The organism is Citrobacter sp. W9 (assembly GCF_026719375.1).
In the GTDB taxonomy this organism is placed as follows: Bacteria; Pseudomonadota; Gammaproteobacteria; order Enterobacterales; family Enterobacteriaceae; genus Citrobacter; species Citrobacter werkmanii.
Genome location: NZ_JAPPTE010000009.1, coordinates 57,672 through 171,616 on the forward strand (window position 1 = coordinate 57,672; position 113,945 = coordinate 171,616).

The 113,945-nt window shown below is 51.2% G+C and carries 115 protein-coding genes and 2 pseudogenes (2 of these 117 cut by a window edge); 45 read left to right on the forward strand and 72 right to left on the reverse strand.

Annotation, left to right across the window (positions count from 1 at the left end):
• From OOJ59_RS14430 to OOJ59_RS14460, 7 genes are all read right to left on the reverse strand, one after another.
• Positions 1 to 833: the 5' end (the start) of a putative bifunctional diguanylate cyclase/phosphodiesterase gene (locus OOJ59_RS14430; protein WP_160955975.1), read on the reverse strand. 1,096 nt of this gene lie to the left of the window's left edge; the window shows 833 of its 1,929 coding nt (coding positions 1-833); it begins with the start codon at positions 831 to 833; the stop codon falls past the left edge of the window.
• A gap of 17 nt (positions 834 to 850) precedes the next feature.
• Positions 851 to 1,345, reverse strand: coding sequence for a molybdopterin-dependent oxidoreductase (locus OOJ59_RS14435; protein ID WP_038640347.1), 495 nt, complete (start codon positions 1,343 to 1,345; stop codon positions 851 to 853).
• A gap of 399 nt (positions 1,346 to 1,744) precedes the next feature.
• Positions 1,745 to 2,386, reverse strand: coding sequence for a helix-turn-helix transcriptional regulator (locus OOJ59_RS14440; protein ID WP_069324208.1), 642 nt, complete (start codon positions 2,384 to 2,386; stop codon positions 1,745 to 1,747).
• A gap of 124 nt (positions 2,387 to 2,510) precedes the next feature.
• On the reverse strand, positions 2,511 to 3,479 hold the full coding sequence (locus OOJ59_RS14445) for a threo-3-hydroxy-L-aspartate ammonia-lyase (RefSeq protein WP_159121239.1): 969 nt from the start codon (positions 3,477 to 3,479) through the stop codon (positions 2,511 to 2,513).
• Positions 3,480 to 3,506: 27 nt separating this feature from the next.
• On the reverse strand, positions 3,507 to 3,902 hold the full coding sequence (locus tag OOJ59_RS14450; RefSeq protein WP_085049410.1) for a RidA family protein: 396 nt from the start codon (positions 3,900 to 3,902) through the stop codon (positions 3,507 to 3,509).
• Between the two features lie 225 nt (positions 3,903 to 4,127).
• Positions 4,128 to 4,436 (reverse strand): monooxygenase, encoded by a 309-nt coding sequence (locus tag OOJ59_RS14455; protein WP_160956449.1) that lies wholly within the window; start codon positions 4,434 to 4,436, stop codon positions 4,128 to 4,130.
• Between the two features lie 39 nt (positions 4,437 to 4,475).
• Entirely contained in the window at positions 4,476 to 5,267 is a 792-nt protein-coding gene (locus OOJ59_RS14460; protein ID WP_087856342.1) for a PhzF family phenazine biosynthesis protein, read from the reverse strand.
• Positions 5,268 to 5,401: 134 nt separating this feature from the next.
• On the opposite strand from OOJ59_RS14460, the gene OOJ59_RS14465 reads away from it, so the two are divergent.
• Entirely contained in the window at positions 5,402 to 6,100 is a 699-nt protein-coding gene (locus OOJ59_RS14465) for an RluA family pseudouridine synthase (RefSeq protein WP_160956448.1), read from the forward strand.
• A gap of 770 nt (positions 6,101 to 6,870) precedes the next feature.
• On the opposite strand, the gene mdtK is transcribed toward OOJ59_RS14465, so the two are convergent.
• Positions 6,871 to 8,244 carry a multidrug efflux MATE transporter MdtK gene (gene mdtK / locus OOJ59_RS14470; RefSeq protein ID WP_038640359.1) on the reverse strand — a complete coding sequence of 458 codons (1,374 nt, stop codon included), beginning with the start codon at positions 8,242 to 8,244 and terminating at the stop codon, positions 6,871 to 6,873.
• Between the two features lie 217 nt (positions 8,245 to 8,461).
• Here mdtK and OOJ59_RS14475 point away from each other — a divergent pair, with 217 nt between their 5' ends.
• Positions 8,462 to 9,103, forward strand: coding sequence for a riboflavin synthase (locus OOJ59_RS14475; protein ID WP_038640361.1), 642 nt, complete (start codon positions 8,462 to 8,464; stop codon positions 9,101 to 9,103).
• A gap of 47 nt (positions 9,104 to 9,150) precedes the next feature.
• Here OOJ59_RS14475 and cfa read toward each other — a convergent pair whose 3' ends face one another.
• Both cfa and punC read right to left on the reverse strand, forming a co-directional pair.
• Complete coding sequence (gene cfa, locus OOJ59_RS14480) at positions 9,151 to 10,299, reverse strand: cyclopropane fatty acyl phospholipid synthase (RefSeq protein WP_085049407.1); 1,149 nt, start codon at positions 10,297 to 10,299, stop codon at positions 9,151 to 9,153.
• Positions 10,300 to 10,589: 290 nt separating this feature from the next.
• Positions 10,590 to 11,795 carry a purine nucleoside transporter PunC gene (gene punC / locus OOJ59_RS14485; protein ID WP_085049406.1) on the reverse strand — a complete coding sequence of 402 codons (1,206 nt, stop codon included), beginning with the start codon at positions 11,793 to 11,795 and terminating at the stop codon, positions 10,590 to 10,592.
• Positions 11,796 to 11,908: 113 nt separating this feature from the next.
• Between punC and punR the strand changes: the two genes are divergently transcribed.
• Complete coding sequence (gene punR / locus OOJ59_RS14490) at positions 11,909 to 12,841, forward strand: DNA-binding transcriptional activator PunR (protein ID WP_038640367.1); 933 nt, start codon at positions 11,909 to 11,911, stop codon at positions 12,839 to 12,841.
• On the opposite strand, the gene purR is transcribed toward punR, so the two are convergent.
• Entirely contained in the window at positions 12,838 to 13,863 is a 1,026-nt protein-coding gene (gene purR, locus OOJ59_RS14495; RefSeq protein WP_038640368.1) for an HTH-type transcriptional repressor PurR, read from the reverse strand. The genes punR and purR overlap by 4 nt on opposite strands.
• Positions 13,864 to 14,160: 297 nt before the next feature.
• Here purR and cydH point away from each other — a divergent pair, with 297 nt between their 5' ends.
• Together cydH and OOJ59_RS14505 are read left to right on the forward strand one after the other, a co-directional pair.
• Positions 14,161 to 14,250, forward strand: a complete 90-nt coding sequence (cydH, locus tag OOJ59_RS14500; RefSeq protein WP_003029209.1) for a cytochrome bd-I accessory subunit CydH — start codon at positions 14,161 to 14,163, stop codon at positions 14,248 to 14,250.
• A gap of 175 nt (positions 14,251 to 14,425) precedes the next feature.
• Positions 14,426 to 15,595: an MFS transporter gene (locus OOJ59_RS14505; protein WP_137351553.1), complete on the forward strand. Its 1,170-nt coding sequence runs from the start codon at positions 14,426 to 14,428 to the stop codon at positions 15,593 to 15,595.
• A 39-nt stretch (positions 15,596 to 15,634) separates the two neighbouring features.
• On the opposite strand, the gene sodB is transcribed toward OOJ59_RS14505, so the two are convergent.
• Both sodB and OOJ59_RS14515 read right to left on the reverse strand, forming a co-directional pair.
• Positions 15,635 to 16,216, reverse strand: a complete 582-nt coding sequence (sodB, locus tag OOJ59_RS14510) for a superoxide dismutase [Fe] (RefSeq protein WP_137351554.1) — start codon at positions 16,214 to 16,216, stop codon at positions 15,635 to 15,637.
• A gap of 127 nt (positions 16,217 to 16,343) precedes the next feature.
• Positions 16,344 to 17,174, reverse strand: coding sequence for a C40 family peptidase (locus OOJ59_RS14515; RefSeq protein ID WP_038640372.1), 831 nt, complete (start codon positions 17,172 to 17,174; stop codon positions 16,344 to 16,346).
• 334 nt (positions 17,175 to 17,508) lie between these two features.
• Here OOJ59_RS14515 and grxD point away from each other — a divergent pair, with 334 nt between their 5' ends.
• On the forward strand, positions 17,509 to 17,856 hold the full coding sequence (gene grxD, locus OOJ59_RS14520) for a monothiol glutaredoxin 4 (protein ID WP_003832760.1): 348 nt from the start codon (positions 17,509 to 17,511) through the stop codon (positions 17,854 to 17,856).
• Between the two features lie 53 nt (positions 17,857 to 17,909).
• On the opposite strand, the gene rnt is transcribed toward grxD, so the two are convergent.
• From rnt to OOJ59_RS14540, 4 genes are all read right to left on the reverse strand, one after another.
• Positions 17,910 to 18,557 (reverse strand): ribonuclease T, encoded by a 648-nt coding sequence (gene rnt, locus OOJ59_RS14525; RefSeq protein WP_038640374.1) that lies wholly within the window; start codon positions 18,555 to 18,557, stop codon positions 17,910 to 17,912.
• 95 nt (positions 18,558 to 18,652) lie between these two features.
• Positions 18,653 to 19,060 (reverse strand): lactoylglutathione lyase, encoded by a 408-nt coding sequence (gene gloA / locus OOJ59_RS14530; RefSeq protein WP_038640376.1) that lies wholly within the window; start codon positions 19,058 to 19,060, stop codon positions 18,653 to 18,655.
• A gap of 97 nt (positions 19,061 to 19,157) precedes the next feature.
• Positions 19,158 to 20,255, reverse strand: coding sequence for an alkene reductase (locus OOJ59_RS14535; RefSeq protein ID WP_038640378.1), 1,098 nt, complete (start codon positions 20,253 to 20,255; stop codon positions 19,158 to 19,160).
• A gap of 54 nt (positions 20,256 to 20,309) precedes the next feature.
• Positions 20,310 to 20,909, reverse strand: coding sequence for a TetR/AcrR family transcriptional regulator (locus OOJ59_RS14540; RefSeq protein WP_038640379.1), 600 nt, complete (start codon positions 20,907 to 20,909; stop codon positions 20,310 to 20,312).
• Positions 20,910 to 21,009: 100 nt separating this feature from the next.
• On the opposite strand from OOJ59_RS14540, the gene OOJ59_RS14545 reads away from it, so the two are divergent.
• The 3 genes from OOJ59_RS14545 (at position 21,010) to sodC (ending at position 22,801) form a co-directional block, all read left to right on the forward strand.
• Positions 21,010 to 21,249, forward strand: coding sequence for a DUF1289 domain-containing protein (locus OOJ59_RS14545; RefSeq protein WP_038640381.1), 240 nt, complete (start codon positions 21,010 to 21,012; stop codon positions 21,247 to 21,249).
• Positions 21,250 to 21,298: 49 nt separating this feature from the next.
• Positions 21,299 to 22,195 carry an aldo/keto reductase gene (locus OOJ59_RS14550; RefSeq protein ID WP_038640383.1) on the forward strand — a complete coding sequence of 299 codons (897 nt, stop codon included), beginning with the start codon at positions 21,299 to 21,301 and terminating at the stop codon, positions 22,193 to 22,195.
• Positions 22,196 to 22,276: 81 nt separating this feature from the next.
• Positions 22,277 to 22,801, forward strand: coding sequence for a superoxide dismutase [Cu-Zn] SodC (gene sodC / locus OOJ59_RS14555; RefSeq protein ID WP_160955822.1), 525 nt, complete (start codon positions 22,277 to 22,279; stop codon positions 22,799 to 22,801).
• Here the strand turns inward: sodC and OOJ59_RS14560 are convergent.
• The 3 genes and pseudogenes from OOJ59_RS14560 to OOJ59_RS14570 all read right to left on the reverse strand — a co-directional run bounded on the left by OOJ59_RS14560 (position 22,777) and on the right by OOJ59_RS14570 (position 25,916).
• Positions 22,777 to 24,817: pseudogene (locus OOJ59_RS14560) on the reverse strand (FUSC family protein). The gene sodC and the pseudogene OOJ59_RS14560 sit on opposite strands and share 25 nt — an antisense overlap.
• The gene (locus OOJ59_RS14565; protein WP_038640386.1) at positions 24,814 to 25,677 is read right to left on the reverse strand and encodes an efflux RND transporter periplasmic adaptor subunit; all 864 of its coding nucleotides are present in this window, start codon (positions 25,675 to 25,677) and stop codon (positions 24,814 to 24,816) included. Before OOJ59_RS14565 ends, OOJ59_RS14560 begins: the two are co-directional and overlap by 4 nt.
• Before the next feature lie 2 nt (positions 25,678 to 25,679).
• Positions 25,680 to 25,916, reverse strand: a complete 237-nt coding sequence (locus OOJ59_RS14570; protein ID WP_038640388.1) for a DUF1656 domain-containing protein — start codon at positions 25,914 to 25,916, stop codon at positions 25,680 to 25,682.
• A 192-nt stretch (positions 25,917 to 26,108) separates the two neighbouring features.
• Here OOJ59_RS14570 and slyA point away from each other — a divergent pair, with 192 nt between their 5' ends.
• Entirely contained in the window at positions 26,109 to 26,549 is a 441-nt protein-coding gene (gene slyA / locus OOJ59_RS14575; protein ID WP_019076732.1) for a transcriptional regulator SlyA, read from the forward strand.
• Positions 26,550 to 26,595: 46 nt separating this feature from the next.
• Here slyA and slyB read toward each other — a convergent pair whose 3' ends face one another.
• Positions 26,596 to 27,063 carry an outer membrane lipoprotein SlyB gene (gene slyB, locus OOJ59_RS14580; RefSeq protein ID WP_003029175.1) on the reverse strand — a complete coding sequence of 156 codons (468 nt, stop codon included), beginning with the start codon at positions 27,061 to 27,063 and terminating at the stop codon, positions 26,596 to 26,598.
• Between the two features lie 273 nt (positions 27,064 to 27,336).
• On the opposite strand from slyB, the gene anmK reads away from it, so the two are divergent.
• The 5 genes from anmK (at position 27,337) to pdxY (ending at position 31,917) form a co-directional block, all read left to right on the forward strand.
• Positions 27,337 to 28,458 (forward strand): anhydro-N-acetylmuramic acid kinase, encoded by a 1,122-nt coding sequence (gene anmK, locus OOJ59_RS14585; protein WP_038640391.1) that lies wholly within the window; start codon positions 27,337 to 27,339, stop codon positions 28,456 to 28,458.
• Between the two features lie 93 nt (positions 28,459 to 28,551).
• Positions 28,552 to 28,875 (forward strand): C-type lysozyme inhibitor, encoded by a 324-nt coding sequence (mliC, locus tag OOJ59_RS14590; RefSeq protein ID WP_038640393.1) that lies wholly within the window; start codon positions 28,552 to 28,554, stop codon positions 28,873 to 28,875.
• Positions 28,876 to 28,934: 59 nt separating this feature from the next.
• Complete coding sequence (pdxH, locus tag OOJ59_RS14595; protein WP_268063420.1) at positions 28,935 to 29,591, forward strand: pyridoxamine 5'-phosphate oxidase; 657 nt, start codon at positions 28,935 to 28,937, stop codon at positions 29,589 to 29,591.
• 126 nt (positions 29,592 to 29,717) lie between these two features.
• Positions 29,718 to 30,992, forward strand: a complete 1,275-nt coding sequence (tyrS, locus tag OOJ59_RS14600; RefSeq protein ID WP_038640399.1) for a tyrosine--tRNA ligase — start codon at positions 29,718 to 29,720, stop codon at positions 30,990 to 30,992.
• A 64-nt stretch (positions 30,993 to 31,056) separates the two neighbouring features.
• Complete coding sequence (pdxY, locus tag OOJ59_RS14605) at positions 31,057 to 31,917, forward strand: pyridoxal kinase PdxY (protein ID WP_038640402.1); 861 nt, start codon at positions 31,057 to 31,059, stop codon at positions 31,915 to 31,917.
• Positions 31,918 to 32,024: 107 nt separating this feature from the next.
• Here the strand turns inward: pdxY and gstA are convergent, their stop codons facing one another.
• From gstA to blr, 12 genes are all read right to left on the reverse strand, one after another.
• Positions 32,025 to 32,630: a glutathione transferase GstA gene (gstA, locus tag OOJ59_RS14610; protein WP_150344993.1), complete on the reverse strand. Its 606-nt coding sequence runs from the start codon at positions 32,628 to 32,630 to the stop codon at positions 32,025 to 32,027.
• A gap of 104 nt (positions 32,631 to 32,734) precedes the next feature.
• Entirely contained in the window at positions 32,735 to 34,240 is a 1,506-nt protein-coding gene (gene dtpA / locus OOJ59_RS14615; protein ID WP_038640405.1) for a dipeptide/tripeptide permease DtpA, read from the reverse strand.
• Between the two features lie 613 nt (positions 34,241 to 34,853).
• On the reverse strand, positions 34,854 to 35,489 hold the full coding sequence (nth, locus tag OOJ59_RS14620) for an endonuclease III (protein ID WP_137347238.1): 636 nt from the start codon (positions 35,487 to 35,489) through the stop codon (positions 34,854 to 34,856).
• Complete coding sequence (locus tag OOJ59_RS14625) at positions 35,489 to 36,181, reverse strand: electron transport complex subunit E (RefSeq protein ID WP_038640410.1); 693 nt, start codon at positions 36,179 to 36,181, stop codon at positions 35,489 to 35,491. The genes nth and OOJ59_RS14625 overlap by 1 nt, the downstream gene beginning before the upstream one ends.
• Positions 36,182 to 36,184: 3 nt before the next feature.
• The gene (gene rsxG, locus OOJ59_RS14630) at positions 36,185 to 36,805 is read right to left on the reverse strand and encodes an electron transport complex subunit RsxG (RefSeq protein ID WP_085049399.1); all 621 of its coding nucleotides are present in this window, start codon (positions 36,803 to 36,805) and stop codon (positions 36,185 to 36,187) included.
• A 9-nt stretch (positions 36,806 to 36,814) separates the two neighbouring features.
• Positions 36,815 to 37,867, reverse strand: coding sequence for an electron transport complex subunit RsxD (gene rsxD, locus OOJ59_RS14635; RefSeq protein ID WP_085049398.1), 1,053 nt, complete (start codon positions 37,865 to 37,867; stop codon positions 36,815 to 36,817).
• The gene (gene rsxC, locus OOJ59_RS14640) at positions 37,868 to 39,985 is read right to left on the reverse strand and encodes an electron transport complex subunit RsxC (RefSeq protein ID WP_268063421.1); all 2,118 of its coding nucleotides are present in this window, start codon (positions 39,983 to 39,985) and stop codon (positions 37,868 to 37,870) included. It lies immediately after the preceding gene.
• Positions 39,978 to 40,556: an electron transport complex subunit RsxB gene (gene rsxB, locus OOJ59_RS14645; RefSeq protein ID WP_032943340.1), complete on the reverse strand. Its 579-nt coding sequence runs from the start codon at positions 40,554 to 40,556 to the stop codon at positions 39,978 to 39,980. The genes rsxC and rsxB overlap by 8 nt, the downstream gene beginning before the upstream one ends.
• Positions 40,556 to 41,137 (reverse strand): electron transport complex subunit RsxA, encoded by a 582-nt coding sequence (gene rsxA / locus OOJ59_RS14650; protein WP_160955824.1) that lies wholly within the window; start codon positions 41,135 to 41,137, stop codon positions 40,556 to 40,558. Before rsxA ends, rsxB begins: the two co-directional genes overlap by 1 nt.
• A 76-nt stretch (positions 41,138 to 41,213) precedes the next feature.
• Complete coding sequence (locus OOJ59_RS14655; protein WP_038640418.1) at positions 41,214 to 41,654, reverse strand: DUF2569 domain-containing protein; 441 nt, start codon at positions 41,652 to 41,654, stop codon at positions 41,214 to 41,216.
• Between the two features lie 91 nt (positions 41,655 to 41,745).
• Positions 41,746 to 41,961, reverse strand: a complete 216-nt coding sequence (ydgT, locus tag OOJ59_RS14660; protein WP_008784684.1) for a transcription modulator YdgT — start codon at positions 41,959 to 41,961, stop codon at positions 41,746 to 41,748.
• Between the two features lie 290 nt (positions 41,962 to 42,251).
• Positions 42,252 to 42,377 (reverse strand): division septum protein Blr, encoded by a 126-nt coding sequence (blr, locus tag OOJ59_RS14665; protein ID WP_038643149.1) that lies wholly within the window; start codon positions 42,375 to 42,377, stop codon positions 42,252 to 42,254.
• A 240-nt stretch (positions 42,378 to 42,617) separates the two neighbouring features.
• Here blr and OOJ59_RS14670 point away from each other — a divergent pair, with 240 nt between their 5' ends.
• The gene (locus OOJ59_RS14670) at positions 42,618 to 43,658 is read left to right on the forward strand and encodes an oxidoreductase (protein ID WP_038640423.1); all 1,041 of its coding nucleotides are present in this window, start codon (positions 42,618 to 42,620) and stop codon (positions 43,656 to 43,658) included.
• A gap of 77 nt (positions 43,659 to 43,735) precedes the next feature.
• Here OOJ59_RS14670 and add read toward each other — a convergent pair whose 3' ends face one another.
• From add to OOJ59_RS14700, 6 genes are all read right to left on the reverse strand, one after another.
• Positions 43,736 to 44,737: an adenosine deaminase gene (gene add, locus OOJ59_RS14675; RefSeq protein WP_160955825.1), complete on the reverse strand. Its 1,002-nt coding sequence runs from the start codon at positions 44,735 to 44,737 to the stop codon at positions 43,736 to 43,738.
• A 161-nt stretch (positions 44,738 to 44,898) separates the two neighbouring features.
• Positions 44,899 to 45,909, reverse strand: coding sequence for a cytochrome d ubiquinol oxidase subunit II (gene cydB, locus OOJ59_RS14680; RefSeq protein WP_159121233.1), 1,011 nt, complete (start codon positions 45,907 to 45,909; stop codon positions 44,899 to 44,901).
• Positions 45,909 to 47,315 (reverse strand): cytochrome ubiquinol oxidase subunit I, encoded by a 1,407-nt coding sequence (locus tag OOJ59_RS14685; RefSeq protein WP_199963895.1) that lies wholly within the window; start codon positions 47,313 to 47,315, stop codon positions 45,909 to 45,911. The genes cydB and OOJ59_RS14685 overlap by 1 nt, the downstream gene beginning before the upstream one ends.
• A gap of 50 nt (positions 47,316 to 47,365) precedes the next feature.
• A complete protein-coding gene (locus OOJ59_RS14690; protein WP_038640433.1) occupies positions 47,366 to 47,872 on the reverse strand; it encodes a ferritin-like domain-containing protein in 507 nt (168 codons plus the stop codon).
• Positions 47,873 to 47,896: 24 nt separating this feature from the next.
• Positions 47,897 to 48,394 (reverse strand): YciE/YciF ferroxidase family protein, encoded by a 498-nt coding sequence (locus tag OOJ59_RS14695; RefSeq protein WP_268063422.1) that lies wholly within the window; start codon positions 48,392 to 48,394, stop codon positions 47,897 to 47,899.
• A 92-nt stretch (positions 48,395 to 48,486) separates the two neighbouring features.
• Positions 48,487 to 48,672 (reverse strand): general stress protein, encoded by a 186-nt coding sequence (locus OOJ59_RS14700; RefSeq protein ID WP_006684659.1) that lies wholly within the window; start codon positions 48,670 to 48,672, stop codon positions 48,487 to 48,489.
• Positions 48,673 to 49,156: 484 nt separating this feature from the next.
• Here OOJ59_RS14700 and OOJ59_RS14705 point away from each other — a divergent pair, with 484 nt between their 5' ends.
• A complete protein-coding gene (locus OOJ59_RS14705; protein ID WP_150345574.1) occupies positions 49,157 to 50,356 on the forward strand; it encodes a zinc-dependent alcohol dehydrogenase in 1,200 nt (399 codons plus the stop codon).
• A 68-nt stretch (positions 50,357 to 50,424) separates the two neighbouring features.
• Here OOJ59_RS14705 and OOJ59_RS14710 read toward each other — a convergent pair whose 3' ends face one another.
• Entirely contained in the window at positions 50,425 to 51,597 is a 1,173-nt protein-coding gene (locus OOJ59_RS14710) for a MalY/PatB family protein (RefSeq protein WP_160956463.1), read from the reverse strand.
• A gap of 10 nt (positions 51,598 to 51,607) precedes the next feature.
• On the reverse strand, positions 51,608 to 53,200 hold the full coding sequence (malX, locus tag OOJ59_RS14715; protein WP_160956464.1) for a maltose/glucose-specific PTS transporter subunit IIBC: 1,593 nt from the start codon (positions 53,198 to 53,200) through the stop codon (positions 51,608 to 51,610).
• Between the two features lie 169 nt (positions 53,201 to 53,369).
• Between malX and OOJ59_RS14720 the strand changes: the two genes are divergently transcribed.
• Positions 53,370 to 54,398, forward strand: coding sequence for a Mal regulon transcriptional regulator MalI (locus OOJ59_RS14720; protein WP_121529020.1), 1,029 nt, complete (start codon positions 53,370 to 53,372; stop codon positions 54,396 to 54,398).
• Between the two features lie 45 nt (positions 54,399 to 54,443).
• Here OOJ59_RS14720 and OOJ59_RS14725 read toward each other — a convergent pair whose 3' ends face one another.
• Together OOJ59_RS14725 and manA are read right to left on the reverse strand one after the other, a co-directional pair.
• Positions 54,444 to 55,952 (reverse strand): YdgA family protein, encoded by a 1,509-nt coding sequence (locus tag OOJ59_RS14725; protein WP_193157042.1) that lies wholly within the window; start codon positions 55,950 to 55,952, stop codon positions 54,444 to 54,446.
• Positions 55,953 to 56,058: 106 nt separating this feature from the next.
• On the reverse strand, positions 56,059 to 57,234 hold the full coding sequence (gene manA / locus OOJ59_RS14730; RefSeq protein WP_087856361.1) for a mannose-6-phosphate isomerase: 1,176 nt from the start codon (positions 57,232 to 57,234) through the stop codon (positions 56,059 to 56,061).
• Between the two features lie 262 nt (positions 57,235 to 57,496).
• On the opposite strand from manA, the gene fumB reads away from it, so the two are divergent.
• Positions 57,497 to 59,143 carry a class I fumarate hydratase gene (fumB, locus tag OOJ59_RS14735; RefSeq protein WP_061381392.1) on the forward strand — a complete coding sequence of 549 codons (1,647 nt, stop codon included), beginning with the start codon at positions 57,497 to 57,499 and terminating at the stop codon, positions 59,141 to 59,143.
• 140 nt (positions 59,144 to 59,283) lie between these two features.
• Positions 59,284 to 60,687 (forward strand): class II fumarate hydratase, encoded by a 1,404-nt coding sequence (gene fumC / locus OOJ59_RS14740; protein ID WP_038640450.1) that lies wholly within the window; start codon positions 59,284 to 59,286, stop codon positions 60,685 to 60,687.
• Here fumC and tus read toward each other — a convergent pair.
• Positions 60,684 to 61,613, reverse strand: a complete 930-nt coding sequence (tus, locus tag OOJ59_RS14745; RefSeq protein WP_159121228.1) for a DNA replication terminus site-binding protein — start codon at positions 61,611 to 61,613, stop codon at positions 60,684 to 60,686. The genes fumC and tus overlap by 4 nt on opposite strands.
• Positions 61,614 to 61,687: 74 nt before the next feature.
• Positions 61,688 to 62,989, reverse strand: coding sequence for a two-component system sensor histidine kinase RstB (rstB, locus tag OOJ59_RS14750; protein ID WP_137347245.1), 1,302 nt, complete (start codon positions 62,987 to 62,989; stop codon positions 61,688 to 61,690).
• A gap of 65 nt (positions 62,990 to 63,054) precedes the next feature.
• Between rstB and OOJ59_RS14755 the strand changes: the two genes are divergently transcribed.
• On the forward strand, positions 63,055 to 63,399 hold the full coding sequence (locus tag OOJ59_RS14755; RefSeq protein WP_160956386.1) for a DUF1294 domain-containing protein: 345 nt from the start codon (positions 63,055 to 63,057) through the stop codon (positions 63,397 to 63,399).
• A 25-nt stretch (positions 63,400 to 63,424) separates the two neighbouring features.
• Here OOJ59_RS14755 and OOJ59_RS14760 read toward each other — a convergent pair whose 3' ends face one another.
• The gene (locus OOJ59_RS14760) at positions 63,425 to 64,216 is read right to left on the reverse strand and encodes an MBL fold metallo-hydrolase (protein ID WP_121529024.1); all 792 of its coding nucleotides are present in this window, start codon (positions 64,214 to 64,216) and stop codon (positions 63,425 to 63,427) included.
• A 343-nt stretch (positions 64,217 to 64,559) separates the two neighbouring features.
• On the opposite strand from OOJ59_RS14760, the gene OOJ59_RS14765 reads away from it, so the two are divergent.
• Complete coding sequence (locus tag OOJ59_RS14765; RefSeq protein ID WP_137351567.1) at positions 64,560 to 65,588, forward strand: HoxN/HupN/NixA family nickel/cobalt transporter; 1,029 nt, start codon at positions 64,560 to 64,562, stop codon at positions 65,586 to 65,588.
• 54 nt (positions 65,589 to 65,642) lie between these two features.
• Here the strand turns inward: OOJ59_RS14765 and OOJ59_RS14770 are convergent, their stop codons facing one another.
• Positions 65,643 to 66,983, reverse strand: coding sequence for an L-cystine transporter (locus OOJ59_RS14770; RefSeq protein ID WP_160956385.1), 1,341 nt, complete (start codon positions 66,981 to 66,983; stop codon positions 65,643 to 65,645).
• Between the two features lie 243 nt (positions 66,984 to 67,226).
• Positions 67,227 to 67,961, reverse strand: coding sequence for a two-component system response regulator RstA (rstA, locus tag OOJ59_RS14775; RefSeq protein ID WP_193157044.1), 735 nt, complete (start codon positions 67,959 to 67,961; stop codon positions 67,227 to 67,229).
• A 126-nt stretch (positions 67,962 to 68,087) separates the two neighbouring features.
• Between rstA and OOJ59_RS14780 the strand changes: the two genes are divergently transcribed.
• Positions 68,088 to 68,423: a GlpM family protein gene (locus OOJ59_RS14780; RefSeq protein WP_032939759.1), complete on the forward strand. Its 336-nt coding sequence runs from the start codon at positions 68,088 to 68,090 to the stop codon at positions 68,421 to 68,423.
• Here OOJ59_RS14780 and folM read toward each other — a convergent pair.
• The 3 genes from folM to ydgH form a co-directional block, all read right to left on the reverse strand.
• A complete protein-coding gene (gene folM, locus OOJ59_RS14785) occupies positions 68,420 to 69,142 on the reverse strand; it encodes a dihydromonapterin reductase (RefSeq protein ID WP_069324181.1) in 723 nt (240 codons plus the stop codon). The genes OOJ59_RS14780 and folM overlap by 4 nt on opposite strands.
• A 36-nt stretch (positions 69,143 to 69,178) precedes the next feature.
• Positions 69,179 to 70,561: an amino acid permease gene (locus OOJ59_RS14790; RefSeq protein WP_038640468.1), complete on the reverse strand. Its 1,383-nt coding sequence runs from the start codon at positions 70,559 to 70,561 to the stop codon at positions 69,179 to 69,181.
• Between the two features lie 246 nt (positions 70,562 to 70,807).
• Complete coding sequence (ydgH, locus tag OOJ59_RS14795; protein WP_069324179.1) at positions 70,808 to 71,752, reverse strand: DUF1471 family protein YdgH; 945 nt, start codon at positions 71,750 to 71,752, stop codon at positions 70,808 to 70,810.
• Between the two features lie 525 nt (positions 71,753 to 72,277).
• Between ydgH and pntA the strand changes: the two genes are divergently transcribed.
• Together pntA and pntB are read left to right on the forward strand one after the other, a co-directional pair.
• On the forward strand, positions 72,278 to 73,807 hold the full coding sequence (pntA, locus tag OOJ59_RS14800; protein ID WP_085049552.1) for a Re/Si-specific NAD(P)(+) transhydrogenase subunit alpha: 1,530 nt from the start codon (positions 72,278 to 72,280) through the stop codon (positions 73,805 to 73,807).
• Positions 73,808 to 73,817: 10 nt separating this feature from the next.
• A complete protein-coding gene (gene pntB, locus OOJ59_RS14805) occupies positions 73,818 to 75,206 on the forward strand; it encodes a Re/Si-specific NAD(P)(+) transhydrogenase subunit beta (protein WP_038640472.1) in 1,389 nt (462 codons plus the stop codon).
• 42 nt (positions 75,207 to 75,248) lie between these two features.
• Here pntB and OOJ59_RS14810 read toward each other — a convergent pair whose 3' ends face one another.
• Positions 75,249 to 76,100 carry an aldo/keto reductase gene (locus tag OOJ59_RS14810; RefSeq protein ID WP_160956384.1) on the reverse strand — a complete coding sequence of 284 codons (852 nt, stop codon included), beginning with the start codon at positions 76,098 to 76,100 and terminating at the stop codon, positions 75,249 to 75,251.
• Between the two features lie 261 nt (positions 76,101 to 76,361).
• Between OOJ59_RS14810 and OOJ59_RS14815 the strand changes: the two genes are divergently transcribed.
• Positions 76,362 to 77,558 carry a multidrug effflux MFS transporter gene (locus tag OOJ59_RS14815; RefSeq protein ID WP_160956383.1) on the forward strand — a complete coding sequence of 399 codons (1,197 nt, stop codon included), beginning with the start codon at positions 76,362 to 76,364 and terminating at the stop codon, positions 77,556 to 77,558.
• A gap of 30 nt (positions 77,559 to 77,588) precedes the next feature.
• Here OOJ59_RS14815 and OOJ59_RS14820 read toward each other — a convergent pair whose 3' ends face one another.
• Positions 77,589 to 78,623: an AI-2E family transporter gene (locus tag OOJ59_RS14820; protein ID WP_085049342.1), complete on the reverse strand. Its 1,035-nt coding sequence runs from the start codon at positions 78,621 to 78,623 to the stop codon at positions 77,589 to 77,591.
• Positions 78,624 to 78,761: 138 nt separating this feature from the next.
• Between OOJ59_RS14820 and OOJ59_RS28240 the strand changes: the two genes are divergently transcribed.
• The 3 genes from OOJ59_RS28240 (at position 78,762) to mdtI (ending at position 79,721) form a co-directional block, all read left to right on the forward strand.
• Entirely contained in the window at positions 78,762 to 78,932 is a 171-nt protein-coding gene (locus OOJ59_RS28240; RefSeq protein WP_006684635.1) for a protein YdgV, read from the forward strand.
• A gap of 107 nt (positions 78,933 to 79,039) precedes the next feature.
• Positions 79,040 to 79,405: a multidrug/spermidine efflux SMR transporter subunit MdtJ gene (mdtJ, locus tag OOJ59_RS14825; protein ID WP_160956389.1), complete on the forward strand. Its 366-nt coding sequence runs from the start codon at positions 79,040 to 79,042 to the stop codon at positions 79,403 to 79,405.
• Complete coding sequence (mdtI, locus tag OOJ59_RS14830; RefSeq protein ID WP_160956382.1) at positions 79,392 to 79,721, forward strand: multidrug/spermidine efflux SMR transporter subunit MdtI; 330 nt, start codon at positions 79,392 to 79,394, stop codon at positions 79,719 to 79,721. The genes mdtJ and mdtI overlap by 14 nt, the downstream gene beginning before the upstream one ends.
• Positions 79,722 to 79,755: 34 nt before the next feature.
• Here mdtI and OOJ59_RS14835 read toward each other — a convergent pair whose 3' ends face one another.
• From OOJ59_RS14835 to msrP, 5 genes are all read right to left on the reverse strand, one after another.
• On the reverse strand, positions 79,756 to 80,577 hold the full coding sequence (locus tag OOJ59_RS14835; RefSeq protein WP_038640479.1) for a trypsin-like serine peptidase: 822 nt from the start codon (positions 80,575 to 80,577) through the stop codon (positions 79,756 to 79,758).
• A gap of 270 nt (positions 80,578 to 80,847) precedes the next feature.
• A complete protein-coding gene (gene asr, locus OOJ59_RS14840) occupies positions 80,848 to 81,240 on the reverse strand; it encodes an acid resistance repetitive basic protein Asr (protein ID WP_193157045.1) in 393 nt (130 codons plus the stop codon).
• 137 nt (positions 81,241 to 81,377) lie between these two features.
• Complete coding sequence (locus tag OOJ59_RS14845) at positions 81,378 to 82,865, reverse strand: carboxypeptidase M32 (protein ID WP_160956380.1); 1,488 nt, start codon at positions 82,863 to 82,865, stop codon at positions 81,378 to 81,380.
• A gap of 47 nt (positions 82,866 to 82,912) precedes the next feature.
• On the reverse strand, positions 82,913 to 83,539 hold the full coding sequence (gene msrQ, locus OOJ59_RS14850) for a protein-methionine-sulfoxide reductase heme-binding subunit MsrQ (RefSeq protein WP_137351570.1): 627 nt from the start codon (positions 83,537 to 83,539) through the stop codon (positions 82,913 to 82,915).
• Positions 83,540 to 84,544: a protein-methionine-sulfoxide reductase catalytic subunit MsrP gene (gene msrP, locus OOJ59_RS14855; protein WP_137351571.1), complete on the reverse strand. Its 1,005-nt coding sequence runs from the start codon at positions 84,542 to 84,544 to the stop codon at positions 83,540 to 83,542.
• A gap of 187 nt (positions 84,545 to 84,731) precedes the next feature.
• On the opposite strand from msrP, the gene OOJ59_RS14860 reads away from it, so the two are divergent.
• The 3 genes from OOJ59_RS14860 (at position 84,732) to OOJ59_RS14870 (ending at position 87,694) form a co-directional block, all read left to right on the forward strand.
• Entirely contained in the window at positions 84,732 to 85,454 is a 723-nt protein-coding gene (locus OOJ59_RS14860) for a response regulator transcription factor (RefSeq protein WP_160956388.1), read from the forward strand.
• Positions 85,451 to 86,932, forward strand: coding sequence for a sensor histidine kinase (locus OOJ59_RS14865; RefSeq protein WP_160956379.1), 1,482 nt, complete (start codon positions 85,451 to 85,453; stop codon positions 86,930 to 86,932). The genes OOJ59_RS14860 and OOJ59_RS14865 overlap by 4 nt, the downstream gene beginning before the upstream one ends.
• An 87-nt stretch (positions 86,933 to 87,019) precedes the next feature.
• Complete coding sequence (locus tag OOJ59_RS14870; RefSeq protein ID WP_042308544.1) at positions 87,020 to 87,694, forward strand: CPBP family intramembrane glutamic endopeptidase; 675 nt, start codon at positions 87,020 to 87,022, stop codon at positions 87,692 to 87,694.
• 30 nt (positions 87,695 to 87,724) lie between these two features.
• On the opposite strand, the gene OOJ59_RS14875 is transcribed toward OOJ59_RS14870, so the two are convergent.
• Positions 87,725 to 88,975, reverse strand: a complete 1,251-nt coding sequence (locus OOJ59_RS14875; protein ID WP_038640493.1) for an MFS transporter — start codon at positions 88,973 to 88,975, stop codon at positions 87,725 to 87,727.
• A 107-nt stretch (positions 88,976 to 89,082) separates the two neighbouring features.
• On the opposite strand from OOJ59_RS14875, the gene OOJ59_RS14880 reads away from it, so the two are divergent.
• The 3 genes from OOJ59_RS14880 to bioD all read left to right on the forward strand — a co-directional run bounded on the left by OOJ59_RS14880 (position 89,083) and on the right by bioD (position 92,151).
• Entirely contained in the window at positions 89,083 to 89,991 is a 909-nt protein-coding gene (locus tag OOJ59_RS14880; RefSeq protein WP_038640495.1) for a LysR family transcriptional regulator, read from the forward strand.
• A gap of 118 nt (positions 89,992 to 90,109) precedes the next feature.
• Positions 90,110 to 91,330 carry a sugar metabolism global transcriptional regulator Mlc gene (gene mlc, locus OOJ59_RS14885; RefSeq protein WP_085049336.1) on the forward strand — a complete coding sequence of 407 codons (1,221 nt, stop codon included), beginning with the start codon at positions 90,110 to 90,112 and terminating at the stop codon, positions 91,328 to 91,330.
• A gap of 125 nt (positions 91,331 to 91,455) precedes the next feature.
• On the forward strand, positions 91,456 to 92,151 hold the full coding sequence (gene bioD, locus OOJ59_RS14890) for a dethiobiotin synthase (RefSeq protein WP_121529033.1): 696 nt from the start codon (positions 91,456 to 91,458) through the stop codon (positions 92,149 to 92,151).
• Here bioD and clcB read toward each other — a convergent pair.
• The 6 genes and pseudogenes from clcB to OOJ59_RS14920 form a co-directional block, all read right to left on the reverse strand.
• Entirely contained in the window at positions 92,107 to 93,396 is a 1,290-nt protein-coding gene (gene clcB, locus OOJ59_RS14895) for a voltage-gated ClC-type chloride channel ClcB (protein WP_160956299.1), read from the reverse strand. The genes bioD and clcB overlap by 45 nt on opposite strands.
• 117 nt (positions 93,397 to 93,513) lie before the next feature.
• Positions 93,514 to 94,128, reverse strand: a complete 615-nt coding sequence (dmsD, locus tag OOJ59_RS14900) for a Tat proofreading chaperone DmsD (RefSeq protein WP_085049335.1) — start codon at positions 94,126 to 94,128, stop codon at positions 93,514 to 93,516.
• 42 nt (positions 94,129 to 94,170) lie between these two features.
• Positions 94,171 to 95,025 (reverse strand): dimethyl sulfoxide reductase anchor subunit family protein, encoded by an 855-nt coding sequence (locus tag OOJ59_RS14905; RefSeq protein WP_137347254.1) that lies wholly within the window; start codon positions 95,023 to 95,025, stop codon positions 94,171 to 94,173.
• Position 95,026: 1 nt separating this feature from the next.
• A complete protein-coding gene (locus OOJ59_RS14910) occupies positions 95,027 to 95,644 on the reverse strand; it encodes a DMSO/selenate family reductase complex B subunit (RefSeq protein WP_038640507.1) in 618 nt (205 codons plus the stop codon).
• A gap of 10 nt (positions 95,645 to 95,654) precedes the next feature.
• Positions 95,655 to 98,092, reverse strand: a pseudogene (gene ynfE / locus OOJ59_RS14915) (selenate/tellurate reductase subunit YnfE).
• A 153-nt stretch (positions 98,093 to 98,245) separates the two neighbouring features.
• Positions 98,246 to 98,554: a DUF1161 domain-containing protein gene (locus OOJ59_RS14920; protein ID WP_087856380.1), complete on the reverse strand. Its 309-nt coding sequence runs from the start codon at positions 98,552 to 98,554 to the stop codon at positions 98,246 to 98,248.
• A gap of 103 nt (positions 98,555 to 98,657) precedes the next feature.
• On the opposite strand from OOJ59_RS14920, the gene OOJ59_RS14925 reads away from it, so the two are divergent.
• On the forward strand, positions 98,658 to 99,368 hold the full coding sequence (locus tag OOJ59_RS14925; RefSeq protein ID WP_160956298.1) for a YnfC family lipoprotein: 711 nt from the start codon (positions 98,658 to 98,660) through the stop codon (positions 99,366 to 99,368).
• 6 nt (positions 99,369 to 99,374) lie between these two features.
• On the opposite strand, the gene speG is transcribed toward OOJ59_RS14925, so the two are convergent.
• Together speG and OOJ59_RS14935 are read right to left on the reverse strand one after the other, a co-directional pair.
• The gene (speG, locus tag OOJ59_RS14930) at positions 99,375 to 99,935 is read right to left on the reverse strand and encodes a spermidine N1-acetyltransferase (RefSeq protein ID WP_038640513.1); all 561 of its coding nucleotides are present in this window, start codon (positions 99,933 to 99,935) and stop codon (positions 99,375 to 99,377) included.
• Positions 99,936 to 99,972: 37 nt separating this feature from the next.
• Positions 99,973 to 100,314, reverse strand: coding sequence for a DUF1283 family protein (locus OOJ59_RS14935; RefSeq protein WP_038640515.1), 342 nt, complete (start codon positions 100,312 to 100,314; stop codon positions 99,973 to 99,975).
• A gap of 152 nt (positions 100,315 to 100,466) precedes the next feature.
• On the opposite strand from OOJ59_RS14935, the gene OOJ59_RS14940 reads away from it, so the two are divergent.
• The 5 genes from OOJ59_RS14940 to OOJ59_RS14960 all read left to right on the forward strand — a co-directional run bounded on the left by OOJ59_RS14940 (position 100,467) and on the right by OOJ59_RS14960 (position 106,212).
• The gene (locus OOJ59_RS14940) at positions 100,467 to 100,793 is read left to right on the forward strand and encodes a YnfA family protein (protein ID WP_038640517.1); all 327 of its coding nucleotides are present in this window, start codon (positions 100,467 to 100,469) and stop codon (positions 100,791 to 100,793) included.
• A gap of 107 nt (positions 100,794 to 100,900) precedes the next feature.
• On the forward strand, positions 100,901 to 102,115 hold the full coding sequence (gene rspA / locus OOJ59_RS14945) for a starvation-sensing protein RspA (protein WP_003832907.1): 1,215 nt from the start codon (positions 100,901 to 100,903) through the stop codon (positions 102,113 to 102,115).
• A 13-nt stretch (positions 102,116 to 102,128) separates the two neighbouring features.
• Positions 102,129 to 103,148, forward strand: a complete 1,020-nt coding sequence (locus OOJ59_RS14950) for a Zn-dependent oxidoreductase (protein ID WP_137347258.1) — start codon at positions 102,129 to 102,131, stop codon at positions 103,146 to 103,148.
• Positions 103,149 to 103,201: 53 nt separating this feature from the next.
• A complete protein-coding gene (locus tag OOJ59_RS14955; RefSeq protein ID WP_137347259.1) occupies positions 103,202 to 104,581 on the forward strand; it encodes an MFS transporter in 1,380 nt (459 codons plus the stop codon).
• Between the two features lie 164 nt (positions 104,582 to 104,745).
• On the forward strand, positions 104,746 to 106,212 hold the full coding sequence (locus OOJ59_RS14960) for a mannitol dehydrogenase family protein (RefSeq protein ID WP_150345013.1): 1,467 nt from the start codon (positions 104,746 to 104,748) through the stop codon (positions 106,210 to 106,212).
• Between the two features lie 75 nt (positions 106,213 to 106,287).
• Here OOJ59_RS14960 and ydfZ read toward each other — a convergent pair whose 3' ends face one another.
• From ydfZ to ydfG, 3 genes are all read right to left on the reverse strand, one after another.
• Complete coding sequence (gene ydfZ, locus OOJ59_RS14965) at positions 106,288 to 106,491, reverse strand: putative selenium delivery protein YdfZ (RefSeq protein ID WP_038640526.1); 204 nt, start codon at positions 106,489 to 106,491, stop codon at positions 106,288 to 106,290.
• 190 nt (positions 106,492 to 106,681) lie between these two features.
• On the reverse strand, positions 106,682 to 107,368 hold the full coding sequence (locus OOJ59_RS14970) for a GntR family transcriptional regulator (RefSeq protein WP_085048244.1): 687 nt from the start codon (positions 107,366 to 107,368) through the stop codon (positions 106,682 to 106,684).
• 86 nt (positions 107,369 to 107,454) lie between these two features.
• On the reverse strand, positions 107,455 to 108,201 hold the full coding sequence (gene ydfG / locus OOJ59_RS14975; protein ID WP_038640530.1) for a bifunctional NADP-dependent 3-hydroxy acid dehydrogenase/3-hydroxypropionate dehydrogenase YdfG: 747 nt from the start codon (positions 108,199 to 108,201) through the stop codon (positions 107,455 to 107,457).
• Positions 108,202 to 108,338: 137 nt separating this feature from the next.
• Between ydfG and dcp the strand changes: the two genes are divergently transcribed.
• Together dcp and OOJ59_RS14985 are read left to right on the forward strand one after the other, a co-directional pair.
• Positions 108,339 to 110,384 (forward strand): peptidyl-dipeptidase Dcp, encoded by a 2,046-nt coding sequence (gene dcp / locus OOJ59_RS14980; RefSeq protein WP_160956297.1) that lies wholly within the window; start codon positions 108,339 to 108,341, stop codon positions 110,382 to 110,384.
• A 167-nt stretch (positions 110,385 to 110,551) separates the two neighbouring features.
• Positions 110,552 to 111,478, forward strand: coding sequence for a diguanylate cyclase (locus tag OOJ59_RS14985; RefSeq protein ID WP_137351580.1), 927 nt, complete (start codon positions 110,552 to 110,554; stop codon positions 111,476 to 111,478).
• Positions 111,479 to 111,624: 146 nt separating this feature from the next.
• On the opposite strand, the gene OOJ59_RS28245 is transcribed toward OOJ59_RS14985, so the two are convergent.
• Complete coding sequence (locus tag OOJ59_RS28245) at positions 111,625 to 111,762, reverse strand: hypothetical protein (RefSeq protein ID WP_419866971.1); 138 nt, start codon at positions 111,760 to 111,762, stop codon at positions 111,625 to 111,627.
• On the reverse strand, positions 111,762 to 111,857 hold the full coding sequence (mgtS, locus tag OOJ59_RS14995; protein ID WP_003032406.1) for a protein MgtS: 96 nt from the start codon (positions 111,855 to 111,857) through the stop codon (positions 111,762 to 111,764). Before mgtS ends, OOJ59_RS28245 begins: the two co-directional genes overlap by 1 nt.
• Positions 111,858 to 112,343: 486 nt before the next feature.
• Between mgtS and urtA the strand changes: the two genes are divergently transcribed.
• Complete coding sequence (urtA, locus tag OOJ59_RS15000; protein ID WP_038640537.1) at positions 112,344 to 113,615, forward strand: urea ABC transporter substrate-binding protein; 1,272 nt, start codon at positions 112,344 to 112,346, stop codon at positions 113,613 to 113,615.
• A 43-nt stretch (positions 113,616 to 113,658) separates the two neighbouring features.
• Positions 113,659 to 113,945, forward strand: partial view of an urea ABC transporter permease subunit UrtB gene (gene urtB, locus OOJ59_RS15005; RefSeq protein WP_160956296.1) — the beginning only. It continues 1,288 nt past the right edge of the window; the window shows 287 of its 1,575 coding nt (coding positions 1-287); its start codon is at positions 113,659 to 113,661; its stop codon lies beyond the right edge, outside the window.

Genomic DNA, 113,945 nt, shown 5'->3' on the forward strand with positions numbered 1-113,945 from the left:
GCATCATGACCATAGGTATCATTTACCTCTTTGAATCGGTCTAAATCAAACAGCATCACAGTCACGGAATCGTTGTTTTTTTCTGCCATCTCGATTGTTTGATTTAAATTCCCCCAGAAGAATTGGCGGTTATTCATATCAGTAAGCGAGTCATGGTAGACGTCATATTCCAGTTTTGCATTCTGGATTTGCAACTTTTCTTTAGAATTCTGAAGTTCTTCAGCGAGACTCTTTACCTGAAGATGCGCTCGCAGAATATTTCTGTTCTGAAAGAATATCAGTACACCCAGTATCGCACTCAGTATGATCAGCAGAACAGAGGTTGCCGAGTAAATATAGTACAGCGTTTGAATTTTAAGGTTGGCGTTATTGATCGAGTTAACATCCTTATTTAACGCGCCGGATGAAAGGCGGCCAAGTTGCGAATCCAGCGTATGCATTTTTTTCACGTATGCCTGGAGTTCTGAACGGTTCATTTTCTCGAGGTTAACGTCCAGATAGTTAAGCGTATTTTCAAGTTTTAACGCCAGTTCACTGTGCGCCTGATTGCTCGCTATATAGTGCCCTAAATCACCTTCTTTTATCAAATCACTCTGGCTAAGCATAATGTCGAGGCGCAGGCGTACCTCATCGAGGCCCATCGTTTCATCGATAGTGTAAAGACCAAGCAATGATTCGAATCGGTAATATTGCGATACCATTTGCGCAGCGGACCATGAATCGGTGTAATGCGTTAATTTCTGTAACTCTTGCTGCCTTTCATGCACCAGGAAGGAAATATACCCAGTAGATATAAAAAGAAAAAATATGATGCCAGCCAGTATTCTGTTCATGATGTTCCTCTGAACGCTTACTCAATATCCATTCTACTGACCTGCCATGCTGACCTTGAGTAATAAATCTGATTATTCAGTTCAGATATGCTGTCATAGGGATACACAATGAATAACGGCCCTTTATCACGGATTTGCATATATTTTCCGTTGATTTTTAAAGCAAGAATGACATTGTACTTCTTGAAATCATTGAGAGGGATAACGGTGGTGTAGTCATTGAGCGCAGTAACTTTTACAACCGTACCTTTCGCCCCAACAAAATCCATGAGCTTTTGTAGTGGAATACCCGTAAAAGTCGTGCGTCCATTATACCAGGGAGAAGTGGTCTGAAAACTTACCATGCCCAGTTTCTCGAGGCTGGCGGTATCAAAAGTGGCTTTCCCGTCTTCATTTGTATTTTCTATATTACCGGACACGGTTAAAAGGACTTTGCCCGTAGGTTTGGAAAGTTCACCCGCCCAGAGCTGTGTGGAGACGACCAAGCTTAACAACATGACAAATAACCGCATTCTGACCTCACCTGACTTCCGGATGTAAAAAGATTATAATTTAGATATTATGCTATTTATATATACTGTATGGACATTATTTTACAGTACGCCTTTTTGTTTTTTAACTTAATGAAATCAGTGGGTTAGTGTGGGGCCATTTTATGCATTGATTAAGTAAGGCCGATGCTGTCATTTAAAGTACCGCTAAAATTTACCTCGTCTGTATAAAAATAAGCTATCAATTCAGTCAGCGCAAATAAATACCTACGAATGCCAAGGTTTATTTTTTGCAGTCATAAGGTGACGTTTTTCGTTGGATGATAATTTCTGGCTGTAAAGCAGCCCCGTAAGTGGGCTTGCTGCGTGCCAGCAATGATTGACAGGCAAGTTGAGGCAGTTATGCCTGTCTGAATCAGCTTAATCGCGCATGTGTGCCGACTGGCGCGCATACAGGTAAGCGGTGGCTCGCGACACGCCTAAATGCTGCGCGACGGTATCCATTGATTTTCGTACGTTCAGCAAACCTTCTTTACGGAGTTGTTGAATCAATAACTTACGGTCTTCAGGTTTGAGCGCGCGCGCCGTGGTCGCGCGTTTAGCGGCAAAGTCATCAATACGCTGGCGAATAACTTCATTACTACCGGGATCGATATGTTCTTTTATGGGGGAGTCTTCGGTTTCAGTAAATTGTGCAAGCGCACTCTGTATACCCCGAAACAACGTCATATCAACATTAAGGCACAGCGCCGCGACGTATTTACCGTCCTCATCCTTGATACCAATGGAAGTGCTTTTTACCGGACGACCATCAGCAAACTGATTGCTGTAGTTGGCTATGATGCTGGGAAAGTCTGGTGATGCTATGCGCGCCAGACCCAATTCTGTTGCTGGTTGGCCTGGTTTACGTCCGGAAAGATTATTATGGATGGACAAAATGGCATGTTCAGGTTTTTTGAGGTCGTGAACAACCACTTCACAAAAGGGAGAAAAGGTCTCGCTTAACCCTCTGGCGATAGTATCAAGTTGGCTGAGAAGCGAGTTATTGTCGGTTTTTGGCATGCCAGTCTCCTGCAGTGGTGCCTTTTGCCACGATGACGAGCAGTTTACAGTGAGCAGGGCTCGCTTTTCCAGACGGGAATGTACAGACAGGAATAAGGTATCTGCATGGCAGATACCTTGCTTATCATCCAGCCAGCAATTCACCATAGCGGCTGATGTCCACGTTTCCACCGCTGATAATAATGCCGATTTTCTTACCCTGAAGTTCAGATTTCCGTGCTCTGGCGGCGGCAAACCCCAGACAGCCAGTTGGCTCTACGACGACTTTCATTCGTTCTGCGATAAATTTCATCGCGGTGACTAATTCAGTATCTGAGACAGTCAGAATATCGTTCACGTTTTGCTGAATAATCGCAAACGTATATTGCCCAAGGTGTTGAGTCTGAGCGCCATCGGCTATGGTTTTCGGTGTATCAATATGAACAATGTTGCCGCTGCGAAACGACTGCTGACCGTCATTGCCTGCCTCAGGTTCTACGCCATAGACCACACAGTCAGGGGAAAGATGCCTCGCTGCCAGTGCGGAACCGGATAGCAGGCCGCCGCCACCCAGACATACGAAAAGGACGTCTAACGGTCCCACTTCCTCAATCAACTCTTTCGTTGCGGTGCCCTGGCCCGCAATAACGTGCGGATGATCGTAAGGAGGGATCAGCGTCAGCCCTTGTTTCTCAGCCAGGTCCTGACCAATTTTTTCTCTGTCTTCAGTATAGCGATCGTAAATCACTACATTTCCGCCATACCCTTTGGTCGCGGCAACTTTGGCAGCCGGGGCATCATGCGGCATGATAATTGTCGCCGGAATCCCCAATAATTTTGCCGACAAGGCTATGGCTTGCGCATGATTCCCCGAAGAAAAGGTCACGACGCCCGCAGCCCGTTGTTGTGGCGTGAACTGGCGTAGCGCATTCATAGCGCCGCGAAATTTGAACGCGCCCATTCTCTGGAAGTTTTCGCATTTAAAGAAGACTTCAGCGCCAAATTCTTCATTAACCGTGCGGGACGTCATTACCGGCGTTTTGTTGGCATAATTTGCGATGCGCTCTGCCGCAGCGACAATATCGTTATAATCAGGCAGTGTCATATCAGTCATTTTTATTCACCTGTATGCAGTTAAAAATCAGGCTTGCGCGGCCAAAGCCATCGCTTCGATTTCTACGGCAAAACCGTAATGAAGTTCGGCAACGCCAGCGACAGCACGGGCAGGGCGAAAATCACCGATCCATTCACCATAGATCCTGTTAAATGTCGGCCACTGGTTGATATCCGTCACATAGACACGCACTGAAACCAGATGTTGCCGCGAGACTCCAGCACCAGCCAGACAGGCATCGACATTTTGTAAGGCCAGTCTGGTTTGTTCTTCAAAAGACGCATCGGCTTTTTTTTCGCCATCCAGGGTGACTGGCAGTTGCCCGGAAATGAACACAAAACCACCTGCCGTTGTACTGTGCGAGTAATGACCCGCCGGGGGGAAACTTCCTGGTGAAGCATTGAGCGTAATGTCTGGGGACATAAGCGATCTCCTGTGTTTTTGGTGATTCATTTTGTATAAAATAATACTGTTTGTATCATTTATACGCCTTCATGCTCCGGTCGGCTAGTGATAGTTTTCATGGGCGCTGATTTTGTGAACTAAAACAAACGTGACACACGCTATATAGCGGATGTTGGGATATGAGTGAGGGGAAAACTGGGGGGGGAGGTATCGCCCCACAACGGGGCGTTTAAGCCAATAACGTTAGCCAATATGACCGTGGTTAATCTTACTCAATGGCTCATTGATATCGACGATTTTGAAAAACACTTCTTCCACACCCAGATGTTTCAGGCGGGCAGTATGTTTTTTGATATAAGCCTGTGCGGAGTCTTGATCCTGAAACAGATAGATGCCACCAGCTTCATGATTGGCTTCGTTCTCGGTCCAGATTTTCCAGATAAAGCCCGGCTCCTGATTGATGGATTCGGCCAGTTCGACAAGTTGTTGCGACATCTCGGCGCCAAACGGACCATGAAAATTAAAGTGAATCTGCACCAGTTTGTTCGACATATATCCTCCCTGGATTGGGTTGTGTAACGGATAAGAGGGTTAGCGTAGCAGCACTTTACCCGTCAGGTAAGTTGTTGCCTGCCCGCCAATATAAACGCGAGAGTCCGCCAATTGACAGCGTAAATCTCCCCCGCGTTCAGATACCTGACGCGCCAACATTTCTGTTTTATTCAGTTTTGCGGCCCAGTAAGGAATGAGCATGCTATGCGCCGAACCCGTGACGGGATCTTCTGCGACGGCCTCGCCCGGGCAGAAGAAACGGCTGACAAAATCATATTCCCCGTCGCCAGGCGCGGTAATACAAACCATTTTGCCTAGTGGAACCATGGCGTGGATATTCGGACGTACAGCCTCGACCTGGTGCTGATCCTCCAACACCACCATGTAATCGCGCCCCACGCGAACTTCTTTATATTCTGCGATGCCTAACGCTTCCAGCAGTAAGGCGGGCGGTACGACAGGCTCGCTTTGCCAGGCAGGAAAATCAAGCGTCAGCCATTCACCGCTGCGTGTGACCATCAGCGGACCTACAAATCGGGTGGCAAAATGGATCGTCGTGTCCGGGTAATCCAGATGTTCGAAAATCACATGCGCCGCGGCAAGCGTGGCATGCCCACAGAGATTAATTTCTCCCTGCGTGGTAAACCAACGTAGCTCAAAGCCATTATCATTGGCGACAAAGAAAGCGGTTTCCGACTGGTTATGCTGCTGCGCCATTTTTAATAATGTTTCATCGGGCAGCCAGTCCGTGAGGGGACATACAGCGGCGGCATTACCTGCAAACGTCGTGGTGCTAAAGGCGTCTACCATATAAAAATCGATTTGTTGCACTGTGTAACCCTCTCTTTGCACTCGGGATAACCTCCACTCTACCATGTAATGATTGCCATTAGTTACGCGGGTCGATTCGCCAGTGCAGTGAAAATTCGTTATCATCCGTGCCCACATTCCATCCTGGCTGTCTGATGTCTACAATCCTTGATACCTTTATTGTCCCGCCTTGTCATGACGAGATAGAGATTCTCTATCAGGACGAGCATCTGGTGCTTATCAATAAACCCACAGGGCTGCTTAGCTTGTCGGGGAAAAATCCGCAGAATCTCGATTCGGTACATCACCGGCTGGTACAGATTTATCCCGGTTGCACGTTGGTCCATCGGCTTGATTTCGGCACCTCCGGGCTGATGGTGGTGGCACGTAACAAGGGTATTAACGCCGCGCTGTGCCAGCAGTTTAGTCAGCGCATGGTGACGAAGGTATACAGCGCGCTGTTATGCGGGCATTTGGAAAACAATGCAGGGGTTATCGACGCAGCGATTAGCAAAGATCCGGCGCGGTTTCCGCTGATGACGATTTGCGCCGTTAACGGCAAGCCCGCGCGTTCGCGTTATCAGGTTGTTGAGCGTTTTCTCCATCGCCAGAAGGACGGGGGATTACTCCCCTTAACGCGGGTACAACTGACGCCTGAAACCGGGCGTACCCATCAACTCCGGATCCACTGTCAGCAGTTGGGACATCCTATTTTGGGGTGCGATTTGTATGGTGGGCGTTTGCTGCCAGGTACAGAACTCACCCCGCGACTGATGCTGCATGCCAGCGCATTGCGTTTCAGGCATCCTGTCAGCGAACAGTGGGTGAATGCCGAAAACGCCAGTCCCTTTTGAAGGCGTAAAAAAGCCGCCTGACGGCGCAATACCGTTCAATTAAGTATGTATGGTGAACATGTGATTCGTGATCAGGATTCCGTTCACCTCAGCCGTATCACTTCTCTAAAGCACAGATACCCGTGAACGTGCAAGGGAGGCTCACTGCCGCCTCCCTTGCATCCCAGGCTCCCGGCGGGAAAATCGTCGCTGCGCGAGTTATTCGTCTTATGCCGTCTGCCTGTCGGGTCGGGGCCGAGCCTGCGTCCATGCAGGCCGTCCCCTCTGTCCGCATCCCTGCGGACAGCCCCGGTCAGCCGTCAACGACTCATCGATTTTCAGCCGGACATGGGTCATCGCTTCAACGCTCTGACTTCCAGTTAAATCTGTTTTGCTGTTTAAACAAAAAACGCAAATGGTCAGGTGTGGGCTGGTCCGGCTGAAAATTGCCGACGTGTTTCCGTAAGGCCGGGAGAGCCAGCATGGATGCTGGCTCAGGGCGCGCTTTGCAGGGACGCTACCTCGCGCCCGGCCCGGTAGCCTGGAGGAATGAGCGGAGGGGACCGCGGAGCGGCAATTTTCCCGCCGGGAGCCGGGATTGTAAAGGGCGTGGCGAAGAACGCCCTTTACTCGTTCACGGGTATCGATGCTTCAGAGAAACGATGAACATGAGGTGAACGGAATCCTTTCTCTGGGATGGCATATTCATTACTTCTGCCAACACAGGTTGATACTTCCTGAAACTTAAGCGTTAACTGAACGGCATTGGCCTGACGGCGGCTATTGTGAGCTTATCGTGCAGCGCGTTGCAAAATGACGGCAGACGGCTGGCGTTGCAGATAACGCATCCGCAGCATCATTAATACGGCCGCAGAGGTCAGACCGATAATAAAGCCCATCCAAAAACCTGCAGGTCCCATCCTGTCGACCACCAGATCGGTAAGCGCCAGAATATAGCCGCTTGGCAGACCCAGCACCCAGTAGGCTGTAAAGGTGATAAAGAAGATAGAGCGCGTGTCTTTATAACCGCGCAGGACACCGCTGCCAATAACCTGGATAGAGTCCGATATTTGATACACTGCGGCCAGCAACATGAGTTGCGCCGCCAGAGCGACAACTTCCGGATTATCGTTGTAGAGCAGGGCAATGTGCTCACGGAAGGTCACGGTGAAAATCGCCGTTATTACCGCCATGCAGACACCAACGCCCAAACCCGTTCTGGCCGCCGTTTGCGCCTCAAGCGTGGAACCTTGACCCAAACGATAACCGACACGAATAGTGACGGCGGCAGCCAGCGACATCGGCAAAACGAACATTAACGAACTAAAGTTCAGCGCGATTTGGTGCCCGGCCACATCGACGATCCCCAGCGGGGAAACCAGTAGCGCAACCACAGCAAACAACGTCACTTCAAAAAATAACGCCAGCGCGATGGGTAAACCCAGTTGTACCAGACGCTTCATCACTGCAGTGTCTGGCTTCTGGAATCCTCGCTCATTACGGATGTCACGCATTGAACGCGCGTGTTTGACGTAAGACAGCATGGCGGCAAACATCACCCAGTAAACCGCCGCCGTGGCCACGCCACAGCCTACGCCGCCAAGTTCCGGCATACCTAAATGACCATAGATGAAAACATAGTTAACCGGGATGTTCACCAGCAGGCCGATAAACCCCATCACCATCGCCGGTTTAGTCTTGGCCAGGCCTTCGCATTGGTTACGGGCTACCTGGAAAAACAAATATCCCGGCGCGCCCCACAGCAATGCGCGCAGATAACCGACGGCTTTATCGGCCAGCGCCGGGTCGATGTTATGCATGGAGCGGATGATATAACCCGCATTCCACAGCACGACCATAATCAAAACGGAGACGCTACCAGCCAGCCAGAATCCCTGGCGTATCTGATGGGCGATACGATCGCGGCGGCCGGAGCCATTGAGTTGGGCGATTACCGGCGTCAACGCCAGCAGGAGTCCGTGGCCAAACAGAATAGCCGGCAGCCAGATCGACGTACCAATGGCGACGGCCGCCATATCCGTCGCGCTGTATCCGCCCGCCATGACGGTATCGACGAACCCCATTGCGGTTTGAGCGATTTGCGCAAGAATCACCGGTATTGCCAGAGCTAATAACTGACGCGCTTCACTTACATACTTTTGCACGTGTACACCACTATATTGTTGTTATTTGAGAGACTAAAAAAGCCGCCTTATATGGCAGCAAGGAGAAAAAGCTGGGGAAATTTCAGTCTATTGTAGCGAGGAATACGTAATTCTCCAGTGAAAAAACAGGCAGCGGTGGCGCACTGCTGGCAACCTGAATTTCCACCTGCTATTGTGCTGGGCAGAGATGTCTTAATTGAGTTCAGGAGTGAGAAGTATGTTTACGGGTATTGTGCAGGGCACCGCAAAATTGGTGTCCATTGATGAAAAACCAAATTTTCGTACGCATGTCGTGGAGTTGCCTGAATATATGCTTGATGCGCTGGAGACCGGCGCATCGGTTGCCCACAATGGCTGTTGTCTGACGGTAACCGAAATCAACGGTAATCACATAAGCTTCGATCTGATGAAAGAGACGCTGCGTATCACCAACCTGGGCGACCTTAAGGTCGGGGATATGGTTAACGTTGAGCGTGCGGCAAAATTCAGCGATGAGATTGGCGGGCATTTAATGTCAGGCCATATTATGACCACCGCCGAGGTGTCGAAAATTCTGACTTCGGAAAATAACCGGCAGGTATGGTTTAAAGTTCAGGACCCATCGCTGATGAAATATATCCTGTATAAGGGGTTTATCGGCATTGACGGCATCAGCCTGACGGTCGGCGAAGTCACGCCAACGCGCTTTTGCGTGCATTTGATCCCGGAAACGCTGGAGCGTACGACGCTGGGTAAGAAAAAGCTGGGCGCGCGGGTTAATATCGAAATCGATCCGCAAACGCAAGCGGTTGTTGATACCGTTGAACGTGTGCTGGCTGCGCGTGAAAGCGCCATCAGTAACATAGCGGGCGAGGCCTGAGTCCGGCCTGAAACAAAATGCCCCCGTGAGTACGGGGGCGGCAGCCATTAGCGGGGGACGCGCAGACCGTGTTCGACACCGCGGGAGAAAACCACCTGCCAAAGCTGGATATCGCGAGCACGAAACGCACCGGCGCAGGCGTTCAGGTAATAGCTGAACATCCGTTTAAAACGCTCGGTATAGTTATCGGCGATTTCAGGCCAGGAACGCATGAAGCGTTCGTGCCATGCCATCAGCGTGGTATCGTAATCCGCGCCAAAATTATGCCAGTCTTCCATCACAAAATGCGGCTCGCTGGCGTTGGCAATCTGGCGAACTGACGGTAAACAGCCGTTCGGGAAGATGTATTTATTGATCCACGGATCAACATTATTGTCGGTTTTATTCGAACCGATGCTGTGCAGTAAAAACAGACCGTCCGGCTTTAAATTGCGATCGACAACGTCGAAATAGGTGTTGTAATTTTTCGGGCCGACATGCTCAAACATGCCGACGGAGACAATGCGATCAAATTTGTCGTTCAGGTCGCGGTAATCCTGCAGCAAAATGGTGACGTCCAGTCCCGCGCAACGCGCTTGCGCCATTTTCTGCTGCTCTGCTGAGATGGTCACACCTACCACGCTCACACCGTATTGCGATGCCATAAAATGGGACAAGCCACCCCAGCCGCAACCAATATCGAGCACCCGCATTCCCGGCTTTAACTGCAATTTTTCGGCAATCATTTTTAACTTCGCCTGTTGGGCAGATTCCAGGGTATCAGCATCTTTCCAGTAGGCGCAGGAATACTGCATGTAAGGATCAAGCATGCGGCTAAAGAGGTCGTTGCCCAGATCGTAATGTTCTTTGCCGACAACCCAGGCGCGCTTTTTGGTCTGTAAATTAAACAGTCGTGCCGTGGCGATACGTAAGGTATCTTTGAAGTGGCGGGGGAGTTGATTTTCAAGCCCGGCGCGCAATACCTTGGTGAAAAATATGTCCAGCCGATCGCACTCCCACCAGCCATCCATATAGCTCTCACCCAAACCTAACGATCCTTCCTGCAGTACGCGTTTGAAAAAATCGGGGTTCTTGACACGAATATCCGCCGCAGCCGAACCATTAATGGTAATGCCTGCACGGCTCAATAATTCATTGGTGATGCGGTACCAGTCATCATCCGGTACGCTGACGTCTTCTATACACGATGAACTCATAGCTTCTCCATCACTGGTCGGTGATCAGAACCTTAAAACAGCGTAGACGCTTTTTTGGGCTTTGTGAGAAATCTCACGGAATTAATCCGCGAATCTTTAATCCGACGTAGAACAGAGGAAGGGAGGAACCCTTACCGAAAAGGCCATCCGTGGAAAAACGGGAACGTTCTTGTCCCCGTTAATACCTAAAAATTATCGTTTTTGTAACAACTGGAAATCAGTATAAGCCTGATTTTTTGACGATTCAATAGAAAATTGTTAGCGGGCTAACTATGTGCCCGCGACAATTATTAGTGAGACTCACCGTGGGCAATTTGCGCCCGGTCATCTGTTTGACGGGTGTTATCGGTCTGCGATTGCATTTTGTAACCGAAGGCTGCCAGCAGCACTGTTGTCAGCATCACGCTGGTGGTGGTGAGCAGCGGGGTGGCGATCAGCCACGACACCACAAGACTTGCCAGGAAGCATAAACCCAGTTGCAGCGTATTTTGCAATGCGGCTGCGCGTCCTGTGGCCTGTGGGAAAGGACGTAACGCCTGAGCGACAACGATAGGATAGATTGCGCCGTTGGCAATCGCCATTACGCAGAATGGGATTAGAATTTCAGCCAGCGCAACATGATGAATAAAGCCTGTAGCCCAGGTGGCAACAACGCTGATGGCATAAAGAATCAGTAACCATGGCAGCATCTGACGACCTTGCCATTTTTGCAGAGCCGCACGGCAACCGTAACCACCAATTAAGAAGGCGATAGTTTGCGGAACATAGCTCAGGCCAATCACTGCCGGGCTGTAGCCCATTTCGCTAAGGATAAACGGTGAACCCGTCAGCCATGCGAAAAAGCTTGCGGAGCAGGCGGCATAAATTAGTACGTTTCCACGATAAGCTTTCGAGCGCAACAGTGTGGCGAAAGTCAGTTTATCCTGGCTGTCGTCGCGTGCTTTAACCGTCGGTTTTAAACGCAGGGCCGGAAGCATCAGAATCAGGGTAATAGCAAACAGGGTGGCGAAAATGGTCTGCCAGGAGAAATGGACCAGAATCCAGCTGCCCAATAACGGCGCGAGAGCCGGTGATAACCCGACCAGCGGCATAATGGTGGCAAAGATGCGGTTTACTTTTTGTGAAGGGTAATAGTCTGTAACCAGCGCCTGCCAGATAACCGACGCGGCACAGACGCCAACGGCCTGAATAAAGCGTAGCGCCAGCAAACCAGTGGCGTTTTCAACCCACAGCATACCCAGACTACCCAGCGCAAAAATAGATAAACCCAACAGTAAAATCGGTTTACGGCCATAGCGGTCCGAGAGCGGTCCCCACAGTAGTTGTGCGACGGCGAAACCCGCTAAAAATAAACTTAGGCTGGCGCTGACGGCAGATGCAGGTGTTTGCAGATCGGACTGAATCGCGGCAAAGGCGGGCAGGTACATATCCGTCGCCAGAAAGCCGAGCACGCTAAGGCCCGCCAACCAGACTAAAAAACCTTTCCCAGGTTGCATCATCATTTCTCTTTTTTTAGCAATAGAACAATGCCGCTGAGTGTAGTGAGTGTAATTCACGCTGTGAAACGCTAATATTTGCTTACTGATTTCAAATTTTTTGTAGGCAGAATATGTGGTCGGAATATTCACTTGAAGTGGTTGATGCGGTTGCACGCAACGGCAGTTTCAGTTCAGCCGCGCAGGAGTTACACCGCGTACCTTCGGCGGTAAGCTACACCGTGCGCCAACTGGAGGAGTGGCTGGCTGTACCGCTTTTTGAGCGACGCCATCGCGATGTGGAATTAACGCCTGCCGGCGCGTGGTTTTTAAAAGAAGGGCGCTCTGTTATCAAAAAAATGCAGATCACTCGTCAGCAATGTCAACAAATCGCCAACGGCTGGCGAGGACAACTGGCAATCGCGGTAGATAACATTGTCCGTCCCGAACGTACCCGACAGATGATTGTGGATTTCTATCGCCACTTTGATGATGTGGAACTGCTGGTTTTTCAGGAAGTCTTTAATGGTGTCTGGGATGCGCTTTCCGATGGGCGTGTGGAGCTGGCTATTGGCGCCACACAGGCCATTCCGGTAGGGGGGCGCTATACCTTCCGCGACATGGGCATGCTGAGCTGGAGCTGCGTGGTGGCCAGCCATCATCCGCTGGCGTCAATGTCGGGGCCGCTAAGCGATGATACGTTGCGCAACTGGCCGTCACTGGTGCGCGAAGATACCTCGCGTACATTGCCGAAGCGTATAACCTGGTTACTGGACAACCAAAAGCGCGTTGTGGTGCCTGACTGGGAATCTTCCGCAACCTGTTTATCTGCGGGATTGTGTGTAGGCATGGTACCAACACATTTTGCCAAGCCGTGGATTGATAGCGGTAAATGGGTGTCGCTGCAGTTGGAGAATCCCTTTCCTGATGCCGCGTGTTGTCTGACATGGCAACAGAACGATACCTCGCCAGCACTGAGCTGGTTGCTGGACTATTTAGGCGATAGCGAAACGCTGAATAAAGAATGGTTGCGGGAGCCGGATGAGGCCCCCGCACAACAGGCTTAACGACGATAATCGCGGAATGGACCGTCAGCAACGGAGCGGCGCTCTACCAGACGCGGATGAACCTCGATAGACTGCGACTCTTCGCGTTTATTCACGATGCGGTCTAACAGCATATTAAAGGCCGTTTCACCCAGTGAATCCTTAGGCTGGTGAATGGTGGTCAGCGCTGGCGTGAAGAAGCGGGCGTTGCGCACGTTATCATAACCGATGAGCGAGACATCCTGCGGTACGCGCAGTCCCATCTCATCAGCGGCGCACAGCGCGCCCATCGCCATGATATCGCCACCGCAGAAGACGGCGGTCGGACGATGCGACTGTGAAAGAATTTGCTGCATGGCGCGATAACCGGATTCAGGTTCAAAATCGCCCTGTACAATCCAGTTTTCGGGAACCTTAATCAGCGCTTCTTCCATCGCTTTCATAAAGCCAGCCAGACGACCGGCCCCGGTATTCCGCTCCATAGGGCCCGGGATCGCGCCAATCTCGCGATGGCCGCGTTCTATCAGATACCGACCCGCCATGTAACCGCCCTCGAAAGCGTTATCAATGACCGTATCGGTAAAATCAGCTTTAGCTTCGCCCCAGTCCATGACAACCATCGGAATATGGCGATACTCTTCGAGCATCGAAAGCAGCGATTCCGGATACTCAGAACACATCACTAACAGACCATCAACGCGCTTTTGCGCCATCATCGACAGATAGGCCTGCTGCTTTTCAAGACTGTTCCATGCGTTGCCCAGAATCAGGGTATAGCCTTTCTGGAAACAGTTTTTCTCAACGGCTTCGATAATTTCGGCGAAATAGGCCGCTTCGCTGCTGGTCGCCAGCAAGCCGATAGACTTGGTGTGATTCACCTTCAGGCTGCGCGCAACTGCGCTTGGAGAATAGTGCAGCTCTTTGATCGCAGCCCAAACCGCATTACGCGTTTCTTCCGCGACAAAGCGCGTCTTGTTAATTACGTGTGATACGGTTGTAGTGGAAACGTTTGCTCGCTTCGCTACATCTTTAATTGTTGCCATTACATCTCACTCCAGACCATATCCTAAGCTCCTGAGAATACTCCAGGTAAACGTTTGCCTTCACACACCCTTAACGCAACGTAGGGGTTGCGGCACGCCGGGAAAACGACACGGAACGTCAGGAAGGGGTCAATGGCCGGTACGCTAATCAAGTAAGCGTGGAATTTTGTCTGATCTTAACGAAAAGGGGAAGAGTTAAAAGCAGTTATCAATATAAATCGTGAGAGATTTTTGCTTTCAAGTGTGTAAAAATGCGCAATATCACTTTTTGTGTGGGAATAAAAAGGAGAAAACTTGATGAGCACCGATCTGAAATTTTCGTTAGTGACTACCATTATTGTTCTGGGTTTGATCGTCGCGGGTGGCCTGACCGCAGCACTGCATTGATTTCCCCGAGGGAGTTAGCTCTCCCTCATCCTTTCCGCATCTATTCCCCCTCTATTGTTTGCGAATAAGCAAAAGTCTTTTGCAATTTTGTTAACTTTATTAATTTTGCGATCAATGTCATGCTTTTGACTCTTATTTTATGTCGCGCCACGGCTCGACGTTACGGAGTCGATATATGAAAATCAATTATCCCTTACTGGCGCTGGCGATTGGCGCGTTTGGCATTGGCACCACCGAATTTTCGCCAATGGGATTATTGCCCGTGATAGCCAAAGGGGTGGATGTCTCGATTCCCGCGGCCGGGATGCTGATTAGCGCGTATGCGGTTGGCGTGATGGTGGGGGCTCCGCTGATGACACTGCTGCTGTCCCATCGCGCGCGACGTAATGCGCTGATATTCCTGATGGCTATTTTCACGCTGGGCAACGTGCTTTCCGCTATCTCGCCGGATTACACCACGCTGATGCTGTCACGTATTTTGACCAGTCTTAATCACGGAGCCTTTTTTGGTCTCGGCTCTGTGGTCGCCGCAAGCGTGGTACCTAAACATAAGCAAGCCAGTGCCGTAGCAACCATGTTTATGGGGTTAACGATTGCCAATATTGGCGGTGTTCCCGCGGCGACGTGGCTTGGTGAGACAATCGGCTGGCGGATGTCGTTTATGGCGACGGCGGGTCTGGGCGTCATCGCTATGGTCAGCCTGTTCTTCTCATTACCGAAAGGTGGGGCAGGAGCGCGCCCTGATGTCCGCAGCGAACTGGCGGTACTTATGCGCCCACAGGTGCTGTCGGCTCTGCTGACCACTGTGCTGGGCGCAGGCGCGATGTTCACGCTTTATACTTACATCTCGCCGGTGCTGCACAGCATTACCCATGCCACACCGGCGTTTGTGACCGGAATGCTGGTATTAATTGGCGTCGGATTCTCGATCGGAAACTATCTTGGCGGCAAACTGGCGGATCGTTCTGTCAACGGTACGCTTAAAGGCTTTTTGCTGTTGTTGATGGTTATTATGCTGGCCATTCCCTTCCTCGCGCGTAATGAGCTGGGGGCGGCGGTCAGTATGGTCGTCTGGGGCGCGGCGACGTTTGCGGTGGTTCCGCCGTTGCAGATGCGGGTGATGCGCGTTGCCAGCGAAGCGCCAGGGTTATCATCGTCAGTCAACATTGGCGCGTTTAACCTGGGAAATGCGTTAGGTGCGGCAGCCGGTGGGGCGGTGATTTCCGGTGGTCTGGGCTACAGTTTTGTACCCGTGATGGGAGCGATTGTGGCGGGGCTTGCGTTACTGCTGGTCTTTATCTCGGCAAGAAGGCAATCTGAAGAAGTCTGCACTGCCTCCAGCTAAGGCTAAAACGCAGAAGGGGGTCCCTTCTGCGTTATCATTTTATGCTGCGAAGTTCTTCGCAACAAATTCCCAGTTCACCAGCGCCCAGAAGTGCTCCAGGTAGCCAGGACGGGCATTGCGATAATCGATGTAGTAGGCGTGTTCCCATACGTCAACGGTCATCAGCGGCGTCGCGTCGGTCGTCAGCGGAGTACCTGCGTTGGAAGTAGAAACGATAGCCAGTTTGCCATCCTTTCCTTTAACCAGCCAGGTCCAGCCAGAACCGAAGTTTTTGATAGCGGCATCGGTGAATTGCGCTTTGAAATCCGCAAAGCTGCCAAAGGAGGCGGCAATTGCATCGGCCAGTTTACCGGTCGGCTCGCCACCTGCGTTCGGCGCCAGGCAGTTCCAGTAGAACGTGTGGTTCCATACCTGTGCAGCATTATTGAATACACCGCCTTCAGAGCTACGAACGATCTCTTCCAGTGATTTACCTTCAAACGCCGTGCCTTTGATCAGGTTGTTCAGGTTGGTCACGTAGGTTTGATGGTGTTTGCCATAGTGGTATTCCAGCGTTTCGGCAGAAATGTGCGGTGCCAGAGCATCTTTGGCATACGGTAATGCAGGTAATTCAAACGACATTGCTTCTCTCCTTATTATTTATATTGAGTACACACAATAGCCTCATTGTGAGTAAGGATAGGGTAGCAAATTGAAAGGTTATGCAAAAGAAGAACTTACCCTACAGCATGTTCTGTAGGGTAAGTTTTTAGCGAATTGTTTTTGGTGTCATTACCCGACGCGCGCCGACATAGTGGCGCTGCCAGTAATCTTCGCTCAGAGAAGTGATTTGAATTTCCTGACCGCTGCGCGGTGACTGAATAAATTTACCGTTACCCACGTAAACACCGACGTGATCGGCTGTACCGCGACCTTGGGTACGGAAAAAGACCAGGTCACCGTTTTTCAGCTCGCCACGTTCAATCGGTGCGGCGTCACGCAGGTGGTACATTTCATTCGCCGTACGCGGAATGCGGAATTTAACCAGATCTTTATAGGCGTAATAGACCAGACCGCTGCAATCAAAGCCGGTTCTTGGCGAAGAGCCGCCCCAACGGTAAGGTTTGCCGATTTGGTTCATCAGGGTGGACATAGCGGTTTTCGTCGCTTTCTGCACTTTAACTTTATGCGCCTCAGCAAGCGTTGTCGGTGCGGCGGTTTTCACTTTCACACAGCGCGGTTTATGACCTTTGCGCGGCGTACATTTTTCAGTCCAGGTAACGGCAGCGGTTTGTGCTGCGGCATTTTTGCTGCGACGGTTTACCGTTTTAGTCGATTTTGCCGGAGTGGCTGTGCGTTTTTTAGAAGAGGAGGCTGTTTTGCTACTGGTTTTGCTGGTGGTTTTTGTCGCCGATTTCTTGTTGGTCCTGGCTGTTTTTTGGCTGGTTGTTGCGCTTTTCTTTTTATCTACCGTTTTGACGGTGTGGGAACTGGTAGGTGTCGTCCTGGCCTGCTTGGAAGCATGCGCCATAGGCGTAAAAGGCAGTGTAGTAAAAAGTAAAGCACAGAGCGTGATCGAGATTCGGTTTATCCGCGCCACTGAGCAGTCCTCTGTTAAGGCAGGTCTATCATACCTGCGTGTGATTTTCAAAACTTGATGATTCTAATCTATCGAAACGGGGAAAGTTAATAGCTTTTTTTGTTTAACGCGGCGTTTCGTTACCGACCGCAAAAAAAAACAGCAAATCAAAGTGTAGCCGGTGAATAAATAATCAAAACCATACACTTCGAGCGGGTAAGTAAGATTAAGAATGCAACTTTTAACGGCAGGCGATAAAATAATAACGCGTAATGAAAATGTTATTTTCCGTTGCCTGCCTGACCCGCTACAATGTCAGACTACTGCCGTAAAAGAAGTTTAAGGAAGCAAGATAATGAGCACCACTATCGAAAAAATCCAGCGCCAGATCGCTGAAAACCCAATTCTCCTGTACATGAAGGGTTCCCCTAAACTGCCAAGCTGCGGTTTCTCCGCTCAGGCCGTACAGGCGCTGTCCGCCTGTGGTGAACGCTTTGCTTATGTTGATATTCTGCAGAACCCGGATATTCGCGCCGAGCTGCCGAAATACGCAAACTGGCCGACCTTCCCACAGCTGTGGGTTGATGGCGAGCTGGTTGGCGGGTGTGACATTCTCATTGAAATGTACCAGCGCGGTGAGTTGCAGCAGCTGATTAAAGAAACAGCGGCGAAATACAAAACCGAAGAGCCGGACGCTGAGTAATATCAGCTGAAATAAAAAAGCGACCTGTGAGGGTCGCTTTTTTTATCGGTCCGTTATGCGTCTTCCGGCACGGGGAGAGGCCAGCCGCCGAGGCGTTTCCAGCGGTTAACGATTTCACAAAACAGCACGGCCGTACGTTCGGTGTCATACAGCGCCGAGTGCGCCTGAGTGCCATCAAATTCCATTCCTGCCGCCAGGCATGCTTTTGATAACACAGTTTGCCCCAGCGACAGACCGCTTAATGCCGCAGTATCAAAGGTAACGAACGGGTGAAACGGGTTACGTTTCAGTGAGGCGCGTTCTGCAGCGGCCATCATAAAACTGTGGTCGAATGTGGCGTTATGCGCCACCATGATTGCCCGATTGCAGCCGCTGTCTTTAATGCCTTTACGTACCATTTTAAAGATGGCATGCAGAGCGTCGTATTCGCTGACCGCGCCACGTAAAGGATTGTTAGGGTCAATACCGTTAAAGGCGAGCGCTTCAGGCTGCAAATTTGCCCCTTCAAACGGCTCTACGTGGAAATGTAACGTCGTGTCCGGCATCAGCCAGCCTTGTTCATCCATTTTCAATGTGATGGCTGCGATCTCAAGCAGCGCATCGGTTTTGGCATTAAACCCTGCGGTTTCGACATCAATGACGACAGGGTAAAAACCACGAAAACGGTCACACAGACCGGAAAGTTGAGCGTTATCGGACATCTGGGTCTCTTAATACGGGAAAATTGCAGCGCGTATTATGGCAAAATGATGATGATAAAACTACGGGCACAGACGATCTGCGCCCGAGGGGGAGGTTAGTCGCCCAGGCCGCGCCCGGCGTCTTTCTCTTCAATTAATTCAATTTTGTAGCCGTCCGGATCTTCAACAAACGCGATCACGGTTGTGCCGCCTTTTACCGGGCCAGCTTCACGCGTCACGTTACCACCGTTCTGACGAATACGTTCGCAGGCTTCAGCCGCGTTGTCTACGCTCAGGGCGATATGACCGTAGGCTGTGCCCAGCTCATAGTTGTCAACGCCCCAGTTATAGGTCAGTTCGATCACGGCTTCACTGGTTTCAGGACCGTAGCCAACAAAGGCCAGAGAGTACTTGTATTCAGGGTTTTCGCTGGTACGCAGCAGCTTCATGCCCAGCACGTTGGTATAAAACTCGATGGAACGCTGCAGGTCACCCACGCGCAGCATGGTATGAAGTAAACGCATCTTTTTCCCCTTCGAAAATGGCTAATACATTCAAAATGTTGTTTTAGTATAGCGGCGTTGTTACGCCGCTATCAATGGCAGAACGGAGATTGTGACGTTAGAGGGTCGGGTAATCGGTGTAACCTTCCGCGCCGCCGCCGTAGAAGCTTTCGGCACGCTGTGGGTTCAGTTCCGCTTTATGTTGCAGACGCGCCACCAGATCCGGGTTAGCGATATAAGCGCGACCAAAAGCAACGGCGTCGATCAGACCTTTCTCGATCAGCGTTTCGGCTTTTTCAGGCGTGTAAGCGCCCGCGCCAATGATCGGACCGTGGAAACGGGCACGCACTTTCTCGCGGAACGCGTCGGAATACGGCTCACCACCAGCCCAGTCCGGTTCAGACATATGCAGATAAGCGATACCGCGCTTGCCCAGTTGTTCAATCAGATACAGCGCGTCGGCTTCTTCATTCGGACCGTTGTCGACGTTCTGGAAAGAGCCAATCGGAGAGACGCGAATGCCAATGCGATCGGCACCCCATTCTTTAATACCGGCATCGACAACTTCCAGCACCAGACGCGCACGATTCTCGACGCTACCGCCGTATTGATCGGTACGCTGGTTAGAGGTTGGCGACAGGAACTGGTGCAGCAGGTAGCCGTGGGCGGAGTGCAGTTCTACCATGTCGAAACCCGCTTCACGCGCGTTAGCAATTGCCTGACGGAAATCATTAACGATACCCGGAATTTCTTCCGTTTCGAGTGCGCGCGGCATAGTCGTATCGGCACGCGTCGCCAGACCGTTTTCATCGCGCAGTGAGGTGCGGGTACCGGCGCTAATCGCGGAAGGTGCTACCGGTGGCTGGCCGTTTGGCTGCAGACTGGCGTGGGAGATGCGCCCGGTGTGCCACAACTGGACAGCAATATGACCTTGCTCAGCATGTACGGCTGCAGTGATTTTCTTCCATGCGGCAATCTGCGCTTCGCTGTGTAGTCCCGGCGCACCGGCATAGCCTTTCGCCTGGGCGGAAATCTGCGTCGCTTCACTGATGATGAGTCCCGCGCTGGCGCGTTGACGGTAATACTCGGCCATCAGCGGAGTAGGGATGTCGCCAGGCTCGATGCTGCGCAGACGCGTCAATGGCGCCATAAAAACGCGGTTTGCTGCCGTAATGGCACCCACTTTCAGTGGGGAAAACAATTTTTCAGATGACATGTGGTACTCCTGAATAGACCGGTCGTCTAGTAATAAAAGAAATAAAAACGCCTGTTAAACGGCAGGCGTTGTAATGATGGTTTTAACGTGCGCCAGCGCATTTTCCAGCGGCGTGGCGCTACGAGAAATCTTGGCCTGAAGATTGGCGCCCAACCACAGCGCATACAAAACCTGCGCCTGCTGTAATGGCTCACCAACAAAAGACAGACAATGATTGGCCTGACCTTTCTCCAGCGCCTGCGCCAGCAACGCAATAATGTGTCGCGCGCCTTTATCCATCGCGGTACGCATATCTTCTGACAGATCGCACACTTCGGCAGACAGTTTAACGGTTAAACAACCGCTAATAATGCCGTGCTGGCTAAACTGATTCAGGGTTTCCTGATAGTAAGCCAGAATCCTGTCGCGGTAATTTCCCGCCCCCGTATCAAAATGCGTAGCCAATCGCTGATGATAAGCCGCATAGTGGCGTTCCAGCATCGCGACGCCGAACGCTTCTTTTGAGCGAAAATAGTGATAAAACGAACCCTTAGGCACTTCAGCGGTTTTCAGTAGCTCACTCAGACCCATGCCGGTGAAGCCACGCTGCATGCACAGCAGCTCGCCAGTCGCCAGAAGATGTTCGCGTGTATCGTGTTCAGTGACTTTGTTCATGAAAGAAGCATAATAGACCAGTCGGTCTAATGCAATGGCGCTTGCGAGAAATTCAGTTAACGTCTTCAATAGATATATCAATCTTACTACAGGAGGGGATGTGGCCGAACAGCTGGAATTTTTCCCCGTCCAGAGCCCATGCCGTGGTATATGTCAGTCTGACGAGCGCGGCTTTTGCCGTGGCTGTTTTCGTAGCCGGGATGAGCGTTTTAACTGGCAAAAAATGAGCGATGCCGAAAAGCAGGACGTGCTGCGTCTTTGTCGTCAGCGCCTGATGCGTAAATTACGTGCAAACAAACCTAACCCGCCGGAAGAACCGCAACAACCTTCACTCTTTTAAAAGCGTAATTGCGTATACTCGATGCACATTCATTTATAAGGAAGCTGCTATGGTTCAGCGTATTACTATTGCGCCGCAAGGCCCGGAATTTTCTCGCTTTGTGATGGGTTACTGGCGCCTGATGGACTGGAATATGTCCACGCGTCAGTTAGTCAGCTTTATTGAAGAGCATCTTGACCTGGGCGTTACCACCGTCGATCACGCCGATATCTACGGCGGATACCAGTGTGAAGCAGCGTTTGGCGAGGCGATGAAGCTGGCTCCGCATTTACGTGAGAAAATGCAGATTGTCACCAAATGCGGGATCGCCACGACGGCGCGCACGGAAAATGCGCTCGGGCACTACATTACCGACAGCGCCCATATTATTGCCAGCGCGGAACAATCGTTAAAGCTGTTGGCGACCGATCATATTGATTTGCTGCTGATCCATCGTCCCGATCCACTGATGGATGCAGACGATGTGGCCGACGCATTTAAAAAATTGCACCATAGCGGCAAAGTGCGTCACTTTGGCGTCTCTAATTTCACCCCTGCGCAGTTCTCGCTGCTGCAATCGCGTCTGCCGTTTACTCTGGCGACCAACCAGGTTGAAATTTCACCGGTGCATCAGCCACTCCTGCTGGATGGCACATTAGATCAATTGCAACAGCTGCGTATCCGCCCGATGGCCTGGTCCTGCCTCGGAGGCGGTCGTCTGTTTAATGACGATGCCTTCCAGCCGCTGCGCAATGAACTGGCCGCGATCGCAGAAGAGTTGAACGCACAGTCTATTGAGCAGGTGGTGTACGCCTGGATCTTACGTCTGCCTTCGCAACCGCTGCCGATTATTGGTTCGGGTAAAATCGAGCGTGTTCGTGCCGCCATTGAGTCCGAAGCGCTGAACATGTCTCGCCAACAATGGTTCCGTATCCGTAAAGCCGCGCTCGGTTATGACGTGCCTTAATCGCGTTTTTGGCGCTTCACCGTTCAAATTTGTGTCACTGGTTTACACTTATCAATCAGACACCTTTTAGACGGAGGTCTTATGAAGCGTTTGAGTTTAGCCATTATTACCTTACTGGCCTGTGCAGGTGCGCAGGCTGCCAGTGAAGAAAAAGTGACGATGAATCTGGTGATGTCGCAAGGCGTCGGCCAGGCGATTGGTACTGTCTCAATTACTGAAACCGGAAAGGGGCTGGAATTTACCCCCGATTTGAAAGCGTTGCCGCCGGGTGAACATGGTTTCCATGTGCATGCCAACGGCAGCTGCCAACCGGCGATTAAAGACGGGAAGGCGTCAGCGGCGGAATCAGCGGGAGGGCATTACGACCCTCACCAAACGGGTAAACACGAAGGCCCGGAAGGTGCAGGCCACATGGGTGACCTGCCGCTGCTGGTGGTGAATAACGATGGTAACGCTACAACACCGGTCGTTGCGCCCCGGCTTAAATCCCTGGATGAGGTAAAAGGTAAGGCGCTGATGATTCATGTGGGCGGCGATAATATGTCCGATCAACCGAAACCGCTTGGCGGTGGCGGAGCGCGCTACGCCTGTGGCGTTATCAAATAATCAGCTGCTTAGCGTACCCGGTGGTGGTGCCTGTTCAAGCTGTGACAGCGAGCAATGCAGCCGCCAGACGAGGGCCGACAACTCCTGCGCAGCAGGTTGGTGATGGTGGGCGAGCGTATCGCAGATACGCTGTAGCTCGTTTAGCGTGGCATTCAACGGTCGTTGTTGGACGCCGCGCTCACTCATCACGTCGCGAAGCAACGCGATACACACGTCCCTGACGCGAGCCAGCGGATCTGAGCGCGCCTCCCAGGTACGTAGTTGCCACACCACATGCGAGCAGTTCAGCAAGACAACCCCCCAACGTAATAACCAACGCCTCGCCAGCGCATCCTGACTGTTACTCAGCTGGCTGACGTGATGATAGGTCAACGACTCAAATTCATTCTCACTGAGTGCAGGATGTCGGCTGAGCTGATCGACAAAATCCCGACGCAGGGCGCGAATATGACGGCGGCTTTTCCGCGCATCCGATCCGGGGCGTAGAATGGCGAATGCCAGCCATGACAGCGCCACGCCGGTGATTTTCGCCAAATTGTCATTCAGAAAATCAGCAAAATCGTATACCGGGGGATTCGTTACCGCGATGAACGATCCCATAAACACGATAAGCTGCCCCCAAAGCCCCGCCAGCGCAGGCATTTGTAGCTTTAACAACTGCATGGTGGCGAGGAGCGGGAAGAGAAACAGGATGAACTGCCAGAGGTCGGTAATTTGTACCATCAAACCAAACTTGACCACAAAGCTAAACAGCGACAACAGAACCAACGTGCGCATTAACAAGGAAAGTGATTTGAAGGGCGTGGCAACGGCGGAATACAACACGCTGCTGATGGCCGCGAGCGTGAGTGCGCCAGATCCTGATTCCCATTGTGCGCCAATGCTCCATGCGCCGATAAGCATCAAAGTGCAGAACGTGCGCAACCCGCTCCAGATAGCTTCCGCATTATCGGTATGGCGGGCAAGCCCTGGCGTACGAGCAACATTGATACGTTCGGCGGTAACGCCATTTTCCAGCAAATGCAGGTAATGGCTGCTACGTAAGTAGAGGCGGCAAAAATAGCGCAGCCGTTGCCAGAAGGCGACGTGTCGATAATCGCGGGCATCGACGGGCCGCAGTGGGGCGATGATACGCGCGACGGTATAGCTGTCGGTATTGGATTTGACCAGCGCGCCAAGTAATTGCTCAATGATATCGCGGGTATTAGCGGGAGGATTAGGCCAGTTCAGCAGCATTCTGCGCAGGCTGGAAATCACGCTGGTCATACGTAGTTGCTGATGCAACAGCGAATTGAGTAAGGCATTTTGGCGGCGAAAGCGGTAGTGACTCCAGAACGCCTGTATACGCAACAGGTTCATGGTCAGAATCTGGCCGATAACACCTTCATGTGCCGTGCGGATGGCATCCGTTGTCTCCGGTTGCCAGAGCAAACTGGCATGTTCCAGCAAACGCGTATGCATGTTTTTCAGTGCTGTAAGCAACGTGGTGCCATCGGAGGTGCTGGGTAGGATCATCATCATCATACCCCCGCACAAGATACCGACAATGACCTCGCATACGCGGGCCTGCGCGATATCCCATAACTGCGTGATCTCGACGGTATTGACCATGGGAAACGCGATGATCGCCGCCGTGTAACCCGCCAGTTGAAAGGCGTAGGCGACGTTATTAGTAAAATGCGCGCAGGCCCAGGTACAAAAGCCGATCCAGACTGACATGCTCAGCAGAAAAAGCCACGGTTCATTAAGGGTATGGCCGGCAATAATCAGTGCGGCTGTCGCGCCAAGTAAACTACCGGCTACACGGCCCAGGCTTTTGCTGATCACCCCGCCGACGGTAGGGAAACTCACCACCGCCGCCGAAGTCATCGCCCAATAGGGCTCGTCCAGATTGAGATAATAGGCGAAGGTTAACGCCAGACACATTGCAATGGTGTTACGCAGCGCATAACGCCACTGTGCCGGCGTGGCTTTAAACCATGGCCAATTGCCTGGCGTCAGGGGGGGCATTTTCATTTACGCTGGCCGATGGAGACGCTACAGGTGGTACCAGAAACCAGTGTGACATCCTGCGGTAAAGCGTCAAATTCAATGCGTACAGGGACACGCTGCGCCAGACGTACCCACGGCACGTTAGGTTTGATGTCGGGAATCAGACCGGAATCGCTTTCAACACTTTGGTCATAAATTGCGCGACCGATACTGGAAACGTGACCCTGTAACTTAACGTTGCCGCTGTAGAGCGTAATTAACGCCGGCGCACCTTCGCGTATGTGACGCAACTTCGTTTCTTCAAAATACCCCATTACATAAAAAGAGTGGCTGTCGACAAGAGCAAACAGCGGCTTACCGGTTGAGGCGTAGTCGCCGGTGCGGGTTGAAAGGTTGGTGACCCAGCCCGCTACGGGCGCTTTGACGACCGTTTGCGACAGTTGCCATTGCGCCTGGCGTAAACTGGCCTCGGCTGCTTCAACGCTTGCCTGCATCGCTTTTACGTTGAGGTTGGCGGTATCCAGATCTTCGGCTGAGATATAATTTTGCGATAAGTGACGACGGCGATTGGCTTCGTTATTCGCTTTTGCCAGATCGGATTGAGCTTTCGCCAGCTGTGCTTGCGCATTCAGTTCAGCAATGTGAAACGGCGTCTTGTCGATAGTAAACAGGACATCACCTTTATTCACGAACTGGTTATCTTTTATATTGAGTTCATTAATGCTGCCCGAAACCTGCGGTGTGATGCTGACCTGTTCTGCGCGCACTTTGCCATCACGTGTCCAGGGCGATTGCATATAGTAATTCCACATCCACCATCCGGCAAAAACTGCGATTGCAGCGACTATAATGGTTGAGAAGTATTTAATGGTTTTGAGCGACATAATCACCACACAATCAGCATAACAAAGGCCAGACCTACGCTAAGCGTAAAGAGAGACAGATCCATCAACAGGGGATGCCAGATCTCACCGGAATAAATCCAGTCGCGCAGCAGGCGATGAACAACCAACCAGAGAATAAACCCTGCGACAAACGCCTTGAAAATGGGAGGGAAGTAGACAGATGCACCGATCATTAAATCTTGTAGGGGCAATCCTGTTGCATTAAACATAAACTTCACGGGCAAAATCCTTGACGGAAGAGAGCATTGCTATAGGTTTAGCAAAAAAGAGACGATGAGTCTCTGTAACACATAATGTCTGAAAAAATGTCAACCGGTAAGCAAATTTGGCAATACATTTGTTTTGAGAATACAAATGCTGCACACTATTCTAAAATCAGTACAATAACTTAGCAAGCTAATTATAAGGAGATGAAATTGGAATCGCCATTAGGTTCTGATCTGGCACGGTTGGTGCGCATTTGGCGTGCTCTGATTGACCATCGCCTGAAACCTCTGGAGTTGACGCAGACGCATTGGGTTACGCTGCACAACATTCATCAGTTGCCGCCGGATCAATCGCAGATCCAGTTGGCTAAAGCGATTGGCATCGAACAGCCTTCGCTGGTACGTACGCTTGACCAGTTGGAAGAAAAGGGACTCATTTCACGACAGACTTGCGCCAGCGATCGTCGGGCAAAGAGAATTAAACTGACTGAGAAAGCCGAACCACTGATCGCAGATATGGAAGCGGTTATCAACAAGACACGTGGAGAGATTCTGGAAGGGATTTCAGCTGAGGAAATTGATCTGCTGATAAAACTGGTCGCCAGACTGGAACACAATATTATTGAACTGCAGTCTCAGGGCTGAGACGAGAGATGACGTGTGGCCAGAGCCTGACCACACGTAAATTCGATTAACGTGGAGACACGGTAACCTGGCTGCCGTTGTTCGCCATAACAACACGCTGACCCGCAGAGAATTTGGTCGCGCCCTGTTTCTGAACCACCATGATGGTATTACCATCATCCTTACGGATTTCCAGTTCGACACCCTGAGTTTTATTCATCGCGCCTTGCACGCCCTGGCCCGCAACGCCACCGGCAACTGCGCCTGCAGCCGTCGCTAATGAACGACCCGTACCGCCGCCGACGGTGTTACCCAGGAACCCGCCGAGCACCGCACCACCGATAGCGCCAATTACGTTTGCGTCATCGCCACCCTGGATTTGCACCGGACGAACATGAACAATCGTACCGTAGGTAACGTTCTGAACTTGTTTCGCTTCGGATGCGGTATATACGTCGCCTGAAAGGCTATCATTGTTCACGCAGCCCGCTAAAGATACGCCCATTAATGAAACAATCAGCACACGTTTAATCATTTACAAATCTCCTTTGTCACCACGAAACGCTAATAAAGCCCCATCATGGTTAAATTATATGGCATTTGTGAGCCTGAGGTCACATGTTCCACTGGCACAATATGAAAATCTTAACCGAAATCGGATCAACCGAGTATAAACGAATCATTCATATAATTGATGTAATTAAGCGACCGTTGGCATGATTTCCTCTCAAAAATCATTCAGGAAGCATGGCATTAGTCTGCACTTTATGGTTGAGTGTCAAGGCTAATTTGCTTAAAAGGATGACGTATGAAATCGGGCCGTTTTATCGGTGTTATGTCTGGAACCAGCCTTGATGGCGTCGATGTTGTGCTGGCGACAATAGATGAAACGATGGTTGCACAGCAGGCGAGTCTGACCTGGCCTATCCCTGGTCATGTAAAACAGGCGATTCTGGATATCTGCCAGGGGCAGCAGCTTACGCTTTCTCAGTTTGGTCAACTGGATGCGCAACTGGGTTATCTTTTTGCTGAGGCGGTAAATGCGCTACTGGCGAAGGAAAAATTGAAACCGCAGGATATCGTGGCGATTGGTTGCCACGGACAAACCGTGTGGCATGAACCGAACGGCGCCGCGCCGCACACGCTGCAAATTGGTGATAACAACCAGATTGTCGCGCGTACCGGGATAACCGTCGTCGGCGATTTTCGTCGGCGTGACATCGCGCTCGGTGGGCAGGGCGCGCCACTTGTTCCTGCGTTTCATCAGGCACTGTTGGCTCATCCTACGGAACGGCGGATGGTGCTGAACATCGGCGGAATTGCCAATTTGTCTCTGCTTATTCCGCAACAACCCGTTCGTGGATACGACACCGGGCCGGGCAATATGCTGATGGATGCCTGGATCTGGCGGCAATGCGGTCAACCTTACGACAAAGATGCGCAGTGGGCCATTTCAGGAACGGTAGTCCTGCCGTTGCTGCAAAATATGCTTAACGACCCTTATTTTTCCACGCCTGCGCCCAAAAGCACTGGTCGTGAGTATTTCAATTACGGCTGGATAGAGCGTCATCTGGCGCAGTTCCCGGGAATCAGCCCACGCGATGTACAGGCGACGCTTGCCGAACTGACGGCCGTCACCATTTCAGAGCAGGTCTTGTTAAGCGGCGGTTGCGATCGCCTCATGGTATGTGGCGGTGGAAGCCGTAATCCGCTGCTGATGATGCGTCTGGCGGCATTATTGTCAGGTACCGAAGTCACCTCTACCGATGAAGCCGGGATCAGCGGCGACGATATGGAAGCGTTAGCCTTTGCCTGGCTGGCGTGGCGAACGCTGGCTGGATTACCGGGAAATTTACCTTCTGTGACCGGGGCGTCAGAGCCGAGCGTGTTAGGGGCGATTTATCCTGCCAATCCGCGAACTCAGAGTTAACTGAAATTATTCAGCGCAGCATACCGGTAAACTAGGGATATTAGGGAGGGTGCCATTACCCTCCGGGACCAGGAAAGTCTTCAGGATAGGGCTATGAAAAAACTGTTGTTAGTATGTCTGCCGGTACTGCTTAGCGGGTGCAGCGTGTACAACCAATTTGTTGAGCGTATGCAAACCGACACGCTTGAATACCGCTGTGATGAAAAACCGCTTACCGTGAAGCTGAACAATACGCGCCAGGAAGTGAACTTTGTTTATGATAATCAGCTATTGAACCTCAAACAGGGCATGTCGGCATCGGGGGCGCGCTATACGGATGGTATCTACGTCTTCTGGTCTAAAGGCGACGAGGCAACGGTCTATAAACGAGACAGAATTGTGCTAAATAACTGTCAGTTACAGAACCCGAAGCGTTGAGATTTTCACCTGGGCGGCGCACAATAGCGTCACCCACTGACAATCCGTAGCCCAACATCATGTCTGATAACGACGAATTGCAGCAAATCGCGCATCTGCGCCGTGAATACACGAAAGGCGGTCTGCGCCGCCACGATCTTCCCGCCGAGCCCCTTGCGCTGTTTGAGCGTTGGCTGGGGCAAGCCTGCGATGCCAAACTGGCAGACCCTACTGCTATGGTTGTTGCGACCGTTGATGAAAACGGTCAGCCGTATCAGCGCATCGTGTTGCTCAAACATTATGATGACAAAGGGCTGGTTTTCTATACCAACCTCGGTAGCCGCAAGGCGCATCAAATCGAGAAGAACCCCCGTATCAGTCTGTTGTTCCCATGGCATACCCTGGAACGACAGGTGATGGTGATTGGCAAGGCTGAGCGCCTTTCCACGCTTGAGGTGGTGAAGTATTTCCACAGTCGCCCACGCGACAGCCAGATTGGCGCCTGGGTATCTAAACAGTCCAGTCGAATCTCCGCTCGCGGCATTCTTGAAAGCAAATTCCTTGAGCTGAAGCAGAAGTTTCAGCAAGGGGAAGTTCCGTTGCCCAGTTTCTGGGGCGGCTTTCGCGTAAGTATTGAACAAATGGAGTTTTGGCTGGGCGGCGAAAATCGTCTGCACGATCGTTTTTTATACCAACGTGAAGATAACGCGTGGAAAATTGATCGTCTGGCCCCCTAAAGATGCAAAATTCTTGTTTTAAGCGCTGGTGCTGATCAATCCGGCGCTTTATTCTATGTTTCTTTCGCATCAGGCGAAAAGTCGTGTACCGGCAAAGGTGCAGTCGTTTTATACATGGAGATTTTGATGGCAAGCAGTAACTTGATTAAACAATTGCAAGAGCGGGGGCTGGTGGCCCAGGTGACGGACGAGGAAGCGTTAGCAGAGCGACTGGCGCAAGGCCCGATCGCGCTCTATTGCGGCTTCGATCCTACCGCTGACAGCTTGCATTTGGGGCATCTGGTTCCATTGTTATGCCTGAAACGCTTCCAGCAGGCAGGCCATAAGCCTGTTGCACTGGTAGGTGGCGCGACCGGTCTGATTGGTGACCCGAGCTTTAAAGCCGCCGAGCGTAAACTGAATACCGAAGACACCGTGCAGGAGTGGGTGGATAAAATCCGTAAGCAGGTTGCACCGTTCCTCGATTTCGACTGTGGCGACAACTCGGCGATTGCTGCGAACAACTACGACTGGTTTGGCGGTATGAATGTACTGACTTTCCTGCGAGATATCGGCAAACACTTCTCTGTTAACCAGATGATCAACAAAGAAGCGGTTAAGCAACGTCTGAACCGTGACGATCAGGGGATCTCCTTTACCGAGTTTTCTTACAATCTGCTGCAGGGCTATGATTTTGCCTGCCTGAATAAACTGCACGGCGTGACGCTGCAGATTGGTGGTTCTGACCAGTGGGGTAACATTACCTCAGGTATCGACCTGACCCGCCGTCTGCACCAGAATCAGGTATTTGGTTTGACCGTTCCGCTGATCACCAAAGCGGACGGCACCAAATTCGGTAAGACCGAAGGCGGCGCAGTGTGGCTGGATCCGAAGAAAACCAGTCCGTACAAATTCTACCAGTTCTGGATCAACACCGCTGATGCGGACGTTTATCGCTTCCTGAAATTCTTCACGTTCATGGACATTGAAGAGATCAATGCGCTGGAAGAAGAAGATAAGAACAGTGGTAAAGCACCGCGTGCCCAGTATGTTCTGGCTGAGCAGGTCACACGTCTGGTTCACGGTGAAGAAGGTCTGGTTGCGGCAAAACGCATTACCGAAAGCTTGTTCAACGGCAACCTGAGCGATTTGAGCGAAGCGGATTTCGAACAGCTGGCGCAGGATGGCGTGCCGATGATTGAGATGGAGAAAGGTGCGGATCTGATGCAGGCGCTGGTCGATTCCGAACTGCAACCGTCTCGCGGCCAGGCGCGTAAGACCATTGCGTCTAACGCGGTGACCATCAACGGTGAGAAGCAATCCGATCCGGAATATTTCTTCCAGGAGAGTGATATCCTCTTCGGGCGCTACACCTTATTACGCCGTGGCAAGAAGAACTATTGTCTGATTTGCTGGAAGTAAGATTTAGTTAGCAGGGGCGTGGGAAACTACGCCCCTTTATTTTTTCAGGGTTGTGATAAGTAAAATGAAAAATATCCTCGCCATCCAGTCCCACGTTGTTTTTGGTCATGCGGGCAACAGCGCGGCTGAATTTCCGATGCGTCGTCTTGGCGCAAATGTCTGGCCGCTAAATACCGTGCAGTTCTCTAACCACACGCAGTACGGCAAATGGACCGGTTGCGTTATGCCGCCGACTCATCTGACTGAAATCGTGCAGGGTATTGCCGATATCGATAAACTCCAGACCTGTGACGCAGTACTAAGCGGCTATCTTGGCTCGGCAGAGCAGGGTGAGCATATTCTGGGTATTGTGCGCCAGGTTAAAGCGGCCAATCCGCGGGCAAAATACTTTTGTGACCCCGTGATGGGGCATCCGGAGAAAGGGTGTATCGTCGCGCCGGGCGTGGCGGAATTTCATGTGCGTCATGCGCTTCCCGCCAGCGACATTATTGCCCCGAACCTGGTTGAACTTGAAATTCTGTGCGAACATGCGGTTCACAATGTGACTGAAGCGGTGATGGCTGCCCGTGAACTGATCGCCCAGGGGCCAGAAATTGTGCTGGTGAAGCATCTGGCCCGCGCAGGTATTAGCACCGATCGTTTCGAGATGCTGCTGGTCACTGCGCAACAGGCGTGGCATATCAGCCGCCCATTAGTCGATTTTGGCGCGCGTCAGCCGGTTGGCGTGGGTGACGTTACCAGCGGCTTGCTGCTGGTGAAACTGCTCCAGGGCGCGTCTTTACAGCAGGCGCTTGAGCATGTGACGGCGGCAGTGTACGAAGTGATGATCGCCACCAAAGAAATGCATGAGTATGAACTGCAGGTGGTAGCCGCTCAGGATCGTATCGCGATGCCTGAACACTACTTTAGCGCGACGCAGTTGTAATCAATGCCCGATGGCGCTCACGCTTATCGGGCGTACGTTTGGCCGTCAGCCAGCCAAGTAAGTAGGCCGGATAAAGCGCCTGGCGCCGCCATCCGGCACATTAGTGATTAGCTCAACCCTTCTGCTTTAAGCGCTGCGGCAACCGCCGGGCGTTCAGTCATACGCGCCATATACGCCTCGATATGGCTTAATCCTGCCATATTCAGCTTAACCGCATAAGCCCAACGCAGCACGGTGAACAGATAAGCGTCTGCAATGCTGAAGCGCGGGCCGCAGATCCATTGCTCATCTTTCAGCGATTCATTCACGTACTGCATTTTTTTCTCCAGCTGCGCGCGAACAGTTGGCTTGAAGTCTTCCGGCGTATCGGGACGGAACAGCGGGGTAAAACCTTTATGCAGTTCTGTCGCAATGTAATTAAGCCATTCGATGGTTTTGTAACGGGAGAGGCTGCTGGTAGGGGCGAGGAGGTGGCGGTCTGGCACTGTGTCCGCCAGGTACTGCATGATGGCGACGCCTTCGGTTAGTAATGTACCGTCGTCCAGCAGCAGCGCGGGAACTTGTCCTTTGGGGTTTACCGCGAAAAAATCATCGCCGTTTTCCAGACGTTTCTTCATCAAATCGACACCATCCAGCGTGAAATCTTTACCGCTCTCACGCAGCGTGATGTGGGAAGCGAGAGAACAAGCGCCCGGTTTGTAGAATAGTTTCATCGGTAACTCCTTTTGGCTGAGGTTTATCGTATGGTAGTGCTACCTCAGGTAAAAAAAAAGCCGCTAACAACAGTTAGCGGCCTGAAAATGAGTTTCCCTGAGAATTACGCTGTCGCGGCCTTAGAGGCTTTCTCATTAACGTCATCGTCCTGAGTCATACGATTCAGTTTCGGCGCCGTCAGCAGCATCAGAACAGCGATAACCGCCGTTGCAACACCAATTTGCAGGAACACACGACCGTAGACTTCCAGAGACATCAGCGGGTCAGTCACGTTTTCTGGAACTGCCATCATGTTGGCGACGTAACCGCCGATGATGTTTGCACCGGCAGTGGTCAGGAACCAGCTCCCCATGATGAAGCCCATCAGACGCTGCGGAACCAGCTGCGCCACCATGGCCAGACCCAGACCGGAAATCATCAGCTCACCGATGCTTTGCAGGCCATAGCAGATGATCAGCCAGTTAACAGAAACGATGCCCGCATCGGTGGCGAACTTCGCACCCAGCGGCAGGATCAGGAACGCACCGGAGCACAGCACCATACCAATCGCGAACTTGGTCGGCATCGGCAGCGTATCACCCATCTTGTTATAGATAGCGGCGAGGATTGGGCTACCAATGATGATCCAGAACGGGTTCAGCGCCTGGTACTGCTCAGGTTCAAAAGCAATACCCAGAATAGAGTGTTCAACGTTACGAATCGCGAAGAAGTTCAGTGAAGTCGGCATCTGGCTGTACAGCACGAAGAAGATAATCGCTTCCAGCATCAGAATGAAGGCGACGATCATTTTACGACGCGCAGCACCGTGCATGGTGAAGGCTTCTTTACCGAAGATAAATACGATACCAATGGCAATCACACCCAGAACCATACGGGCGATTTCCTGGTTGTGCAGCAGCCAGGTCGCAATCGCAATCAGAACCACAACGCCAGCGATGGTCAGCAGCAGGTTACGGAAGTTGATCGGCTCAAAGTCAGGTTTAGAACCGTACTGTTTAACCCAGCGCTGACAGAATGCGAAGTTAACCACGGTGATCAGCATACCTACGACGCTCAGCGCGAACGCGGTGCTCCAGCCGTAACGCGCAGCTAACCATGGCGTTGCCAGCATAGAGAAGAATGAACCGATGTTGACGGACATGTAGTACATGGTAAATGCACCATCAAGACGCGGGTCATCTTTTGCATAGCAGGTAGAGAGCAGGGAGGATGGGTTGGCTTTAAACAGGCCGTTACCGACCGCGATGGCCGCCATGCCCATATAAACAATACCGGCATCGTGACCGGACCATGCAACCAGCGCATAACCGATGGCCAGAACAATGGCGCCCAGCATAATGACACGTTTTGTTCCCAGAACTTTATCACCTAACCAGCCGCCGATGGCAACCAGACCATACACCAGGGCGCTAAAGGACGAGAAAAGGGTGATGGAATCCGCTTCTGACATACCCAGTTGCTTAACCAGGTAGACGGCCATAATCCCTTGCAGGCCGTAATAACCAAAACGTTCCCACAGCTCTATCGAGAAAATGAGATAGAACGCTTTCGGTTGTTTGAAGGCGTTTAAACTAACGCTTTCTGTTGGTTTATTGTTTGCAGTAGACACTTTTACCTCTTTTTTTACATCCCATATCAACGGGGGTGTTCAGGTACGTGATGAATCAAGTTCATCCGTCCGATTGTTATAGTGGGAGGGGAAACGGCAAGTAATGTTCACTATCTTGACCATTCAGACAAGTGGTTTGTAATAATCTGTTACATATATCCTGGGTGGTGAAATCATCGGTACAGAGAAATGTTATCTAGCGTTAAATTTTTTCATTTGAAAAATCGCAGATTTTTACACTGTTTAAGTCACCCAAAAACCGCAATGCGGCGATATGTTCTGCTATTTGCGGTTGAATCCAGTGATATAGGCCATTATCTGAAAAATAGCCAGTGTAATGTTTTGTTTAGAAACTGTTCAGTAAGGTCATCTGATTGTCACTTTAACTAAAAAATAAAAATTATTTAACATTGTGTTGTCTGAGTGATCTGCATCACGTATAGATAGAAATTTCTATTACTAAAAAAACGATTAACCTGCTCAGGTGTTTATACACAAGAATAATGCGTTAGATATGCGCAGTTGAATGGCATCATCGACGGGAAAAGATTGTTTAGGGAGTGCATAACTAATCGTTATGTGTCAAAGGGGCAAAGGGAACGCCCCATCAGTATCAGATATCAACTTTCTCTTTGAATTCGCAGAGATCTTCGATGATGCAAGAACCGCAGCGCGGTTTTCTGGCAATACAGGTGTAGCGGCCATGAAGGATTAACCAGTGATGGCAATCGACTTTAAATTCACTCGGTACGACTTTCAGTAATTTTTCCTCTACCTGCTCGACGTTTTTGCCTGGCGCAAATTGCGTGCGATTACAGACGCGAAAAATATGGGTATCTACCGCAATGGTAGGCCAACCGAAGGCGGTATTTAACACCACGTTGGCTGTTTTTCGCCCAACCCCGGGCAGGGCCTCTAATGCGGCCCGGTCTTCTGGCACTTCGCCATTATGTTTGTCCAGCAGAATGCGGCAGGTCTTAATCACGTTCTCCGCTTTGCTGTTGAACAACCCGATTGTCTTGATGTAGGACTTAACCCCGTCTACGCCGAGCTCCAGCATAGCGGCAGGGGTATTGGCGACAGGGTACAGCTTAGCCGTGGCTTTATTGACGCTGACATCGGTGGCCTGCGCGGAGAGCAAGACCGAAATCAGCAGTTCGAACGGCGATGTAAAATTCAGCTCAGTGGTTGGATGCGGATTGTTATCACGCAGGCGTGTCAGTATTTCCAGCCGTTTTGCTTTGTTCATTACACATTCCCTGTTTCACCAACCGGACTGTCTGCAACAGCCGCTTCGGCACGACGTTTCTTCATTTTCTCATCGATCAGATATTTCACCGCCAGCATCAGGCCCAGACCAATGAAAGCGCCCGGTGGCAGCATGGCCAGCAGAAACGGCGTATCGGTATGGAAGATCTCTACGCGTAGTACTTTAGCCCAACTGCCTAACAGACCGTCTGCGCCATCAAATAGCGTGCCGTTACCAATTATTTCACGCAGCGAGCCCAGAACAAACATGGCCCCAGTTGCGCCCATACCGATGGAGAACCCATCAAGGGCGGATAATGCCGGGCCTTTTTTAGCCGCGAAGGCTTCAGCACGACCAACAACAATACAGTTGGTCACAATCAGCGGAATAAAGATCCCCAGAGACTGATACAGGCCAAAAGCGTAAGCATTAATCAGCATCTGTACCGCACTCACGACGGAAGCGATGATCATGACATAAATCGGAATACGAATTTCAGACGGTGTCCAGCGACGCAGGGCTGAAATGGTCAGGTTCGTCAGCGTCAGGACGAGCGTAGTCGCCAGTCCCAGACCTAACGCATTGGTGGCGGTAGACGTTACCGCCAACAGCGGGCACATACCAAGTAACTGCACAAGCGCGGAGTTATTTTTCCATAACCCCTGGACAATGACATCTTTAATTTCGCTCATGGTTTATTCTCCACAGGCGCTAAGTTGAGGGAGTTGCGCTGGCAACGTCTGCGCATACAAACCGGCGCGTTTCACCGCATTAACTACCGCACGCGGCGTAATGGTTGCGCCAGTAAACTGGTCGAAGTCGCCGCCATCTTTCTTCACCGCCCAATGGGCATCGTTACCCGCGCCGATCGTTTTGCCGCTAAAGTGGGTGATCCAGTCGGACAGACGCAGCTCAATTTTATCGCCCAGCCCCGGCGTTTCATGGTGTTCAGTTACGCGTGTGCCCAATACGGTACCTGTGAAATCCACACCAACCAACAGTTGAATAGCGCCGGAATAACCATCTGGGGCAGTGGCTTCGAGAATTGCCGCAACAGGTCGATCGTCCTGGCGCGCGATATACACACGGTGAGTCCCTTTACCTAACGCTTGCGCATTCACCAGATAGCAACTCTCAGACAACGCGTTATTGTAGCGATTGCCAGGCAGAACCTGATCAAACAATACTTTTTGCTGCAACGCCGCTTGTTCATCGATAGTGGATTTGGTTAATTGATTGATTGCCGCGGTTAACCCCGTAGATCCGGCGGCAAACAGCGCCAGAGTAATACCGTGTTTACGAATCGTTTTCAGCATATGTTGTCCTTAGCGATGTCCGTACACGCGAGGGCGGGTGTAATAATCAATCAGGGGAACCGTAATATTTGCCAGCAACACGGCAAAGGCCACGCCATCAGGATAGCCACCAAAACTGCGGATTAACCACACTAACAAACCCGCAAGCGCGCCAAAAATCAGGCGACCACGGTTGGTGGTCGATGCCGTAACGGGATCGGTAAGAATAAAGAAAGCGCCGAGCATCGTCGCGCCAGAAAGTAGATGTAACTGAGGCGATGCCAGCGACTCTGGCGAGAAAATCCAGCCTAAAGTAGCGCAAACAGCGAGCGACAGCAGGAAACTAACCGGGATATGCCAGCGAATCGCTTTTTGCCATAACAGCACAATGCCGCCAACCAACCAGGCAAGGTTAACCCACTGCCATCCGGCACCCGCGAGCATGCCGCTGTAAATCGGGTACTGCATTACCTGTTCAACCGTTCGTCCCGCATGCAGAGAAGTCTTGAAGGTATCAAGGGGCGTAGCCTGGCTGATGCCGTCGATTCCCATACGGAGCGCGTTCATATCGCTGCCGCCCGTGGTATGTCCGGTAAAGATTACGTTCAGAGCGTCAAAGAATCCGGGTACCGTGGCTGCAATTTCCTGCGGCGGCAGCCAGCTTGTCATCTGCACCGGGAATGAGATAAGCAGTACGACGTAGCCAATCATGGCGGGATTGAACGGGTTTTGTCCGAGGCCGCCATACAGCTGTTTTGCAATGATAACGGCAAATACTGTGCCTAATACCACCATCCACCAGGGGGCCAGCGGAGGAATACTCACGGCCAGCAGCAACCCCGTAAGGAGCGCGGAGTTATCTTTTAAAATCGGCGCAATGGGTTGTTTCCGCAGTTTAAGTACAGCCGCTTCGGCGCCGATGGCGCTAATGGCGGCCAGAACGATCTGCAACAACGTCCCCCAGCCAAAGAACCACAGCTGCGCGACGATCCCCGGCAATGCAGCAAGTAACACCAACATCATGATGCGTGATGTCTGACGCTGGTTATGGGTATAGGGGGAGCTTGCTATTCTGAATACCATTTATTCCTCGTTTACAACCTGCTGCTGTGCGGCTTTTTTAGCCTGGGCGCGTGCGATAGCGGCCGCGACGGCGGCTTTACGCGGATCCACCGGTTCAGCGGTTTCAGTCACCGACTGCTGCTCAAGCTTACGGGCTTTGGCGCGGGCGATTGCCGCTTCGACGGCGGCTTTACGCGGATCCACCGGTTCTGCTGTTTCCGTTACCGTCTGCTGCTCAAGCTTACGGGCTTTGGCGCGGGCGATTGCCGCTTCGACGGCGGCTTTACGCGGATCCACCGGTTCAGCGGTTTCAGTCACCGACTGCTGCTCAAGCTTACGGGCTTTGGCGCGGGCGATTGCCGCTTCAACTGCCGCTTTACGTGGGTCAACCGGTTCAGCGATTTCAGTCACCGGCTGCTGCTCAAGTTTACGGGCCTTGGCGCGGGCGATAGCCGCTTCGACTGCCGCTTTACGCGGGTCGGTACCCGCGCTGCTGTCTTCGGTTTTGTGTGAATTTTCCGTCCGGGCCGCACGAGCCTGTGCTTTACGCGCCTCGCGAGCGGCAATCACTGCGCTATTGTCAGGTTTTTCGCCAGCCTGAATAACAACCGGTTGCATTGCCTGAGCCTGTTTCTCTTTTACGCGAGCCAGCGCGGCGGCGATGGCATCATGATCTTTAGCCGCAGGTTGTACGGCAGCACTTTTGTGGCGTTCAAGACGTGCGGCTTTTTCACGCTCAAGTCGCGCCTGCCGGGCTTCAAAACGTGCTTTGGCTTCCGCGGCGCGTTTTTCTTCCTGGCTAATAGCATAAATCTCGGCCTTTTCCTGGCGGAAATACTGCACCAGCGGAATATTGCTTGGGCATACCCATGCGCAAGCGCCGCATTCGATGCAGTCTGCAATATTGTGAGTTGTGGCTTTATCGTGCTGCTGCCCTTTACTGAACCAGTAGAGTTGCTGCGGCAGAAGATCGGCCGGGCAGGCATCGGCGCAGGCGCTACAGCGAATGCAGCCTTTCTCCTCCGGTGTTTCACCCATTTCACTGGCAGAGGGGGCCAAAAGGCAGTTGGTGATCTTCACCACCGGTACATCCAGCCATGGCAGCGTAAACCCCATCAGCGGCCCGCCCATAATCACCATCTGGTCGGCGGAAGGGCAGAAACCCGCGTCGCTGAGTAGATGACGAACCGGCGTACCTAAACGCGCCCAGACGTTGCCCGGACGGCTGACGGCTTCGCCTGTAAGCGTCACAACACGCTCGGTAATAGGTTCTCCGTCAATGACCGCACGTTTAATCGCGTAGGCGGTCCCGACGTTTTGCATCAGCACGCCAATATCTGAGGAGCGTCCGCCATGAGGTACCTGCTTACCGGTCAGAATTTGCGTTAACTGCTTGGCGCCGCCGGACGGGTACTTGGTTGGGATCACGCGTAAGCTGATATCGTGCGAATTGGCCAGCACCGCACGCAGCATGGAAATTGCCTGCGGTTTGTTATCTTCTATTCCCAGCAGGATCTCACGCGGCTGAAGAATGTGCGCGAGGATGCGGATACCCTCGACGACCTGAGCCGCGCAGTCCTGCATCAGACGGTCATCCGCCGTAATGTACGGCTCGCATTCTGCGGCGTTGATGATCAGCGTTTCAATTTTATCGCCGCCGCCCTGTAGCTTAACCCCGGTTGGGAAACCTGCGCCGCCCAGACCGGCGACGCCGTACTGATGAATACGTGCAATAAGCTCTTCCCGACTACGGGAACGGTAATCGGCCCAGCCATCACGCTCAATCCAGCGGTCTTCGCCATCGGCATCAATGATGACGCTTAGCTCGGCTAATGCCGAAGGGTGTGCGGTGGAGTGCGGCGCAATAGCAACAATAGTGCCTGACGTTGGCGCATGTACCGGCAGCATTTTGCCACGCCCGATGGTTAACGCCTGGCCACGCAGGACGGTGTCGCCCACGTTGACACACAGTTCACCTTCCGCGCCAATATGTTGTTTCAGGGGAATAACGAAGCGCGGCGCCAGCGGAACCTGCCGCAGCGGCGTACCGTTTGACTGGGTCTTCATTTCTGGTGGATGAATGCCGCCATCAAAATCCCAGATTTTGTTTTTTCTGAATGCAGAGAATAACTTAAACATGTTGTTCCACAGGAATGATGCGCACAGGGATAGTGTTTAAATCCCATTTCCAGCTATCGGGCGTCTCAGCCACCGGGCGTAATTCGATACATTGCGTTGGACATGGGTCAACGCACAGGTTGCAGCCGGTGCAGAGATCGCTCATCACTGTGTGCATGGCGCGGGTCGCACCCACAATGGCATCGACCGGACAGGCCTGAATGCACTTTGTGCAACCAATACAATTATTTTCATCAATGACCGCCAGCATTCGCACGGGCGTAACATCTTGTTCATCACCATCAATCGGCTGCGGGTCGACGTTCAGCAGGGCAGCGATTTTTAACATCACCGCTTCACCACCGGGCGCGCAACGATTGATTTTTTCACCCTGCGAGCCGATCGCTTCAGCATAGGGATGACAGCCTGGATAACCGCACTGTCCACACTGGCTTTGCGGGAGAATTTCATCAATTTTCTCCACGACCGGGTCATCCTCAACGGCAAAGCGTCGCGAGGCGTAACCCAAAATAGCGCCGAACGCCAGACCCAGCAGACTCACTGCGGCAACGGCAATCCAGATAGCATTCATTACAACTTCACCAAACCACTAAAGCCCATAAAGGCCAATGACATTAAACCGGCGGTAATCAGCGCAATCGCATTACCGCGAAACGGAGCAGGGACGTCTGCCACAGCGAGGCGTTCGCGAATGGCGGCAAACAGTACCATTACCAGTGAGAAGCCGACGGCGGCAGAAAAACCGTATAGCGCCGACTGTAAGAAGTTATGGCCGAGGTTAATATTCAGCAACGCCACCCCCAACACCGCACAGTTTGTGGTGATCAGCGGTAAGAAGATCCCCAGCAGGCGGTAAAGCGCAGGGCTGATTTTACGGACCACCATCTCGGTAAATTGCACGACGACGGCGATGACCAGAATAAAAGCCAGCGTGCGCAGATAGATGAGATTGAGCGGAATGAGGATCCAGGTATCAATCAACCATGCGCAAATAGAGGCCAGCGTCATGACAAACGTCGTGGCCAGGCCCATACCCATTGCGGTTTCCAGTTTTTTGGAAACGCCCATAAACGGACAGAGGCCCAGAAACTTAACCAGTACAAAGTTGTTGACCAGCACAGTTCCGACAAACAGCAGCAGGTAATCAGTCATTTTTCGGCCTGAAATAAAAAAGCCGCCTATTATCTGACAATCTACAACAGGCGACAACAGGTTAACTGTAGGGTTATTACGGGTTCACAAACGTCGACTTAACGCGCTGTGAGCGCTTGAAGTAGGGCACCAGCAGTGCTGCTGCTAACAAAGGGAACAGCAGTTGGCGCACGGCAAAGGCGTCCGGGACGGGTGAAAACGCAAACGCTTTAATCGCCAGTAACACGGAGATCAACAGCCATAAAATATAGTGCTTCGGCACGCAGGTTCTGCGTTTGAAAAACGCAATCGTCAGCCATAACGTGTAATACCACATGGCGATAGCCGTAATAAAAGAGACGCCCCATAACAACAAATTGGTCGTACTTTGCTCACCAAGCGTTTGGAAGGTTTGCGGTGTGGCCAGCGCAGTGACGTAAAGTAACAACGCCAGCGAAGCACTCAACAACGCAACTAACAGCCAGGCCAATGGCCCAAGTAGCCAGCCTCCGATACGTTGTGCCGGTGTGGTAGTCATCTCTTCTCCAGGTTTACGCGCGCGATCAAACATGCCATTCATTTTGGGGCAATTATTATAAAGCTTTTAACGTTGAGCGCTACTTTCTTCTTTATTGCACGTAATGCCAGACTGATTTAGGCACCTGACCGACGTCAAACAGACGACCTCCGGAGATAAGCTCCGCACGACGGTGGTCTGCTGCACGGTACATATTGATAATGTCGTTATCGTCGGTGAGCGTGTAGTTAAGATGATCGAACAGTTTTTCCAGACTTTCGAGTGAACTAATTTTACGGAATTTTAATAAGTAATCCTGAACAGTCATAAAGAGCAATCCATATATAAAATAATACCAACGGAGTAGAAAATATTAAGAAATAAACAACGTGCACAGGTAAAAGCGGATTTGCGCGCAAATGTAAGAAGAGTATGCATACCTGTAAAAAGCAGGCGCTATGTACGCCTGCGGCAAGGTTAGCGCGCTTCGCGATCCCAGGCAATACGCGCGGGAGCGGGATGCGGCATAATTCGCTTTTTTTGACAGAATTGGATCTTTTACAGCCGGACCCAGCAATGCGTAAAGGTGAATTGCGGGTCGAAAAAAGCTGATGACGCTTATTTTTTCTGCACTGCTGCAATTGGCTCCGGTGGCTGGTAATTGTCAATATGATTGGCAATACCCAGCAGGATCACGGAGACCGCAAGAACAATCCAACCTGCTAACTCAATAAGACGATTCATTACTGATGACATTTGCTTTGATTTATCCATAAACACAGGCTGCAAATGTTACTAATCTCTCCATAATACAGCAAGAAGATTGGGAACGATTTCAGCCACTTTTTCGCGGCAAATTCAGCTTAAGAAGCATATGTTTGACTTAAGTTAATAAACAACCTTTGTAGCGCAAAGGTTATTAAACTATTGAGACGTTGCAATGTATGGTGTGAAATAGGTCAGTCTGAATTGAGAGGCAATAACATGAGTGACAACATCCGCGTTGGGCTAATCGGCTATGGTTACGCCAGTAAAACCTTCCATGCCCCCCTGATTGTGGGCACACCAGGCCTGGAACTGGCCGCGGTGTCCAGTAGCGATGAAGCAAAAGTGAAGGCCGACTGGCCTACAGTGACGGTTGTTGCTGAGCCTAAGCACCTTTTTAACGATCCTAATATTGACCTGATTGTGATCCCTACGCCAAATGACACGCACTTCCCGTTAGCGAAGGCCGCACTGGAAGCGGGTAAACATGTGGTTGTTGATAAACCGTTTACCGTGACACTGTCACAAGCTCGTGAGCTGGATGCTCTCGCGCGTAGTCTGGGGCGCGTACTATCCGTTTTCCATAACCGGCGCTGGGACAGTGATTTTCTGACGTTGAAAGCGCTATTGGCGGATGGCGTTTTGGGCGAAGTTGCCTATTTTGAGTCCCACTTCGATCGTTTCCGCCCGCAGGTTCGGGACCGTTGGCGTGAACAGGGCGGTCCGGGCAGCGGTATTTGGTATGATTTAGCGCCACATCTTTTGGATCAAGCGATTAATCTGTTTGGTTTGCCGGTCAGTATGACGGTGGATCTGGCGCAACTGCGTCCGGGCGCACAATCGACAGATTACTTCCATGCCATTCTGACGTATCCACAGCGTCGTGTGATTCTGCATGGAACCATGCTGGCTGCCGCAGAATCGGCCCGCTATATCGTGCACGGCTCACGCGGGAGCTACGTCAAGTATGGTCTTGACCCACAGGAAGAACGTCTGAAAAATGGCGAGCGCCTGCCTCAGGAAGACTGGGGTTACGACATGCGCGATGGCGTATTGACGCGAGTTGAAGGCGATGAGCGGGTTGAAGAGACCTGGCTGACCGTGCCAGGTAATTACCCGGCGTACTATGCAGGCATCCGTGATGCGCTGAACGGTAATGGTGAAAACCCGGTCCCGGCGAGACAAGCTATCCAGATTATGGAGCTGATTGAGCTTGGCCTTGAGTCCGCAAAACACCGCTCCACGCTTTGCCTTGCCTGATAAGGCACATGCCGGATGGCGGATGCCCCGGCATGTGCTCCGGCCTACAATGCAACGCCACGTAGGCCGGACAAGCGTCACGCTGCCGCGACTTTCTCGCGCAGCGTACGTTTCTCTTCGTTACTCAGGAATGCCATTTCCAGACCATTGATTTGCGCCTGGCGGATCTGTTCGCGAGTTAAACCTGCGGCAGGTGCGGCAATGGTGTACTCGTGAATAATATCGACACCCTGAACCGCCGGATCGTCCGTATTCAGACTGGCCACAACGCCATGTTCAAGAAATATTTTCAGCGGATGGGTCGCCAGCGTAGCGACGGTGCTGGTCTGGATGTTCGATGTCAGGCAGGATTCAATGCCGATACGGTGTTCGGCGAGATAATCCATCAATGCGCGATCTTCGACCGCTTTAACACCATGACCAATGCGTTCAGCGCCTAATTCTTTAATGGCCTGCCAGATACTTTCTGGTCCCGCGGCTTCGCCGGCATGGACCGTAATATGCCAGCCTGCATCGCGTGCCTGGTTGAAATGTGACAGGAACAAACTACCCGGGAAGCCCAGTTCGTCACCGGCCAGATCCAGCGCAGTAATATGGTCACGGTGTGCTAACAGCGCATCAAGTTCCTGCAGGCAGGCGGCTTCGCCGAAGGTACGACTCATAATGCCAATTAAACGCGCTTCAACGCCAAAGGCCTTGCAGCCTTCGCGCACGCCTGCAATAACGGCTTCAACCACGCCTGCTACAGGGAGTTGATGGGTCATTGCCATGTAGCCAGGGGAAAAACGTAGTTCAACATAGTGCAGGCCGTTACGTGCGGCATCCTCAATATTTTCAAACGCGACGCGGCGGCAGGCGTCCAGCGAGGCCAGAACCTTTACGCCCCAGTCCAGTTTGGATAAAAAACTGACCAAATCAGGCTCGGTTGACGTCACTTGCACATGAGGGATCAACGTTTCCAGCGTCTGTGCCGGGAGGGTTAAATTGAACTGGCGACCCAGATCGAGGATCGTTTGGGCACGGATGTTACCATCAAGGTGGCGATGGACGTCGGTTAAGGGGAGAGAAGTATCAATCATGGTCGCACTCGTATTTTTAGGTAAAGTGCACGGCATTATACAACAGAATCATAATTCTCTAATAACTTTGAATAAAGCGCGCCAACACTTTGCAAAAGGGTCACATTGTGGACATTTATTTCAGATTTTCAATGAGTCAGGCGATCGGCGTGCTATCCTGGTCAATGGTAGCCTTCTCCGTCAGATACTTTGCCGCGAAAGACATAGTAGCTCCATGCCGTATACATCAGAATGACCGGAATAATAATAAGCGTGCCAACCAGCATAAACATCTGGCTTGCAGGGGGAGCCGCTGCATCCCATAAGGTAACATGCGGCGGAATAATATAGGGCCACAGGCTGATACCTAAGCCGCTAAAACCCAGAAAGATTAATCCCAGCGTCAGGATAAAAGGTCGTGCATGGCTGGTGTTGTCGCTGCTCAGACGCCAAATCCACAGGCTGAGTATCGTCACCAGAATGGGGACCGGCACAAACCAGTAGAAATTAGGTAGCGTGAACCAGCGTTCTGCAATGTATTGCCAGCTAAGGGGGGTCCAGATGCTGACCACGGCAATAACCGCCAGCAGAGCGAGCAGAACATAGCGCGTTAATTTACGCATCCGTTCCTGAAGCGCGCCATCGCTTTTCATTATCAGCCAGGTGGTGCCGAGTAACAGATAGGCGGCAACCAGTCCGAGTCCGCAAAACACATTAAATGGGGTCAACCAATCCAAGGCCGACCCGGCAAAGCGTCGTTCTGCTATATCGAAGCCGTTAATCACGGCGCCAACAACGATCCCCTGACTCACGGTCGCCAGCAACGAGCCGCCGGCAAAAGCGTAGTCCCAAAATAGCCGATGCGAAGGCGTGGCTTTAAAGCGAAACTCAAATGCCACGCCGCGAAAAATCAACCCAATTAGCATCATCGTGAGTGGAATTGCCAGTGCGTCAGCAATCACAGCATAAGCCAGAGGGAATGCGCCAAAGAGACCGGCTCCACCGAGCACCAGCCAGGTTTCGTTCCCGTCCCAGACGGGGGCCACGCTGTTCACCATCACATCTCGCTCGCTGGGGGCATGTACAATGCTAAACAACATACCAATGCCCAAATCGAAACCGTCCATTACGATGTACATCAGCGTGGCAAAGACAATGATAATAAACCAGATTACGGTGATATCGATGTCCATCAGATTTTCTCCTCTTCATCCGTTACCGGTTCTGCGGCGGAAAGCGGACGCGCAGGGGTGCCATCGGTTTGTGAGGTCAGTTCACTGACCGGCTGAGGTCCTTTTTTAATCAGCCTGAATATGTAGTGATAACCCACGCCAAAGACGGTGCTATAAACGACGATAAATAACAGCAAACTGATGACCATTTGCGTTGTGCTGTGCAATGAAACGGCATCTCTCGTGCGCAAAAAGCCGTATACGACCCAGGGCTGGCGGCCAACTTCCGTGGTCACCCAGCCGGCCAGTAAGGCCAATAGTCCGGCAGGCCCCATCAAAAGCGCAAACCACTGGAATGGGCGGGAATGGTACAGGCGTTTGCGCCAACGTAACCAGACACTGCAGATACCCAGGGCGATCATCAACACGCCCATGCCAACCATGATGCGAAACGACCAAAATACAATTGCGGAGTTGGGGCGATCTTCCTTGGGAAAATCCTTCAGCGCTGGAACCTGCTTGTCCAGGCTATGGGTCAGAATCAGACTGCCCAGCGCAGGGATCGCCAGAGCGTATTTGGTGCGCTCTTCCTCCATGTCAGGCATGCCAAACAGCGTCAACGGCGTCGCCTCTCCGGGGGGATTCTCCCAATGTCCCTCAATGGCCGCTATTTTCGCAGGCTGATGCTCAAGGGTATTGAGGCCATGCATATCTCCAACAACCGCCTGAATAGGGGCGACAATCAGAGCCATCCACAACGCCATCGAAAACATTTTACGAATGGCAGGGGTATCGTTACCCCGGAGTAAATGCCAGGCGGCAGATGCGCCAACGAACATCGCGCTACTCAGAAAAGCAGCAATCGACATATGCAATAAGCGATACGGAAATGAAGGGTTAAATATGATAGCCAGCCAATCCTGGGGAATGACATGCCCATTTTCGAGGCTAAAACCTTGAGGTGTTTGCATCCAACTGTTGGAAGCCAGGATCCAGAAGGTAGAGAGTAACGTGCCCAGCGCCACCATACAGGTGGTGAAGAAATGCAGCGCTGGAGATACTTTGTTCCAGCCGAATAGCATTACGCCAAGGAAGCCCGCTTCGAGGAAAAAGGCGGTCAGGACTTCATAAAGCAACAGTGGTCCGGTAATACTGCCGGCAAATTGCGAAAAACCGCTCCAGTTGGTACCGAACTGATAAGCCATCACCAGGCCGGATACGACGCCCATCCCAAAATTGACGGCGAAGATTTGCAGCCAGAAATTATAGAGCGAGCGCCAGAGATTGTTTCGCGTGCGCAGCCACATCCCCTCCAGCACCACCAGATAGCTGGCCATTCCAATCGTAATCGCGGGAAAAAGAATATGGAAAGAGACAGTGAAGGCGAACTGAAAACGGGCTAAATAAAAAGCGTCAAGTTCAGGCACGGTACAGACCCCATCCGAGGAAGCTCTGCCTGAAGCAGAGCGTAATGAGATTATTTTTTGGCTACAACGCCGTCAGCGTCAGACCGTAAGAGAAATTGTTCTGTCGTTTGCGGAATATGTTTAATCAGCCAGTCGGCCATCTCACGTTCCTCTGCCAGAATCGTTTCAATAGCGGGGATAGAGGCGGTATCACCGACCTTTTTTGCGGCGGCCAAAAGCGATGTGTAGCAGGCTATTTCAAATTGCTCGAATACATAGCCGCTAATTGCGCCTTTTACAATTTCGTCAGAAGGAAACATGCCGCCAATCGACTGGCCAAAAGCCGCCATTTTACTCATTGAGTCTTTTAATACAGAGCGCGAGATATCGTTTCGATCGAGGATCTCTTCCAGCAGAGTAATTTGCCGTTTTGTTTCATTAATATGTTGCTCAATTCTGGCACGCAAATCAGGATAATTATCGATACGACTCGCCATCGATTCCAGCATTGACTCCGCTTGCTTTTCCATCGCGTGCGCATCGCGTAGCCAGTCATGGTAATGTTCTAAGTGATTCATCGTAATTTCCTCGTGTCAGTATGGTTATCGTTTTTCAGCGTCTTTATTAATGTTACCAACCGCAAGATCGGTTAATTTCAGATCGGTTTGTTTTTCTTCTTCAAGCGTTTCTGTGAGGAGTTTTACGGCTTTTTTATATCCAAGTTGTTCTGCTAGGGTTGCCAGTGTGCCGTAGCTGGCAATTTCATAATGTTCCACTTTCTGTGCGGCTGCGATTAATGCCGCATCGCGTACTTCATTTTTCTCGGTGCTTTCAATAACCTCATTAGCCTCTTCAATTAAGCCTTCCATCGCCACACATTTCATGCGTTTAATCTTAATTCCCGGCTCTTGCTCAACGATTTGGTCAATACGTTCAATTTGCCCCTGAGTTTCTTCCAGGTGGGCATTAAAGGCTTTGCTGAGCTTTTCACTTGATGCGGCTCTGGCGAGTTTAGCCAGTCCGCGCGTTAATTGTTTTTCGGCGCTATAGGTATCTGAAAGTAGGTGAATAAATACGTCTTCAATGCTTTTCATATGCATATTAATATCCTGTAGAGGTTAAAAATAACTGCGAGCCTCATACAGACCCGCAGGACACTCTTTTCATTAAAAGATGAAAATAACGCTAACTATCAGGAGTTGTCAGACTTACGGCCACCACCGTGGCTGCTTTGTCCACCTTTTTTGCCTGCTTCAGATGCGCGTTGCGGATCGTTTTTGAAGTTACCACCGCTATGTTGACCGCCTTTACGGCCCGCTTCTGATGCTTTTTCTCGGTCTTCTGCGAAGTTACCGGAACCACCACGATGCTCTGCCATATATCACCTCATATATCGGTTATGTCAGTCAGATACAAAAAATAATTTCGTATCAGTCGTTGTTCAAGGCTTAAAGTTAGCGGCTATTTGTATTAAGTCAAATTTAATGTTGATATGCGGATTAGTCCGTATTGATAATTTTCAATGGATTGCGGGAAATACCGCTTCGCTTATTATGGCTGACGTTTAATTAATAAGTCGCTGTAACCGCCTGAGATTTAGAAGGAATAAAGGCATGATTGCCTGATCAGGATTACCCTTGTAAATTTTCTTAAATTATAAATAGATCGCAATAAAATCGAAGCGTTCCGTTCATGCTTAAAATGACATTATTAAATGTCATGGTATTCATTTTGTTCTACGCTTACTACTCTTTTGGGCAAAAACAATACGGAGCGAAAACATGGTTAACTTAAATAATGAAGGAACCAGCCAAATACGATAATTTTTTACTTTTAAGATGATGACTTAAAGGAGAAAAATGATGAAAGCACTGACTTATCATGGCCCTCATCATGTTAGCGTTGATAATATGCCAGATCCCGGCATAGAAGAGCCGGATGATATCATTCTGCGTGTTACTGCGACTGCTATATGCGGTTCGGACCTGCATCTTTATCGCGGTAAGATCCCTGGAATTCATCATGGCGATATATTTGGTCATGAGTTTATGGGCGAAGTGGTTGAAACGGGATCGCAAGTGACGGCTGTAAGTAAAGGTGATCGCGTGGTGGTACCCTTTGTCATTGCCTGTGGCGAATGTTTTTTCTGTCAACTTCATCAGTATGCCGCGTGTGAAAGCACTAACAGTGGCAACGGCGCAGCGCTGAACCGCAAGAATATCACGCCACCGGCGGCACTGTTTGGCTACAGCGATCTGTACGGCGGTATTCCTGGCGGTCAGGCCGAATATGTTCGGGTGCCAAAAGCGAACACAGGTCCATTCAAAGTGCCGGATACGTTGGCAGATGAAAAGGTTCTTTTTCTGTCTGATATTTTACCGACGGCATGGCAGGCAGTGAAGAATGCCGACATTAAGCCAGGCTCCAGCGTTGCTATCTTTGGCGCTGGACCGGTAGGGTTATTAACTGCGGCTTGTGCTCGTCTCAACGGTGCCGAACAGATATTTATCATTGATCATAACGATTACCGCCTTGAATTTGCACGACAACGTTATGGTGCGATTCCCATTAACTTTGATAAAAACGACGATCCTGCAAAATGGATTATTGATAACACGGCAGGTCATCGTGGCGTGGATGCGGTGATTGATGCTGTCGGTTTTGAGGCAAAAGGGAGCCTCACTGAAACTGTACTCAGCACATTAAAAATTGAAGGCAGTAGCGGAAAAGCGCTCAGGCAATGCATTGCGGCAGTGCGCCGGGGAGGAATTGTCAGCGTCCCTGGCGTTTACGCCGGTTTTATCCACGGATTCATGTTTGGTGATGCTTTTGATAAGGGACTGACGTTCAAAATGGGGCAGACACATGTGCATGCTTACTTACCTGATCTGCTTAATTTGATCGAGAAGGGATTGCTTACCCCGGAAGAGATTGTGACGCACCATATGCCGCTGGAAGATGCCGCAAGAGGATATGAAATTTTTGAGAAACGGGAAGATGGGTGTCGAAAAGTTATTCTGGTACCGGGAATGAAAGCGGGATTATCCACGGTGAATGATTGACGCTGGCTTAATGGAGGAGGCGTCAGGCTGATAAGGCGCGCAATGAGGTTTTCATTGCGCAAACCTGCTTAACGAATTGTACGGATGGCGTTAATCAATCCCTGAACGCCTTTTTCAAGTTTTGAGCGCGGACATCCGGCATTCAGGCGCACAAAACCGCGTCCTTCTTCGCCGTAGGTGTATCCTGGCATGATGGCAACTTTCTGCTGGTGGATAAGCGCTTCCTGCAATTCGCGATCATCAATGTTGAGCGGACGCAGGTCAATCCACGCCAGATAGGTAGACTGTGGAACCTGCCAGCTCAGTTCGGGGAATGCGGCATTAAGCTCGCGGGCGACGTAATGCAGATTGCTGGCAAGATAATCCCGCAGCGCATCAAGCCAGCTTGCGCCCTGTTGATAGGCGGCAATATGAGCGGTCAGCGCCAGTACCGCCGGCGAGGAAAGACCATCGCGACCTTTTAATGCGCTGAGATAATCGTTACGACTTTGAGCGTCTTCAATCATCCCGTAAGCCCCGGTCAGTGCCGGAATATTAAAACTTTTTGAACCGGAAGTGAGCAGCGCCCAGCTGTCACGTGCGACGTTACTCCAGGGAATATGTGGGTGATCTCCCCATACCATATCCATATGGATCTCATCGGAAATAACTTTTACACCATGGCGCTGGCACAGTTCCGCCATGGTTTCCAGCTCATCACGCGTCCACACTTTACCCGTCGGATTTTGTGGGCTACAGAGCAGAAGAATTTTGCTCTCTGAACGAGACAGGGCACTCTCCAGCGCGGCCATGTCGCAGTACCAACCATCAGTGCGTTTTTCCAGTTCGACAGCGCGTACCACGCGCTGATTACCCTCGATAGCTTTGTAAAACGCGTCGTAAGCCGGAGTGTGGATAACCACCGCATCACCCGCGGAAGACCACTGGCGAATCAGCTCTGACACCATATAGATGACCGAGGGACCATATACCAGCGACTGAGGATCGATTTTTGTATTGTGACGCGTAAGAAACCAGTGCTGAATGGCCGCCAAAAATTCATCATTTTTCCAACGGCTATAACCCAATACGCCATGGGACAGGCGCTGGGTAAGCGCCTCAAGAATGCAGGGGGCAGTGGCAAAATCCATGTCAGAGATGGTGAACGGTAGCAGATCGGCTGAGCCAAAACGGTCGGCGACGTAATCCCATTGGGTACACCAGGTGCCGTGTCTGTCCACAACCTTTGAAAAATCAAACATAGTGTTGTCCTTAAGCCTGTACGGTATTCATCAGAACCGCGATTTCGTCTTTCACTGACTGGACCTGCGGACCAATAACAACCTGGAGGTTATGCTGATTGAGCTGTACTACGCCAATGGCACGATTGTCCTTCAGAGCTTGTACGTTAACAAGCGACATATCTTTCACTGACAAGCGCAGACGAGTAATGCAGTTATCCAGGCTAACAATGTTTTCCGCGCCGCCCAACGCCGCCAGAATAGCTGGCACGTTGTATCCCGATTTACCTGGCGCTGCAGCCATCACTTTTTCGATAGTGCTGGCCATTTCGACTTCGCGACCCGGTGTCTTCAGATTGAAGCGCGTGATGGCGAAGCGGAAGATAACGTAATACACCGCGAACCAGATAGCCGCGACGACAGGGACCAGATACCACTTGGTAGACAATCCATGCAGGATGCCGAACACCACGAAGTCGATCAGGTTACCGTCAGTGTTACCGATGGTAACGCCAAGCACCGCCATCACGGTGAAGCCGAGGCCGGTAAGCAAAGCGTGGATCACATACAGAACCGGGGCCACGAACAGGAACAAGAACTCAAGAGGTTCGGTCGTACCACCAATTACACAGGCAATCAGACCGGAAATTAATAACCCTTTAATTTTATGACGATTCTCTGGACGTGCGCAGTGATACATCGCTAACGCTGCACCCGGTAACCCGCCGAGGAACGCTGGCATTTTACCCTGGGACAGGAAGCGAGTTGCGCTTTCAGAGAAGCCTTGGGTTGTCGGGCAGCTCAATTGAGCCTGAAAAATAGTCAGTGCGCCGCTCACGCTATGACCACAGACTTCCTGCGTGCCGCCGGCTTCGGTAAAGCGAATCAATGCCACCAGAATATGATGCAGGCCAAAAGGCAGCAACAGACGTTCGCCGGTGCCAAACAGCATAGGACCAAATTCACCTGCACTGTTGATGATGTGACCGAGTCCGGTAATGCCCATGGCGAAAACCGGCCAAATCAGGGGAATGACCAGACCGACCAGGCCCATCACTACCGAGGAGATGATGGGAACGAAGCGAGTGCCGCCGAAGAAGGCGAGAGCATCCGGCAGACGAATGTTATGGAAGCGTTCATGCAGCATCCAGACGATGATCCCGGCGATGACGGCGCCGAGGATCCCGGTGTCGATCGACTGGATCCCCAGAATATTTTGCACGTTGTTGGCTTTCAGGATCGCCGCATCAGTGGTGGGTAAGATACCTTTTGCGGTTAACCAGAAGTTGACGGCAAGGTTCATTACCGCGTAACCGACAAAACCAGCAAACGCCGCCACACCTTTGTTCTCGCGCGCCAGGCCAAGAGGAATGGCAATACAGAACATCACCGGTAGGAAGCTAAACGCAAATGAGCCAACCTTGCTCATCCAGGTAAAGATGGCCTGTAGCACCGGATTTCCTAACGCCGGGATTAACGTTAAGACATCGTGGCTGCTTAACGAACTGCCGATCCCTAACATGATCCCGCAAAATGAGAGCAGAGCCACGGGCAACATAAAAGTTTTGCCCAACTGCTGGAAAAATTCCCATAACGTTATTTTTGGTGTGGTTCTCGTCGTCATTAAACGACTCCTTGTTAAATCAGGCTGGCTAATGATGGCGAGAAGATAAAACGTTTTACCTAATTTTAGTGCGGTATAAATCACATTATCGAACGATAATAGGGGGTATAAATATAAGTGATTGATAAAACGTTTTATCCGTCACGTTATCAGGGAGTTTTCTGTTTTTATGGCTATAGCCAAAAAAATAACGATCCATGATGTTGCGCTGGCTGCGGGTGTTTCGGTCAGTACCGTCTCATTGGTACTCAGTGGCAAAGGACGTATTTCATCAGCAACCGGTGAACGGGTAAATGCTGCCATTGAGCAACTGGGGTTTGTGCGTAATCGACAAGCATCAGCCCTGCGCGGTGGGCAGAGCGGGGTAGTGGGGTTGATCGTGCGCGATCTTTCTACGCCGTTTTACGCCGAGCTAACGGCGGGGCTGACGGAAGCATTAGAAGCTCAGGGGCGCATGGTCTTCTTACTGCATGGCGGTAAAGACGGCGAACAGCTGACACAGCGCTTCACCCTGTTACTTAATCAAGGGGTTGATGGCGTGGTGATCGCCGGGGCCGCAGGCAGCAGTGACGCGCTACAGCAACTGGCCGCTGAGAAAGGGATCCCGGTGGTGTTTGCGTCACGCGCCAGCTATATGGATGACGTTGACACCGTCAGACCTGATAACATGCAGGCCGCGCAACTTCTGGTTGAACAACTGATACGTCATGGGCATCAGCGCATTGCCTGGCTGGGCGGGCAAAGCTCTTCATTAACCAGGGCAGAGCGCGTCGGCGGCTATTGTGCGACATTGTTAAAGTATGGTTTGCCGTTTCATAGCGACTGGGTGCTGGAGTGTTCATCCAGCCAAAAGCAGGCCGCGGAAGAGGTGACGGCGCTGTTACGCCGGAATCCCACAATCAGTGCGGTGGTGTGCTACAACGAAACCATTGCCGTAGGCGCCTGGTTTGGCCTGATGAGAGCAGGGCGACAGAGTGGTGAAACAGGCGTAGATCGCTACTTTGAACAGCAAATATCCTTGGCCGGATTTGCCGATGTGGCGGAAAGCGCGCTGGATGATATTCCCATTATTTGGGCCTGCACGCCTGCCCGTGAAATGGGATACACCCTTGCGGAACGCATGCTACAACGCATTGGCCACGATGAAAGCCATTCGCGCAATCTGACGCTTGCCGCCCGACTGGTCGTCACGAAATAAAAAAAGCCCGATAAGCAAAGTTATCGGGCCTGTCGTAAGGGATATTTACTGTTGCGGGGCAGCAGGCGCGTCCGGCTCAGCAAAGGTAGGCATACCGAACATGCCAACAAACTCATCCAGCGACATTTTCTGTCCGTTCAGTGTTACCTGACCGTTCGCATATTGCAGGCTGGAACCGATAACGTTGTCCTGCAGCGTCGTAATACGGAACATCTGACCCATCGCCGCGAGGCCATTAACCTGCTGCTTCGCCAGACCCGCCGCTTCTTCCTGCTGATATCCTTCCAGTTTGGCAATCTGCGTCATGAATTCAGTCGCCATGTCGACAGGGATCGTCAGCTTAGCGTCCAGTGATTTGACGGAGCGATCCACTTCCTGGGCCAGCGTTTGCGGCTCCACGGTGTTAGCGGTCGGATCTTTCAGCAGTAGAGACAGATTAAAGGCGGTTTCACCTTTCGCATTTTTCCAGCTCAGTGGCGCAATGGTGATAACCGGTTCGCCTTTCATCAGAATCGGCAGGGCATTAAAGAAGGCTTCGGTGACTTTCTGCTGATATAGCTCCGGGTTTTGCACCACATCCACCTGTGACATCAACGCCTTGGTCTGGGCGCTATACTGCTGACTGAACTGGTGCAGGGCTTCACCATCAATCTGACCCACTTTCAGCGTCAGTTTGCCGCTACCCATATCCTGGCCCTGCAGTTTAAGGCTGTTCAGAGTGTAATCCAGCTGGCTGTTAACGGTTTTACCCTCGTTGATCAGATCGGATTTACCATCGATACCCATGCCTTCCAGAACCGCCAACTCTTTACCCTCGACTGAAATTGACAGTTTTTCGAGTGACAACTTCTGGTCGCCAATACGCTCACCAAAGCTGGCGATACTGCTGGAACCTTCAGTTTTCAGGTTATTGAAGGTAATTTGTACCTTCTGGTTGTACTCATTGACCGCATTAACCAGACCACTTTGCGCATCGCCAGTCAGCGAAACCGCATTACCGTCTTTGTCAGCCGTAAACTGGAATTCCCCGCCGCTGAAGGCCACTTTTTCATCGCCATTCTCGTAGTTCAGCGGTTTGAGGGAGAGATCGGAGCGGGTATCGCCGCTGTAACTGATACGGGAGTTAATGATGAATGGCGTTTCACCTTTGGCAATGTCGAACAGTGGTTTGGTGACGTCGTTATTCACCAACGTTGTTTTCACCGAGGCCATGGCGGGAACCAGTTTCAGCGACTTCAGCTGTGCCAGCGGGAAAGGACCGTGATCAACCGTTTCATTAAGGACGATGCTTTGCCCCGGCTTCAGCCAGGAATCTTGCTGCCCGGTGATGGGTTTAACCACCAGTTGCAGTTGGCTATTGAACACGCCGCGCTGATAGTTTTGATAACTCAGTTCAATTCCCGCCTCAGGGGAGTAGCGTTTCAACTGATTGTTTGCCTGTGTCACCATCTCGGCGAGATGCGTTTCGAGTTTTTTACCTGTGTACCAGGCGCCGCCCGTCCAGACGATACCCAGTGCAACCACTACACCCGCAGCTACCAGCGATTTTTTCATTTTGATATCCATAAAATAAAACCAGGCGTTTGAAGACGCCTGGAAGAGTGACTTGTCTTTAACTCACTACAGCTTAGCAAGAGTTGTTAAAAATATCAGTATCTTGCTACAGCTTGTTATAAACCCGAGCTAAACGGCCCTTGCCGCTGACGTTGACCGGCGATTCATTCGCACTAATAAAGGCCGACTCACCCGGCTGCAGTACCAGACGCTGCTCACCTTTGCTCAACACGGCTTCACCCTCAATGCAGAACAGAATTGCGGCGCTTTGCTGGCCGATCTCTGCACCAGTGGCCGTTAACTCATGTAGGGAGAAGGCGAAATCGTCGACCGGAATAGGGAAGTCCAGTTCGCCATCCGTTTTAACCGGTGTGGTCAGCAACTGGTTTGCAGGCTTAGCGACAAATTTAACGTTGGCGACCAGTTCCGGGATATCAATATATTTTGGCGTCAGTCCGGCGCGCAGCACGTTATCTGAGTTAGCCATCACCTCCAGCGCCACACCCTGCAGGTAGGCGTGCGGGGTTTCAGCAAACAAGAACATGGCCTCGCCGGGATTGAGTTTAACCACGTTGAGCAGCAGTGGGGAAAAGAGTCCGCTGTCGTTAGGGTAGAAGTCGGCAATCAGGCGGATGGTTTGCCAGGGTTCACCCTGCTGGCTGTTCAGCGCCGATTTCAGGATCGCCAGAGCATGGGATTTCTCCTCATCCTGCATATTCAGCAAACTGGCGAATAGATAGCTCAGACGCTCTGCGCTCGGCTCCTGCAGGAAATGCGCAATAGCCGGATGCGCGGCGGAAACGGGTTGTAACAAGGCAACAATTTCGGAGAACTCACGAAATGCGTTCATTGCCAGGAAAGGCGTCAAAGCAAAAACCAGTTCTGGTTTGTGGTTAGGATCTTTGTAGTTGCGCTCGGCGGCATCCATTGGGATCCCGGCGGCGTTTTCTTTGGCAAACCCGATTTCAGAATTGTGCTTGTTAGGGTGAACCTGAATCGAAAGGGGTTGCGCGGCGCAGAGCACTTTAAACAGGAAGGGCAGTTCACCAAAGCGTTTGGCAACGGCATCACCTAATAGCGCGGATTTATCGCGTTCAATAACGTCGCGCAAAGCAACCGTCTGACCGTCAGCGCTCTGAACCTGCGAACTGCTTTTTGGGTGCGCCCCCATCCAAAGTTCAGCCATCGGTTGCTGAGTTGGGTTGGCAATCCCATAAAGTTCCGTTAACGCAGTTTTACTTCCCCAGGCGTAGTTCTGCACTGAGTTGATGAGTTTTTGCATTCTCAAGCCCTGTTTGAATGTGGAATTTTCTCTGGCTATTAAACCAAGAAACCCTGAGGGAAGTAACCTGCGCATGTAAAAAGTCGTACTTGTCTCAGTTTTTGTTAAAAAATTGTGTAGGATATGGTGACTCGCTTTTAATACCCTGAGTATTTCCGGTTGCAGAAAGCCTTGCCTTCTCCAACCCGACTTACGGCAGGGAAGCAGGGCAATGGAACATCTGCCCAGAGAATAACCAGACCTAGCAGTAAGTGAGAGCACAATGTCAAACAAACCCTTTCATTATCAGCATCCTTTCCCGCTTAAAAAGGATGATACCGAATACTATCTGCTGACCAGCGACTATGTCTCCGTTGCCGAATTCGAAGGGCAGGAGGTTATTAAAGTCGCGCCGCAAGCGCTAACCCTGCTGGCTCGTCAGGCTTTTCATGATGCGTCGTTTATGCTGCGTCCTGCACATCAGCAGCAGGTTGCTGATATCCTGCGTGACCCCGAGGCCAGCGAAAACGACAAATATGTGGCCCTGCAATTCCTGCGTAACTCCGACATCGCGGCGAAAGGTATTTTGCCGACCTGTCAGGATACCGGCACAGCGATAATCGTGGGTAAAAAAGGTCAGCGTGTCTGGACCGGCGGCGGAGATGAAGCGGCACTGGCACGAGGGGTCTATAACACCTACATCGAAGACAACCTGCGCTATTCACAAAACGCCGCGCTGGATATGTATAAAGAAGTGAACACTGGCACTAACCTGCCGGCGCAGATCGATCTGTATACCGTTGACGGCGATGAATACAAATTCTTGTGTATTGCTAAAGGCGGTGGTTCGGCAAACAAAACCTATCTGTACCAGGAAACCAAAGCGCTGCTCACGCCGGGCAAATTAAAAAATTACCTGGTCGAGAAGATGCGTACGCTGGGAACAGCGGCTTGTCCGCCGTATCATATCGCGTTTGTGATTGGTGGAACGTCGGCGGAAGCGACGCTGAAAACCGTCAAGTTGGCTTCGGCGAAATACTACGACGAACTGCCGACCGAAGGTAACGAGCATGGTCAGGCATTCCGCGATGTGGAGCTGGAAAAAGAGCTGTTGATAGAAGCGCAGAATTTAGGGCTGGGTGCGCAGTTTGGCGGGAAGTACTTCGCTCATGATATCCGCGTGATCCGTCTGCCGCGTCACGGCGCGTCGTGTCCGGTTGGTATGGGGGTTTCTTGCTCAGCCGATCGAAATATCAAAGCTAAGATCAACCGTGAAGGCATTTGGATCGAAAAACTGGAGCATAATCCTGGTAAATATATCCCAGAAGAGCTGCGCCAGGCGGGCGAAGGCGAAGCGGTGCGCGTTGACCTCAATCGGCCGATGAAAGAGATCCTGGCCCAGTTGTCGCAGTACCCGGTGTCCACGCGTCTGTCGCTCAACGGAACCATTATTGTTGGTCGTGATATTGCGCATGCAAAACTGAAAGAACGTCTGGATAACGGTGAAAGTTTGCCGCAGTATGTTAAAGATCACCCGATCTATTACGCCGGTCCAGCAAAAACGCCGGAAGGCTATGCCTCTGGTTCACTTGGCCCAACCACAGCCGGACGTATGGACTCATATGTCGACCAGCTTCAGGCCGCGGGCGGCAGTATGATCATGCTGGCGAAAGGCAACCGCAGCCAGCAGGTGACCGATGCCTGCCATAAGCACGGCGGCTTCTACTTAGGTAGCATTGGCGGCCCCGCAGCGGTGCTTGCCCAGGGCAGTATCAAGAGTCTGGAATGCGTGGAATATCCTGAACTGGGGATGGAAGCCATCTGGAAAATTGAAGTGGAAGATTTCCCGGCGTTTATCCTGGTGGATGACAAAGGTAATGATTTCTTCAAGCAAATTCAGACGTCGCAGTGCGCACGCTGCGTTAAGTAACGTCAGCCGCCCTTAGGGGCGGTTTTTTTTCCGCACGAACCACCAAACGACAGTTTAATCCTCGTTAATACTGATAAGACCAATGCAAGTGGGCAATGTCGAAACATAACCTAATCAATTCTTAATGTAAGGAGCAGGTAATGGTAACGGTACGCCGCGAGAATGATTCAATGGGCGCAATTGATGTTCCTGCCGATAAGCTTTGGGGGGCGCAAACCCAACGTTCGCTGGAGCATTTTCGTATCTCTACGGAGAAAATGCCGGTCTTGCTGATCCATGCGCTGGCGCTGACGAAACGGGCGGCTGCCAAGGTTAATTTAGATCTCGGGCTGCTGGCGGAAGATAAAGCCACCGCGATTATGCAGGCCGCAGATGAGGTATTGGCGGACAAACATCGGGATGAGTTTCCGTTGGCCATTTGGCAGACGGGGTCCGGCACGCAAAGCAATATGAATATGAATGAGGTGCTGGCAAACCGTGCCAGCGAATTGCTGGGCGGCGTGCGGGGAATGGAGCGAAAAGTTCACCCCAACGATGATGTTAATAAAAGCCAAAGCTCGAATGATGTCTTTCCGACAGCGATGCATGTTGCCGCGCTGCTGGCGCTGCGCAAATCACTGATCCCGCAATTAACGGTGTTGACCAAAACGCTCAGTGATAAATCCCACGCGTTTGCCGATATCGTCAAAATTGGCCGGACGCATCTGCAAGATGCGACCCCGCTTACGCTTGGGCAGGAAATTTCCGGCTGGGTGGCGATGCTCGAACATAACCTCAGACACATTGAAAACAGTTTACCCCATGTGGCGGAACTTGCGTTGGGGGGAACGGCGGTGGGAACTGGACTGAACACCCATCCTGAATATGCTCGTCGGGTCGCGGATGAGTTGAAGGTCATTACCTGCGCGCCGTTTGTTACTGCACCGAATAAATTTGAAGCACTGGCGACCTGCGATGCGTTGGTTCACGCCCACGGAGCGCTCAAGGGGCTGGCGGCGTCACTGATGAAAATCGCCAACGATGTGCGTTGGCTGGCATCCGGTCCGCGTTGTGGTATTGGTGAAATTTCAATTCCTGAAAACGAACCGGGTAGCTCCATTATGCCGGGTAAAGTCAATCCGACTCAGTGTGAGGCGCTGACCATGCTTTGTTGCCAGGTGATGGGCAATGATGTTGCCATTAATATGGGCGGGGCGTCAGGTAACTTTGAGCTTAACGTTTATCGACCGATGGTCATCCACAACTTCCTGCAATCAGTGCGTTTGCTGGCGGACGGGATGGAAAGCTTTAACGAGCATTGCGCGACGGGTATTGAACCCAATCGTGAGCGAATCGACCAGTTACTCAACGAGTCGCTGATGCTGGTTACCGCACTCAATACCCATATCGGTTACGACAAAGCCGCTGAGATAGCCAAAAAAGCGCACAAGGAAGGGCTGACGTTAAAAGCATCTGCCCTGGCGCTGGGATATTTAACCGAAGCGGAGTTCGACAGTTGGGTACGACCGGAACTGATGGTTGGCAGCATGCGACCGGGCAGTTAATCAGCAACGTACAGGTGCAGTCGGGGAATAATCAATCTCAACGGCTGCGCCTGAGGTTTAAAACGATGCTGAACGTTGTCGGCATCGTAATTCAGTAACTCGCCGATATCGGGTACGGTCATACCGTTGTTGTTGTTGATTAGCGCAATCAGCGGCGTTGGGCAGGCGTATTGCACCTGTTTTTGCTCTCCTTTGTACCAGACGCGGGCGATGGGCTGCACTTTCACCGGTCTTTTAATCTTCAGTTTTGCCTGCTGTGGCAGGGCTGCGATGTCCTGATATTCCCGCTCCAGCTTCGCCTGCCACTCTTCACGCGTCCATGGGTGTACGCTGCGCGGCGACGTCAGACTCTTTTCCAGTTGCTGCAGGACTTCATCGCGCTTCAGGTTTTTAATGATGTGTTTGTTAGCCCAGCCAAAGCGCAGGGTGGCGGGTTCTTTCACCAGCGTGAGGGTACGATAGGCATTCAACGTAATCAGTCCTGGCAGGTGGCGATGCACCCATTCGAAACGTGCGGCCGGCGCCAGTCCCGATTCCACCGTGACAATGCGCTCAAACGTCGTTTTCAACTGGTTGATACGCTGAATTTGTTCTTCCAGAGCGTGCTGCGCCGCGTTATCCACCTGATAGCACAACACGCCCGGTAGACGGACGGCCGCTTTGCTGCTGCGGTTCTCGGATTGCTGCTGAATAAACAGATGACGATAGTGACGCAGTGCCAGCGATTCAGCCTCTTTGCCTAAATGTTGTTTTACATCGATGCTCTGCAAAGGGGCATGTTCTGCCTCCTTGGCGACTTCTGGTAACGAGAACACGCGCGCAATCAGCAGCGTCTGCTGCAACAAATTTTCGCTCAGCAGCGCCAGTTCCTGTTCCATCTGGCGGAAGGTGCTGTTCAGACGGTCAACGAGATCGTAACGGGCCATGCGTTTTACCCTTTTAGTTACAACATACTTTTTTATAGCACAACATTTGCCGCCTGACCACCGAGCGGCATGGGTCAGGCAGTGGGAAATTCAGGAATGTTATGCCAGACGGGCCAACTGAAAGAAAAACGGGCGCCGCCCAGTTCACTTTCATCGCAAACGACCGTACCGCCCATAGCCAATGCGATCGAGTGGACGATGGCTAACCCAAGTCCGCAACCACCGGTCGCCCGGTCACGACTGGGATCGAGGCGTACAAATGGCTCAAAAACTTGTTCACGCGCCGCAGGTGCGATACCCGGACCGTCGTCTTCCACGATCAGTGTCGCCTGGTTGCCGTCCAGCTGCAGACTGGCTTGTACCGTCGACTGGCAATAGCGCAGGGCGTTATTCAGCAGATTATCCAGCACGCGCTCCATCAGGCGCATATCCAATGCACCGTAGTCGCCACTCTGAAGATGGCGTAGCCGCACCTCATGGTCAGGATTGACGCTTTGCACATCCTCAAGATGGGTTGTCAGCCAAAGGGGCAGGTCGGGTACGCTAAGCTTCAATTCATTTTGTGGGCGATCCAACCGGGCGTAGGTCAGTAACTCTTCGATCAACGCTTCCAACTGGCCGATATCACGATTCAGTGCCTGAGATTCTTGCTCGGTGAGGTTCTCACTCATCTCCAGTCGGTAACGTAAGCGTACCAGTGGAGTCCGAAGCTCATGGGCAATACCATCAATAAGCTGTTTTTTACTGGCGATCAGCGCATTGATATTGTCCGCCATCTGGTTAAACGCCACACCAAGACGCTCAAAACTGGAACCGTTATCAAAATGGAGGCGTTCGCCCAGATGTCCCTCACCAAAACGTTGTGCTGCGGCTTCCAGTCGGAGCATTTCCTGCCAGTGGGGGCGCATCCAGATAAACACCGGGAAGGCCAGCGAAATGGCAATGAACGCCATCAGCGCGATGTCCAGCAAGCGCATTTGATGCAGAAAATAGAGATAGGGTACCGGACCGACGGCCAGCACGTAATGGCTGCGCGGGATTCGTTGAATAAAAGTGTACTGATCGTCAAGCGCGACAATATCGCCTTCGCGCAGGCGCTGCATGGTTGGGGCATCCAGCGTGTATTTATTTAGCGGTTCAACGCGAAGATCAAAAGAGAGGTTCAAATCCATCTCCTTTAGCGTCTTACCCCAGTCACGTGGTGGGATCTCGCGCAGTTCACTGCGCATCAGGTACAACGAGCTTTTCATTAAATCGTCGAGCGACTGTCTGCCCGCGCGTTCTGCGGTGAATTTGTATACAAGGCCGACCAGTAAGGTCATCACCAGAAAGCAGACAAACAGCAGGAGATAAAACTGTACAAACAGCTTCTTCATATAAAATCACCGAATACGCAATATAATGCGTACTGATACTCTCAAAATTGTTGTGATATAAAAATATGAATTTCAATCGTTGTTGTTATTTGCTACTCATTTTCGCAGCAACAGGCTGTATTTTCACCGCACAACCTGTGGTTATGTGGCTAATAGTTGCCAATATACTGACGATGGCGCTATACGGCCTCGACAAAATGGCCGCTCGTAAGGCCTGGCGCAGGGTGCCTGAGTCTACTTTGCTGATGTTTGGTGTTGTTGGCGGGTGGGGGGGCGCGATAGCGGGTCAACAAATTTTCCGCCATAAAACACAAAAGCAGCCATTCAAAACCTATTTTGTTATTAGCGTGATAGTCAGTCTCTCGCTGATGGGGGCGGTTTATCAGTTCTATCCATTTTCATCTTCCTGAGTGAGGGAGAGAGTAAACAGCCCGATTATCTAAGGCAGGAGATATACTTTTCGCCTGAACGGCGTACGATTTCATCGGCATTGTCCTTAATATCTTTTCCCTCAAATGCGCCGTAGAGTTGTTTAAATTTTACCGTACTCAGGCGGTGAGTGATGTCGCTGACCGTTGCGGCTGGCAGCGGCAGCATATTGGGGTAACTCCACATAAAGGAGACGGCATGCGTACCTGGTGTGACCTGAACGATGTCGCCGGAAAGCACCAGGCCTTCATTTCGTGCCCAGTGCAAAACACAGCCGCCGGAAAAGTGTCCCCCCAGTCGTATCACACTGACGTCCTGGGCGAGTTCAAGGGTGTCGCCTTGCCAAAATCTAATCCACGGGCTGTTGCGCATCACCCACTCGCTATCACTGGCATGGAGGTAAATCGGGGCGTTAAATTCTGCAGCCCAGTCCTGCATCGTTGTGTAGTAGTGAGGGTGTGATATCGCAATAGCCTTAAGCCCGCCCAGAGACGCTATTAGCATTTTCGTGGCATCATCGAGCGTAGCAATACAGTCCCACAGAATATTGCCCTCGGGAGTACGTAGAATAAATGCCCGCTGATTAATCGCAAAATCAGGAACGGTGCGGATGCTGAGAAGATCGCCGTTGTGTTGTTGCCACTTATTTGTATGTGAAGCACAAAGGGCGGAAAAATCGATCCATTTCTGCCCTGTCGCGGGGACATACTGGCGTTCATCATTACAGATAGCGCAATGTTGTGGATGAGAATCCGTTTTCTCATAGGATGTCCCGCAGGCTTTGCATAAAACAATCATCGCGTTTCCTCATTTAACAACCACAATCAGCATGGCACACGGAGACATAAGAATGTGCCCATTAGTGCTCTGGCCCATAATCTTCTGCGGAATGCTTCAATGCCTGATTCTTGATTTCGGAGTTAAAGCCGGTTTTTGTAAGAGGGGGACAACGCGACTATCTACCCCTGTGCGTAGCGGAGTGAGCGATGGCGGAACTCGCATCAGTGGTAATCAACTTTGATCTATGACACTGGGTTGGTAATTCTTAAGAGTTATCATTAGCCTGATAAACGTTTTATTAATCAATCAGTGAACGGCGGTGTAGTGTGTTGTTTAGCGCAAATTTGACAGGCTGGAAACAATGAACGCATTGTTTTCAATATTAAAAAAACGCCCAAACATTATTTCGTTGATGGTTTTACTCATCGGGGCAAACATTGTGGCGTGGCTGTGGGCTTTCACCGCGTTTAGCAACAACACGTCGTTACTGGCGCTGAGTCTAATCGCGTGGTGCTATGGTTTGCGCCATGCCGTGGATGCCGACCATATTGCTGCTATAGATAGCGCGACGCGCAAACTGATGCAGCAGAAAAAACGCGCCCTGACGACGGGAGCCTGGTTTTCCCTTGGTCACTCCACCATTGTTGTGCTGGCAAGCATTGGCATTGCGCTGACCACCAGCGTTTTTAAGCAGCATATGACCTGGTTTCAGAATGTCGGCGGTCTTATCGGTACCGCGGTCTCTGCCGCATTTCTGCTGATTCTGGCCACTATCAATCTCATTATCTTCTGCCATGTCTGGAAGGCTTTTCGCCATCTTAAACGCACCGGTACTTACGCTGGTAACACGGAAAATATTACGGTTTCAGGTCCTTTGAACTGGATTTTTCGCTCAGCTTTCCGCCTGGTAGGTAAAGACTGGCATATGTATTTTGTCGGTTTTCTGTTTGGTCTGGGTTTTGATACCGCCACTGAAATTTCTCTGCTGGGTATTTCCGCTTCAAGCGCGTCCAGTGGCATGTCGGTCTGGTCAATATTAGTTTTCCCGGCGCTGTTTACCTGCGGGATGGCGCTGATTGATTGCCTTGACAGCATCCTGATGGTTGAGGCCTATGGATGGGCGTTTAATAAGCCGCAGCGCAAGCTTTATTACAATATGACCATCACCGGAACCTCGGTGATTGTTGCGCTATTTATCGGTGGACTGGAGGCGTTGGGACTTCTCTCTGACGCATTTTCACTCCAGGGAGGATTATGGGATACCGTCAGCAATTTGAGTGAGCATATGGGCAATGTCGGCTTTGTGATTATTGGCGTTTTTATCTGCTGCTGGATTATTTCTGCCGTGAATTACCGTTGGAAAAAATACGACGGACTGACATTCAGTTGACACAAAAGAAAGCCTTCCGTTTACAGGAAGGCTTAGTTCTTACTGGAAGGCTGATTAATTCGCGTTCACGCGTTGCGGTTCTTCTGCTCTTTTTTTCAGGAGCCTGTTAGCCAGTACGCCTGACATCATCGAACCATTCACGTTGAGTGCCGTTCTGGCCATATCAACGACAGGCTCGATAGCAATGAAAATCCCCACCAGCGCGACAGGGAAGTTCAGCGTTGAAAGGACGATCAGCGCAGCAAATGTTCCGCCGCCACCAACGCCCGCCACTCCGATAGAACCCAGCGCAATCGCAGGTAGCATGGCGAGCAAAAAATGCACCGATAGCGGATCAATGCCAATAGTTGGCGCAATCATCGCCACCATAATAGCCGGATAGATCCCGGCGCAGCCGTTTTGACCCATGCTGGAGCCGAATGAGGCCGCAATATTGGCAATGGTGTTTTGCACGCCAAACTTTTCCTGCGCGGTAATAGCCAGTGGAATAGATGCCGCACTGCTGCGTGACACAAAGGCAAAGGTTAATACTGGCCAGACGGTTTTAAAATAGTGAACCGGATTATTGCCACTCAGCACCAGTATTAGCGCGTGGACGATAAACATCATCAGAATGGCAAGGTAACAGGCTGCAATAAAGCCTAACAGACTGGCAAATTGTTCAAGTCGATACGCGGAAAATACGCCTGCCATTAATGCCATCACGCCATAAGGGGTGAGGGCAATAACGATACGTACCATCTTCATCACCCAAATCTGGATGGCGTTAATGCCAGCACTTAATTTTTCACCTTCTTGCGGGGCGTCTTGTTTGACCTTTAATAATGCCACGCCGGCAAGTAGCGTGAAGATAACAATGCCTATGACGGAAACACTTCTGGCCCCGGTTAGATCGAGGAAAATGTTCGTGGGGATCAGGGAGGTAATCAGTTTTGGTAGTGAAATGGCGGCAGTTTTATTCACATCATCCGCCGTCAGCGTGGACTGCATATGAACAAATGCGCTGGCGTCCAGACCTAATACATGCGCAGTCAGTAGCCCAATAAACCCGGCAATCATTACCAGGCAGAGCATGCATCCGACGATGGTTAATGACATTTTCCCAATGCCTGCACTATTTTCGAGCTTATTAATGGCTGAGAGAATAGAGATGAAAATCAGCGGAACCGCAACCAGCTTTAGTAAATTCACATAGCCATTGCCGATAACGTTATACCAACCGATCACTGTTTTACTGTCGTCGGCAGCAATGAGATGCAGGGATAAGCCGATAACGGCACCAAGAAAAATAGCGATGAAGACACTTTTTGAAAGAGAGTGACTTTTTTGGTTGATTCTGAAAATTGCCCATGAACAAACCAAAAAGAACGCCATATAGGCGAGCGTAACGAACATATTGTAGCCTCTTGCCTCATTCAGCACCTGAAATGCCGGAAAGAGTTTTGTTATTGCGAAATAAACCTGAACCATAAGGTTCAGGACCGCAACGGATTATAGAGAGGGGGGAAGTCAGCAGCCACACAAAAAATGTGGAAACTAGCCGGATGGCGGTTGTATGCCTGTTCTGTAAACAATTTTTCGTGACGGTGTAACGTATTGTGATAAATCCAGCCGATCTGCGAGACCGGCCTGATGGCACTATTTCTGTGGCTCGTCGTCCCAGGCGTGCGGTGCAAACAGGTAACCTTTGTTGCGTACCGTTTTGATTCGATAGGGCTCAGTGGCGTTATCAAGCAGTTTTTTACGTAATCGGGAAATCGCCACATCAACGCTGCGATCCATACCGTCATAGCTTACACCGCGCAGGTTCTTCAGCAGCGCATCGCGGTCCATAATCTGCCCGGCATGAGTCGCCAGCTCCCACAATAATTCAAAATCGGCGGTGGAAAGAGAGACTTGCTCGCCGCCGAGTAGCACGGAGCGGTTGGTTGGGTCGATAGTGAGTGTACCAAAGCGTAGCGTTGTGTGCGGCGTGATGGTCGCTGCCTGAATACCTTTAGACTGGGCTGAATGTTCGCTCTGACGCAAATGCAGGCGGAGCCGCGCAAGCAGTACGGCCGGAGGGGTTGTTTTAAGGATGTAGTCGCAGGCCCCCATTTCCAGCGCCAGGATATGGTTCATGTCGCTGTCCAGAGAGGTCAGCAGAACAATCGGACCCTGCCAGCGTCCACGTAAATCGCGGCAGATTGTCATCCCGTCTTTGCCCGGCAGCATGATATCTAATAACACCAGATCGGGTTGAACTTGCAGGATTCTCTCCTCGGCCAAATCACCACGAGGTTCAAGAATAACCTCAATGTCATGCCGGGCCAGATAGGCGGCAATCAGCGAGCCAACTTCAGGATCATCTTCAACAAATACAATGGTGTTCATATCATTCATTTTGAATATAAAACGCCAACATACACCGCCCTCGTTTTTCCTTCCATTAATCTTTTCTAAACAAGATTGCTTCCGTTATGCTAGGGACTGATGTTATTGATGTGTTAAGGCAGGGTAATGGGACTCGTTATCAAAGCGGCGCTGGGTGCGCTGGTGGTGGTGTTGATTGGTTTGCTCGCTAAAACAAAGAATTACTATATTGCTGGATTAATCCCGCTGTTCCCGACATTCGCGTTGATTGCCCATTATATCGTGGCCAGTGAGCGTGGAATCGAGGCGTTGCGTACCACCATTGTATTCAGCATGTGGTCAATTATTCCCTATTTTGTCTACCTCGTTTCGCTGTGGTATTTCACCGGCTTTATGCGCTTACCCGTCGCGCTCGGCGGGTCAGTGGTGTGCTGGAGCCTGAGCGCGTGGTTGCTGATTTTTTGTTGGATTAAGCTGCATTAACGCAGATGACGCCCGCCATCAAGGGCAAAACTACGTCCTGTGACAAAGCAACTGGTCAATAGATAGTCAATTAAATCAATGACTTCTTTTTCACCGGGCGCCGTTTTCATCAGTGATTTATTCAGAGCCTGCTGGCGATATTCAGCATCGTCACTCTCGTTGAACAGGATCAGCGAGGGGGCAATCGCATTCACTTTGACTTCCGGCGCCAGTTTGCGGGCGAACGAGCGAGTCATATTGTCCAGCGCCGCTTTACTGGCAGCATAAGCGATGTGCTTGTCGCTGCCACGCTCCACAACATAATCCGTAAAATGGATAATATCGCTGGCTGCATGTCCATGACCGCGTAACAACTCTTCCAGGGCGTGGTTGAGTAAGTAGGGCGTATTGACATGAATCTGCATCATGGCCGACAGCACTTCGGTTAGCGGCGTGCCCGGCTTTTCTGCAACCCAGGCACTGGCATTATGCACAATGGCGCGCAAACCGGTCGTCTGCCTTTTAACCTCATCGGCAAAGGCTAACACGCCTTTATCGGTAGAAAAGTCAGCCTGGATACACAACGCGCCAGCTTCGCATAAGCCATCAATGGCCGGGTAATGTGTCCGATAGCTGACAATAACTGGCTGTCTTTGATTGAGAAAATGCCATGCGACGGCGAGGCCGATGCGACGACCTCCTCCAGTGATAAGTATCGGCAAAGGGGGCTTTTTACCCATCGTAATCTCCAGGTTTCGCGAACGATGGGGATAGCGTTACCCCACCAACATCCAGGTCGCCGGAACTGCAGCAATAAGCAGCAGGCCGATCAGCGCCATCTCCTGACGTTTTAATACATTTTCATGCGCGTGTGTTTTACGGGCATAAAGGAAAACCAGTAGTCCCGGCGCATATAGCACCACAGACAGCAGCAGGTGCATCGGACCTGACGCATACAATAACCATATGCCATAAATGCTCGCACCGACACCGACGGCTTTATGCAACGGACGGGTAGCGATTTTCAGCAAAAATGCGCCGACCAGCAAATAGGGCACCAGAATCATCTCTGAGGCAATAGTCAGTAGCGTATTGTAGTCGGAACCTGTGAGCCAGATCAGCACCAGACAGATTTGGACGCAGATGTTGGTCAGCCACAGCGACGCGGATGGCGCACCCTGCGCATTCTGACGCGCGAAAATCCGTGGAAACGCTTTGTGGGTAGCGGCGAGGAATGGCACTTCCGCCGCCATAATCGTCCAGCTTAAATAGGCACCGCAAACGGAGACAATCAGACCCGCGGCAATAATAATTTCGCCCCATGGTCCCATCATTTTTACCATCAGACCGGCCATTGATGGGTTGCGGATTTCTGCCAGTTCTGGACGCGCGACAACACCCAGCGACAGCAGTGTGACCAACAGATAAACGCCCAGCGCGGCAAGCACCGCCAGCAGCGTGGCGCGTCCGACATCGCGTTTGTTTCGTGCGCGGGCGGAAACCACCACTGCGCCTTCCACACCGATGAATACCCAAAGGGTAATGAGCATAGTGTTTTTGACCTGCTCCCAGACGGGGACGCCCAACGCGACGCCGGTAAAATCCAGACTGAAGGTATCGAGCTTAAACAGCATGAACGCCAACACGATAAACAGGCCAAGCGGCAGCAATTTGGCCAGGGTCGCGACCAGGTTTATGCTGGCTGCGGTTTGCACCCCACGCAGCACCAGAAAGTGGACGATCCACAGCAGCATTGATGCGCCAACAATAGCCTGCCAGGTATTACCATCGCCAAAAAGGCGTAATTCCGGCGTATCGGTAAAGAAGCTGAGCGCAGAGAAGACGATAACCAGATACGAAACGTTAGCGATAACGGCGCATAGCCAGTATCCCCATGCAGAGCAGAAGCCAATCAGTTCCCCGAAACCTTCGCGCGCGTAGGTAAAAATGCCACCGTCCAGTTCAGGTCGGATACGCGTCAGGATCAGCATGGCAAAGGCGAGTAGCAAAATACCCGCACCGGTAATCGCCCAACCAATCAGTAATGCAGCCGGGCTGGCAACCGCCGCCATATTTTGTGGCAGGCTGAAAACACCAGCGCCGAGCATTGAGCTTAGAACCAGCGCGGTCAGTGCGCTCAGACCCAATTTCTTTTCCATTTGTATCCAGTTACTAAAACGAGAGTGAGAGAATAATTATTTTGGCAAACCGCATAAAAATGGTGAAAGCCACTAAGGCGCGGGATTTTACGGAGAGAAGAGAACGCATGCAATGGGGATAGAGAGATTTGTGACTAATAGTGTGAAAAGTTGTCTTAATATTCGTGTTTTTTGTTCGGGCTGAGGGCTTAACAAGGGAAAATTATCAGGCCTACAAGCGCTGCAGGCCTGATAAAGCATAGGATATTACTTATACAGATCAGCGCTGATGGTCATGTTGTTACCACGTTCTGACCACTGGCGAGTAATGTGATAATACTTCGCGCCTTTCTTCGCTGCGCGCTTGGCAACCTGATAAGAGACTTCGGTCATATTGCCGTAGTTACCGGTGAACTTGATGCTGTCGAACGGAACCATCATGGCAGCAGTCGCTTTGTTCAGCTCTTCAACTTTCGTGCCATCCGGCAGCGTGACGGTGTAACGTCCACCTTTGGTGGATTGCGTTTCGAAGAAGCGACCAACTTCAGCACTCGGAGATGCGGTAGTCGCAACGCCCGGGATCTCAACTTTCTTCGCGGCTTCACCACCTGCAGCTAATGCGGCGCGACCGGCATCAGAATCAGCCGGGATTGCATCAGGGCTTTGTACTACGCGTTTTTTCGCATCCGCTTTATAGATGAATGCGGTAATACGCTGGTTACCACCCTGGTTGGCATCGACCTGGCGAACGATATAGAAGGAGTAAGCCCCTTTTTCTTTCGCCGCTTTGGTGATGGCATCATTCACTTCAGGCTGGCTGCGGTAGAAGCCCTGTACCGTAACGGTATCGTAAGGTTCTATCAGAACGGCCTGATCTTTAGGTAACTCCATCACACCGTTAATAATACGGTTTTTGGATGCTTCCGCTTTTTCAGCGTCGGCTTTATAGATGTCGGCTACAACGCGCCAGTTACCGCCACTGCCAAAATCTGAGGTATCAACAACATAAAAAGAGGCTGCACCGTCTTTATCTGCACGACGTGATACGGCATCCACCGCGTCACCGATCGCATTAAAACGACCGGTAACCACAATGCGGTCATAGGGTTTCAGGGCAGCAGCTTGCTCCGGCGTCAATTCTGTCGCTGCATTTACAGAAAAAGCAGTCGCAGAAATAAGTGCGGACGCCAGGAGAGTGTTCTTAAGCTTCATAAAAATAATCCTTCGCCTTGCGCAAACCAGGTACTGGTATTGTTATTGACTAGAAACGTCGCTGATTATTGCATTTAAATTGTGTCAGTGTCTGCGTCATTTTTCACTCATCGTGCCACAGGGTGTAACAGTGTCGATAACATTTTGTGATATGTCCAAAAATTCGGCGTTTGGAGGCTAAAACTGATAAAACAGTTGAATTTCATAAGTTAATTTAATGTTAATCAATTGTTCTCTGGTGGCGCTTAATCATGTTTTGCCGCTTCGCTTGAGCGAATTATCAGCCATTGCGGGCTATTTAAAGGGCATTATCCCTGTCTGCTGGCGAATTCATCCCTGTTTTGCGAATTTCATAATAAATACTGTTTTTTGGCGCTAGATCACAGGCTCCATTTTCAGTAGGTTATACAGAGTTTGTTACTGTTTTATTTTATTGAGGTAACACTGACCTCTTTCGAGAGTGCGCGCATGCCTCTTGTAAACATTGATAAACCATCATCAAAAATACAGATGGAAGGGAACATTATGCGAATTGGCATACCAAAAGAACGGTTAACCAATGAAACCCGTGTCGCAGCTACGCCGAAAACGGTTGAGCAGCTGCTAAAGCTGGGTTTTAGCGTCGCGGTTGAAAGCGGCGCAGGTCAACTGGCGAGTTTTGACGATAAGGCGTTTGTGCAGGCAGGCGCAGAAATTGTTGACGGCAATGCTGTCTGGCAGTCAGAGATTATTCTGAAGGTCAATGCACCGGAAGAGGCGGAAATTCCCTTGCTTAATCCGGGCACGACGCTGGTCAGTTTTCTTTGGCCTGCGCAAAACCCGGAGCTGCTGCAAAAGCTTGCAGAGCGCAATGTGACAGTGATGGCAATGGACTCCGTCCCGCGTATTTCGCGTGCGCAGTCGCTTGATGCCTTAAGCTCGATGGCGAATATCGCCGGCTATCGCGCCATTGTTGAAGCCGCCCATGAATTTGGCCGCTTCTTTACCGGACAGATCACCGCCGCGGGTAAGGTTCCGCCTGCCAAGGTCATGGTGATTGGTGCGGGTGTGGCAGGGCTTGCGGCGATCGGGGCGGCAAACAGCCTGGGCGCTATCGTCCGTGCTTTTGACACCCGTCCGGAAGTGAAAGAACAAGTTCAAAGTATGGGCGCTGAATTCCTCGAACTGGACTTTAAAGAAGAGGCGGGCAGCGGCGACGGTTACGCTAAGGTGATGTCCGAAGCCTTCATCAAAGCCGAGATGGCGCTTTTCGCCGCTCAGGCAAAAGATGTCGACATTATCGTTACAACGGCATTGATTCCGGGTAAACCTGCGCCGAAACTGATCACCCGTGAAATGGTTGATTCGATGAAAGCGGGGAGTGTAATTGTCGATCTCGCCGCGCAAAACGGCGGTAACTGTGAATATACCGTGCCTAACCAGGTGACCACCACCGAGAACGGTGTGAAGGTTATCGGTTATACCGATTTGCCTGGTCGTCTGCCGACACAGTCTTCCCAACTGTACGGTACCAACCTCGTCAACCTGCTCAAACTGTTGTGCAAAGAGAAAGACGGCAACATTACCGTTGATTTTGACGACGTGGTGGTGCGTGGCGTGACGGTGGTTCGCGAGGGTGAAATCACCTGGCCTGCGCCGCCGATCCAGGTTTCAGCTCAGCCGCAGGCTGCGCCAAAAGCGGCTCCCGCGCCGAAAGAAGAGAAAAAACCGGTTTCACCATGGCGTAAATATGCGCTGATGGCGCTGGTAGTCATTTTGTTTGGCTGGCTTGCCGATGTCGCCCCGAAAGAGTTCCTCGGTCACTTTACGGTGTTCGCGCTTTCCTGCGTGGTGGGTTACTACGTGGTCTGGAATGTGTCGCACGCGTTGCATACTCCGCTGATGTCTGTGACCAACGCCATCTCCGGGATTATCGTTGTCGGCGCGTTGTTACAAATTGGCCAGGGTGGCTGGGTGAGTTTCCTGAGCTTTATCGCGGTGCTTATTGCCAGCATTAATATTTTCGGTGGCTTCACCGTGACTCAGCGCATGCTGAAAATGTTCCGGAAAAACTAAGGGGTAACATATGTCTGGAGGATTAGTTACAGCTGCATACATTGTTGCCGCGATCCTGTTTATTTTCAGCCTGGCGGGACTTTCGAAACATGAAACCTCCCAGCAGGGTAACAACTACGGTATCGCCGGGATGGCGATTGCACTGATTGCGACGATTTTTGGCCCGGATACCGGCAATGTTGCCTGGATCCTGGTGGCGATGATCATCGGCGGCGCGATTGGTATCCGCCTGGCGAAAAAAGTCGAGATGACCGAGATGCCGGAGCTGGTGGCGATTCTGCACAGCTTCGTTGGTCTGGCGGCGGTACTGGTGGGCTTTAACAGCTACCTGTATCACGACACGGGCCTGGAACCGATTCTGGTGAACATTCACCTGACAGAAGTGTTCCTCGGTATCTTTATCGGTGCGGTGACCTTTACCGGTTCCGTGGTGGCCTTTGGCAAACTGCGCGGCAAGATCTCCTCTAAACCGCTGATGCTGCCAAACCGTCACAAAATGAACCTCGCGGCGCTGGTCGTTTCCTTCCTGCTGTTGGTGGTGTTTGTTCGTACTGAAAGCGTTGGCCTGCAGGTTCTGGCGCTGCTGGTGATGACCATTATTGCGCTGGCCTTTGGCTGGCATCTGGTGGCGTCCATCGGTGGTGCAGACATGCCGGTAGTCGTTTCAATGCTCAACTCCTACTCCGGATGGGCGGCGGCGGCGGCGGGCTTTATGCTGAGCAACGATCTGCTGATCGTTACCGGTGCGCTGGTAGGTTCGAGCGGTGCGATCCTGTCTTACATTATGTGTAAAGCAATGAACCGTTCGTTCATCAGCGTAATTGCGGGCGGCTTCGGTTCTGATGGCTCATCTACGGGTTCTGATGAAGAGGTGGGTGAACACCGGGAGATTAATGCAGAAGACACAGCAGAAATGCTGAAGAACTCGCATTCCGTGATCATCACTCCGGGCTACGGTATGGCTGTGGCTCAGGCGCAATATCCGGTGGCGGAAATTACTGAGAAGTTGCGTGCCCGCGGCATCAAAGTGCGTTTCGGGATCCACCCGGTAGCAGGGCGTTTGCCGGGTCATATGAACGTGCTGCTGGCGGAAGCCAAAGTGCCATATGACATTGTGCTGGAAATGGATGAAATCAATGATGATTTCGCCGACACCGATACCGTACTGGTTATTGGCGCCAACGATACGGTAAACCCGGCGGCGCAGGATGACCCACGCAGCCCGATCGCCGGTATGCCAGTGCTGGAAGTGTGGAAAGCGCAGAACGTTATCGTGTTTAAACGTTCAATGAACACCGGCTATGCTGGCGTACAAAACCCGCTGTTCTTTAAAGAAAACACCCATATGCTGTTTGGCGATGCCAAGGCCAGCGTGGATGCGATTCTGAAAGCGCTGTAATCGTTAGCTAAAAGTAAGACGGCCTCTGCGGAGGCCGTTTTTTTAAACGTCCAGCTTCCGCTGGGTGATCCATTCCACTCGAGCCGGATCTCGATGCGAGAAAAACGCGCTGCTTCCGCTATCCATGGCGGCAATTTGCGTCATTTCTTCCGGGGTCAAGCTAAAATCCAACACCTGAATATTTTCGGTCATACGCGTTTTACGCACGGTTTTCGCCAGTGAAATAATTCCGCGCTGATAAATCCAGCGCAGCACGATCTGACCGATGCTTTTGCCATATTTTTCCCCAATAGCCGCTAAAACCGGGTTCTGAAACAGGTCATTACGTCCCTCGGCGAACGGTGCCCAGGCTTGTGGTTGAATGTTTCTGCTCTGCATCCAGGCAACCGCATGTGGCTGTTGATGGAATGGGTTTACCTCAATCTGGTTTACGGCAGGAATCACGCGATTGAAGGCCATTAAATCAGCCAGTCGATCCGGATGAAAATTACTCACGCCAATCGCACGGATTTTTCCTTCCTCATATAACTCCTCCATAGCGCGCCAGGCACCATGTACATCTCCATAGGGCTGATGGATTAAATAAAGATCAATATAATCAAGCTGAAGGCGTTGCAGGGACCGCGTAAATTGCGCCTTTGCGCCGGAATAGCTTGCATCTTGTAACCACAGCTTGGTGGTCACGAAAAGCTCATTACGTGGCACACTGCTTTGCCTGAGTGCGTTCCCTACTTGAGTTTCATTCAGATATGAGGCAGCGGTATCAATCAGGCGATAACCTGAATCAATGGCATCCCGTACGGCTTGCTCGCATTCGGCGGCATCGGTCATTTGATAAACGCCAAAACCAAGCAGGGGCATCTCAACACCGTTATTGAGTACTTTTGTATTCATGGGATTCTCCTGAGCATTCATCTTTGTATTGACCGCAGATTAGCAATTTTTTGTGGGTACTATTAGTCTGTGAATCCCGCATGGACCTATGAGTTAAATTCATTTCTGGATAGCAAATACTGGAGTGGAATCACAGTATCTGCCGCTAATGTTGCCATTATTCATGATTATGATTCATAAACTTATGCCGTTTTTAGTCTCTAATCACCGCAATACGTCGCATATATACTGTGGTCTGTTTCTTCAACATGACAGAGCGCTATGCGTAAAAATAAACTGGCATCGCCGGTGGCTACAGCAAGCCACACCGGCCTTACTTTTATTCTGATCCTCAGTGGCCTGATGGCCTTTACCTCACTTTCTACCGATATTTATCTTCCGGCAATGCCGACAATGGCCACGGATTTACATGGCAATGTAGAACTTACGATCACCGGATTTTTGGTAGGTTTTACTATCGCACAGCTGATTTGGGGACCGATTAGCGATCATCTGGGCAGGCGTAAACCGCTGTTTATTGGCATGGTGCTTTTTATCATCGGGTCTGCAGGATGTGCGATGTCTACAAGCATCACGCAGATTGTTTTCTGGCGGGTATTTCAGGCCCTTGGCGCCTGTACTGGACCTATGCTGGCCCGGGCAATGATCCGCGATCTCTTTGCGCGTACCCGTGCGGCGCAAATGCTCTCGACGCTGGTGCTGATAATGGCGATTGCGCCGATAGCTGGGCCATTGATTGGCGGGCAAATTATTCGCCTGAGCACCTGGCACGCAGTTTTTTGGCTGCTGGTGCTGATTGGCGCGTTAATGTGTGTCTCTTTATGTTGGCTACCAGAAACACTGCCTGAAGCAAAACGGGTAAAAGCTTCTCTGACGGGCGCATTTCGTAATTACCGTTCCCTGTTATCTAATGGGCGCTTTATGCGCTACACCCTGAGCCTGACGTTTTATTACGTCGGCGCGTATGCGTTTATTACCGGATCGCCATTTGTTTATATTAGCTATTACCATGTTGATCCTCAGCATTATGGCTGGCTGTTTGCGCTAAATATTGTCGGCGTCATGGCGATGAGCGTGGTAAACCGTAGGCTGGTGCAACGACATCCCCTGGAGCAACTGCTGAAATATGCGACGATGCTGGCGGCGCTGGCTGCGGTTGCGCTTGCCCTGTTGGTTAAGCTGGAGTCCGGGGGAATTGTGGCCATTATCATTACCATATTCCTGTTGTTCTCGATGAACGGCATTATTGCGGCTACCTCAACGGCCGCAGCGCTGGATGCGGTACCGAACATCGCTGGTTCAGCCTCCGCGCTGATTGGCGCATTACAGTACGGTAGCGGGATTATCTCATCATTACTGCTGGCCGCTTTCAGTGATGGCACGCCATGGACCATGGCGTGGATAATTGCGTTATTTACGCTGTTGAGTGCCACCCTGGCGTTACGAGCTAAACGATAAACGAAAGCCCCGCGCAGGCGGGGCGACAGTTTACGCTTTGTTGAGATCGCTAAGCAGAACGGCAATGCTTTGCCCGCCGTTGGTTTGCTCAAGCGCAATTTTGACGATGATGGTCAGCGGGACAGAAAGCAGCATCCCCACAGGTCCCAGCAACCAGCCCCAGAAGATCAACGACAGAAACACCACCAGCGTGGACAGCCCAAGACCACGTCCCATAATCCGCGGTTCGAGGATATTCCCAAACACCAGGTTAATGACCAGATAACCCGCCAGCACCACCAGGGCGTCGTAAAGACCGCTAAATACCAGCACCTGAGCAATAGGTGGGATGGCTGCCAGCACGGAACCGATATTAGGAATATAGTTGAGGGCGAAGGCCAGCAATCCCCAGACAAAGGCAAAGCGCACGTCGAGGGCGGCGAGCATGCCCCAGGCGACCAGTCCGGTCACAATGCTGATTGCCGTTTTTAGTACCAGATAGTGCGATACGCTGTCGATGGCGCGTTGAATCGCTGCCATTCCCTCAATAGGCCGGCTCATCATTTGTTTCAGTTTGTTGGGCAGTTGCGGGACTTCCAGCAGCATAAAAACCACCGTCAGCAGCAGTAAAAATATCGATGACATGGCATTAGACAGCTGCGCCAGCAAATTAGTGACCAGCGTCATTGCCGCGTTCGGATCGATGTATTTGACGAGCTCATCCACCGAAACGCCTATCCCTGCGCGCTGTAGCCAAGGCTCGAGATTTTTCAGCGGGATAACCAGTGAAGAACGGTATTGCGGTAGCGTCCGCGCAAGCTCATTTAAGGATGTACCTAAGTAGGCTAATAGCAGCACCATTAGCATTACAATAATTACGATCAGCAATGACACTGCGAATACGCGCGGTATGCGAAGTTTCACCATGCGTTGCACCACAGGGTTCAGCACAACGGCAATAAATAATGCCAGAATAAAGGGCACGATGATATCTGCGGCAAAGCGGATGCCGCTCAGTATGATAACCAGCATGCCCAGCATAATGACTATTTTTAGCCCGTTAAGCGTGATGATCGGTTTCGCCATGTGTATTCCTGTGCTTTTACTTTTTGAATCTGAATAATAATGTGATTTGCGTCGAGGCGTTATAACAAAAATCAAACGGGGCTGGTAAAGAAGTGAAAAGGCTTTGAGTTCGTAATGAACCTATGATACAAATCATCTGTGTTTAACTACCGAGGACAATTATCATCCGCGATGATGAGAAGCAACACTGCGGATAATTGTAATATTATGGACAATATGTTCAGGATGTTTTTGCTTTTACCTACACTTCTTCGTACCTCTTCCACTTTCCTGCTTGCGGGTGAGCAACACTGGCGCAACGCGCTTTAGTCCCTTCTTCTGCCTGAGCTGGCGCTGTGCGCTGAGCTAACTGATTTTATTTTTTGGTTTACTGCATGCAGTAAGCCCAAAGGACTATATTCTCAAGCAGGAGAAGCATCATGTTTTACTGGATATTATTAGGTCTGGCCATCGCGGCTGAAATTACCGGTACGCTGTCAATGAAATGGGCGAGCGTGGGCCATGGTAATTCAGGCTTTATTTTAATGCTGGTAATGATCGCCTTATCGTATATTTTTCTCAGTTTTGCCGTTAAAAAAATTGCCCTCGGCGTAGCTTATGCCTTATGGGAAGGTATCGGTATTTTATTTATTACGCTGTTCAGCGTGCTGTTATTTGACGAAACCTTGTCCACGATGAAGGTGGCTGGTCTGGTCTCTCTGGTGGTAGGTATTGTGCTGATTAAATCCGGTACACGAAAGCCTGCCAAAGCGGGCAGAGAGGTGACCCATGCAGCAGTTTGAATGGGTTCATGGCGTCTGGCTTGGCATGGCTATCGTTCTGGAAATCGTGGCTAACGTCTTTTTGAAGTTTTCTGATGGTTTTCGCCGTAAGGCTTATGGCGTGCTGTCGCTGGCTGCAGTTTTAGCGGCTTTTAGTGCGCTGTCGCAGGCGGTAAAAGGTATCGATCTCTCCGTCGCCTATGCCTTATGGGGCGGATTCGGGATTGCCGCGACGTTAGCCGCAGGCTGGGTGCTGTTTGGTCAGCGTCTGAACAATAAAGGTTGGATCGGCGTGGCATTGCTGTTGGCCGGAATGATCATGATAAAACTGGCCTGATAAAAGTGCTGCCCGTTAATACGGGCAGTATGCGTTATCCCTTGGCCAGCGCTTCCAGTTTGTCGCGAAATCCGGTCACGGAAATCGCGCGGTTATCTGCCCGCCAGCGATCTTTCGCCGCCGGAGCGGAGCTTTGTACGCCAATCAATTGCCAGCCGGAATCCGTCTTCAGCATCAATGGCGACCCACTGTCGCCCGGGAGCGTATCGCACTGATGTGACAAAACGGTATTTTGCGCCCAGCCGGTTACCACGCAATCCTGATGCGTGTACAAATCGTCAAGATGATCTTCCGGATAGCCTGACTGCGTGACTTTACGATCCGCGGTTTTCAGCGCCGCGGTTAACGCCGCTTTATCACCTTCAAATAATGGCAGCGGTGTGATACCGGAAGGTGGATAACGCAACACCACCAGACCAAAATCCCATGGGGCGGCGGAGGGGGGCACAATCCAGCCATCACCATCGGCTTTTAAACGTTTGCCGAGCGAAGGATCAACCCGGCCTTCAATTCCGTGGATCTCATAACGCCAGATACCCTTTTTCGACACGAAGCGTAACGCCACGGCTTTATCAGGTTTACCTTTTGGCGGCGTAAGTAAGCAGTGTCCGGCAGTCAGAGCCAGATGGGGTGAAATGAGCGTAGCGGTACACAGGTTACCGCTGGCGGTTTCCAGTTGTCCGATAGCGTCCCATGGTGATTGCGTTGGGTCAGTCACCTTAATGCGATCGTCATGTCCAAAAAACAGCGTTTTTATATTTTCTGCTTCAGCGCTGGACGTTGCTGGCTGTTCCGCATGCGCAACGACAGGAGTTAAACAAATTGAACCCAGTAACACAGCAATGGTTTTATGCATATCACACTCTGGTGGGGAATTATGATTTTTAACAGCAAACCCTCAGTTAATACTATAGACGGGACGGCGGGAAAGTGGGAGTAAAATCAGATAACTACACTCAGGAAAGATAAAAATGCATGGCGATGAGGGCACAAATAATCAGGGCCGTAAGAATGAACTCAAAGCGGTAATGTGACACCATTTTACCCTCCGAAAGGCGGCGCCAAATCTGAATGATTTAGCGCCGTATGCTACGGCGTGGGGGACGCCATAGTGACTACAGGTGTGTTATGCGGCTGGCTGAGCGGCTGGTTTAGCGGAGTTGTGTTTCACAGGTTTTTTGGTGTGTTTTTTAGCGGCCTGAGCTTTTTGCTCTGGTGCTTTCTGTTCTGCGGCAGGCTTGGTGGCTGCTTTTTTGGTGTGTTTTTTAGCGGCCTGAGCTTTCTGTTCTGGCGCTTTCTGTTCTACCGCCGGTTTAGTGGTGGTTTTTTTGGCGTGTTTTTTGGCAGCCTGTGCTTTCTGCGGTGCAGCTTTGTGCTGTTTTTTATGATGGGTGGTTTTCGCCGGGGCCGCTTTTGTTGTTGCAGCAGTTGGCGCGGTGGTAGCAGTTGTTTCAGCAGCAAATGCAGCAGAAGACAGACCCATAGCAGCGGCAACAACCAGAGCTAATACTTTTTTCATTCTCATACCCTCGATTTGGTTTTTCATTCAACCCCACTGCGGGGCCGTTGAAATAACTATATCGCTGTAATCACTGGGCTTCCGTGAGTCATTGGTATCGGCGTGTAACGATATGTACAATGACTCACGGCATGAGATTACAAATAACGGGCTTCCAGGTGAGCGCGGAAATAGCGGCTGCTGAGCGGCTCTCCGGTGGCCTGGGTAATGAGTTGTTCAGTGGTAAAACGACTGCCATGCTGCCAGATATTTTGGCGTAGCCAGTCAAAGAGGGCGCTAAACTCTCCCTGCGCAATGGACTGGTTCAGATCGGGCAATGCGCGGTGAGCTGCGCTGAACAATTGCGCCGCATACATAGCGCCTAAAGTGTAAGACGGGAAGTAGCCAAAGCCGCCGTCGGTCCAGTGAATATCCTGCATACAGCCATTGCGATAATCCCCCACCGTTGACAGTCCAAGCCAGGCCTGCATCTTCTCATTCCACAAGGCCGGAATGTCATCCACTTCAATGTCACCGTTAATTAACGCTCGCTCGATTTCATAACGCAGGATCACGTGAGCAGGGTAGCTCACCTCGTCGGCGTCAACGCGGATAAAACCGGGTTTTACCTGCTGGTTCCAGGCAATGAAATTGCTCTCTTCAAACGCTGCCTGGTTGCCAAAATGACGCGTCACAGCCGGAATGAGTCGCGTCAGGAATGCTTTACTGCGTCCCAATTGCATCTCAAAGAACAGACTTTGCGACTCATGAATGGCTGTTGAGCGTGCCAGAGCGATAGGTTGTCCTGACCAGTTACGCGGCAGATTTTGCTCATAGCGGGCGTGACCCGTTTCATGAATCACGCCAAACAGCGCGCTGAGGAGTTCATTTTCGTCATAGCGGGTCGTAATGCGAACATCTTCCGGCACGCCGCCACAGAAGGGATGCGCGCTGATATCCAGTCGTCCAGCGGTAAAGTCGAATCCTAACTGCGCCATCGTTTCCAGCCCCAGCTCTCGCTGTACAGCAGTCGGGAAGGGGCCAATTGGGGCGATAAGCGTTTGTTGAGACTGTTTTGCCACTGCCTTGCTAAGGAGATCGGGCAGCCAGCTTTTCACATCTGCAAACAGGACATCCAGTTGGGCGCTGGTCATCTCTGGTTCAAAGATGTCCAGTAGCGCGTCATAAGGTGAGCAACCTTTAGCGTCTGCGCGCAGTCGGGCTTCTTCGCGGCTGTATTTCACGACCTCTTTCAGGTTCTCGGAAAAACCCTCCCAGTCATTCGCGGGTCGCTGGCTGCGCCAGGCATGCTCACAGCGGCTGCCCGCCAGCGACTTTGCTTCTACCAGTGATTCAGGCAGCAGGGATGCCTGGTGATGCAGTCGCGACATTTCGCGCAAATTCGCTTGCTCAACATCGTTAAGGTCTTCCTGTTTTGCTGCGGCGATCCACTTGGCTACTTTCGCGTCGGTTAACAACTGATGCTCAAGTACGCTCAGTTCAGCCAACGCTTCGCCGCGGGCTATGCTGCCGCCCGGCGGCATCATGGTAAACATGTCCCAACTGGCGATGGCCGAAAGGTGAGAGAAGCGAGAGAGCCGCTGGAACGTGCGGGTGAGTTGATGGTAATTATCATTGTTACTCATTTTTTGTTCTCGTTCTGTTTAGGTGTGGTTAAGAAGTTTACCGTGAATCATTCACTTTTCATAAACACACCTTTGTATCCGCTTTTGCGTAACCACTTTTTATAGCGAAATACCAGCAGCACAATAAAACAGGAGGCGTAGATAATAGGGGACGGTGACAACACTTTGACCGACCATAGGTAATGAACCGGGAGTAAAATGGCAGTCAGGTAGACGTAGTTGTGCAACGTTTGCCAGCGTTTGCCCATTTTACGCTGTGCGGCCTGCGTGGAGGTCAGCGTCAGCAGGAGTAAGATAACCCAACCCGTCATGCCCAGCGTGAGCCATGGCCGTGAAACCAGCTCTCGCCCCAACAATCCCAAATTTTGTATACCCAGCTCTAAAAGCGCATAGCTGGTCAGATGCAGTGTGGCCCAGGCAAAGCACCATAATCCTAACAAGCGTCGGGTACGAAACAGCAAAGGCTGCTTTGCATAGCGTGCGAGCGGCGATACCAGCAGGGTAGCAAGCAAGAATTTTAGCGCAGTAATGCCGGTAAAATGCTGAATGTCTTTCCCGGGATCGGCGCCCAGCGCACTCTGTTGCACTGCCCAGAAGAGCCATAGCAGGGGTAAAAAACCGGCGAGATGCAGTAGCACTTTCAGGCCGGTTATCTGCTTTGCCGTTAATCTCACTTAAAAGTTCTCCCGTAGATCCATACCCCGATATAAAGAAGCCACCTCATTGGCGTAACCGTTAAAAAGCAACGTCGGCTGGCGTTGTACATCGAGAATCCCGCCGGAACCGATAAAACGTTCCGTCGCCTGAGACCACCGGGGATGATCGACATGTGGATTAACATTGGCGTAAAAACCGTATTCGTTCGGCGCTGACATATTCCAGGTCGTCGGCGGGCGCTCACGTGTCAGCTTGATACTGACGATCGATTTAATACCCTTGAAGCCATATTTCCAGGGGACCGTCAGGCGTATCGGCGCCCCGTTTTGCGGCGGCAATGCTTTGCCATACACGCCCACGGTCAGAAGGGTAAGAGGGTGCATGGCCTCATCCAAACGCAAACCTTCAACATAGGGGTATTTCAACCCACCACCAATGAAGCGATCTTTCTGACCGGGCATTTCATCGGGGGCGTAGCGTGTTTCAAAGGCAACGTATTTGGCGTCGCTGGTGGGTTCAACCTGCGCCAATAATTTATGTAAGGGAAAGCCAATCCACGGCACAACCATCGACCACGCTTCAACGCAACGCATCCGGTAAATACGTTCTTCTAACGGAAAACGTGTGGTCAGCGCATCATGATCCAACGTTAAGGGTTTGTTCACCTCACCGCTGATGGTTAATGTCCAGGGATCGGTTTTCAGGCTACCGGCATTGGCGGCAGGATCGGCCTTATCCAGACCAAATTCATAGAAATTGTTATAGCCCGTTACCTTGTCTTCCGGCGTCAGGGGTAGTGTGCTTTGCCAGGCATCCGGTTTTATGAACTCAAGCGGTTTCCCCGCCGGTGCAGGCGCGCGATCGTTACCCTTAAACCAATTCAGTAGATTCGCCTGCGTCGGGGAGGAGAGAGAAGCGGCTGCAGCGCCTATTCCAAGCGCTTTGAGGACCTGTCGTCTTTGCATAAAAAAAACTGATTCGGCGGTAACATCAGCTTCCCGAAGTGGACGTTTTTTCTGCATAACTGTTCCTTTTTATTTTCATGTTAGGGAAAACAAAGCGACGTTTCCCTGTTGATGCGTGACTTTCTGTAACGACATCCTGGATCCAGGCGTATCCCAGGATCCTCACGAAAAGTTAAAAATTTTGTGATAACTTCCGCCCCTTGCCTGAGGTAAGCTTTCAGTACAACGAGAGGGGATGACACTGATGGCCGGCGCAAAAAAGATATTTTTGGTGGAAGATGACAGCGATATTGCCTCACTTTTGCAGCTTAGCCTGAAGGATGAGGGATATGAAATTATCCATGAGGCGGATGGAACGCGCGCGCTTGAACAACTGGAAAAACATGTCTGGGATGCGGTTATCCTCGATTTGATGCTGCCGGGTGTCGATGGTCTGGAAATATGTCGTCGCATTCGTCAAATGAGTTTCTATTTACCCGTCATCATTATTAGTGCCCGCACCAGTGAAACTCACCGCGTTCTGGGGCTGGAGATGGGAGCCGATGATTATTTAGCCAAACCTTTCTCCGTACTGGAACTGATGGCCCGCGTGAAGGCGCTGTTTCGCCGTCAGGAGGCGATGAGTCAGAATCTACGTTTGGAGGCGGGGATCATTAGCGTCCATGGCGTGGAGATTGATCCCTTAGCCCGAGAAGTCCGCCAGCATGGCAAATCAATCGATTTGACGCCCCGTGAGTTCGATCTGCTCTATTTTTTCTCTCGTCATCCCGGCGAGGTTTTTTCGCGTCAGGCGCTGTTAGATCATGTGTGGGGCTACCAGCACGAAGGGTATGAGCATACGGTGAACAGTCATATTAATCGTCTGCGGACCAAGATTGAAAAAGATGCTGCTGAGCCGGAAATTATTCTCACCGTTTGGGGACGAGGTTATAAGCTTGCGGCGAATAACGCGGAGCATCAGTCATGATTTATCGACTGTCTTTAAGCCAGCGGCTGACCCTGGTATTTACCGCGATTATGTTGATTTGCGCGGTAGCCGTCAGCGTTGTCCAGCTACGTAATAGTCAAAAATATGGCGACGCCATGGTGCAAAGGCTGTCGCTGGAACTGGCGAGCAAGATTGTCAAAAGTGAGTCACTGATTGATACCCGCGGGCAGATCAATCGACAGACGTTAAAAGGACTGTTTAATCACCTGATGACGCTCAATCCAAGCGTCGAACTGTATCTGGTTTCACCAGCAGGTGACATACTCGCCGATGCCGCACCGCCCGGGCATATTCAGCGCCAGAAAATTACCGTGCAGCCGATTCAGGATTTTCTAAATTCGGATGCTTTGCCAGTGTATGGCGATGATCCGCGCAGCAATCAGCAGAAGGTCTTTAGTGCGGCGCCAGTGATGCTTAACGGCCAACTGCATGGTTATCTGTACATTATTCTCCAGGGCGAAAATCTGCATATGCTGGCAAATACTGCCTGGCAGAAAACGCTCTGGAACACGGTGGCAGGAACGTTAATTCTGGTTTTATTAGCCGGCGGAATTGCGGGCTTACTGGTGTGGCGATGGGTGACGCATCCGGTAAAAAGGTTGACCGCGCAGGTGGTCAAAATGGAGCAGGACAGTATTAGCGTCATTAAGCAGTTGGCGCAGAAAAAGCCCGATCCGTCACCGGGGAATGAAATTGCGTTGTTGAACAATGCGTTTATAGAGCTGGCACAGCAAATTGCGCAGCAGTGGGATCTGTTAGCTGACAGCGATCGCCAGCGCAGAGAGTTTATTGCCAATATATCTCATGATTTACGCACGCCGCTCACCTCGCTGCTGGGCTATCTGGAAATGTTGTCGCTGAAAGCCGACACGATAACGCCAGAGGAAAACAGGCATTATCTTAGTATCGCGTTGCGCCAAGGGCATAAGGTTCGCCATCTGTCACAACAACTGTTTGAGCTGGCGAGGCTGGAGCACGGCGGCATAAAACCTCAGCGCGAACGTTTTGCTTTTGGCGAGTTGATCCAGGATGTGGCGCAGAAGTTTGATCTCCCTGTTGCCACACGCCATTTGCAGTTACACCTTGATGTGATGGGGCCGTTACCGCTGGTAAATGCCGATTTATCGATGATGGAAAGGGTGGTGACGAATTTGCTGGATAATGCTATCCGCCATACGCCTGACGGGGGGGATGTATGGCTAAAAATCTGGCGTGATGAAGACCGACTGGTCGCAGAGGTGCAGGACAGCGGTCCAGGCGTGGAAATGGGGGTACGCGAAGTGTTATTTCAGCGCCCAACCGCGTTAACTCCCCGTGAGCAGCGCGGCGGTCTGGGATTGCTGATTGTGCGAAGAATGCTTGAACTGCATGGCGGCGATATCAATCTGGTTAATTCAACGGCAGGCGCGTGCTTCCGCTTTTGGTTGCCGCTGACGGATTCTCCATACATAGGGTAAATGTTGGTAGGTTGTCAGTGATAATGAGAATTTTTATCATATATAGATAACTCATCATCTTATACTCGACAAGTGCAAGGAGATTGTATGTCACAGGATGTCGACAACCAATATATCGCCCGGACCAAAGCCGTTGCTGGCTGTTTTTCTATGTTTTTGCTGATGTTTGGCCTCACGTTTACCCCGTTGTTTTTTCCCGCAAGCCAGGAGCTGCTCGCCAAAGGATTACTCTTCCCGCTGTTGTTTATGCTGGAATTTATCGTATTGGTTCCGCTGTATTATTTCTTCTTCAGGAAAAGAGAAGGGCTGGGCAAAGGGATCTTCAATGCCCGCTGGTTTGGCATTTTATTTGCGGCCCTGCTTTTTATTCAGCTTATCTTGCCGTGGTTGATAGGTCTCAGACAAACCGAAGCGTGGGTAACCAGCCAGATATCTTTAAACAACTACGCGCTGTGGTTATCCACTCTGACCCTGATATTTTTTGCGCCAGTTTATGAAGAAATTGTTTTCAGGGGCTGTTTATTCAACGCATTCCAGTATTGGTTCAATAATAAAACCTGGCTGTCGTCAGTCGTGGTATCGATCATTTTTGCCGTGATGCATACCCAGTATGTGGATCTGCGCACGCTGCTGATGCTGTTTCTTGTGTCGCAGGTTTTAATCCTTGCCAGACTGAAAAGCAACGGACTGTTGATGCCGATGACGCTGCATATCGTGATGAACGGGACGGTTATTGTCCTGCAAATGGCCGCGTCTTCATAAGTGATGATGCCCGAAGCCGGGCATCCTTGATTAAACGTGCAGACGATGGTGCAAACGCGCACCGACCAGCAACGCCAGCACCAGCATCAGGGCGATAAATCCGCCCACGCCGTTCCAGCCGTAGCTATGCCAGAACACACCGCCCAGCGTACCGGCAATACTGGAGCCCAGGTAATAGCTGAACAGATACAGGGAAGAAGCCTGGCCTTTAGCGCGTTTTGCTCGTGGTCCAATCCAACTACTTGCCACAGAGTGCGCGGCAAAGAACCCGGCAGAAAAGAGCAGCATCCCGGCGAAGATCAGCCATAGTGAGGTAAACAGGGTCATCAATAGCCCAAAAAGCATCACGCCGGTTGAAACGATCATCACCGGGCCGCGGCCATAGCGGGTGGTCATGGAGCCTGCTTTCGGTGAACTCCAGGTCCCGGTCAGATATGCCACGGATAACAGGCCGACAACAGCCTGACTGAGTTCCCACGGAGAGAGCATCAGGCGATAGCCGATGTAATTAAACAGTGTGACAAACGACCCCATCAGCAAAAAACCTTCCGCAAACAGTAGCGGTAACCCTCTGTCGCGCCAGTGCAAACGGAAATTGATGAACAATGATTTAGGTCGTAGCGACGTGGGCCTGAAATGACGGGACTCTGGCAAAATTTTCCAGAACATCAGCGCGGAGGCGAGGGCAAAACAGCCGATCGCCGCCAGCGCGATACGCCAGTTGAAAAAGTCGGTGAATACGCCGCTGATCAAGCGACCACTCATACCGCCAATTGAGTTGCCACTGATATACAAACCCATTGAGAAAGCCACGAAGCTGGGATGAATTTCCTCACTCAGATAGGTCATCCCCACCGCCGCCACGCCGCTCAGCGACAGACCGATCAGCGCGCGCATGATTAAAATCCCGTGCCAGCTGGTCATCATTGTTGAAAGCAGCGTACAGCAGGAGGCGAGTAGCAGTGCCGTAACCATTACCGGCTTACGACCTATCGCATCGGAAAGTGGGCCAGTAAACAGTAAACCGATGGCCAGCATTGCCGTAGAGATGGAAAGCGAAATACTGCTGCTGGCAGGGGAAACCCCAAACTCGTGCGAGAGCACCGGCAGTATGGGCTGCACGCAATAGAGCAGGGCAAATGTCGCCAGCCCGGCAGAAAACAGCGCCAGCGTAACGCGCATAAAAGGGGATGTACCGCGTTTGATAAAACCATCCGGCAGGGTAACGCTCTCGTCAATATCGCTTGCCGGCGCGGTATCGACCGTTGTTGTACGACTCACTTGGAATCCTTGCTTAATATTTTGCTACTACAGGACCAGCCTTAAGAGTATGAAAATCCCAATATTCTGTCTAATATATTAATAATCTCAAATAATATTTTAAAAATATGAATATCGAACTTCGTCATTTACGCTACTTCGTGGCGGTTGCGGAAGAGTTGCATTTTGGTCGGGCGGCAGCGCGGCTGAATATTTCGCAACCACCGTTAAGCCAGCAGATCCAAATCCTGGAACAACAGATTGGCGCCCGGTTATTGGCGCGAACTAACCGTAGCGTGGCCCTCACTGCCGCCGGAAAACAGTTTCTGGCGGACAGCCGACAGATCCTTAGCCTGGTTAATGAAGCCGCCGCCCGGGCAGAGCGTTTGCATCTCGGAGAAGCAGGGGAATTGCGTATCGGCTTTACGTCATCAGCGCCGTTTATCAAAGCGGTGTCAGATACGCTCTCCCTGTTTCGCCAGCGCTATCCTGTGGTGCATATGCAAACCCGCGAAATGAATACGCGCGAGCAAATTGCCCCACTTAACGAAGGCACTCTGGATCTGGGGCTTATGCGCAACACGCAACTCCCGGAAACGCTGGCGCGAGAGGTTATTCTGCATGAACCGCTGATGGCGATGATCCCACGAGCGCATCCGTTGGCGCAAAAGCCCGTAGTGACGCTGACTGAGCTGGCTAATGAGCCATTTGTCTTTTTTGACCCGCATGTGGGAACGGGGTTGTATGACGACATTTTGGGCCTGATGCGTCGCTATGACCTCAAACCGACGATTACTCAGGAGGTAGGCGAGGCGATGACCATCATTGGGTTAGTGGCCGCGGGGTTGGGCGTTTCGATCCTGCCCGCTTCCTTTAAACGGGTGCAACTGTATGAAATGTGCTGGATCCCGATAGCGGAAGAAGATGCCGTCTCCGAAATGTGGTTAGTCTGGCCTAAGCATCATGAGCAAAGTCATGCCGCGCAACGTTTTCGTGAACAACTGCTGGCGGCGGTCCAGGCGATTAATTTAGTTTAAATATGGGTGAAAATGTGCAGTAAATCACAAGGCTAAGTAAAAAGTTGACGGAAGCCATTGAAGTGCTTCACCATAGCCCGCAGATTATTTCGGAGCGCGAAAATAAAGGGAGTAAGTGGTGGTTGCTGATAGTCAGCCTGGGCATATCGATCAAATTAAGCAGACCAATGCGGGCGCGGTCTATCGCCTGATTGATCAGCTGGGACCGGTATCGCGTATTGATCTCTCTCGCCTGGCACAATTAGCGCCTGCCAGTATTACCAAAATTGTCCGCGAAATGCTTGAAGCCCACCTGGTACAAGAGCTGGAAATCAAGGAGGCAGGGAGTCGTGGGCGTCCGGCCGTGGGGCTGGTTGTCGAAACCGAAGCCTGGCATTATCTATCCATTCGCATCAGTCGCGGCGAGATTTTTCTGGCGCTGCGCGATCTGAGCAGCAAGCTGGTGGTTGAGGATTGCCTGGAAATGGCGCTGGTCAGTGAAACACCTCTGCTGGCGCGTATCATTACCCAGGTCGATCAGTTTTTCATCCGCCACCAGCAAAAGCTGGAACGCTTGACCTCCATCGCCATCACGCTACCTGGCATAATCGATACCGAAAACGGCATCGTACATCGCATGCCGTTTTACGATGATGTCAAAGAGATGCCGTTGGGCGAAGCGCTCGAAAACCATACCGGCGTGCCGGTCTATATTCAGCATGATATCAGCGCCTGGACCATGGCGGAGGCGCTTTTTGGCGCGTCACGTGGCGCACGCGATGTCATTCAGGTCGTTATTGACCATAACGTCGGTGCAGGGGTGATAACCGACGGTCATTTACTGCATGCCGGGAGCAGTAGCCTGGTGGAAATTGGTCATACGCAGGTGGATCCTTACGGTAAACGCTGCTATTGCGGTAATCATGGCTGTCTGGAAACTATCGCCAGCGTCGACAGCGTGCTGGAACTGGCGCAGGTGCGGCTGAAGCAGTCAATGAGCTCTTCACTGCATGGACAACCGTTAACGGTAGACGCACTGTGTCTGGCGGCGATGCAGGGTGATTTATTGGCAAAAGATATCATTAGCGGCGTCGGGACCCACGTCGGACGCATCCTTGCCATCATGGTGAATTTGTTCAACCCGCAAAAGATATTGATTGGTTCTCCGCTCAGCAAAGCGGCGGATATACTGTTTCCCACCATTGCTGACAGCATTCGTCAGCAGGCGCTCCCGGCGTATAGTCAGCATATTGTGGTCGAAAGTACGCAGTTTACCAACCAGGGAACCATGGCGGGGGCTGCGCTCGTTAAGGACGCGATGTATAACGGTTCTTTGTTGATACGTCTATTACAGGGTTAACATTTTTTAACTGTTGTACGAAAAATTGCGCTATCTCAAGCTGATTCCGGTCGTCATACCTTAGACTTTCTCCACTGTTTTATTTTCCTGACTTATATTTTCAAAGCATAACGGTGGAGTTAGTGATGCTGAAGCGTTTCTTTATTACAGGTACAGACACTTCTGTTGGGAAGACCGTGGTTTCCCGCGCATTACTACAAGCGTTGGCGTCAGGGGGTAAAAGTGTCGCGGGCTACAAACCGGTAGCCAAAGGAAGTAAGGAGACACCTGAAGGTTTGCGCAACAAAGATGCGCTGGTGCTGCAAAGTGTTTCATCTATCGAACTGCCGTATGAGGCGGTCAACCCGATTGCGCTGAGCGAGGACGAAAGCAGCGTAGCGCATAGTGGTCCGGTCAATTACACCTTGCTATCCAACGGTCTCGCAAGTCTGAGCGAAAAAGTCGATCACGTTGTCGTGGAAGGTACCGGCGGCTGGCGGAGTCTGATGAACGATCTGCGCCCGCTATCTGAATGGGTGGTACAGGAACAAATGCCGGTGCTGATGGTGGTGGGTATACAGGAAGGTTGTATTAATCATGCCATTCTTACCGCACAGGCGATCGCCAGCGACGGATTGCCGCTGCTGGGCTGGGTCGCAAACCGAATCAACCCAGGGCTGGCGCATTATGCGGAAATCATTGACGTGCTGAGCAAAAAATTACCTGCGCCGCTAATCGGCGAACTGCCGTATCTGCCTCGCGCAGAGCAGCGAGAGCTGTCACAGTATATCCGTCTGTCAATGCTTGGCAGCGTGCTGTCGGTAGATAGAGTCCTGGCGTAACGTTCTCGACAGCACTGACGCCACCACGCAGGCGATCAGTAATCCGGGGAGCAAGCGATACTCCCCGGTCATTTCACAAACCATCAATGTAGACATAATTGGCGCATGCGTGGTTGCTGCCAGTAGCGTGGCCATCCCCGTTAATCCCAGCAGAATGGCAATTTCATCCGGACCCGGAAGCCATAATCCCCATGTCCGTCCCAGCAGCATGCCGACAGACAGACCGACAAACAGCGTTGGCGTAAACACCCCGCCCGGCGCACCGGAGCCACTGCTGGCAAGCACCGCCAGTAATTTGCAGATAAAGATCCCGCTAACCACGGTCAATAGCGGTGGCGAGAGCAGATATGACTGCACCACGCTGTAGCCATTTCCCCAAACGGCAGGAGTGAGCAGCGACAACAGGCCAACGATCAACCCGCCAAGCGCCAGTTGCCACGGTGGCGAGAGTTTTAAGCGCAAAAAACCGTTATGGCTGGCGGTCATCAACCACATAAACAACGGACCGCAGAAGCCGGCAACCAGACCTGTGCTGACTATCATGGCGTATTCCAGCACATGCAGTTCCCGTGTGAAGTGCACGGCATAGAGCAACGCATTGCTGTCGCTCAGTACATTGGTGGTCAGCAAGGCGACGACGGCGGATACCACCACCGGTCCCAGCGAGGCGAGGATCATCGTGCCAAACAGGACTTCAGCAATAAATAAACTGCCCGCCAGCGGGGCATGATACGCGCCGGCCATACCTGCTGCCGCTCCACAGGCGATCCATAATTTCCATTCGGCGCGCGGTGTGAAACGTTGAGCAAAGCTGGACGCGGCCAGCGCCGCCAGCAAAATCATGGCACCTTCACGCCCGATAGCACTGCCGCTGGCGACAACCAGTAACGATGCCACTGACTTTACCAGGCTGGCGCTGACGTCGAATTGACCGTCCGTTTGCAGGGCTTCCATGTAATCTGTGGGAGCCTGTGGTCGTAAACGGTTGAATTTTTGCCAACCCCAGAGCAGTAAGCCTGCTGCCAGGCCGCCCAGCGCGGGCGTCAGCATGCGTCTTAACGGAGAAAGATTTGTCGCCGCATTGACCAGACTGCCCGTGTCGTTACTCAGGAACAACCATTCAAGAAGGAACATGGCATGGCGAAAGCCTGCGACGGCCAACGCGGCAAGGATACCAATCAGCGCGGCGATCAGCAGGCGGCGAAACATAGCGCGCAGGTCAGGATAAGCATGTAAATGGTGCATGAGTGGCCAGACAGGGAAATTCAGAGGCTTTATTTTGCGGCTATTTGGCAACAGAAGCAAAAGCTCAGCGTGCGCAACGGTATTATGCAGGCAGGATACTTCCTGCCTGTGGCGACATTAACGAAACAACGGCTTATCGGCTACTGGAATTAATAATTGCGATCGCCACTTTGCCAGTGTCAGGCGCGCCAGTTCAGCCAGAGCCTGGTAGAACGGGTGGTTCGCATGTTCGATAAACACGTCAAGGAAACGCGTTGACCACGGTAGCAGATGCCAGGCTAACAACTGTTCGCACTCGGTGTGGCGTCCGTTTTCAGCAAGCCAGGCCGTCAGTAACAGCAGCGCGCCAAAGTGATCTTCCGGTTCATTTTGCTGCACGGCAAACTGGATCCCGTTGTCACGCATCCACTGACGTAATGCCAGCGTGGAATCGCCAAACAAGACATTTTCACGATCCAGCCAGACGGAACCCCAGGGCGGAGAAGGTAGCGCGTAAGGGCCGACAAACAGTCGCTGCCAGGCTTGCGGGAGCGGCTCATCGGCCTCGGTCTGCAGTAGTTCAGCCAGCGCAGAAAGGGCCGTGGGTTCAAGCGGCCACTGCGCCTGCCAGCCATCGGTTTTTAGCGCACTGACCAGCGCAGAAGCTTCTGTACTGTCTGGCGCATAGTAGAACAGCGCACCCAATACGCGCGCCGCGGTAGAGAAGTTGTCACGTTGTGAAAAATGGGTCATGCAAACAATCCTGAAAAGTGCGGGTTGCCCCGCACCCGAGTATTAACCTGCAACAGCCATTCCGACTGTCATATGTAAGCCATAAAACAAACCGCGGCCAATAATTTCACCGGCAAGCACGAAAATTAAACCCAGCGCCAATCCGCCGACAGCCGGTTCTTTGCGACGAATTAGCGGGCATATCCAGCAACCCAGCCCCGCAGCCAGCATCACGATGCGCCAGACCTGTAAGCTTGCGTAGTCGGGAACCAGAGCGCTGGCGTGTTGTACCGAACTGTGAATTTCGCTGAGCGATACGCCCTGCAAAACGATAATGGCCACACTCACCAGTAGGGCAAGTATGCTGATTCCGGCGAATCTGGCGGCGTTAAACGACACGCTTGCAGCGCGTAGCAGCAGGGCGGCAAACAGCGGGCCACTCAGCAACATCGTCATGAAAAACGCCAGCGTAGTATAGCCATTATACCAGGTCGGAACGGTGTCTATCTGGTAGACGTTAGTCATCGCCAGAACAAAAACCAGACCAAGCAACATGCTGAGCAGCAGCCAGATTTTACCTAACAAAGCCGGCATTTTACCGAGAAACGCCACCAGCCACCACAGGCCACCAACAGCGAAAAACAGCGAACCGCTGGCGATTTCGTTACTGAGCGCCGATGCGCCGATTCTGTTCAGCGAGTTAAACGCGCGTAGCGGTGAACCTAAATGCATTATTGAGGCGAGAAAGGCGATGCCCATTACCAGCCACAGAAAAAACATACTGCGCACGATACGTTGTTTTGCCACATCGTCTTTGGTGGTTAACCAGCCATACCCACTCACGATCAGCGCCCCGGCCACACATTGACCCAGCACCGTAAACAGGACCAGCGGCCATTCATGCCATCCATTTCCCATTTTACACCTCCTTCGGATTAGCCAGAAAACCCGTGGTATCCCCGGTCGGGCGGCTATTGGCATTGGGTTTAATCACAATACTCGGCCTGGTAAAATGCGCGCCCGGTAACGGGGCAACCGCCGCCAGCTCACCATGTTTTTTGCGCAGCTCATCAAGCGGACCAAAGTCCAGCGCGCGTAGCGGACAGGACTCGACGCAGACAGGCTTTTTGCCGTCGGCGACGCGATCATGACAGCCATCGCACTTGGTCATATGACCTTTAGCTGCATTGTACTGCGGCGCGCCGTATGGGCAGGCCATGTGGCAGTAGCGGCAGCCTATGCATACGTCTTCATCCACCACGACAAAACCATCTTCACGTTTATGCATGGCGCCACTTGGGCAAACCTTGGTACAGGCTGGATCTTCGCAGTGATTGCAAGAAATGGAGAGGTAATAGGCGAAGACATTCTGATGCCAGACGCCGTTATCCTCCTGCCAGTCACCGCCCGCGTATTCATAAATCCGTCGAAAGCTCACCTCAGGCGTGAGATCTTTGTAGTCTTTGCAGGCCAGTTCGCAGGTTTTGCACCCGGTGCAACGACTGGAATCAATAAAAAATCCATACTGAGTTGTCATGGGCTAGTCCTTAAACCTTCTCGATCTCGACCAGGTTAGTGTGCTGTGGGTTGCCTTTTGCCAGCGGTGAAGGGCGCTGGGTTGTCAGCGTATTGACGCAGGCACCATGGTCAATTTTATCGCCAGCCATATCGGCATCGTGCCATGCGCCCTGACCCATTGCGCTTACGCCGGGCAGGATCCGCGGCGTCACTTTGGCCGGGATACGCACTTCACCACGATCGTTAAAGACCCGCACCACATCGCCGTTTCTGATTCCCCGCTTTTGGGCATCGACGGGGTTGATCCATATTTCCTGGCGGCAGGATGCCTGGAGAACATCAATATTCCCGTAGCTGGAGTGGGTGCGGGATTTGTAGTGGAAACCAAACAACTGCAGCGGGAATGAACTGCGTTTTGGATCGTCCCATCCTTCAAACGTTGAGGCGTAAATGGGAAGTGGGCTTATCACCTCATCCTTTTGCAACTCCCAGGAGTTGGCAATTTTCGCCAGTCGGCTGGAGTAGATTTCAATCTTGCCAGAGGGGGTTTTGAGCGGGTTGGCCTGCGGATCGTCGCGGAATTTTTTGTAGGCGACAAAGTGTCCGTTGGGATCTTTGCGTTTATAGATCCCCATTTTCTTCAGCTCGTCATAAGAAGGGAGCGCGGGGTCTTTAGCCAGCATTTTTGCATACAGATACTGGAGCCACTGTTCCTGGGTACGGCCTTCAGTAAAACGTTGGTAGATATCGTCGCCAAGACGTTTCGCTACTTCGCTCATTATCCAGTAGATCGGTTTACGTTCGAACTTAGGCGACGTCGCGGGTTGAATAAAAATGAGGTACCCCATGTTGCCCGCGTAGTCGTTGGGAATAATATCCTCCTGTTCGACGGTCATTAAATCAGGCAGCAGAATATCGGCATATTTGGCCGAAGATGTCATGAAGTTTTCGATGACCACTATCATTTCGCATTTCGTCTCGTCCTGAAGGATCTCATGCGTTTTATTGATATCTGAGTGCTGGTTGGTGATGGTGTTGCCCGCATAGTTCCAGATAAATTTTATCGGCACGTCGAGCTTATCTTTCCCACGAACGCCATCGCGGGTAGCGGTCATTTCCGGGCCCCGGACGATGGCGTCGGTCCAGCTAAAGCAGGATATCTGAGTCTTGATGGGATTTTCAGGCAGTGGCATGCGCTCAATCGTGATGGTGTAGGTTGATTCTCGTGCGCCGCTATTGCCGCCGTTGATGCCGACGTTGCCGGTCAGAATAGGCAACATGGCGATCGCGCGTGAGGTTAGTTCACCGTTAGCCTGACGTTGAGGACCCCAACCCTGGCAAATATACGCCGGTTTAGTGCTGCCGATTTCCCTTGCCAGTTTGATTATGCGCTCGACTGGGATCCCGGTGATGTGCGAGGCCCATTGTGGCGTTTTGGCGATACCGTCATCACCGTTGCCAAGAATATAAGCTTTGTAATGCCCGTTAACGGGAGCATCGGCGGGCAGGGTTTTCTCGTCATAACCGACGCAGTATTTGTCGAGAAACGCCTGATCGACAAGATCTTCGTTAATCATGACCCAGGCGATTCCCGCTACGAGTGCAGCGTCGGTGCCCGGACGAATAGGGATCCACTCATCCTCTCGACCCGCTGCAGTATCGGTATAGCGGGGGTCAATGACGATCATCCGGGCGTTTGAGCGCTCCCGGGCTTGCTCCAGAAAGTAAGTTATGCCGCCGCCGCTCATGCGCGTTTCGGCAGGGTTATTGCCGAACATCACCACCAGTTTCGTGTTTTCGATGTCTGAGGTACTGTTGCCTTCGTTTGAGCCATAGGTATAAGGCATTGCCGCCGCGATTTGCGCGGTGCTATAGGTACCGTAATGGCTCAGGAATCCGCCATAGCAGTTCATCAGGCGAGCGACCAGTGAGGCATAAGGGGAGGAGCGTGTAATGTTGCCGCCGACAATGCCAGAGGTGTAGTTGATATACACGGCTTCATTACCGTATTTCTGTACGGTATTTTTAAACTGGCGCTGATAGTATCCAGGGCTTCCTGCCAGGTTATGCGCTCAAATTTACCTTCACCGCGCTTACCCACGCGTTTCATTGGATAGTTGAGGCGATCCGGATGATTAATTCGGCGACGGATAGAACGACCACGCAAACAGGCGCGAACCTGGTGCTGACCATAAATATCATCCCCGGTCGTATCGGATTCTACCCATACGACCTCATCGTCTTTGACATGAAGTTGCAGGGCACAACGGCTTCCGCAGTTCACGGAGCAAGCCCCCCAAACGACTTTTTCTTCTGCTGGTTGTAATGCTTGTTGTACCGCAGCCGCTGCGGAGCGCATTCCGAAAGGTAATGAGAGTCCGCCTGCGGCAAGCGCCAGCGAACCAATAGCCGAGGATTTCACTAACGTCCTGCGGCTGATGCCTCCATATTGCTCAGTTTCAGACATAACTCCCTCCATTATAGTTATCGCTATATATTAATTTCTATAACGAAATTAATAGCATGCTAATAATGGAGTGAGTTTACCCACTTATAGGCATGTCACCTTAATGCATATCAAAGGGGAGCGACCCTCCGCGAGCGGAGGGCACTATTTATTTTATTGCGGCTCGGCAGCATGCCCGTCCTGGGCAGGGGTGCTATTGGCGGGGGCATTGCCACTGTTGGTCCGGGTATAGAGAATCTTATGCGTATCGTTTGCACAATGTCCCACTACCAGGGAATCAGGTTGATCGGCCTGATCGTTGGGGACGATACTCAGCGTAAAGCTGGATTCCGCTACGCCATTATTTATGATGCGCTGCTCAATATCGCTCTTAACGCGTTCGCAGGACGCTGGCGCCGCCAGAACTTGCGGGGAAGCAGCTGCCAGTAAGATTGCGGCAATTCCTGTTATGTATTTCATCATCAGCTCCTTTTATGATCGACATGAACTAAGAGTAGCATTTCTGGTGTAAATAACTGTATTTGCTAATATGATTGAGAATTATCTTCTTATCCAGGTGAAAAATGTGAAGAAACAGACCCTGTTAGTTTTCCTGTGCGCCGTACTGGTCGGGTGTGATAACGCCAAAGGGCTGGTTTCTTTTACGCCGGAAATGGCCAGTTTTTCCAATGAATTTGATTTCGATCCGCTGCGTGGACCAGTGAAAGATTTCAGTCAGACGCTTCTAAATGATAAAGGTGAAGTTTCCAAGCGCGTTGTCGGTACGCTCTCGCAGGAAGGGTGTTTCGATACGCTTGAACTGCACGATATCGAAAACAATACCGGCATGGCGCTGGTTCTGGATGCCAACTACTATCGCGATGCCGAAACGCTGGAAAAAAAGATCCGCTTGCAGGGTAAATGCCAGCTAGCGGAACTGCCTGCTGCCGGTGTGGTGTGGGATACCGACGATAACGGCTTTGTCGTTTCCGCCACAGGAAAAGAGATGAAAGTCCAGTACCGCTATGACGCGGAAGGCTACCCGCTGGGTAAAACTACTGTCAGTAAAGACAATACCTTACTGGTTGATGCCAAACCGTCGGTTGATCCGCTGAAGAAGCTGGATTACACGGCGGTGAGTATGCTGAACAATCATCCATTAGGTAATGTCAGGCAAACGTGTAAGTACGATAACTACGCCAACCCGGTCAACTGCCAGCTGGTTATCGTCGACGAAAGCGTGAAGCCAGCAGTTGAACATCATTATTCGATTGAAAACACCATCGATTACTACTAGTCGCCTTTACTGAGCGGTAGGTTGTAGCAGGTTAGGACCTGACGTTTTGTGTTCCGCCAAATACTGCTGCTGGAAAATACACATACGGATGGTGTTGCGGTACTGGCCGTTAATAAAGAATTCATGAATCAGTTCACCTTCCACCATAAAGCCGAGTTTACGGTAGATGTGGATGGCTTTTTCGTTCTCTTTATCGACGATCAGATACAGCTTATATAAGTTGAGGACGGTAAAACCATAATCCATCGCCAGCTTTGCCGCCCGCGAAGCCAGACCTTTACCCTGATATTCAGGCGAAATAATAATCTGGAATTCAGCCCGGCGGTGGACGTGGTTAATCTCTACCAGCTCCACCAGCCCGGCTTTTTCACCTTCGCATTCCACCACGAAGCGACGTTCGCTTTGGTCGTGAATATGCTTGTCGTACAGGTCTGACAGCTCAACAAACGCTTCGTAAGGCTCTTCGAACCAGTAACGCATAACGCTGGCGTTGTTATCAAGCTGGTGGACAAAACGTAAATCTTCACGCTCCAGCGGGCGCAGCTTAACACTGAGGGCGCTAGTCATATTGTATCCTTGCAATATCCTTTAGGGTGCATAGCCATTATGGTGCAACGGTACGGCCAGTACGACGGTCGAGGCAGCGCAGGGTGTTAGGTTCCCAGTAGGCGTTAATATTGGCGCTCTGTTCGCACTTATCACGGCTATCAAAGGCCGCGTCGGCTTTGTCCCACTCTTTCTCAGTACGCTTGTTCACTTTCTGACGTAACTGGCGCGTATCGTTCCATTGTTCCTTTTCCATGGCGGCCTGTTGACGGCTTTGCGCACTGTCCCCGGATTCAATGACCAGTTTACTGGTTTCAGCAAATGCTGAAGAGGTGTACACAGCCGCCGCAAGCGTCAGCATAGCCGTCAGACACAGACGTTTGGTCAGTGTAATATTCATGGCGAATTCCTTTTATCAGAAAGGGAAAAACGATAAAACAGGGTTAAATTCTACACTATTCCTGCTTCAGGGCATACCCACTGAGCGGATATGGATACGTTGGCGATATTCTGTCGTATCATGGTTAAACCGAAGATAACTGAATAACGTCAATGCTGAAGACTACCTTTCTCTTTTTCGTCACTGCTTTATGCGAAATCATCGGCTGTTTTTTACCCTGGCTGTGGCTTAAACGAGGCGCGACGGCGTGGTTGTTGGTACCCGCCGGAGTGTCTCTGGCCTTATTCGTCTGGCTGTTGACGCTGCATCCGGCCGCGAGTGGGCGAGTTTACGCGGCCTATGGCGGCGTTTATGTTGTCACTGCGCTGCTATGGCTGCGCTTTGTCGATGGCGTAAAACTCAGCCTGTATGACTGGTCTGGTGCGCTGGTGGCCTTGTGCGGGATGCTGATTATTGTGGCTGGATGGGGGCGCGCATAGCGCCTTTTTTGTGATCAACGAGGGCTTTTTTGATCTTTATACTTGTATGGTAGTAGTTCAGTTGAGTAAATTTCCTGCATCACAAGAACAGATGTAAGGAATAAAAAATGAAGATTGTCGGGGCTGAAGTTTTTGTCACCTGCCCGGGGCGTAATTTTGTTACGTTAAAAATAACGACAGAAGACGGGATCACCGGGCTGGGAGATGCCACCTTAAATGGCCGCGAGTTATCCGTGGCGTCCTATCTGAAAGATCATGTCTGTCCGCAACTTATCGGACGCGACGCGCATCGAATCGAAGACATCTGGCAGTTTTTCTATAAAGGCGCCTACTGGCGTCGGGGGCCGGTCACCATGTCGGCGATTTCCGCAGTGGATATGGCATTGTGGGATATCAAAGCGAAAGCGGCGAACATGCCGTTGTATCAGTTGCTCGGCGGCGCATCGCGTGAAGGGGTCATGGTTTACTGCCACACCACAGGCCATACCGTAGATGATGTGCTGGAGGATTACGCGCGACATAAAGAGATGGGCTTTAAAGCGATTCGCGTACAGTGCGGCGTACCGGGTATGAAAACTACTTACGGTATGTCTAAAGGCAAAGGTTTGGCCTACGAACCCGCGACCAAAGGGCAGTGGCCGGAAGAGCAACTGTGGTCTACAGAGAAATACCTCGATTTCACGCCGAAACTGTTTGCCGCCGTTCGCGATAAATTTGGTTTTAACGAACATCTGCTACATGACATGCACCATCGCCTGACGCCGATTGAAGCTGCCCGGTTTGGCAAAAGCATTGAACAATATCGTCTGTTCTGGATGGAAGATCCCACACCAGCCGAAAACCAGGAGTGTTTCCGCCTGATCCGCCAGCATACGGTCACGCCGATTGCAGTAGGGGAAGTCTTCAATAGCATCTGGGATTGCAAACAACTGATCGAAGAACAGTTGATCGACTATATCCGCACCACCATTACCCATGCGGGCGGTATTACCGGTATGCGCCGTATTGCCGATTTTGCCTCGTTGTATCAGGTACGCACGGGGTCACATGGACCTTCCGATCTGTCACCCGTATGCATGGCCGCAGCACTGCATTTTGATCTGTGGGTGCCGAACTTCGGCGTTCAGGAATATATGGGGTATTCCGAGCAAATGCTGGAAGTGTTCCCGCATAACTGGACTTTTGATAACGGCTACATGCACCCGGGCGATAAGCCAGGCCTTGGTATCGAGTTTGACGAAAAACTGGCCGCGAAATATCCGTATGACCCGGCATATCTGCCTGTCGCTCGCCTGGAAGATGGTACGTTGTGGAACTGGTAAGGAGTGATTTGCTATGAAAAGTGTTGTGATTGAAAAACCAAATACGCTGGTCATTGCCGAACGGCCCGTTCCAGAGCCAGCAGCGGGAGAGGTCAGGGTGAAGGTAAAACTGGCGGGAATTTGTGGTTCCGATAGCCATATTTACCGCGGGCATAATCCATTTGCGCAATATCCTCGCGTTATCGGCCACGAATTTTTTGGCGTGATCGATGAGGTAGGTGAAGGTGTCGATCGTTCGCGAATAGGTGAGCGAGTGTCCGTTGATCCCGTTATCAGTTGCGGGCATTGCTATCCCTGTTCGATAGGTAAACCCAACGTTTGCACATCGCTGGTGGTGCTGGGTGTTCATCGCGATGGTGGTTTTAGCGAGTACGCCGTAGTGCCGGCAAAAAATGCCTGGCCGATCCCCGATACCGTACCAGATGAACATGCCGTCATGGTCGAGCCTTTTACCATCGCCGCGAACGTAACCGGGCAAATTAAACCCACAGAAAATGATATTGCGCTGATTTATGGCGCAGGGCCTATGGGGCTGACCACCGTACAGGCGCTTAAACGTGTCTATAAGGTAAAAACGGTGGTGATTGCCGACAGAATCGAAGAACGCCTGAGCATGGCGAAACGGTGCGGTGCTGACTGGGTAATAAATAACGGTCAGCAATCTTTGCACGATTTCCTGGCGGAAAAAGAGCTTAAGCCGACGATCATCGTAGATGCGGCCTGTCATCCATCCATTTTACAGGAGGCTATTACGCTGGCATCGCCAGCCGCGCGAATTGTTCTGATGGGCTTCTCTAGCGAACCTTGTCAGATTGTTCAGCAGGGTATTACCGGGAAAGAACTTTCAATTTATTCCTCAAGATTAAATGCCAATAAATTCCCGGTTGTTATTGATTGGTTGGTTAACGGACTTATTAGCCCTAATCAACTTATTACCCATACTTTTGACTATCACCACGTTACAGACGCAATTGAATTGTTTGAGAAAGATCAGCAGCACTGCTGCAAAGTTTTACTCACATTCACTGAATAATATAAATAACTGCGAGTAAGTGGTACGCATCTTACCTCTAAGAGATAGCCAATATGAATCAAGAAAAACACGAAAGATCCACCACAGATCTGGTCAGAGCCGCCGTATCCGGATGGTTAGGTACTGCGCTCGAATTTATGGATTTTCAGTTATATTCTTTGGGTGCCGCACTGGTATTCCATGAGATATTTTTCCCGGAACAATCTGCGGCGATGGCTCTCATTTTAGCGATGGGAACCTACGGCGCAGGATATATTGCTCGTATCGTCGGGGCATTTATATTTGGCAAGATGGGGGACAGCATCGGGCGTAAAAAGGTGTTGTTTATCACGATTACAATGATGGGGATTTGTACAACATTAATCGGCGTGCTGCCAACGTATGCGCAAATCGGTATCTTTGCGCCCATACTGCTGGTGACGCTGCGTATTGTGCAAGGACTTGGCGCGGGGGCTGAGATCTCCGGGGCGGGTACTATGCTTGCCGAGTATGCGCCGAAAGGAAAACGTGGGATTATTTCCTCACTTGTCGCCATGGGTACCAACTGTGGGACCCTTAGCGCAACGGCCATCTGGGCGGTGATGTTCTTTGCTCTTGACCGTGAAGAATTATTAGCCTGGGGATGGCGCATTCCGTTCCTGGCCAGTGTTGTGGTGATGATCTTTGCCATCTGGTTACGTATGAATCTCAAAGAAAGTCCGGTATTTGAGAAAGTGAATAATGAGGAAAATGCGCCTGCATTAAACAATTCGTCGGAAAATACGCTGGGCGCGATGTTTACCAGTAAATCCTTCTGGCTGGCCACCGGTTTACGTTTTGGACAGGCGGGAAACTCAGGATTAATCCAGACATTCCTCGCCGGTTATTTAGTGCAGACTTTGTTGTTTGATAAATCAATTCCCACTGATGCATTAATGATTAGCTCGGTACTGGGATTTATTACCATACCGCTGCTCGGTTGGTTGTCTGATAAATTTGGCCGTCGATTGCCATATATTATCCTCAATATCTCAGCCATTATTTTGGCTTACCCGATGTTGTCTATTGTAGTGGATAAAACGTATAGCCCTGGCGTTATCATGTCAGCATTGATTGTTATTCATAACTTTGCTGTGTTGGGATTATTTGCTCTCGAAAATATCACCATGGCTGAAATATTTGGTGCTCGCAATCGGTTTACGCGAATGGCGATTTCAAAAGAGGCGGGCGGATTGGTAGCCGTTGGTTTTGGGCCGGTTCTGGCCGGCATTTTCTGCAACATGACCAATTCCTGGTGGCCAATTCTGGCGATGGTTATTGCCTACTCACTGATCGGTCTGGTGTCCGCGTTGTTGATGCCGGAGGTCAAAGACCGCGATCTGAGCGTGCTTGAGGATGCCGCTGAAGTGAGTCAGACGGATAAAGTTCGTTGCTCAGCGACCCAGGTAAGCTAAGACCTGGCTGTAGCATGGACGGGGCGGTCATGCTCCGTTCATGCTATTACACAGCTTTAAATGATGTCATACCAATCATAAAAAGCTTAATGCAAATCAAAACATACAACCCTGCAGGCGTTACTCTGAGACAGTCCTGATTTCATTGATAAGTAGGTCATACCATGCAAAACAAGCTGTTAGCGGCAAAGGCTGCGCTTCCTGACTACGATCGTACTACTCTGATCCCGCGTATTGTTCATCTGGGATTTGGCGCGTTTCATCGCGCACATCAGGGTGTTTATGCTGACATCCTGGCTGCAGAACACGGCAGTGACTGGGGCTATTGCGAAGTGAATCTGATTGGCGGTGAGCAGCAGATTGCCGATCTGAAACAGCAAGATAATTTGTATACCGTTGCGGAGATGTCTGCGGATGCGTGGACTGCCAGAGTCGTTGGTGTGGTGAAAAACGCGCTGCATGCGCAGGTAGATGGTCTGGAAAGCGTACTGGCTGCGATGTGTGAACCGCAGGTGGCGATCGTTTCTCTCACCATCACCGAGAAAGGATATTGCCACTCTCCGGCGACGGGTCAACTGATGTTAGACAACCCCATGATTGCCGCCGATCTGCAAAATCCAAAACAACCAAAAACTGCGCCAGGCGTGGTGGTTGAAGCCCTGGCGCGTCGCAAAGCTGCGGGATTAGCCGCATTTACCGTGATGTCCTGCGACAACATGCCTGAAAACGGCCACGTTATGCGCAATGTCGTCACCGCGTATGCCCGGGCGGTAGATGCTGAACTGGCTACGTGGATCGAACAGCATGTGACGTTCCCCTCTACAATGGTGGACCGCATTGTTCCTGCGGTTACTCCGGATACGCTGGACAAAATTGAACACATCACCGGGGTACGCGACCCGGCAGGCGTAGCCTGTGAACCGTTCCGTCAGTGGGTAATTGAAGATAACTTTGTCGCCGGTCGTCCGGCATGGGAAAAGGCCGGGGCGGAGCTGGTATCGGATGTGATTCCGTTTGAAGAGATGAAACTGCGTATGCTCAACGGCAGTCACTCTTTCCTTGCCTATCTTGGTTATCTGGCGGGTTATCAGCATATCAACGACTGCATGGAGGATGAAAATTATCGTCTTGCCGCTCGAGCGTTGATGTTGCAGGAACAGGCGCCGACGCTGAAAGTGAAAGGGGTGGATCTGCAACACTATGCCGATCTGCTCATTGAGCGCTACAGCAACCCGGCACTGCGTCACCGTACCTGGCAGATTGCGATGGACGGCAGCCAAAAACTGCCGCAGCGTATGCTCGATTCAATTCGTTGGCACATTGCGCATGGCAGCCATTTTGCGCTGCTGGCACTGGGCGTAGCCGCCTGGATGCGCTATGTCGGCGGTGTGGATGAACACGGTCAGGCGATTGAAATCAGCGATCCGCTGTTGCCAGTGATCCAGACTGCGGTCCGCAGTAGTCACGAGGGGGAAGCGCGCGTTCAGGCGTTACTGGCGATTGATGCCATTTTTGGTCGCGAATTACCGCAGGTAGAACTGTTCAAAAGCCAGGTCACAGAAGCCTATCTTACTTTACTGGCTGAAGGGGCAAAGGCAACGGTTGCGAAGTATGCTGCAAAACTGAAGTAACCAAGGGCATCATTTATGTCGCCATCTGGCTTTAAACGGGCCAGATGGCGCAGTGTTTTCTGGCATTCACACCAATTAGTTCATGCCCAAACGAATCAACTCGAGTGGGGCATATTTGCCTTCACACCCTTCGATTGCCACTGTTTTGCCACGGCGAATTTGCTCAGCGGTCAGGCCATCGGTATCTATCGCTGTAATGCGGCCTGTGAGTCCGGTGTTGCTAATCATGACGCGACTGCCAGTGGTGATTGCGTTACGGTTACGATCGTATGTTTTCATGGTGTTTTCTCCTTTCCAACTCACCGTCAAAGCCCGTGGGCTTTTAGTCCCACGTAACGGGCGCAATATAAATACGCTTCTCGTTAATGATTTTTTTTGTTTTCGATCAAAGTCACAGCTTTTTTTAGGCAGATGTGCAGGAGAGGGGAAAACGTTGAAAAACTCACCCCGCAGAGAGGTGAGCGTCATATTAATCTTCGCTGAACCAGTCGCTATTTTCCTGGCGAATAAGCTGAACAGACTCACCGATTTCCTGAAGGTGCAGCATCATTGCACGCTCGACGCCGTCACCATCATGTTTTTCAAGTGCGGCAAAGATATCGTGATGCTGGCGCAGCAGCATTTCAGGAGGGGAAATGTGATCCAGGCTCATATAGCGAACGCGGTCAATGGTGGCCTTTATATTCTCGACGGTGTCCCAGGCGAGCTGGCACTCGGCGATTAAAGCCAGTTTCTGATGAAACTCATCGTCAAGCTGGAAGAAATCATTAATTTGTTTTCGGTCAATCGCGATACGCTGCTGATGCAGATTCTGTTCGAGCTGATAGCACTGTTTATCGGTGATCAGGGCGGCGGCGCGGCGGACCACGGCACATTCAATCGCCTGGCGAACAAAACAGCCATTTTGCACCTGCGACAGCGAAATTTTGTTCACGTAGCTGCCACGCTGCGGACGGATCTGAATCAGACCGTTCTCTGCCAGTTTGATGAATGCCTCTCGTACCGGCTGGCGTGACACATTAAAGCGTACAGAAACTTCTTTCTCCGACAGCGGCGTACCCGGCGCAATCAGACAGTGCACGATATCACGACGAAGAATACGGTAAATCTGCTGATTTACAGGCTGTGTAGGGTTGAGCTGCGTTTCTACGGTCATTCATTCTTACTTTTTAGAGAGTTAACCCAGATATTTTATCACTTATTTCAGGCTATCTATACCCGGCGCAAGGCCGGGCAGAGAAATTAGCTCCGATGGATACTCAGCCCGGCAAAAGACTGTGTGACAGGCATCATTTCAAGGGTGTTAATGTTGACATGAGCGGGTAACGAAGCCACCCACCATACCGCTTCTGTAACATCTTGTGGGGTCAGCGCGGTGGTATTTTCGTAAGTTTTTTCCGCCTTGGCATCATCGCCTTTGAAACGCACGTTAGAGAATTCCGTGCCGCCAACCAGACCCGGCTCAATGTCGGTAACACGAATCGCTGTCCCGTGTAAGTCAGTACGTAAGTTGAGGCTAAACTGACGGACAAACGCTTTGGTCGCGCCATAAACGTTACCGCCGGCGTATGGCCAGCTACCCGCGGTAGAGCCGATATTGATAATATGTCCGCGATTGCGCTCAACCATACCAGGCAGCACGGCACGGGTCATATAAACCAGGCCTTTGTTGTTGGTATCGATCATGTTTTCCCAATCTTCAATGCTGGCCTTGTGGGCAGGTTCGAGGCCCAGCGCCAGACCTGCGTTGTTGACCAGAACATCAATATCGCGCCATTCAGCAGGTAAGGACGCCAGCATCTCTTCAATCGATGCGCGATTACGTACGTCCAGTTGCGCGGTATAGAGGCGGTCACCCAGCTCATCTTTGAGTTCCTGCAGGCGCTCCTGGCGGCGTCCGGTGGCAATAACTTTATGCCCATTCTCAATAAAACGACGCGTAATGCACTCACCAAAACCTGCGGTTGCTCCGGTTACTAAAACGATCATCTCACTGTTCCTCAACGCTTTTTATGTAGTACTACCATAGCACGTCATTTCCGGTCAGAGCTATTCCTGGTTAACAGGATTGCGGTCGATTCCCGGGAAGTCTACTCTGGTAAACAAATCGTTTTCAGGAGTGAAAGATGTCGTTAACGAATCCTTTTTTACACCACAGTACATTGCCGTATCAGGCACCGCAGTTTGATCAGATTGACGTGCAGCATTATCGTCCGGCGTTTGATGAGGGCGTGCGGCAAAAACGCGAAGAGATCGCGGCAATTGTACAAAACCCACAGGACCCGGATTTTGCTAACACGTTGCTGGCGCTTGAACAAAGCGGCGCGCTGCTCACGCGCGTAACCAGCGTTTTCTTTGCGATGACGGCGGCGCACACTAACGATGAACTACAACGCCTTGACGAAGCGTTCTCAGCAGAGCTGGCGGGACTTGCCAATGATATCTATCTTGATGGCGCGCTTTTCGCCCGCGTCGATGCAGTCTGGCAACGACGTCATACCTTAGGTTTGGATTGCGAATCAGTGCGTCTGGTGGAGGTTGTCCACCAGCGTTTTGTACTGGCAGGCGCTCGCCTCAATGAGGCCGACAAAGCACGCCTCAAAGCGCTCAACACCGAGTCAGCCACGCTGACCAGTCAGTTTAATCAGCGTCTGCTGGCGGCGAACAAGTCCGGTGCTTTGGTGGTGGATGATGTCCGGCGGCTTGACGGACTTAGCGCCGAAGAAATTGCCGTTGCCGCTGAGGCTGCAAAAGAAAAGGGGCTTGAATCACGTTGGGTTATTCCGTTATTGAATACCACTCAACAACCGGCGCTTGCCGTGTTACGCGATCGCCAGATCCGTGAAGACCTGTTTACCCAGGCATGGACGCGGGCCGAACACGATGACGATAACGATACCCGGGCTATTATTCAGCGTCTGGTCGACATCCGCATGCAACAGGCAAAATTACTCGGTTTTGCCAATTATGCGGCCTGGAAAATCGCCGACCAGATGGCTAAAACGCCTGAGGCGGCACTTTCGTTTATGCGGGCGATCGTTCCGGCCGCGCGCCAGCGTGCGTTGGATGAACAGGCTGAAATCCAGAAAGTCATCGATCAAGAGCAGGGGCAGTTTAGCGTCAGGGCCTGGGACTGGGCATTTTATGCTGAGCAGGTCCGCCGCGAGAAATACGCCCTTGATGAGGCACAGCTTAAACCTTACTTTGCTCTGGATACGGTGTTGAACGAGGGCGTTTTCTGGACGGCCAATCAGCTCTTTGGTGTCAAATTCGTTGAGCGATTCGACATTCCGGTTTATCACCCGGATGTTCGGGTATGGGAAATTTTCGACCACGATGGCGTAGGACTGGCGTTGTTTTATGGTGATTTCTTCGCCCGTGAATCAAAAAGCGGCGGGGCATGGATGGGCAATTTTGTTGAGCAATCGGAGCTTAACGAAACCCGACCCGTTATTTACAATGTCTGTAATTATCAAAAACCCGTAACGGGTAAGCCGGCGTTACTGCTGTGGGATGATGTCATTACGTTATTTCATGAGTTTGGCCACACGTTACACGGTCTGTTTGCCACTCAGCGTTATGCCACGCTTTCAGGCACTAACACTCCGCGTGATTTTGTCGAGTTTCCTTCGCAGATTAACGAACACTGGGCGAGCCATCCGCAGGTTTTTGCCCGATTTGCCCGTCATGTCGAAACCGGGGAGCCAATGCCGCAGACGTTGCGGGATAAAATGCAGCGGGCCAGCTTGTTTAATAAAGGCTACGATATGACCGAACTGCTCAGTGCCGCATTGTTGGACATGCGTTGGCACAGTCTGGAGACGAAGGCGTCATCTTATTCAGTTGATCAATTCGAGCAGCAGGCGCTGGCGGCAGAAGATCTGGATCTTCAGGCCGTGCCGCCACGTTATCGTAGCAGTTATTTTGCCCATATCTTCGGCGGCGGCTATGCTGCGGGTTATTACGCTTATTTATGGACGCAAATGTTGGCTGATGACGGCTATCAGTGGTTTGTAGGTCAGGGTGGATTAACCCGCGAAAACGGGCAGAAATTCCGCGAAGCGATTTTGTCCCGCGGGAACAGTACTGATTTAGCTGAACTTTATCGCCAGTGGAGCGGGCGCGATCCCCGCATGGAGCCGATGCTGGAACATCGTGGTTTGAGCGCGTAAGGCACTGTCAGTAAAAAAATTGAGCCGGGCGTGATGCCCGGTCTTATCTTACTGTTCATTATTGCACCTGATAAGATTTATTCTCAAAATAAAAAAATTACATAAATTTTCTTTTTTATCGTTAAGATGATTGCATCAGAAACGTTCGAACAGGGAGGAAGATCGTGATGATGAGAAATACGATGGAAATAGATGCAATTTTGATCGAGTTGAACAAGTCAATTGATGCCCACTATAAATGGCTGGTGAATATGTTCCGTTGCGCAGTAACCTCGAATGCTACGCAACCAGATATCATGGGTGACAACGCGCATTTTGTTTGCCAATTTGGACAGTGGCTTAATAATCAATCGCTGCGCAATGAAGATGATTGTAGCTATGTGAATAAGATAAATACTGTTCATGAAAAAATGCATTTATCAGGCAAGGATTTGCTATTGGCAATACTGGAGAAACGGAGTTATCCATGGCATTTCACCAAATTCGAGGACGCGTTACTGGCATTTACGTCTGCTGTAATGGACTATAAAATATATTTGCTGAGTATCCGGAGCAATATCGACATATTAACAGGCTTACCGGGCAGAAGAATGCTCGATGAGTCTTTTGACCAACAGTTAATCGATGCCGAACCGCTTAACCTTTATATATTGCTGCTGGATATCGACCGTTTTAAACACGTTAATGATACGTATGGTCATCTTGTGGGGGACGTAGTATTACGCGCTCTGGCAGCAAATTTTCTGGTATGGACGCGATATGATGAACAAGCTTACCGCTACGGTGGCGAAGAGTTCATTATCATCATCCGAACGAAAACTGATGAGCAGGCCCGCCAGGCTGGGTTGCGATTGTGTCAGCTTGTTGGCCAGCAAAAAATCCCTTACGCAGATGGAGAGATCGCTATCACCGTAACGGGCGGTATCACCAGAGCTCAGCGGGATGAGAAATTAGATACCGCTCTTGGGCGGGCTGACAGAGCGATGTATCAGGGAAAACAGAGCGGCAGAAATCGCTGTATGTTTATGGATGAACGCGAGCAGATCACCCTGGTTAACGCCAGTGATGGACTTTCGTTCCACCTCAGCGCGTGAGATTCACCTAAGCTGTTTTGCGTTAGTTACGTTTCGTTTAGCTTTCATTGGGGTTGCCGATGATAGGTTAGCCAGATATCCGTTATCTTCGCAGGGAATTGCCAGATAGCGTATAAAGCAAAACACAAATCTATCCATGCAAGCATTTACCGCTGGTTTATCCGGCGGTTTTTTTTATTGCTGGCCAGGGAAAAGGTGCAGGAAAGGCGATTCAGGTAAAAAAATGGCCCCTTGTGCAGTGACGCTACAAGGGGCCGGTTCGGTGCAGGACTATCGTCGTTCATCAATCATCCCATCTGTGGCTAAAATACGCGGCCAGAAAACCGGAAAATAAAATAATTCCCAGAACAGCCATAAAAATATTCATATTACCCAGCATAGTAAATGCTCCTTTATCTGTGAGTTTCCTCTCTTACCTTAAGTTCACCTCGCTTATGACTATAGTAGCAATTGCAACTTAAACAAAGGCTGAACTGTATGATTATTTCGTCTGAAATGTAAAAAATTGACGCGATTTTGTCGGGAAAAATAAATAATAGTGACAAGGCGCGCTTATCCTGGGGGAATTAATCACGATTTTATGCTGAGTGCCAAAGTCATTGTTATACGAACCCCATGCAAATTGTTGCACGGTTATAATGCAACGCTGTCTCATGGTGGTTCAATTTTCCTGACGATCCGCCTTATTGGCGAAATATTTTCATCCAGTCACTGAACTGTACTACTCTAATGCTTTGATTTTATATGGTGTTTTAATATCTGGCATCGTTTTTGCCTTATCACTTCTGAATCCCCTTAATTTGCACCGTTTTGTCTGCCCGGCTGCACCGGAGCTTTCAGCGAATCTAATTTCAGGAGTGAAACTATGCAGCGTCGTACAATTTTAAAAGCTTTTGCGTTATCGGCCTCCGTTATGGCAATGGGCATGAGTTTTAGCGTCCAGGCGGCTGACACTATTAAAGTGGGCATCATGCATTCGTTATCCGGAACGATGGCGATTTCCGAAACGCCGTTGAAAGATGTGGCGTTGATGACTATTGACGAAATCAATGCGCAGGGCGGCGTGTTGGGCAAAAAGCTGGAGCCGGTGGTGGTTGATCCAGCCTCGAACTGGCCTTTATTTGCTGAAAAAGCTCGACAGTTGCTGAGTCAGGACAAAGTAGCGGCGGTGTTCGGGTGCTGGACATCGGTTTCGCGTAAATCGGTGTTGCCGGTATTCGAGGAATTAAATGGTTTGCTGTTTTATCCGGTGCAGTATGAAGGCGAGGAAATGTCGCCTAACGTCTTTTATACCGGCGCGGCGCCTAATCAGCAGGCGATCCCGGCTGTTGAGTATCTGATGAGTGAGGACGGCGGCAGTGCGAAACGCTTCTTCCTGCTGGGGACTGATTATGTTTATCCGCGCACGACTAATAAAATTCTCCGTGCCTTTTTGCATTCGAAAGGTGTTGCCGATAAAGACATCGAAGAGGTGTATACCCCGTTTGGACACAGTGATTATCAGACCATTGTCGCCAGCATTAAAAAATTCGCCGCAGGGGGAAAAACGGCGGTGGTCTCAACCATCAACGGTGATTCTAATGTTCCATTCTATAAAGAGTTAGCGAACCAGGGGCTGAAAGCCACCGATGTTCCGGTGGTGGCCTTCTCCGTAGGTGAGGAAGAATTGCGCGGTATTGATACGAAACCGTTGGTAGGTAACCTTGCCGCCTGGAACTACTTTGAGTCCGTGGATAATGCGGCTAACAAGAAGTTTGTCGCGGATTACCGGGCGTATGCCAAAGCGCACAAATTACCGAATGCGGATTCGGTTGTGACAAACGACCCAATGGAAGCCACCTGGGTTGGTCTGCATATGTGGGCACAGGCAGTAGAAAAAGCCGGAACTACCGATGTGGATAAAGTCCGTGCTGCAATGGCAGGGCAATCATTCGCCGCGCCATCTGGCTTTACCCTCACGATGGATGCCACCAACCATCATCTGCACAAACCCGTCATGATTGGCGAGATTGAAAGCAATGGTCAGTTTAACGTGGTGTGGCAAACCGATGAGCCGGTCCGCGCCCAGCCGTGGAGCCCGTATATCGCCGGCAATGATAAAAAATCTGAACAACCCGTAAAAACCGCCAGCAACTGATCTTATGCCCTCCTGCGGGAGGGCAACGCTTAGGAGAATGCTCATGAAAGTCATGCGCTTTATTCGTGGTGTGATGTTGCTGACGTGGTTTTTGCCGTGGATAGCGCAGGCATCAGATGCCGATACTTTTACCGCTGCCAACCGTGCGCAGCAAGCCACCTTGCTTGAACAATGGGCGATGAATCCCGACCTTCAGCGTTTACCCGTGCTTAAGGCGCTGCGAGATGAAAACCTGCTGACCGATAATGCGAAAAATGCGTTTGTCATGGACGGTGCGCGAGCACAAGCGCTGGGGTCGGCGGCAGCGCCAGACGGCGAGCTAAAAAAAGT

Coding starts and splice junctions, on each gene's coding strand:
- ydfZ (WP_038640526.1), bottom strand. CDS start 106,491: ATGAAAACATACGATCGTAACCGTAACGCAATCACCACTGGCAGTCGC.
- OOJ59_RS14880 (WP_038640495.1), top strand. CDS start 89,083: ATGAATATCGAACTTCGTCATTTACGCTACTTCGTGGCGGTTGCGGAA.
- OOJ59_RS14810 (WP_160956384.1), bottom strand. CDS start 76,100: ATGAATACAAAAGTACTCAATAACGGTGTTGAGATGCCCCTGCTTGGT.
- rstA (WP_193157044.1), bottom strand. CDS start 67,961: ATGAACACCATTGTATTTGTTGAAGATGATCCTGAAGTTGGCTCGCTG.
- OOJ59_RS14540 (WP_038640379.1), bottom strand. CDS start 20,909: ATGAACAAAGTCACTGAACACGATACACGCGAACATCTTCTGGCGACT.
- OOJ59_RS14550 (WP_038640383.1), top strand. CDS start 21,299: ATGGTTCAGCGTATTACTATTGCGCCGCAAGGCCCGGAATTTTCTCGC.
- OOJ59_RS14505 (WP_137351553.1), top strand. CDS start 14,426: ATGAAAATCAATTATCCCTTACTGGCGCTGGCGATTGGCGCGTTTGGC.
- OOJ59_RS14465 (WP_160956448.1), top strand. CDS start 5,402: ATGTCTACAATCCTTGATACCTTTATTGTCCCGCCTTGTCATGACGAG.
- ydgT (WP_008784684.1), bottom strand. CDS start 41,961: ATGACTGTTCAGGATTACTTATTAAAATTCCGTAAAATTAGTTCACTC.
- ydgH (WP_069324179.1), bottom strand. CDS start 71,752: ATGAAGCTTAAGAACACTCTCCTGGCGTCCGCACTTATTTCTGCGACT.
- ydfG (WP_038640530.1), bottom strand. CDS start 108,201: ATGATCGTTTTAGTAACCGGAGCAACCGCAGGTTTTGGTGAGTGCATT.
- mgtS (WP_003032406.1), bottom strand. CDS start 111,857: ATGCTGGGTAATATGAATATTTTTATGGCTGTTCTGGGAATTATTTTA.
- purR (WP_038640368.1), bottom strand. CDS start 13,863: ATGGCAACAATTAAAGATGTAGCGAAGCGAGCAAACGTTTCCACTACA.
- OOJ59_RS14935 (WP_038640515.1), bottom strand. CDS start 100,314: ATGAATATTACACTGACCAAACGTCTGTGTCTGACGGCTATGCTGACG.
- clcB (WP_160956299.1), bottom strand. CDS start 93,396: ATGCACCATTTACATGCTTATCCTGACCTGCGCGCTATGTTTCGCCGC.
- punC (WP_085049406.1), bottom strand. CDS start 11,795: ATGCAACCTGGGAAAGGTTTTTTAGTCTGGTTGGCGGGCCTTAGCGTG.
- gstA (WP_150344993.1), bottom strand. CDS start 32,630: ATGAAACTATTCTACAAACCGGGCGCTTGTTCTCTCGCTTCCCACATC.
- rnt (WP_038640374.1), bottom strand. CDS start 18,557: ATGTCCGATAACGCTCAACTTTCCGGTCTGTGTGACCGTTTTCGTGGT.
- rsxB (WP_032943340.1), bottom strand. CDS start 40,556: ATGAATGCTATCTGGATTGCCGTTGCCGCAGTGAGTCTGCTGGGTCTG.
- msrP (WP_137351571.1), bottom strand. CDS start 84,544: ATGCAGAAAAAACGTCCACTTCGGGAAGCTGATGTTACCGCCGAATCA.
- pdxY (WP_038640402.1), top strand. CDS start 31,057: ATGAAAAATATCCTCGCCATCCAGTCCCACGTTGTTTTTGGTCATGCG.
- pntA (WP_085049552.1), top strand. CDS start 72,278: ATGCGAATTGGCATACCAAAAGAACGGTTAACCAATGAAACCCGTGTC.
- dmsD (WP_085049335.1), bottom strand. CDS start 94,128: ATGACCCATTTTTCACAACGTGACAACTTCTCTACCGCGGCGCGCGTA.
- slyA (WP_019076732.1), top strand. CDS start 26,109: ATGAAATTGGAATCGCCATTAGGTTCTGATCTGGCACGGTTGGTGCGC.
- OOJ59_RS14455 (WP_160956449.1), bottom strand. CDS start 4,436: ATGTCGAACAAACTGGTGCAGATTCACTTTAATTTTCATGGTCCGTTT.
- OOJ59_RS14655 (WP_038640418.1), bottom strand. CDS start 41,654: ATGACTACCACACCGGCACAACGTATCGGAGGCTGGCTACTTGGGCCA.
- OOJ59_RS14700 (WP_006684659.1), bottom strand. CDS start 48,672: ATGGCAGAGCATCGTGGTGGTTCCGGTAACTTCGCAGAAGACCGAGAA.
- rspA (WP_003832907.1), top strand. CDS start 100,901: ATGAAGATTGTCGGGGCTGAAGTTTTTGTCACCTGCCCGGGGCGTAAT.
- OOJ59_RS14690 (WP_038640433.1), bottom strand. CDS start 47,872: ATGAATCACTTAGAACATTACCATGACTGGCTACGCGATGCGCACGCG.
- fumB (WP_061381392.1), top strand. CDS start 57,497: ATGTCAAACAAACCCTTTCATTATCAGCATCCTTTCCCGCTTAAAAAG.
- OOJ59_RS14720 (WP_121529020.1), top strand. CDS start 53,370: ATGGCTATAGCCAAAAAAATAACGATCCATGATGTTGCGCTGGCTGCG.
- gloA (WP_038640376.1), bottom strand. CDS start 19,060: ATGCGTTTACTTCATACCATGCTGCGCGTGGGTGACCTGCAGCGTTCC.
- OOJ59_RS14910 (WP_038640507.1), bottom strand. CDS start 95,644: ATGACAACTCAGTATGGATTTTTTATTGATTCCAGTCGTTGCACCGGG.
- OOJ59_RS14780 (WP_032939759.1), top strand. CDS start 68,088: ATGGGACTCGTTATCAAAGCGGCGCTGGGTGCGCTGGTGGTGGTGTTG.
- pdxH (WP_268063420.1), top strand. CDS start 28,935: ATGTCTGATAACGACGAATTGCAGCAAATCGCGCATCTGCGCCGTGAA.
- OOJ59_RS14710 (WP_160956463.1), bottom strand. CDS start 51,597: ATGTTTGATTTTTCAAAGGTTGTGGACAGACACGGCACCTGGTGTACC.
- folM (WP_069324181.1), bottom strand. CDS start 69,142: ATGGGTAAAAAGCCCCCTTTGCCGATACTTATCACTGGAGGAGGTCGT.
- OOJ59_RS14565 (WP_038640386.1), bottom strand. CDS start 25,677: ATGTCGCTCAAAACCATTAAATACTTCTCAACCATTATAGTCGCTGCA.
- add (WP_160955825.1), bottom strand. CDS start 44,737: ATGATTGATACTTCTCTCCCCTTAACCGACGTCCATCGCCACCTTGAT.
- bioD (WP_121529033.1), top strand. CDS start 91,456: ATGCTGAAGCGTTTCTTTATTACAGGTACAGACACTTCTGTTGGGAAG.
- rstB (WP_137347245.1), bottom strand. CDS start 62,989: ATGAAGAAGCTGTTTGTACAGTTTTATCTCCTGCTGTTTGTCTGCTTT.
- blr (WP_038643149.1), bottom strand. CDS start 42,377: ATGAATCGTCTTATTGAGTTAGCAGGTTGGATTGTTCTTGCGGTCTCC.
- OOJ59_RS14535 (WP_038640378.1), bottom strand. CDS start 20,255: ATGTCATCTGAAAAATTGTTTTCCCCACTGAAAGTGGGTGCCATTACG.
- OOJ59_RS14705 (WP_150345574.1), top strand. CDS start 49,157: ATGAAAGCACTGACTTATCATGGCCCTCATCATGTTAGCGTTGATAAT.
- manA (WP_087856361.1), bottom strand. CDS start 57,234: ATGCAAAAACTCATCAACTCAGTGCAGAACTACGCCTGGGGAAGTAAA.
- OOJ59_RS28245 (WP_419866971.1), bottom strand. CDS start 111,762: ATGAACGACGATAGTCCTGCACCGAACCGGCCCCTTGTAGCGTCACTG.
- OOJ59_RS14670 (WP_038640423.1), top strand. CDS start 42,618: ATGAGTGACAACATCCGCGTTGGGCTAATCGGCTATGGTTACGCCAGT.
- OOJ59_RS14905 (WP_137347254.1), bottom strand. CDS start 95,025: ATGGGAAATGGATGGCATGAATGGCCGCTGGTCCTGTTTACGGTGCTG.
- OOJ59_RS14845 (WP_160956380.1), bottom strand. CDS start 82,865: ATGAGTAACAATGATAATTACCATCAACTCACCCGCACGTTCCAGCGG.
- rsxA (WP_160955824.1), bottom strand. CDS start 41,137: ATGACTGATTACCTGCTGCTGTTTGTCGGAACTGTGCTGGTCAACAAC.
- OOJ59_RS14790 (WP_038640468.1), bottom strand. CDS start 70,561: ATGGAAAAGAAATTGGGTCTGAGCGCACTGACCGCGCTGGTTCTAAGC.
- OOJ59_RS14985 (WP_137351580.1), top strand. CDS start 110,552: ATGATGAGAAATACGATGGAAATAGATGCAATTTTGATCGAGTTGAAC.
- OOJ59_RS14440 (WP_069324208.1), bottom strand. CDS start 2,386: ATGCCAAAAACCGACAATAACTCGCTTCTCAGCCAACTTGATACTATC.
- OOJ59_RS14920 (WP_087856380.1), bottom strand. CDS start 98,554: ATGATGAAATACATAACAGGAATTGCCGCAATCTTACTGGCAGCTGCT.
- nth (WP_137347238.1), bottom strand. CDS start 35,489: ATGAACAAAGCAAAACGGCTGGAAATACTGACACGCCTGCGTGATAAC.
- OOJ59_RS14625 (WP_038640410.1), bottom strand. CDS start 36,181: ATGAGCGAAATTAAAGATGTCATTGTCCAGGGGTTATGGAAAAATAAC.
- OOJ59_RS14760 (WP_121529024.1), bottom strand. CDS start 64,216: ATGATTGTTTTATGCAAAGCCTGCGGGACATCCTATGAGAAAACGGAT.
- urtA (WP_038640537.1), top strand. CDS start 112,344: ATGCAGCGTCGTACAATTTTAAAAGCTTTTGCGTTATCGGCCTCCGTT.
- OOJ59_RS14695 (WP_268063422.1), bottom strand. CDS start 48,394: ATGCATATGAAAAGCATTGAAGACGTATTTATTCACCTACTTTCAGAT.
- speG (WP_038640513.1), bottom strand. CDS start 99,935: ATGACTAGCGCCCTCAGTGTTAAGCTGCGCCCGCTGGAGCGTGAAGAT.
- mliC (WP_038640393.1), top strand. CDS start 28,552: ATGAAAAAACTGTTGTTAGTATGTCTGCCGGTACTGCTTAGCGGGTGC.
- OOJ59_RS14770 (WP_160956385.1), bottom strand. CDS start 66,983: ATGTTCGTTACGCTCGCCTATATGGCGTTCTTTTTGGTTTGTTCATGG.
- OOJ59_RS14955 (WP_137347259.1), top strand. CDS start 103,202: ATGAATCAAGAAAAACACGAAAGATCCACCACAGATCTGGTCAGAGCC.
- OOJ59_RS14970 (WP_085048244.1), bottom strand. CDS start 107,368: ATGACCGTAGAAACGCAGCTCAACCCTACACAGCCTGTAAATCAGCAG.
- slyB (WP_003029175.1), bottom strand. CDS start 27,063: ATGATTAAACGTGTGCTGATTGTTTCATTAATGGGCGTATCTTTAGCG.
- tyrS (WP_038640399.1), top strand. CDS start 29,718: ATGGCAAGCAGTAACTTGATTAAACAATTGCAAGAGCGGGGGCTGGTG.
- OOJ59_RS14870 (WP_042308544.1), top strand. CDS start 87,020: ATGTCACAGGATGTCGACAACCAATATATCGCCCGGACCAAAGCCGTT.
- cydH (WP_003029209.1), top strand. CDS start 14,161: ATGAGCACCGATCTGAAATTTTCGTTAGTGACTACCATTATTGTTCTG.
- rsxD (WP_085049398.1), bottom strand. CDS start 37,867: ATGGTATTCAGAATAGCAAGCTCCCCCTATACCCATAACCAGCGTCAG.
- OOJ59_RS14950 (WP_137347258.1), top strand. CDS start 102,129: ATGAAAAGTGTTGTGATTGAAAAACCAAATACGCTGGTCATTGCCGAA.
- cfa (WP_085049407.1), bottom strand. CDS start 10,299: ATGAGTTCATCGTGTATAGAAGACGTCAGCGTACCGGATGATGACTGG.
- OOJ59_RS14450 (WP_085049410.1), bottom strand. CDS start 3,902: ATGTCCCCAGACATTACGCTCAATGCTTCACCAGGAAGTTTCCCCCCG.
- OOJ59_RS14475 (WP_038640361.1), top strand. CDS start 8,462: ATGTTTACGGGTATTGTGCAGGGCACCGCAAAATTGGTGTCCATTGAT.
- grxD (WP_003832760.1), top strand. CDS start 17,509: ATGAGCACCACTATCGAAAAAATCCAGCGCCAGATCGCTGAAAACCCA.
- OOJ59_RS14755 (WP_160956386.1), top strand. CDS start 63,055: ATGAATTTCAATCGTTGTTGTTATTTGCTACTCATTTTCGCAGCAACA.
- mdtI (WP_160956382.1), top strand. CDS start 79,392: ATGCAGCAGTTTGAATGGGTTCATGGCGTCTGGCTTGGCATGGCTATC.
- OOJ59_RS14835 (WP_038640479.1), bottom strand. CDS start 80,577: ATGCATAAAACCATTGCTGTGTTACTGGGTTCAATTTGTTTAACTCCT.
- asr (WP_193157045.1), bottom strand. CDS start 81,240: ATGAAAAAAGTATTAGCTCTGGTTGTTGCCGCTGCTATGGGTCTGTCT.
- rsxG (WP_085049399.1), bottom strand. CDS start 36,805: ATGCTGAAAACGATTCGTAAACACGGTATTACTCTGGCGCTGTTTGCC.
- sodC (WP_160955822.1), top strand. CDS start 22,277: ATGAAGCGTTTGAGTTTAGCCATTATTACCTTACTGGCCTGTGCAGGT.
- OOJ59_RS14725 (WP_193157042.1), bottom strand. CDS start 55,952: ATGAAAAAATCGCTGGTAGCTGCGGGTGTAGTGGTTGCACTGGGTATC.
- anmK (WP_038640391.1), top strand. CDS start 27,337: ATGAAATCGGGCCGTTTTATCGGTGTTATGTCTGGAACCAGCCTTGAT.
- rsxC (WP_268063421.1), bottom strand. CDS start 39,985: ATGTTTAAGTTATTCTCTGCATTCAGAAAAAACAAAATCTGGGATTTT.
- OOJ59_RS14940 (WP_038640517.1), top strand. CDS start 100,467: ATGCTGAAGACTACCTTTCTCTTTTTCGTCACTGCTTTATGCGAAATC.
- fumC (WP_038640450.1), top strand. CDS start 59,284: ATGGTAACGGTACGCCGCGAGAATGATTCAATGGGCGCAATTGATGTT.
- cydB (WP_159121233.1), bottom strand. CDS start 45,909: ATGGACATCGATATCACCGTAATCTGGTTTATTATCATTGTCTTTGCC.
- OOJ59_RS14960 (WP_150345013.1), top strand. CDS start 104,746: ATGCAAAACAAGCTGTTAGCGGCAAAGGCTGCGCTTCCTGACTACGAT.
- OOJ59_RS14765 (WP_137351567.1), top strand. CDS start 64,560: ATGAACGCATTGTTTTCAATATTAAAAAAACGCCCAAACATTATTTCG.
- punR (WP_038640367.1), top strand. CDS start 11,909: ATGTGGTCGGAATATTCACTTGAAGTGGTTGATGCGGTTGCACGCAAC.
- OOJ59_RS14820 (WP_085049342.1), bottom strand. CDS start 78,623: ATGGCGAAACCGATCATCACGCTTAACGGGCTAAAAATAGTCATTATG.
- tus (WP_159121228.1), bottom strand. CDS start 61,613: ATGGCCCGTTACGATCTCGTTGACCGTCTGAACAGCACCTTCCGCCAG.
- OOJ59_RS14860 (WP_160956388.1), top strand. CDS start 84,732: ATGGCCGGCGCAAAAAAGATATTTTTGGTGGAAGATGACAGCGATATT.
- dcp (WP_160956297.1), top strand. CDS start 108,339: ATGTCGTTAACGAATCCTTTTTTACACCACAGTACATTGCCGTATCAG.
- OOJ59_RS14865 (WP_160956379.1), top strand. CDS start 85,451: ATGATTTATCGACTGTCTTTAAGCCAGCGGCTGACCCTGGTATTTACC.
- OOJ59_RS14435 (WP_038640347.1), bottom strand. CDS start 1,345: ATGCGGTTATTTGTCATGTTGTTAAGCTTGGTCGTCTCCACACAGCTC.
- pntB (WP_038640472.1), top strand. CDS start 73,818: ATGTCTGGAGGATTAGTTACAGCTGCATACATTGTTGCCGCGATCCTG.
- sodB (WP_137351554.1), bottom strand. CDS start 16,216: ATGTCGTTTGAATTACCTGCATTACCGTATGCCAAAGATGCTCTGGCA.
- malX (WP_160956464.1), bottom strand. CDS start 53,200: ATGACGACGAGAACCACACCAAAAATAACGTTATGGGAATTTTTCCAG.
- OOJ59_RS14815 (WP_160956383.1), top strand. CDS start 76,362: ATGCGTAAAAATAAACTGGCATCGCCGGTGGCTACAGCAAGCCACACC.
- OOJ59_RS14445 (WP_159121239.1), bottom strand. CDS start 3,479: ATGACTGATATGACACTGCCTGATTATAACGATATTGTCGCTGCGGCA.